The sequence below is a fragment of the Pseudomonas sp. LB3P14 genome (assembly GCF_054898045.1).
Genome location: NZ_CM142714.1, coordinates 602,117 through 717,459, shown reverse-complemented (window position 1 = coordinate 717,459; position 115,343 = coordinate 602,117). Strand labels below are relative to the sequence as shown.

The 115,343-nt window shown below is 58.7% G+C and carries 98 protein-coding genes, 1 tRNA gene, 4 pseudogenes and 2 riboswitches (1 of these 105 cut by a window edge); of the genes and pseudogenes, 56 read left to right on the top strand and 47 right to left on the bottom strand.

What is annotated here, in order from left to right:
* Positions 1-175: 175 nt before the first annotated feature.
* Complete coding sequence (locus ACYZT5_RS03365) at positions 176-1,372, bottom strand: acyl-CoA dehydrogenase family protein (RefSeq protein WP_462049775.1); 1,197 nt, start codon at positions 1,370-1,372, stop codon at positions 176-178.
* Positions 1,373-1,495: 123 nt separating this feature from the next.
* Positions 1,496-1,573, bottom strand: a complete 78-nt coding sequence (locus ACYZT5_RS03360) for an SDR family oxidoreductase (protein WP_462052180.1) — start codon at positions 1,571-1,573, stop codon at positions 1,496-1,498.
* Positions 1,574-1,961: 388 nt separating this feature from the next.
* Here ACYZT5_RS03360 and ACYZT5_RS03355 point away from each other — a divergent pair, with 388 nt between their 5' ends.
* The 5 genes from ACYZT5_RS03355 (at position 1,962) to ACYZT5_RS03335 (ending at position 5,958) form a co-directional block, all read left to right on the top strand.
* Complete coding sequence (locus ACYZT5_RS03355) at positions 1,962-2,750, top strand: SDR family NAD(P)-dependent oxidoreductase (protein ID WP_462049774.1); 789 nt, start codon at positions 1,962-1,964, stop codon at positions 2,748-2,750.
* A gap of 104 nt (positions 2,751-2,854) precedes the next feature.
* Entirely contained in the window at positions 2,855-3,682 is an 828-nt protein-coding gene (locus ACYZT5_RS03350) for an SDR family NAD(P)-dependent oxidoreductase (RefSeq protein ID WP_462049773.1), read from the top strand.
* 17 nt (positions 3,683-3,699) lie between these two features.
* On the top strand, positions 3,700-4,851 hold the full coding sequence (locus ACYZT5_RS03345) for an NADH:flavin oxidoreductase (RefSeq protein ID WP_462049772.1): 1,152 nt from the start codon (positions 3,700-3,702) through the stop codon (positions 4,849-4,851).
* The gene (locus ACYZT5_RS03340; RefSeq protein WP_462049771.1) at positions 4,835-5,539 is read left to right on the top strand and encodes a GntR family transcriptional regulator; all 705 of its coding nucleotides are present in this window, start codon (positions 4,835-4,837) and stop codon (positions 5,537-5,539) included. Before ACYZT5_RS03345 ends, ACYZT5_RS03340 begins: the two co-directional genes overlap by 17 nt.
* Positions 5,539-5,958 (top strand): nuclear transport factor 2 family protein, encoded by a 420-nt coding sequence (locus ACYZT5_RS03335; protein ID WP_462049770.1) that lies wholly within the window; start codon positions 5,539-5,541, stop codon positions 5,956-5,958. The genes ACYZT5_RS03340 and ACYZT5_RS03335 overlap by 1 nt, the downstream gene beginning before the upstream one ends.
* A 270-nt stretch (positions 5,959-6,228) precedes the next feature.
* Here ACYZT5_RS03335 and ACYZT5_RS03330 read toward each other — a convergent pair whose 3' ends face one another.
* From ACYZT5_RS03330 to ACYZT5_RS03305, 6 genes are all read right to left on the bottom strand, one after another.
* Positions 6,229-7,035 (bottom strand): sugar phosphate isomerase/epimerase family protein, encoded by an 807-nt coding sequence (locus ACYZT5_RS03330; RefSeq protein ID WP_462049769.1) that lies wholly within the window; start codon positions 7,033-7,035, stop codon positions 6,229-6,231.
* Positions 7,032-7,832 (bottom strand): SDR family oxidoreductase, encoded by an 801-nt coding sequence (locus tag ACYZT5_RS03325; RefSeq protein ID WP_462049768.1) that lies wholly within the window; start codon positions 7,830-7,832, stop codon positions 7,032-7,034. Before ACYZT5_RS03325 ends, ACYZT5_RS03330 begins: the two co-directional genes overlap by 4 nt.
* Before the next feature lie 62 nt (positions 7,833-7,894).
* Positions 7,895-9,127 carry an acyl-CoA dehydrogenase family protein gene (locus ACYZT5_RS03320; protein ID WP_462049767.1) on the bottom strand — a complete coding sequence of 411 codons (1,233 nt, stop codon included), beginning with the start codon at positions 9,125-9,127 and terminating at the stop codon, positions 7,895-7,897.
* 70 nt (positions 9,128-9,197) lie between these two features.
* On the bottom strand, positions 9,198-10,394 hold the full coding sequence (locus ACYZT5_RS03315; RefSeq protein ID WP_462049766.1) for an acyl-CoA dehydrogenase family protein: 1,197 nt from the start codon (positions 10,392-10,394) through the stop codon (positions 9,198-9,200).
* A gap of 116 nt (positions 10,395-10,510) precedes the next feature.
* A complete protein-coding gene (locus ACYZT5_RS03310; protein ID WP_462049765.1) occupies positions 10,511-11,512 on the bottom strand; it encodes a flavin reductase in 1,002 nt (333 codons plus the stop codon).
* A gap of 97 nt (positions 11,513-11,609) precedes the next feature.
* Positions 11,610-12,818, bottom strand: coding sequence for a cytochrome P450 (locus ACYZT5_RS03305; RefSeq protein ID WP_462049764.1), 1,209 nt, complete (start codon positions 12,816-12,818; stop codon positions 11,610-11,612).
* A gap of 209 nt (positions 12,819-13,027) precedes the next feature.
* Between ACYZT5_RS03305 and ACYZT5_RS03300 the strand changes: the two genes are divergently transcribed.
* The 3 genes from ACYZT5_RS03300 to ACYZT5_RS03290 all read left to right on the top strand — a co-directional run bounded on the left by ACYZT5_RS03300 (position 13,028) and on the right by ACYZT5_RS03290 (position 15,419).
* A complete protein-coding gene (locus ACYZT5_RS03300; protein ID WP_462049763.1) occupies positions 13,028-13,615 on the top strand; it encodes a cupin domain-containing protein in 588 nt (195 codons plus the stop codon).
* Positions 13,612-14,661, top strand: coding sequence for an aldo/keto reductase (locus ACYZT5_RS03295; protein WP_462049762.1), 1,050 nt, complete (start codon positions 13,612-13,614; stop codon positions 14,659-14,661). Before ACYZT5_RS03300 ends, ACYZT5_RS03295 begins: the two co-directional genes overlap by 4 nt.
* A gap of 89 nt (positions 14,662-14,750) precedes the next feature.
* Positions 14,751-15,419 (top strand): TetR/AcrR family transcriptional regulator, encoded by a 669-nt coding sequence (locus tag ACYZT5_RS03290; protein ID WP_462049761.1) that lies wholly within the window; start codon positions 14,751-14,753, stop codon positions 15,417-15,419.
* A 62-nt stretch (positions 15,420-15,481) separates the two neighbouring features.
* On the opposite strand, the gene ACYZT5_RS03285 is transcribed toward ACYZT5_RS03290, so the two are convergent.
* From ACYZT5_RS03285 to cysD, 3 genes are all read right to left on the bottom strand, one after another.
* On the bottom strand, positions 15,482-16,360 hold the full coding sequence (locus tag ACYZT5_RS03285) for an SDR family NAD(P)-dependent oxidoreductase (RefSeq protein WP_462049760.1): 879 nt from the start codon (positions 16,358-16,360) through the stop codon (positions 15,482-15,484).
* Positions 16,361-16,573: 213 nt separating this feature from the next.
* Complete coding sequence (gene cysN, locus ACYZT5_RS03280) at positions 16,574-18,484, bottom strand: sulfate adenylyltransferase subunit CysN (RefSeq protein ID WP_462049759.1); 1,911 nt, start codon at positions 18,482-18,484, stop codon at positions 16,574-16,576.
* Positions 18,484-19,383: a sulfate adenylyltransferase subunit CysD gene (gene cysD / locus ACYZT5_RS03275; protein ID WP_462052179.1), complete on the bottom strand. Its 900-nt coding sequence runs from the start codon at positions 19,381-19,383 to the stop codon at positions 18,484-18,486. The genes cysN and cysD overlap by 1 nt, the downstream gene beginning before the upstream one ends.
* Before the next feature lie 1,138 nt (positions 19,384-20,521).
* Between cysD and cysQ the strand changes: the two genes are divergently transcribed.
* The 5 genes from cysQ to ACYZT5_RS03250 are packed head-to-tail and all read left to right on the top strand — an operon-like array spanning position 20,522 to position 25,121.
* Complete coding sequence (cysQ, locus tag ACYZT5_RS03270) at positions 20,522-21,295, top strand: 3'(2'),5'-bisphosphate nucleotidase CysQ (RefSeq protein WP_462049758.1); 774 nt, start codon at positions 20,522-20,524, stop codon at positions 21,293-21,295.
* Positions 21,296-21,297: 2 nt separating this feature from the next.
* On the top strand, positions 21,298-21,834 hold the full coding sequence (locus tag ACYZT5_RS03265) for a VOC family protein (protein WP_462049757.1): 537 nt from the start codon (positions 21,298-21,300) through the stop codon (positions 21,832-21,834).
* 23 nt (positions 21,835-21,857) lie between these two features.
* Positions 21,858-23,096, top strand: a complete 1,239-nt coding sequence (locus ACYZT5_RS03260; RefSeq protein WP_462049756.1) for a hypothetical protein — start codon at positions 21,858-21,860, stop codon at positions 23,094-23,096.
* 32 nt (positions 23,097-23,128) lie between these two features.
* Complete coding sequence (locus ACYZT5_RS03255) at positions 23,129-24,316, top strand: sulfotransferase family protein (protein ID WP_462049755.1); 1,188 nt, start codon at positions 23,129-23,131, stop codon at positions 24,314-24,316.
* 31 nt (positions 24,317-24,347) lie between these two features.
* A complete protein-coding gene (locus ACYZT5_RS03250) occupies positions 24,348-25,121 on the top strand; it encodes an SDR family NAD(P)-dependent oxidoreductase (protein WP_462049754.1) in 774 nt (257 codons plus the stop codon).
* 492 nt (positions 25,122-25,613) lie between these two features.
* On the opposite strand, the pseudogene ACYZT5_RS03245 reads toward ACYZT5_RS03250, so the two are convergent.
* A pseudogene (locus tag ACYZT5_RS03245) lies at positions 25,614-26,309 on the bottom strand (IS110 family RNA-guided transposase); the annotation flags it as partial.
* 412 nt (positions 26,310-26,721) lie between these two features.
* Here ACYZT5_RS03245 and ACYZT5_RS03240 point away from each other — a divergent pair.
* The 4 genes from ACYZT5_RS03240 to ACYZT5_RS03225 all read left to right on the top strand — a co-directional run bounded on the left by ACYZT5_RS03240 (position 26,722) and on the right by ACYZT5_RS03225 (position 30,526).
* Entirely contained in the window at positions 26,722-27,177 is a 456-nt protein-coding gene (locus tag ACYZT5_RS03240; RefSeq protein WP_462049753.1) for a MarR family winged helix-turn-helix transcriptional regulator, read from the top strand.
* 188 nt (positions 27,178-27,365) lie between these two features.
* Positions 27,366-27,830, top strand: a complete 465-nt coding sequence (locus ACYZT5_RS03235) for a MarR family winged helix-turn-helix transcriptional regulator (protein WP_462049752.1) — start codon at positions 27,366-27,368, stop codon at positions 27,828-27,830.
* A complete protein-coding gene (locus tag ACYZT5_RS03230; RefSeq protein WP_462049751.1) occupies positions 27,823-29,028 on the top strand; it encodes an HlyD family secretion protein in 1,206 nt (401 codons plus the stop codon). The genes ACYZT5_RS03235 and ACYZT5_RS03230 overlap by 8 nt, the downstream gene beginning before the upstream one ends.
* A 34-nt stretch (positions 29,029-29,062) precedes the next feature.
* The gene (locus ACYZT5_RS03225; RefSeq protein WP_462049750.1) at positions 29,063-30,526 is read left to right on the top strand and encodes a DHA2 family efflux MFS transporter permease subunit; all 1,464 of its coding nucleotides are present in this window, start codon (positions 29,063-29,065) and stop codon (positions 30,524-30,526) included.
* Positions 30,527-30,929: 403 nt separating this feature from the next.
* On the opposite strand, the gene ACYZT5_RS03220 is transcribed toward ACYZT5_RS03225, so the two are convergent.
* Positions 30,930-31,256, bottom strand: a complete 327-nt coding sequence (locus ACYZT5_RS03220; RefSeq protein WP_462049749.1) for a hypothetical protein — start codon at positions 31,254-31,256, stop codon at positions 30,930-30,932.
* Positions 31,257-31,754: 498 nt separating this feature from the next.
* Here ACYZT5_RS03220 and ACYZT5_RS03215 point away from each other — a divergent pair.
* A pseudogene (locus tag ACYZT5_RS03215) lies at positions 31,755-31,835 on the top strand (HU family DNA-binding protein); the annotation flags it as partial.
* 116 nt (positions 31,836-31,951) lie between these two features.
* On the opposite strand, the gene ACYZT5_RS03210 reads toward ACYZT5_RS03215, so the two are convergent.
* On the bottom strand, positions 31,952-32,242 hold the full coding sequence (locus tag ACYZT5_RS03210; RefSeq protein WP_462049748.1) for a LasR-specific antiactivator QslA: 291 nt from the start codon (positions 32,240-32,242) through the stop codon (positions 31,952-31,954).
* Between the two features lie 169 nt (positions 32,243-32,411).
* On the opposite strand from ACYZT5_RS03210, the gene ACYZT5_RS03205 reads away from it, so the two are divergent.
* The 5 genes and pseudogenes from ACYZT5_RS03205 to ACYZT5_RS03185 all read left to right on the top strand — a co-directional run bounded on the left by ACYZT5_RS03205 (position 32,412) and on the right by ACYZT5_RS03185 (position 36,982).
* Positions 32,412-32,666, top strand: a complete 255-nt coding sequence (locus tag ACYZT5_RS03205) for a helix-turn-helix domain-containing protein (protein WP_003174132.1) — start codon at positions 32,412-32,414, stop codon at positions 32,664-32,666.
* 105 nt (positions 32,667-32,771) lie between these two features.
* Complete coding sequence (locus ACYZT5_RS03200) at positions 32,772-33,725, top strand: TIGR03756 family integrating conjugative element protein (RefSeq protein ID WP_462049747.1); 954 nt, start codon at positions 32,772-32,774, stop codon at positions 33,723-33,725.
* Positions 33,722-35,103 (top strand): annotated as a pseudogene (locus ACYZT5_RS03195) (integrating conjugative element protein). The gene ACYZT5_RS03200 and the pseudogene ACYZT5_RS03195 overlap by 4 nt, the downstream one beginning before the upstream one ends.
* Before the next feature lie 3 nt (positions 35,104-35,106).
* A complete protein-coding gene (locus ACYZT5_RS03190) occupies positions 35,107-35,415 on the top strand; it encodes a hypothetical protein (protein ID WP_462049746.1) in 309 nt (102 codons plus the stop codon).
* 10 nt (positions 35,416-35,425) lie between these two features.
* Positions 35,426-36,982: a conjugal transfer protein TraG N-terminal domain-containing protein gene (locus ACYZT5_RS03185; protein ID WP_462049745.1), complete on the top strand. Its 1,557-nt coding sequence runs from the start codon at positions 35,426-35,428 to the stop codon at positions 36,980-36,982.
* An 8-nt stretch (positions 36,983-36,990) separates the two neighbouring features.
* Here ACYZT5_RS03185 and ACYZT5_RS03180 read toward each other — a convergent pair whose 3' ends face one another.
* Positions 36,991-37,305 carry a DUF3742 family protein gene (locus tag ACYZT5_RS03180; protein ID WP_462049744.1) on the bottom strand — a complete coding sequence of 105 codons (315 nt, stop codon included), beginning with the start codon at positions 37,303-37,305 and terminating at the stop codon, positions 36,991-36,993.
* A gap of 515 nt (positions 37,306-37,820) precedes the next feature.
* Between ACYZT5_RS03180 and ACYZT5_RS03175 the strand changes: the two genes are divergently transcribed.
* Complete coding sequence (locus ACYZT5_RS03175; protein ID WP_462049743.1) at positions 37,821-38,150, top strand: hypothetical protein; 330 nt, start codon at positions 37,821-37,823, stop codon at positions 38,148-38,150.
* Positions 38,151-38,286: 136 nt separating this feature from the next.
* Positions 38,287-39,249: an ArdC family protein gene (locus ACYZT5_RS03170; RefSeq protein ID WP_462049742.1), complete on the top strand. Its 963-nt coding sequence runs from the start codon at positions 38,287-38,289 to the stop codon at positions 39,247-39,249.
* A 140-nt stretch (positions 39,250-39,389) separates the two neighbouring features.
* On the opposite strand, the gene ACYZT5_RS03165 is transcribed toward ACYZT5_RS03170, so the two are convergent.
* A complete protein-coding gene (locus ACYZT5_RS03165; RefSeq protein WP_020300924.1) occupies positions 39,390-39,584 on the bottom strand; it encodes a DUF7740 domain-containing protein in 195 nt (64 codons plus the stop codon).
* A gap of 228 nt (positions 39,585-39,812) precedes the next feature.
* On the opposite strand from ACYZT5_RS03165, the gene mobH reads away from it, so the two are divergent.
* From mobH to ACYZT5_RS03145, 4 genes are all read left to right on the top strand, one after another.
* Positions 39,813-41,537: a MobH family relaxase gene (gene mobH / locus ACYZT5_RS03160; RefSeq protein ID WP_462049741.1), complete on the top strand. Its 1,725-nt coding sequence runs from the start codon at positions 39,813-39,815 to the stop codon at positions 41,535-41,537.
* 292 nt (positions 41,538-41,829) lie between these two features.
* Positions 41,830-42,480 (top strand): hypothetical protein, encoded by a 651-nt coding sequence (locus ACYZT5_RS03155; protein ID WP_462049740.1) that lies wholly within the window; start codon positions 41,830-41,832, stop codon positions 42,478-42,480.
* Positions 42,477-44,417, top strand: a complete 1,941-nt coding sequence (locus ACYZT5_RS03150) for a hypothetical protein (RefSeq protein ID WP_462049739.1) — start codon at positions 42,477-42,479, stop codon at positions 44,415-44,417. The genes ACYZT5_RS03155 and ACYZT5_RS03150 overlap by 4 nt, the downstream gene beginning before the upstream one ends.
* 4 nt (positions 44,418-44,421) lie before the next feature.
* Positions 44,422-45,486 (top strand): hypothetical protein, encoded by a 1,065-nt coding sequence (locus ACYZT5_RS03145; protein WP_462049738.1) that lies wholly within the window; start codon positions 44,422-44,424, stop codon positions 45,484-45,486.
* Here the strand turns inward: ACYZT5_RS03145 and tnpC are convergent.
* The 3 genes from tnpC to tnpA all read right to left on the bottom strand — a co-directional run bounded on the left by tnpC (position 45,416) and on the right by tnpA (position 47,680).
* On the bottom strand, positions 45,416-46,963 hold the full coding sequence (gene tnpC, locus ACYZT5_RS03140) for an IS66 family transposase (RefSeq protein ID WP_462049377.1): 1,548 nt from the start codon (positions 46,961-46,963) through the stop codon (positions 45,416-45,418). The two genes, ACYZT5_RS03145 and tnpC, sit on opposite strands and share 71 nt — an antisense overlap.
* 61 nt (positions 46,964-47,024) lie before the next feature.
* Complete coding sequence (gene tnpB / locus ACYZT5_RS03135; RefSeq protein WP_237142353.1) at positions 47,025-47,360, bottom strand: IS66 family insertion sequence element accessory protein TnpB; 336 nt, start codon at positions 47,358-47,360, stop codon at positions 47,025-47,027.
* Positions 47,357-47,680 (bottom strand): IS66-like element accessory protein TnpA, encoded by a 324-nt coding sequence (gene tnpA, locus ACYZT5_RS03130; RefSeq protein WP_462047422.1) that lies wholly within the window; start codon positions 47,678-47,680, stop codon positions 47,357-47,359. The genes tnpB and tnpA overlap by 4 nt, the downstream gene beginning before the upstream one ends.
* A gap of 119 nt (positions 47,681-47,799) precedes the next feature.
* Here tnpA and ACYZT5_RS03125 point away from each other — a divergent pair, with 119 nt between their 5' ends.
* A complete protein-coding gene (locus ACYZT5_RS03125; protein WP_462049737.1) occupies positions 47,800-48,789 on the top strand; it encodes a hypothetical protein in 990 nt (329 codons plus the stop codon).
* Positions 48,790-49,119: 330 nt separating this feature from the next.
* Here ACYZT5_RS03125 and ACYZT5_RS03120 read toward each other — a convergent pair.
* The 8 genes and pseudogenes from ACYZT5_RS03120 to ACYZT5_RS03085 all read right to left on the bottom strand — a co-directional run.
* Positions 49,120-49,310 (bottom strand): annotated as a pseudogene (locus tag ACYZT5_RS03120) (cation:dicarboxylate symporter family transporter); the annotation flags it as partial.
* 997 nt (positions 49,311-50,307) lie between these two features.
* Positions 50,308-52,146, bottom strand: a complete 1,839-nt coding sequence (locus tag ACYZT5_RS03115) for a tyrosine-type recombinase/integrase (protein WP_462049736.1) — start codon at positions 52,144-52,146, stop codon at positions 50,308-50,310.
* Between the two features lie 222 nt (positions 52,147-52,368).
* Positions 52,369-52,444, bottom strand: a tRNA-Gly gene (locus tag ACYZT5_RS03110).
* 62 nt (positions 52,445-52,506) lie between these two features.
* The gene (pgsA, locus tag ACYZT5_RS03105) at positions 52,507-53,067 is read right to left on the bottom strand and encodes a CDP-diacylglycerol--glycerol-3-phosphate 3-phosphatidyltransferase (protein WP_008150904.1); all 561 of its coding nucleotides are present in this window, start codon (positions 53,065-53,067) and stop codon (positions 52,507-52,509) included.
* 32 nt (positions 53,068-53,099) lie between these two features.
* On the bottom strand, positions 53,100-54,923 hold the full coding sequence (gene uvrC, locus ACYZT5_RS03100) for an excinuclease ABC subunit UvrC (protein ID WP_462001332.1): 1,824 nt from the start codon (positions 54,921-54,923) through the stop codon (positions 53,100-53,102).
* Positions 54,924-54,925: 2 nt separating this feature from the next.
* Positions 54,926-55,567, bottom strand: a complete 642-nt coding sequence (gacA, locus tag ACYZT5_RS03095; RefSeq protein ID WP_008015884.1) for a response regulator transcription factor GacA — start codon at positions 55,565-55,567, stop codon at positions 54,926-54,928.
* A 126-nt stretch (positions 55,568-55,693) separates the two neighbouring features.
* A complete protein-coding gene (locus ACYZT5_RS03090) occupies positions 55,694-56,137 on the bottom strand; it encodes a GNAT family N-acetyltransferase (RefSeq protein WP_462049735.1) in 444 nt (147 codons plus the stop codon).
* Entirely contained in the window at positions 56,137-56,895 is a 759-nt protein-coding gene (locus ACYZT5_RS03085; RefSeq protein ID WP_462049734.1) for a carbon-nitrogen hydrolase family protein, read from the bottom strand. Before ACYZT5_RS03085 ends, ACYZT5_RS03090 begins: the two co-directional genes overlap by 1 nt.
* 159 nt (positions 56,896-57,054) lie before the next feature.
* On the opposite strand from ACYZT5_RS03085, the gene ACYZT5_RS03080 reads away from it, so the two are divergent.
* From ACYZT5_RS03080 to ACYZT5_RS03025, 12 genes are all read left to right on the top strand, one after another.
* Complete coding sequence (locus ACYZT5_RS03080) at positions 57,055-57,183, top strand: hypothetical protein (protein WP_462049733.1); 129 nt, start codon at positions 57,055-57,057, stop codon at positions 57,181-57,183.
* A 336-nt stretch (positions 57,184-57,519) separates the two neighbouring features.
* A complete protein-coding gene (locus tag ACYZT5_RS03075; RefSeq protein ID WP_462049732.1) occupies positions 57,520-58,608 on the top strand; it encodes a 3-deoxy-7-phosphoheptulonate synthase in 1,089 nt (362 codons plus the stop codon).
* 287 nt (positions 58,609-58,895) lie between these two features.
* On the top strand, positions 58,896-59,777 hold the full coding sequence (locus ACYZT5_RS03070) for a lipase family alpha/beta hydrolase (protein WP_462049731.1): 882 nt from the start codon (positions 58,896-58,898) through the stop codon (positions 59,775-59,777).
* A gap of 109 nt (positions 59,778-59,886) precedes the next feature.
* Positions 59,887-60,168, top strand: a complete 282-nt coding sequence (locus tag ACYZT5_RS03065; protein ID WP_033061676.1) for a peptidylprolyl isomerase — start codon at positions 59,887-59,889, stop codon at positions 60,166-60,168.
* Positions 60,169-60,303: 135 nt separating this feature from the next.
* Positions 60,304-62,172, top strand: coding sequence for an extracellular solute-binding protein (locus ACYZT5_RS03060; RefSeq protein ID WP_462049730.1), 1,869 nt, complete (start codon positions 60,304-60,306; stop codon positions 62,170-62,172).
* Positions 62,172-63,233, top strand: a complete 1,062-nt coding sequence (locus ACYZT5_RS03055; protein WP_462049729.1) for a microcin C ABC transporter permease YejB — start codon at positions 62,172-62,174, stop codon at positions 63,231-63,233. The genes ACYZT5_RS03060 and ACYZT5_RS03055 overlap by 1 nt, the downstream gene beginning before the upstream one ends.
* Entirely contained in the window at positions 63,233-64,255 is a 1,023-nt protein-coding gene (locus ACYZT5_RS03050; protein WP_462049728.1) for an ABC transporter permease, read from the top strand. The genes ACYZT5_RS03055 and ACYZT5_RS03050 overlap by 1 nt, the downstream gene beginning before the upstream one ends.
* A gap of 26 nt (positions 64,256-64,281) precedes the next feature.
* Entirely contained in the window at positions 64,282-65,865 is a 1,584-nt protein-coding gene (locus tag ACYZT5_RS03045) for an ABC transporter ATP-binding protein (RefSeq protein WP_462049727.1), read from the top strand.
* Entirely contained in the window at positions 65,862-67,277 is a 1,416-nt protein-coding gene (locus tag ACYZT5_RS03040) for a sigma-54 interaction domain-containing protein (protein WP_462049726.1), read from the top strand. Before ACYZT5_RS03045 ends, ACYZT5_RS03040 begins: the two co-directional genes overlap by 4 nt.
* Positions 67,278-67,564: 287 nt before the next feature.
* Positions 67,565-68,956, top strand: coding sequence for a GntP family permease (locus tag ACYZT5_RS03035; RefSeq protein WP_462049725.1), 1,392 nt, complete (start codon positions 67,565-67,567; stop codon positions 68,954-68,956).
* A gap of 7 nt (positions 68,957-68,963) precedes the next feature.
* On the top strand, positions 68,964-69,737 hold the full coding sequence (gene hbdH / locus ACYZT5_RS03030; protein ID WP_462049724.1) for a 3-hydroxybutyrate dehydrogenase: 774 nt from the start codon (positions 68,964-68,966) through the stop codon (positions 69,735-69,737).
* A 125-nt stretch (positions 69,738-69,862) separates the two neighbouring features.
* Complete coding sequence (locus tag ACYZT5_RS03025) at positions 69,863-71,818, top strand: acetoacetate--CoA ligase (protein ID WP_462049723.1); 1,956 nt, start codon at positions 69,863-69,865, stop codon at positions 71,816-71,818.
* 21 nt (positions 71,819-71,839) lie between these two features.
* Here the strand turns inward: ACYZT5_RS03025 and ACYZT5_RS03020 are convergent, their stop codons facing one another.
* Complete coding sequence (locus tag ACYZT5_RS03020) at positions 71,840-72,949, bottom strand: PilT/PilU family type 4a pilus ATPase (RefSeq protein WP_462049722.1); 1,110 nt, start codon at positions 72,947-72,949, stop codon at positions 71,840-71,842.
* 117 nt (positions 72,950-73,066) lie between these two features.
* On the opposite strand from ACYZT5_RS03020, the gene ACYZT5_RS03015 reads away from it, so the two are divergent.
* Entirely contained in the window at positions 73,067-75,604 is a 2,538-nt protein-coding gene (locus ACYZT5_RS03015; protein WP_462049721.1) for a hybrid sensor histidine kinase/response regulator, read from the top strand.
* Between the two features lie 69 nt (positions 75,605-75,673).
* Complete coding sequence (locus ACYZT5_RS03010) at positions 75,674-75,949, top strand: peptidylprolyl isomerase (RefSeq protein WP_007898282.1); 276 nt, start codon at positions 75,674-75,676, stop codon at positions 75,947-75,949.
* A gap of 141 nt (positions 75,950-76,090) precedes the next feature.
* On the opposite strand, the gene ACYZT5_RS03005 is transcribed toward ACYZT5_RS03010, so the two are convergent.
* From ACYZT5_RS03005 to ACYZT5_RS02970, 8 genes are all read right to left on the bottom strand, one after another.
* Entirely contained in the window at positions 76,091-77,023 is a 933-nt protein-coding gene (locus ACYZT5_RS03005; RefSeq protein WP_462049720.1) for a sugar kinase, read from the bottom strand.
* Positions 77,024-77,154: 131 nt separating this feature from the next.
* Complete coding sequence (locus ACYZT5_RS03000) at positions 77,155-78,372, bottom strand: amino acid deaminase (RefSeq protein WP_462049719.1); 1,218 nt, start codon at positions 78,370-78,372, stop codon at positions 77,155-77,157.
* Between the two features lie 39 nt (positions 78,373-78,411).
* Complete coding sequence (locus tag ACYZT5_RS02995) at positions 78,412-79,176, bottom strand: IclR family transcriptional regulator (RefSeq protein ID WP_462049718.1); 765 nt, start codon at positions 79,174-79,176, stop codon at positions 78,412-78,414.
* Positions 79,177-79,343: 167 nt separating this feature from the next.
* A complete protein-coding gene (locus ACYZT5_RS02990; RefSeq protein ID WP_462049717.1) occupies positions 79,344-79,733 on the bottom strand; it encodes a RidA family protein in 390 nt (129 codons plus the stop codon).
* Positions 79,734-79,775: 42 nt separating this feature from the next.
* A complete protein-coding gene (locus tag ACYZT5_RS02985; protein WP_462049716.1) occupies positions 79,776-80,588 on the bottom strand; it encodes an amino acid ABC transporter ATP-binding protein in 813 nt (270 codons plus the stop codon).
* On the bottom strand, positions 80,585-81,247 hold the full coding sequence (locus ACYZT5_RS02980) for an amino acid ABC transporter permease (RefSeq protein ID WP_462049715.1): 663 nt from the start codon (positions 81,245-81,247) through the stop codon (positions 80,585-80,587). Before ACYZT5_RS02980 ends, ACYZT5_RS02985 begins: the two co-directional genes overlap by 4 nt.
* 8 nt (positions 81,248-81,255) lie before the next feature.
* Positions 81,256-81,918, bottom strand: coding sequence for an amino acid ABC transporter permease (locus ACYZT5_RS02975; protein ID WP_007941741.1), 663 nt, complete (start codon positions 81,916-81,918; stop codon positions 81,256-81,258).
* Between the two features lie 52 nt (positions 81,919-81,970).
* Positions 81,971-82,819, bottom strand: a complete 849-nt coding sequence (locus ACYZT5_RS02970) for a transporter substrate-binding domain-containing protein (RefSeq protein ID WP_462049714.1) — start codon at positions 82,817-82,819, stop codon at positions 81,971-81,973.
* 342 nt (positions 82,820-83,161) lie between these two features.
* On the opposite strand from ACYZT5_RS02970, the gene ACYZT5_RS02965 reads away from it, so the two are divergent.
* Complete coding sequence (locus ACYZT5_RS02965; protein WP_462049713.1) at positions 83,162-83,605, top strand: thioredoxin family protein; 444 nt, start codon at positions 83,162-83,164, stop codon at positions 83,603-83,605.
* Positions 83,606-83,728: 123 nt separating this feature from the next.
* Here the strand turns inward: ACYZT5_RS02965 and ACYZT5_RS02960 are convergent, their stop codons facing one another.
* Complete coding sequence (locus tag ACYZT5_RS02960) at positions 83,729-84,595, bottom strand: LysR family transcriptional regulator (protein WP_462049712.1); 867 nt, start codon at positions 84,593-84,595, stop codon at positions 83,729-83,731.
* A gap of 103 nt (positions 84,596-84,698) precedes the next feature.
* Between ACYZT5_RS02960 and ACYZT5_RS02955 the strand changes: the two genes are divergently transcribed.
* Positions 84,699-86,249, top strand: a complete 1,551-nt coding sequence (locus ACYZT5_RS02955) for an MFS transporter (protein ID WP_462049711.1) — start codon at positions 84,699-84,701, stop codon at positions 86,247-86,249.
* On the opposite strand, the gene ACYZT5_RS02950 is transcribed toward ACYZT5_RS02955, so the two are convergent.
* Positions 86,239-86,643: a MerR family transcriptional regulator gene (locus ACYZT5_RS02950; RefSeq protein WP_462049710.1), complete on the bottom strand. Its 405-nt coding sequence runs from the start codon at positions 86,641-86,643 to the stop codon at positions 86,239-86,241. The two genes, ACYZT5_RS02955 and ACYZT5_RS02950, sit on opposite strands and share 11 nt — an antisense overlap.
* A gap of 77 nt (positions 86,644-86,720) precedes the next feature.
* On the opposite strand from ACYZT5_RS02950, the gene ACYZT5_RS02945 reads away from it, so the two are divergent.
* Positions 86,721-87,947 (top strand): NADH:flavin oxidoreductase/NADH oxidase family protein, encoded by a 1,227-nt coding sequence (locus tag ACYZT5_RS02945; RefSeq protein ID WP_462049709.1) that lies wholly within the window; start codon positions 86,721-86,723, stop codon positions 87,945-87,947.
* A 3-nt stretch (positions 87,948-87,950) separates the two neighbouring features.
* Here the strand turns inward: ACYZT5_RS02945 and ACYZT5_RS02940 are convergent, their stop codons facing one another.
* The 5 genes from ACYZT5_RS02940 to cobW form a co-directional block, all read right to left on the bottom strand.
* Entirely contained in the window at positions 87,951-89,597 is a 1,647-nt protein-coding gene (locus tag ACYZT5_RS02940) for a phospholipase D-like domain-containing protein (protein ID WP_462049708.1), read from the bottom strand.
* A gap of 25 nt (positions 89,598-89,622) precedes the next feature.
* Complete coding sequence (locus ACYZT5_RS02935; RefSeq protein WP_462049707.1) at positions 89,623-90,162, bottom strand: vWA domain-containing protein; 540 nt, start codon at positions 90,160-90,162, stop codon at positions 89,623-89,625.
* Positions 90,163-90,281: 119 nt separating this feature from the next.
* Positions 90,282-91,280 (bottom strand): ATP-binding protein, encoded by a 999-nt coding sequence (locus ACYZT5_RS02930; RefSeq protein ID WP_462049706.1) that lies wholly within the window; start codon positions 91,278-91,280, stop codon positions 90,282-90,284.
* Between the two features lie 156 nt (positions 91,281-91,436).
* A complete protein-coding gene (gene cobN, locus ACYZT5_RS02925; protein WP_462049705.1) occupies positions 91,437-95,210 on the bottom strand; it encodes a cobaltochelatase subunit CobN in 3,774 nt (1,257 codons plus the stop codon).
* A 3-nt stretch (positions 95,211-95,213) separates the two neighbouring features.
* Positions 95,214-96,275, bottom strand: a complete 1,062-nt coding sequence (gene cobW / locus ACYZT5_RS02920; RefSeq protein ID WP_462049704.1) for a cobalamin biosynthesis protein CobW — start codon at positions 96,273-96,275, stop codon at positions 95,214-95,216.
* A gap of 102 nt (positions 96,276-96,377) precedes the next feature.
* Positions 96,378-96,590: riboswitch (cobalamin riboswitch) on the bottom strand.
* A 193-nt stretch (positions 96,591-96,783) separates the two neighbouring features.
* A riboswitch (cobalamin riboswitch) is annotated at positions 96,784-97,012 on the top strand.
* Positions 97,013-97,132: 120 nt separating this feature from the next.
* Here cobW and ACYZT5_RS02915 point away from each other — a divergent pair.
* The 4 genes from ACYZT5_RS02915 (at position 97,133) to cobM (ending at position 99,292) form a co-directional block, all read left to right on the top strand.
* A complete protein-coding gene (locus ACYZT5_RS02915; protein ID WP_223513157.1) occupies positions 97,133-97,336 on the top strand; it encodes a CbtB domain-containing protein in 204 nt (67 codons plus the stop codon).
* 11 nt (positions 97,337-97,347) lie between these two features.
* Positions 97,348-98,052 (top strand): CbtA family protein, encoded by a 705-nt coding sequence (locus ACYZT5_RS02910; protein WP_462049703.1) that lies wholly within the window; start codon positions 97,348-97,350, stop codon positions 98,050-98,052.
* Positions 98,049-98,462: a cobalamin biosynthesis protein gene (locus ACYZT5_RS02905; protein WP_462049702.1), complete on the top strand. Its 414-nt coding sequence runs from the start codon at positions 98,049-98,051 to the stop codon at positions 98,460-98,462. The genes ACYZT5_RS02910 and ACYZT5_RS02905 overlap by 4 nt, the downstream gene beginning before the upstream one ends.
* 83 nt (positions 98,463-98,545) lie before the next feature.
* Positions 98,546-99,292, top strand: coding sequence for a precorrin-4 C(11)-methyltransferase (cobM, locus tag ACYZT5_RS02900; RefSeq protein ID WP_462049701.1), 747 nt, complete (start codon positions 98,546-98,548; stop codon positions 99,290-99,292).
* 94 nt (positions 99,293-99,386) lie between these two features.
* Here cobM and nfuA read toward each other — a convergent pair whose 3' ends face one another.
* Both nfuA and ACYZT5_RS02890 read right to left on the bottom strand, forming a co-directional pair.
* Positions 99,387-99,971, bottom strand: a complete 585-nt coding sequence (gene nfuA, locus ACYZT5_RS02895; RefSeq protein WP_007898222.1) for a Fe-S biogenesis protein NfuA — start codon at positions 99,969-99,971, stop codon at positions 99,387-99,389.
* Positions 99,972-100,209: 238 nt separating this feature from the next.
* Entirely contained in the window at positions 100,210-102,507 is a 2,298-nt protein-coding gene (locus ACYZT5_RS02890; RefSeq protein WP_462049700.1) for a fatty acid cis/trans isomerase, read from the bottom strand.
* Between the two features lie 155 nt (positions 102,508-102,662).
* Here ACYZT5_RS02890 and metH point away from each other — a divergent pair, with 155 nt between their 5' ends.
* From metH to ACYZT5_RS02875, 3 genes are all read left to right on the top strand, one after another.
* Positions 102,663-106,373, top strand: coding sequence for a methionine synthase (metH, locus tag ACYZT5_RS02885; RefSeq protein WP_462049699.1), 3,711 nt, complete (start codon positions 102,663-102,665; stop codon positions 106,371-106,373).
* 194 nt (positions 106,374-106,567) lie between these two features.
* A complete protein-coding gene (locus ACYZT5_RS02880; RefSeq protein WP_462047587.1) occupies positions 106,568-107,929 on the top strand; it encodes an IS4 family transposase in 1,362 nt (453 codons plus the stop codon).
* A gap of 73 nt (positions 107,930-108,002) precedes the next feature.
* Entirely contained in the window at positions 108,003-108,221 is a 219-nt protein-coding gene (locus ACYZT5_RS02875) for a DUF2970 domain-containing protein (protein WP_462049698.1), read from the top strand.
* Here ACYZT5_RS02875 and ACYZT5_RS02870 read toward each other — a convergent pair.
* A complete protein-coding gene (locus ACYZT5_RS02870) occupies positions 108,218-109,291 on the bottom strand; it encodes an ABC transporter substrate-binding protein (protein WP_462049697.1) in 1,074 nt (357 codons plus the stop codon). The genes ACYZT5_RS02875 and ACYZT5_RS02870 overlap by 4 nt on opposite strands.
* 523 nt (positions 109,292-109,814) lie before the next feature.
* Between ACYZT5_RS02870 and ACYZT5_RS02865 the strand changes: the two genes are divergently transcribed.
* Positions 109,815-111,473 carry a nitrite/sulfite reductase gene (locus ACYZT5_RS02865; protein WP_462049696.1) on the top strand — a complete coding sequence of 553 codons (1,659 nt, stop codon included), beginning with the start codon at positions 109,815-109,817 and terminating at the stop codon, positions 111,471-111,473.
* Positions 111,457-111,951, top strand: coding sequence for a DUF934 domain-containing protein (locus tag ACYZT5_RS02860; RefSeq protein ID WP_462049695.1), 495 nt, complete (start codon positions 111,457-111,459; stop codon positions 111,949-111,951). The genes ACYZT5_RS02865 and ACYZT5_RS02860 overlap by 17 nt, the downstream gene beginning before the upstream one ends.
* A 42-nt stretch (positions 111,952-111,993) precedes the next feature.
* Here ACYZT5_RS02860 and ACYZT5_RS02855 read toward each other — a convergent pair whose 3' ends face one another.
* Positions 111,994-115,343, bottom strand: the 3' portion of a protein-coding gene (locus ACYZT5_RS02855) for a dermonecrotic toxin domain-containing protein (protein WP_462049694.1). 1,447 nt of this gene lie beyond the right edge of the window; only the last 3,350 of its 4,797 coding nucleotides appear in the window; its start codon lies beyond the right edge, outside the window; it ends in the stop codon at positions 111,994-111,996.

The following is a 115,343-nucleotide window of genomic DNA, read 5'->3' as shown; positions in this document are numbered from 1 at the left end:
CTGGAGCATCGTCAACACGTCGCTAATGCTATAAATGTATCCGGGGATAGGGCTATTAAGGGTTAGCGCCGATTTATCACCGCAAAAACAGGCCTCGGGCAAGCCAGAGTCGCCATCCCTGAGCCCGCTCGCTGGACACTATTCATCCCGGTACGGCCTGACCCAGAACAGGTTTTTAAATGAAGGCGGGATGCGGGGCGATGTTGGGCTCGACGCCCATCAAGGCACGGCCATACATCTCGAATCCAACGTTTGGCACGTTAGCGGCATGACGCGCCGCAACGTTGATGTCACGCCAGTAGCGCTCCAGGGCCGACGACTCCGAGAAGGCCGACGAGCCGGAAACGTACATCAACTTTTCCACGGCCTTGACCAGCAGGTCAGTAGCGAAAACCGTCTGGCCCTTATGCTTGGTCTGCTCCAGGTAATGCAGGGGACGACGATCCAGCGCCGCCTTGTCGATCACCTGATTGGCATCGTCCATCAACAGGCGCGCAGTGCCGATCATGGTGGCCGCTTCGCCGATTTCCTTTTGCACCACGTGCGAATCGGTCTGGCGCTGGTAAGTGGTGTAGACAATGCCCCGCTTGTTGGTCGCGCCTACCACCAGTTCCAGCGCCGCTTCGGCCATGCCGATCAACACACCGATCATCACTGAGCGCAAATGAGGCAATAGCGTGAAGTAATCGCTCGGCTCACCCACGTGCGTTTTATCCGGGTCATGGCCGCCTGGGCCTGGAGGCACAATACGGTGGTGGGGAATGAACACGTCCTTCAGCACCACGGTGTTGGAGCCAGTGGCCTTGAGGCCCGAGACATGCCAGGTATCGACGATGGTGCATTGATCCATCGGAACATAGAACTGACCGCCGGGGATCATTTGCCCTTCTGGCGTGCGGGTGCCCATGGCGAACATCCCCCAGCTGGAGTGAAAGCAACCGGAACTGTATGGCAGCGCGCCGTTGACGATCACCCCACCTTCTACTGGCTGGAAGCTGGCCGGCGGGTTAACGGCGCTGCACATGCGCGGCACGCCCTGGGCGAACACCTCTTCCTGAATCCCGTCCGAAGCCAGGCTCGCCACCCAATTCGCCGAGTTGCTGATGCAGTAAATCCAGGCGGTCGAGGGACAGCCCTTGGCCAACTCCACGGCGATTTGCGCCATGCCATCGGCAGACAGGCACAAGCCGCCCCAGCGCTTGGGCACCGCCACTTTGAACAGCTCGGCTTGATCCAATGCCTCGATCACTTCCTCGCTGACACGGCGTTTTTTGTCGTGTAATGGTGCCATTTCCAGCAGTAAGGGCTTGAGCGCCCGCGCCCGTTCCAGCAGTTCCGGCAGGCGATCATCACCGAAGGTGGTGGTCTGCATGTGTAAATCCCCTCATCTATAAATTCGGTATCACCGAGCACCACCGTTTGTAGTCACGCCCAACGGCTGCGCACTGGATAAATTCGTCGCCTCAACTTGTGAGCACAACACAGCCGACCAGAGCTAAAGATTCAAGCCGCCATCGACAATCAAGATTTGCCCTGTGATGTAAGCGGCCCGTTCGGAGGCGAGAAACGCCACCGCCTACCTGCGGTTGTCTGCGCGAGCGGAGCGCCTGTGCTGAACCATGGCCGACAAAAATTCGACCCCAGGACTCCATCTTCAAAAACTTGGGTAGCGGAGTCTCCTACCAAAAAAGATAGGTAGCTGTTGCGCGCCGCCCTATACGCAATGCCGCTTTCCTGGTTAACCGACTTTTCCACTTCGATACGTTTGATCGCGCAGACAGCTAGCGTCCACGCGTTGGACTTGCCGGGATTTTTAGGACAGACGAACCTGGGGATGCCCGATTTCTTAGAAATCCCAGCCATAAAAAATATTCTATTTTGTGTTTTATATATTTTATATCCATGCAATAGTTTCGCAGTGACCACCGAGCAGCGCTCATAAACAAAAAAACGGAGCAACCATGACTGCACTTCCAGAGATCAGAAATCTTTATGGACTTGGCGATAAGGTCGCCCTGGTGACAGGCGGGGCGGAAGGAATGGGCAGGGAAACCTGCCTGTTTCTTGCAGCCGCTGGCGCACTGGTCGCAGTAGCAGACATCAATCTGCCGTGGGCCGAAGAGACCGCAGCTGCTATCGCAGAGGGCGGTGGAAAGGCTTACGCCTACCGTGTCGATCTTGCTCAAGAGCAGTCTGTGATCGACCTGATTCAGTCCGTACGTCGAGATCACGGCCAACTGGACATACTGGTTAACGTCGCCGGGTTGCAGGATCGGGAGTTCCTGGAAGAAACCTCGGTGGCACTATGGGATAAGTTGCACCATGTCAATCTGCGTGGTCCCTTCCTGACCATTCGCGAGGCCGCCAAGGTGATGCGCACTGACGGCAATGGTGGCCGCATCGTCAACGTGTCGTCGATGGGATCGATTCATCCGATTTTCGAGGGGTTGGTCGCTTACAACGCCTCCAAGTCCGGCATGAATGGCCTTACCCGCAATGCAGCTTATGAACTGGCGCAACACGGCATCACCGTCAATGCGGTTCTCCCGGGCAATACCACCACAGCCGGCCAGGCACGCGCGCCCGGCCCCGCAATCGATATCAGCAAAATCAAGAATCTGACGCCGCCACTGGGGCGAACCGGCAAGCCTTCCGACATTGCCAGCGCAATTCTATTTCTGGTTTCTCCGGCTTCCGAGTGGATCACTGGCCAGACGCTGGTTGTCGATGGCGGGCATCTCAACAGCTGAAGACGAGCAATGGCAAAAGCGGATGAGGGTCGGCGCCATTAAAAGGCAATTCGTGAATTGCGCCGCGCCCCATCCATTACACCTCGCAAATCAACGAGTATGGAATGACCATGGTAACGACTTTCAAACCTGCGGTGTTTCGCACGAAATACGGCCCGTGGGCCGTTATCACCGGAGCTTCCGACGGAACCGGTGCCGCCTTTGCTCGTCAGCTCGCCAGTTTGGGACTGAATCTGGTGTTGATCGCTCGCCGACCCGATCCACTGGCTGATCTGGCCGCAGAGCTAGAGCAGGCTCACGACATCGAGACGCGTACTGCCACCATTGATCTTTACCAGCCCGACGCCGGCCAGCGGGTACTCGAGGCCGCAGCGGGGCTGGAAGTGGGGTTATTCATTTCCAACGCTGGTGCCGATACCAACGGTTTGCCGTTTCTCGATGCGCCCCTCGATGCCTGGCGTAAGTTGATTACCCGCAACGTGTTAGTGGTAACCGAGACCGTCTATGGCTTCGCTGGCCCGATGCGCGAGCGCCGGCGCGGCGGCATCCTGCTGATGTCGTCCGGTACCGCGCTCGGCGGCGCGCCTGGTGTAGCGGTGTACAGCGGAACCAAGGCGTTCGATCTGAATCTGGCTGAATCGCTGTGGGTCGAACTGGGTGATTTCGGCATCGACGTGCTGAGCAGCGTGAGCCCGGCGATGAACACGCCATCGTTGCAACACGTTCTAGCCAAACACAACCTCTCGGTTCCCGGTTTGTTCGAGGCAGAGGATGTGGTGCAAACGCTGCTGGCAAGACTGCCGGACGGACCGACGCATGTGTTCGCGTTCGGCCCTGATGCGCCGCAGGCCGGCCAAATCGAAAAGGCCCGCCGTGTGCGCGTCGAGATGATGCGCGAAGCGTCGAAGATGTTTTTTGGTGACCACAAGTAAACCCAAAGAGTGATGCAATGACCTACTCCATCGAACCACTGTTCACGCCCTTTTCGCTCGGTTCCAAAACGCTGCGCAGCCGCATCGTTATGTCGCCGATGACACGTTGCCACTCTCCACACGGCGTACCCGGCCAGGATGTGGCGGATTACTATCGCCGCCGCGCCGAGGCAGGGGTCGGCCTGATCGTGACCGAGGGTACGGGTATCGACCACCCCTCTGCACTCGGCCACGGGCCGATGGGTGAGGAAAACGTACCAGTGATGTATGGCGAGGCTGCGCTCGCCGGCTGGAAGACGGTGGTGGATGAGGTGCATGGGGCCGGCGGTCTGATTATTCCTCAACTCTGGCACATGGGCGTGATGCGCCTGAACGACACCGGCCCGCACCCCAAGGCACCCTCCTCCCGCCCATCTGGCTTGTGGGGATCGCCAGACAAGGCAATGCTACCTCCGACATACCTGGAAAAGCAGTTGCCACGGACTGCGCCGATGAGCGAGTCCGAGATCGCCGACGTTATCGCAGCCTACGCGCGTAGCGCCGCCAACGCCAAGGCCGCGGGCTTCGACGGCATCGCCATTCATGGCGCCCACGGCTATCTGATAGACACCTTCTTTTGGTCCCAAACCAACCAACGAGACGATCGCTGGGGAGGCGATCTGGTCAGTCGAACCCGCTTCGCCACCGAAGTGATCAATGCGATCCGCCAAGCCATCGGCCCTGAACTGCCCATCGTGCTGCGCTGGTCGCAATGGAAACAGCACGACTACGACGCGCAACTGGCGCGCACACCACAAGAACTGGAAATGTTCCTGCGCCCATTGGTGGACGCCGGGGTCGATCTGTTTGACACCTCGACGCGCATCTATTCCAGGGCGGCGTTCGCCGGCTCGCAGATGACATTGGCGGGCTGGACCCGCAAGCTCAGCGGCAAGCCGTCGATGGCGGTGGGTGGGGTTGGACTGTCTAAAGACCTGCAAAGCTCCTTCGCCGAGGATACTGTGGCGATGAACAATCTCGATGAGGTTCTGGAGCATTTCCATCGTGGCGAATTCGACCTGATGGGGGTCGGACGATCGCTGCTGATCGATCCGCAATGGGCACTGAAGGCTCGCGCGAACGAGGCCTTCAAGCCCTTTGGAATGGAGCATTATGGCAACCTCTACTGATTCGGCTGGACTGGCGATTGCCACCCTGCAACAGCCCGCAACCTTGCGCGAGGGGGTGGTCAATCGGCTACGTGCCGCGATCGTTTCCGGCGAGCTCAAGCCCGGAACTCTGTTGAAGGATGTAGAGCTGGCGGCGCAGCTCGGCCTCAGCGCGACACCGGTACGTGAAGCGCTGGTGCAGTTGGCGGGGGAAGGCCTGATAGAGATCGAGCCGAACCGTCTCAAGCGGGTGACGCCGATCGATCTCAATGCAATGGTCGAGCTGTTTGAAGTGCAGAGCCGATTATGGGCACTGGGCTATGCCTGGGGCGCACCGCGCATCGGATCGGCAGAGCTGGGACAGCTGCGTTGCGCCTGCGCTGATCACGCCATCGCCCTCGAGCGCGGCGACAGTTCCGCCATCCTGCCAGCCGCACACGCCTTTCATCGCGTGCTGATGGAGGCGTCCGGCAACCGCGAGCTGGTAAGGGTCGCGGTCGATCGGCTGCCGCTGATCCAGCGCTTCGTGCAGCTATGCGCACCCGAGCTTATGTCGGCCGAAGGCCTGGCGCAGCATCGCGAAATACTGACGGTACTGGAACGAGGCGACGCGCTGGCGGCCATTGCTCTGTACGAGGAGACCAGCGGGGTGCTGGTGGCAGTCGCCAAGGCACTACGCGAAAAAACCCACAACGAGGAGACGAAATAGTGACGCAAACCATTGACGCGCTGAGCCTGGAAGACGAACGCAACATCGCAGCTATAATCGTGCGCTACGGCACCGCCATCGACACCCGCGATTGGACGTTATTCCGCAGCTGTTTTACTGCCGATTTTCGTGGCGACTACAAAGCATTCGGCAGCTGGAACAGCTGCGAGGAAATCACTGAGGCCATGCAGCAAATGCACGAGTCGGTAGGGCCGACGCTGCACCGCATGAGCAATATTGTGGTTACCGCCATTGCTGGTGCCGCTACCGCGCGCACCTACGTGGACGCCATCCTTAGTCCGAAGCAAGCGGAGGGTTCGTTTCACCAGGGCATCGGTTACTACGACGACGAGTTGGTGAAGATCCAAGGGGACTGGAAGATCCGGTGTCGACGCTTTACCTCGGTGCGGGTTTCCTGAACAGACCACAACCGTACGTCTGCGTAGGTGTGATCGTCTGATGACGACTAAGGCCAAGGGTTGCGTGTTGACTGCCATTACACAACCCAACCGTACCCGTCAACGGGTTGAGCGATGCGCGGAGTTACGGAGTTATTTTGGCACGATCAACTATTTTTGAAGGGGGACACCCTCTCGACATTATGAGTATCACGTCTCACGGGTTTTCCAACCGTGGGCCAGAGTTTCCGGCCTCTGCACCCACGCTTGGATCACTCGTCTGCAGCTTGACTACATGGCCAGTACACTGCGCGCACCGTTCACTGCGAGTCGCGCGCGCTCAAGTGCACTGACTCCCCGCTCACGGTGCGATTGCAGCGGAACTTCGACATCGACAACCATTCCGGACGGAATATAAGCTCTGAGATCGCGCAGTGGAAACTCACCTCCCCCCGGAATCTGACGTTCAAAAAGCGTTTCACCTAGATAATCGCCAGGGCTCTTCAGGTGCATTGGACCATCACTAAGTTGCACCGACTTGATGAGCCGCGGATCGAGCCCCGCTACGTCGCCAACCGTTCCGCCACTGCGGAATAGATGCAGCGTATCCAATGCAATCCCGCCATTTGACCTGCCGGCACCGGCAATAATCGCCCGTGCTGCGCCAATCGTGTCGGGACCGGCGAGCGTGGTGAATTCAATGGCCGCCGAAATATCAAACTCAGCTGCGATATCGCAAAACCGCGCAAAGTTGTCGATGGCGCGCTGCGGGTCAGTATCCTTGACATGAGTGGTCGCACACCGAGCACCCAATCGAGCGCCGATCTCAAGCCCCTTCCGATAGATGTCCAGATTGACCTCTGGATAGACATCGAAGTATTCCAGGCTATTGGCCGAGACGCCGGTATCGGCGCAACGCAGTGCTACTTCCGCCAGCGTTTTCTCATCCCATACGCAAGGGAACAGCTGCTGCGCCTCCGGAGCAACATGGGTAAAGAAACACACATGCTGGCAACCGACCTGAGCGGCGATGGACACCAGTTCAGCCGGTCCGACATCCATCACCGTTACGTGATGCAGGGACAGCAAATGACTCATGGCATCCACTCCCCACCGTTGGTATCAAGCATGGCCCCTGTCATCGACGCCGAATAGTCCGACGCAAGCATCAATGCGGCCAACGATACTTCATCGTCGGTCATCACACGCTTCAGTGCGGTCCCTTGGGCGACGTGCTTGTATACGTCTTCCAGCGACCCCATTTCCGGGTGAGATTTGATGGAATCAATCACCGGCTGATTCCACATCCAGCTCGGGAAGATCGAATTGACTCGGATATTGTCCGGCCCGACCACTCTTGCCAACGCCTGCGAAGCGTTCATCAGTGCAGCCTTGGATGCCGCATAACCGTGAACGGTGCCCGGGCCGCCCGCTCTTGCCGCATTGGTATTGACCATGACGATCGAGCCACCACCCTGCTTGCGCATTTGCGGTACTACCGAGCGTGACATTTTGAGGAAACCGATGCAGTTGACCTCAAACTGCGGAACCCAGTCGCTGAAGTCGGTAGTCAGCACGTTGTCATCCCAGGATTTCTGTTTGTCACCGGAGTAGCGGCCGCTGTTGATCAGAGCATCAATGCGCCCACCTACCGCCAGAACCGCTGCGACAAACGCCTGGCCATCGGCTTCCGAGGTCAAATCTGCCTTGACCTTGACGACCTTGCAGTTGGGCGCCACATCCAGGATTTGCCCTTCCACATCATCGAGCACAGCCGGTGTGCGGCAGGAGATACCCACTACCTTGGCACCATGGCGCGCGGCATTGATCGCAATCTTCGAGCCCAGGCCAGCGCCGATACCCGAAACCATCACCACTTTGTCATTCAAAATCATTTCAGTCTCCAAACTGTTGGTCAAATGTCAGCTCTGTCTGCGTCAATGGCTTGGTGCGACACTCACGATACGGTGGCAGCCGCAGCCAATTCGATCTTGCCAAGTGCTTGGAAGCCGATGTTGGTCGATACGTTGGCGTGCCGTGTGATCACGCCGATGTCACGCCAGGCAGTCTCCACGTCGGTGCCGGCGCTCAATGCGCTGTTGCCCATCACGGTGACGAGCTTGTCGATCGCCTCGCGCACCATCTCGTTGATCAGGCTTTGCTCGGCGCGCAGCAGCGCTTGCCGGTCGAGCGGCATAGCCTCGCGGCGCAGTGCAAACTCATCCAGCTCGCCCACCCCGCGCATCAGGATCAGGCGGGCGCTGTGCACCAGCGCAACAGAGCGGCCGTACTGGTGCTGCACGATGTCTGAGTCGCCCATGCGGATTTGTGCGTTCTCGGGCTCGAACACAGTGAAGGGCAGGCAACGCTTGCCGGTCAGGCTCTTATGGATCGATTCCAGTGCACCCTCGGCGGCACCGATGGAGGCTTGGGCGTTCTGAGTGACAAGTGCATTGCGGAAATCCCAGAAGTCAGACGGGTCAGAGCCCTGCTGATCGGCCTTGCCCATGTTCTTGCCGTTCGGTAGCAGATGATGCTCGGGGATGAGCACGTCTTTTGCCTCCAGCGAGATGGAGCCCGTGCCGCGCATTCCCGTGGGGTACCAGTCGTCGACACGCGTGAGGTTCTCCATGCGGGTGATGACCATACCGCCGGGTTCGCGGCTGCCGTCTTCATTTAGTAGCCAGACGCCGCCGCCGCCAAAATTGGAGTGCCAGGCGCCGGTGCAGTAAGGCCAGCGTCCGTTCAGCAGATAGCCGCCATCGACCTTCTTGATGGTGCCGTTGAGCGCCACGGAGCCGGCTTGGCGAGACATGTTGGGGCCCGCGAAGAACTCGTCATGGAGCTTCTTCGGGAACATGGTGGCGCTCCAACTGCCCGTGCCTTGCAGCGCGTAGAGCCAACCGGCCGAGCCGGATGCCTTGGCGATTTCAAGAACGCAGCGGGCGAATGTCGTGAACGAGGTGCCGTAGCCGCCATCACGTGTGGGGCAGATCAGATCGAGCAGGCCGGCATCGCTCAGCAGCTTGAAGTTTTCATCAGACATGCGGCGATCGGTTTCCGATTGCTTGATGTCGGCCCGGATCTTCTTGGCGATCTCGCGCGCCCGCCCGACCATCTCATCGGCGATGTTGTCGTTGAATCCGCTCAAGATGCCTTCCTTGAGTTTCAGATTGCTTGTCGTACTCATATAAGTCTCCCTCCCACGGCGCAAGGCGGCCGCAGGTCGCTGGATGAAATTAGGAAACGTGGGGCAAGGCTCAGAACATCGTCTGCTGCGGCAAACCCCAGTGCACCCGCGCGTATTGCAATGCTGGCTCGTCCCACACTTGCGAGATGCTGATACCCGCCGTGCGAATGTCTCGATAGAAGCGCTGTATCGGGCTTTTCTCGTAAACGGCGCTGGCGTCACCGCCGTCAAACAGTCGCTCAACCGCTTGTACGCAAAGCTTGGTGGTGTAGACGATGTTGCGTCTTACCCGTGCGCGCTCTTCTACAGAAACCGGCGCGCCAGCGGTATGCCACTTAGCCATGTCGCGGAAAACCCCTTCGAACACCAACTCTGCGGCGTCAACTTCTGCGGCGGCCTCTGCGAAACGGAACTGCCAACCTGGGCGTTCGATCGCCGGCTGCCCCGTATGTGAATCTTTGCGATTACGGATTTGATTGTCGAAGAGGTCCAGAACGCCGCGCGTCATGCCGAGAATGACCGACGTGTGGCTGGTTGACGTCCAGACAGCAAATGGCATGCCGTAGTGAATGGCTTCGTAGTGAGCAGTGCCGTAGTTTTCGCAGGCCCCCAGAGCTTCAGGAGAAACCATTCGATGGCTGGGAACAAAGGCGTTATCCAGGATCACCGACTTACTGCCGGTTCCCTTCATGCCCATCACGAACCAATCGTCCTTGATGTTGAAATCTTGCTTGGGAAACAGGAGCAGTCCTTTGGGGTGGATCATGATCAACCAATTGGCATGATCCACACCGCTTGAAAATTTGATCTCCCCGCTGACGCGCAAGCCTCCATCCACATCTTCAAACGTGGCGACACCGCCCGTGGACACAGTGGATATTAATGAGTCCCTGCCCTCGCCCCAGACTTCCTGTTGCGTCTTTTCAGGGAACATCCCGATGAGCATGTTGTGATTTGCCAGGAAGCAACCCACCCAGCCCGAAGCGCCGCAGCCTCTGCTCAGGGCCATGCTGACTTTGGCGATAACATCCTGGCCATATCCATAGCCGCCAAATCGAATCGGTTTACCAATAAGATGGAATCCCGCTCTGACAAAATCGGCGACGGTTTCTTCGGAGACTTTTCGCGCTGCGTCGATTTCGGCACCTCGTTCCCGCAGTACGGGAACCATCGCAACAGCACGCTCGAGCAATTCGTCGACACTGGGTCGAACGCTCAGAATGTTATTTTCAAGCGCGTTCTCAACGCGCGGATTTGTCATGGACATGAAATGGGTATCCTTTGCTCGTTGGTCAATGAACGGTAGAAGATCAGTTCAAACTGTCTCCGAACCTTTGTTTTTTCAGTGTCGTACTCTTCGTATTCCTGATGGTCGTAATGACTTCAATGGCCGGCTGCTGCGCCATCAACCCTTACCTCTTCCCATGGGTGCGGCAACCCGCCGTCGGTATCCACGATGAAGCGACGGAGCATGTGTTTGAACGCAAGCGCTTCACCCTCGCTCATGCGCTCAAGCAGGTCAGTCTCGATCGCCCTGGATGCAGCGTCGACCCGCAGGAAACACGCACGACCGGCATCCGTCACCGACAACCTCCCGTCGATATCTTTAAGCAGCCCGCGGCGGAACAATGCGGCTAATCTGGTCTGAACCTCGGTCGGTCCCGACCACCGCATCTCGGCACATAGCTGCGCTTGGCTGCAGTCGCGACTCTGCAGCCGCGCCAGCGCCATGAAGCCATCGTCATCCAGGGACTCCTCGCGCATCTGTACGGCAATCTCTTCACGGAAATGCGTATTGGCGCGCCACAACAGGTACCCGAGAAGGTCGTTGCCATCGGCGGTACTCGAATCGTGCGATACCTGCCCAGCCTTGCTGGACAATGCTGCTGGAGCAGTCATGCGAGCCGCCAGGGCATACTTACCGCCATGGAACACAAGCGGCGGTTTCTCGTTGCTCGCATAGGCCACCACTTCACCCACGAAGATGAGGTGGTCGCCGCCCTCATACTTGAATGTGGTCTTGCACTGGAAGCTGCTCGTGCAACCTCTTAGCAGCGGGACATCACCCGCACCGGTATCAGTTTCAAGACTGAGGAATTTGTCCTCACCCGTCTTGGCGAAGCGATTCGAAAGGGCATCCTGATCGGCCGCGAGCACGTGAACGGCCCAATGACTCGCGGTATCGAAAGCTTCGAAGCTGCGGGCACTCTTGGATAGACTCCACAACACCAACGGCGGGGACAGGGACACAGAATTGAAACTGCTGGCAGTCACGCCCACAGGCTCGCCATCCGCTCCGCGCGCAGTGATGATCGTTACGCCAGTGGCAAAACTACCCAACGCATTACGAAACTCTCGTGTCTCAAATGGACTTTGTTCGGTCATGCTGCTTTTCTCCTGGTGTCGCGCACGCAGTGGCCCTACTCGCGTTCGAGCCGATATCGCATTGCACGAGGTGGTACAGGTATTGGAGACACACGGCTTACCAGACCAGCGGCACGCTCTCTGGCTGGATCATCAGGCCGATATTGGTTCGTATTTTGAAGTTATCCTTGATCCGAAAGGTCGGAACCGCCGCCAGGAACTCTTCCAGGGCTATCACCAACTCGCGGCGTGCCAGCGGTGCACCGACACAGCGATGCGGGCCTGTCGCGAAGGCGAGTTGCCGAGGATTACGATCGAGCCGCACTTCATTCGGACTTTCGAAGGCCTCGGGATCTCGATTGGCAAGCGTCGTCGACATGGCCACCTTGTCACCTGGCATTAACTGCACCCCAGCGATCTCGATGGGCTTTACACAGGTGCGAAACGTCGTGACAGCCGAATACGCGCGGAGCAACTCCTCGATGGCTGCGGGAATCAGCGACGGATCCTTTCGGAGCATTTCTTGATGGTCCGGGTGTTCGGCGAGGTGCCGAAAGAACAGCGCCATGTGCGTCGACACCGTGTCGAGCCCGCCGATATAGAGGTTGAAGCAAAAGCCGAATAATTCGTCTTCTGTCAGCTTGCGGCCCTGGATTTCGGCCGTTGTGCAGTACGAGATGAAGTCCGTGCCAGGATTGAGGCGACGCTCCTCGATGACCCCCTGCAAAAACGCTTTGACCGAAAGCACGCCCTCGGCGATTTCTTCCATTCCACGCGTTGAATGCAGCAGTTTCATCTCCCACGCGAGGAGATCGTCAATGCGGTCGAGAGGAAGATCCATCAACTCAAGAAACACCGCAATGGGGAAGCGAAAGGCGAAATCAGCATTGATCTCGCATTCGCCTCGGTCTTTGAATGCGGCAATGTAGCCACGCGCAGTCTCTCGCACGTGGTCGTCGATTTCCTGCAGTTTCTTTGGAAGGAATAGCGGGTTGAGTAGCATGCGATAGGCCGTATGTTCCGGCGGATCGCTCTCCGTCGGCAACATGCTCCACGAATCCCCGACGACCATCGCGAAGGGTGAGTAGCCTTTGCTGGTGAAGTGTTCCGAGTCCTGGTAGATCGCCACCAGATCCTTGGCTCGCCGAAACACCCAGGCAGGGCTGAAACCGGGATACAGCATCGGCGCATAAAACGCAGCAGGGCCTTCATGAACGTTCGGCACCAGCGTCTCGAATGGGTTTTCGTCGCAGGTGGCGCCAAGGCGGAATGGGTAATCACACACCAGCTCGACTGGGACGTGAGAGGGGATCTGAACTTGCTGCATGTGTTGAGCCTCTTGATCGCGGTGACAGGAGTAAAACTGCCGATTGACGAACAGTCAACAGCATAGTTGACGAACAGTCAATACCAAAACCACAACCTATTGACTGTCCGTCACATTGAGGGCGATCGAACTATTGACTATTCGTCACTAGGCCACTTAGCATCGCCCAAATGCGCACCGCGCCCCTGCGGAAGCAAAGAGGAGAGATCATGCTAGAACCCATCATTCGCAGAGTTGTCACTGGACAAAATCAAGTGGGCCGGTCGGTCATCGTCTCCGACGGCCCTGCAATGGCGCTGCCATGGGACGGCTGGCCAGGACAAGGTGTTACCTATATCTGGGGTAACACCGAGACCCCCGCGGACAATACGGATATGCGCCCGCCAGAGGAGCGCGGCGAGATAGCCATCCTGCCGCCCGGCAGCGGGGCCGCCTTTATCATCATGCACATTCCCCCCATCTCCGAACTGGAAGCGATGACGCCGGAGCAACGCGAGCGTGTCACGATTCCGGTCGCCAGGACCTTCCCCAACGCGATGGAACTCGACACGAGCAAAGGTTACGGGATGCACGGAACCGACACCCAGGATTGGTTGATCCTGCTGTCCGGTGAACTGACACTGATGGTCGATGAGGGCGAGGTCACGCTCAAACCTTTTGATACGGTCATTCAAGGTGGAACGAACCACGGGTGGGTCAACCGCGGCAAGGTGCCCGCTGTACTTCTCTCGGCAGTCATCGGCGCCGAGGCGCTGAGCCGTCACGCCTACGCCACCACCCGGAGGGATCTGGCATGAGTTCCGAACTGCGTATGGGTTACTCGCGCCTTGGGGACTCAGGCCTGGTGGTGTCACGCTACTGCTGGGGTGCCGCCAACCTTGGCACACCGCTTCCCTGGGCCGCCGTGTCGCCACACTTCGACGAAAGCACTGCACGTGAAGCCGCTGCCATTGCCATCGACCATGGCGTTAATTTTTTCGATACGGCCGATATCTACAGTGAAGGTGAAGCGGAGCAGATTCTCGGTCGTGTTCTGAAGCCACATAGACAGGATATCGTGCTGTCAACCAAAGTCGGTATGCGGACCGGTCAGGCACTGACCCGCTCAGGGTTGTCGCGGCGCCATATTCTTTCCAGCATCGATGGCAGCCTCAAACGACTGGGCACCGACTGGGTCGATGTTTATATAGCGCATCGCGTCGACCCGCATACACCACTCGAAGAAACGCTGGAGGCACTGGACCAGACAGTGCGTAGCGGTAAGGTGCGCTACCTTGGTTACTCCAACTGGCCGGACTGGATGGTGGCCAAAGCGGTAGAGATACAACGCCAGAATGGCTGGGCGCGCTTCGTCACGGGCCAGACCTATTACTCTTTGGTTGGTCGCGACGTTGAATATGGCACTATTCCGTTGTACCAGGATGCAGGCATCGGCATGATGGTGTGGAGCCCGCTGGCCGGTGGCTTCCTGTCCGGCAAGTACACCCGGGAGAATCCAGGTGGGAATGAAGGCCGTCTGTCGAAGATGTCGTTCACGCCTATCGATCTCGACAAGGGTTATGCCATTGTCGAGGTCCTCAGGGACATAGCCGAACGACATCGCGTCTCGCCAGCCAACATTGCCATGGCCTGGCTTGCTGGTCGCCCCGGCGTGTCGACGGTACTGCTTGGCATCAGTCGTCTGGACATGATGGCAGAGAACCTCAAGGCCGCCACGGTCGTGCTCAGTGCACAGGAGCTCCAGACACTCGACGAGGTGTCGAAGATCCCAGCGCCCTATCCCGACTGGTTCAATGCGGCCCTTGCCGATGTGCCTATGCGCGATGCCCTCATAGCATATTGACCGTATCGATTGGGCCCGGCTCTGCCTTGACAGCGTCGCGCGGGCCCGACGAAAATTCCGCGTTTGATACATTGATTTAGGAGTCACGATTGCGCACTGCCAACAGCAAGAACAAGTTAGGCCAGGAGATCGGTGCGCGAGGCGCTCTGACGCGTCAAGGACTTCTTCAAGCGACAAGCCAATTGCTGGATCAGCAATCTCCCCTGGAGTTGTCGGTCCATGCTATCGCACGCGAAGCGGGCTCTTCACCAGCAACGTTTTATGTCTACTTCACCGATGTGAAGGACGCGATCTTCGCATTGGTTGAAACGCTCAACGAAGACTTCACCGCCAGCGTACTTCCGTTGCTCCAAGGGCCCTGGCCGCGCAAGCAAGTGAAGACGCGGGTCCAGGCATTCGTAGAGGCGAATTACGCATTCTGGGACCGGCACCGAAGGCTGCTGGTCGTCCGTAATTTGGAGGCTGACCTCGGTGACCGCCGTTTTTTCAGCCTGCGCATCGACATGAACATGCCAGCCCTTAATGCACTGGCGGAACGTATCCTGGAGCAGCGTGGTACCGCCGAAAACCTGTCCATGAAAGAAGCGTTCGCCCAGGCAGTCGTCAGTTGCGCGGCAATGGAGGAATTGTTCTCGCACGCGCCGGAAAACTACCGAGAGGACCACCCTATTGCCGTCACCGACATTATCCAAGCCGAAATCGACACCATCTGCCGTGCCCTTGGGTTGTCCACTCGTCGCAACAAGGCTTGTGCGTGAACCAACGTCAGTGTGAGCTGCAGAGGCCAGCTCCAACCGGCAGGAGCGTGCAGGCTGGTTAGCTACGGCAAACGCACTCCTTTCAATTCAACCAGCTCGCCGGTGATGCGCCACAGGCGTTCGGCATCCTGTTGATTACGGATGATAGGCACCGGCTGATAGACCTTGGGATTACGTAGCGAGGCGCCATTGGCGCTGGTGGCATTTTGTTTGGTGAGAAAGCACACCGCATTGCTCGCGGACACTTCGGGCTTTGCACCGAAGCGCCCCATCATGCGCATGAACCACGGCATCTTCGGATCGGCCATGGATTTGGTGTTGGTGCTGCCGACACAGGAAACAGCGATGCTCACCGGTATATGGGCCCACAACCGCGCCGCCTGCTGAATGTGCAATGCGCCCAGTACGTGAGTGCCAAGCAGGGACTTCATGAACCCCCATTTTCGTTGGTGAAATTGCAGGTCATCGAGGTCGACCTTGATGAAGGGCGGCACGTCACCGCCAATGTGCACGATGCGGCCGTCGCCAGAGGCCGCTAGCCGGTCGACCAGCAGCCGGTTCAAAGTCGCGCGAGCCAGGTACTGCAAGGCAAACGAAAACTCGAAGCCATCGACCGTATCGCGTCGCTCGTTCGACGCAGTCATTGCCGTGTGCATGACCCCATGCAAACTTGGCCGCCAGTCCCGCACGGCATCGGCCACAGCAGCGATGCCGGCCACGGTGGAAAGGTCACCGCTGAGAAACTGCGCTGAAGCCGCGCCGGCTTCGAGCACCTCTTTTACGGCTGCTTCGCCGGCATCATGACCGCGGCCGACGATCAACACATTAGCCCCGCGCTCGCCCAGTGCCAGCGCTGCAGCCTTGCCCATCCCTGCCGAACCGCCGAAGAAGACAAAGTTTGCCCCCTTGAGCTGACGTTCGAGCGGCTTATTTGCGTTCATTGCAGGATCCACTTTTGGATGACGTGAGTGTTGTCAAAATGCGCAAAGGAACGGCTTGGGGGCACCTATCGAATTAGATAGGGGCCCACCACGGCCTTAGCAGCTGCCGTCAGGCTGTGTCCGTGCGCAAAGCGGGCGCAGGACTATGAAATTGATGGAGGTCCTATGGACCTCGACGCAGCCTGGCGGCAGCTGCTACAGAGTTTGTGTTGGTCAGAGCGAAGGAATCATCCCCAGCCTCTCCAGGCTGATCAACATCAACTCCACCGCCTCCTCCTGACTCAATTGCGTGGTATCGATCCGCAATTCCGGTTTGACGGGCGCTTCATAGGGTGAATCGATCCCGGTGAAGTTCTTCAGCTCGCCACGCCTGGCCTTCTTGTACAGACCCTTCGGATCGCGCTCTTCAGCAACGGCCAGCGGTGTATCGACGAACACCTCGATGAATTCGCCGTCCTGCAACAAGCTGCGCGCCAGCTGGCGTTCGGCACGGAACGGCGAAATGAACGCAGTCAACACGATCAACCCGGCATCGACAAACAACCTGGACACCTCGGCGATCCGACGGATGTTCTCCACTCGATCGGCATCGGTAAATCCGAGGTCGCGGTTCAACCCGTGCCGCACATTGTCGCCGTCAAGCAGGTAGGTATGCCTGCCACGCGCGTAGAGGCGTTTTTCCAGAAGATTGGCGATTGCCGACTTGCCCGCCCCGGACAATCCGGTAAACCAAAGCACCGCTGGCTTCTGCCCGAGTTGCTCCGCACGTGCGCCCTTGCTCACATCCACATGCTGCACATGGATGTTCTGCGCCCGGCGCAGTGAGAACTCCAGCAAACCGGCGCCCACCGTGGCGTTGCTAAGGCGGTCGATCAGAATGAAGCTGCCGGTTTCGCGGTTATCCTTGTATGGGTCAAAGCAGATCGGTTCGTCAGTGGACAGGTTGCACACGCCAATTTCGTTGAGCTCAAGCTGACGACAGGCCAGGTGTTCCAGAGTGTTGACGTTGACCTTGTACTTGGGGATTGCCAGGCTGGCGTTCACCGTCTTGCAACCGATCTTCAAGAGATAGGAGCGCCCGGCTAGCATCGGCTGCTGGTCCATCCACACGATGGTGGCCTGAAACTGGTCGGCAACGCTGATCGGGTCTTCAGCCACCGAGATCACATCGCCGCGACTGACATCGATTTCATCGGTCAAGGTCAACGTGATCGACTGCCCCGCTACGGCCTGTTCCAGATCACCGTCGAGGGTAACGATTCGCGCCACTCGGCTTTCCCGGCCGGAGGGCTGCACACGTATGCGGTCTCCCGGGCTGATCACGCCACTGGCAATGGTGCCGGTAAAGCCACGGAAATCCAGGTTCGGCCGATTGACCCATTGCACCGGCATGCGAAATGACAATTTGCGCTGGCGCTCTTCGTCGATCTCAACGGTTTCCAGGTAACCCATCAGCGTACTGCCGCGGTACCAGGGCATCAGTTCACTTTGCTCCAGGATGTTTTCGCCGCGCAGAGCTGACATGGGGATCGCCTTTACATCCTCGATTCCGATTTGCGCCGCGAACCCTCGATACTCTTCGACGATGTCATTGAAGATTTTTTCCGAGTACTCCATCAGGTCCATCTTGTTCACTGCCAACACGATTTTGCGGATCCCGACCTGGGCCACCAGGTAGCTGTGCCGACGGCTCTGAGTCAGTACGCCGCGACGCGCATCGATCATCACCACGGCGACGTCAGCGGTAGAAGCACCGGTGATCATATTGCGAGTGTACTGCTCATGGCCGGGGGTATCAGCCACGATGAACTTGCGCCGCTCGGTGGAAAAAAAGCGGTAGGCGACATCGATGGTAATGCCCTGCTCGCGCTCTGCCGCCAAGCCATCGACCAACAGGGCGAAGTCCAGTTCGCCGCCCTGGGTGCCGACCTTTTTCGAATCGATCTCAAGCGCCTTCAGTTGGTCGTCGAACACCATCTTCGACTCGTACAACAGCCGTCCGATCAACGTGCTCTTGCCATCGTCGACACTGCCACAGGTGATAAACCGCAACAGGCTCTTGCGTTCATGGACGTGCAGGTACTCTTCGATATTTTCTGCGATCAAGCTGGAGATGTGCGCCATCAGAAATACCCCTCTTGTTTCTTCTTCTCCATGGAAGCGGAGGCATCATGATCGATGACCCGCCCCTGGCGTTCGGAGGTGCGGGTCAGGAGCATTTCCTGAATGATCGCCGGCAGCGTGTCAGCCTCTGACTCCACGGCACCGGTCAGCGGGTAGCAACCCAGGGTGCGGAAGCGAACCTTGCGCAGCATTGGCACTTCACCCGGGCGCAGTGGCATACGGTCGTCGTCGACCATGATCAGCGTGCCGTCACGTTCCACCACGGGCCTGGGGGCAGAAAAATACAGCGGCACAATGGGGATATTCTCCAGGTGGATGTATTGCCAGATATCCAGTTCAGTCCAGTTCGACAGTGGGAAAACCCGGATCGATTCGCCCTTGTGCTTGCGCACGTTGTACAGGTGCCAGAGCTCGGGCCGCTGGCTTTTGGGGTCCCAGCGATGCTGCACCGAACGGAATGAGAAAATCCTCTCCTTGGCCCTGGATTTCTCCTCGTCGCGCCGCGCACCACCAAACACCACGTCGAAGCCATGATGGTCCAGGGCCTGTTTCAGGCCCTGGGTCTTCATCACATCGGTATGGATTTGCGAACCGTGGGTAAAAGGGTTGATGCCCATGTCCAGACCGTCCTGGTTGACATGCACCAGCAAATCCACGCCCAGCTGGCGAATGATCTGGTCGCGAAACTGATACATCTCCCGAAACTTCCAGGTGGTATCTACGTGCAGCAGTGGAAATGGCGGCTTGGCCGGGTAAAAAGCTTTCATGGCCAGGTGCAGCATCACTGCACTGTCCTTGCCGATGGAGTAAAGCATCGCCGGGTTATCCGCTTCAGCGATCACTTCGCGCATCGCATGAATGCTCTCGGCCTCCAGTCGCTGGAGGTGAGTAAGTGCCATGGGCTTGTCCTCTCGTTGTTGTGGTTTTTTTCCACCATAGAGAGGCGCCTTCTGCGTCGTATCGGCTGCTTGAAGTTTTAACATCTGGTGCAGCATCTTCAGTATCGGATCGGCGCTTGCCGGCAGCGGCGGCGCAAGGAAATGGCCCGCCGGGCGCATGGGCAGCGGGGTAACCACCGGGCGCATTTGCATGGCCAGGGACCGCGCCGCCGAGGCCATTCCCTGTTGATCGGGTAAGTGATAAGCCTGGATCTGACTGGGCCTTTCATTCAACCAGGCACCGAAAGTGGCTGCTCGCTGCCAGTGCATGCCTTCGAACAGCACGATGACCTTCGTGCCGGCTTCAAGAAGCAGACGGCTGAAAAAATCGATCAGGTGCGGTGCGCGCAACGCGCCTTCATACGCCGACCAGCGCAGGTGGCCGCGATTGCTTACGCAACGAACCAAACCAATACGCGACTCACTGCCCGGCAAGCGCAGACTGACGTCATCGACCCAGTGAATCTCGCCGCCCTGCTCCCTGGCTCGCCCACGTACTTCAGGATAAACCGTCGCATACCATCGCTGAACCGAATGCCCTGCCTGAGCGATACGCAAGGCAGGCTTGGGTGCGTTCAAACCCCAACGCAGCAAGTAGTTATTGGCCGTTCTCGCTGGCAAACGCAGCTTGAAACGCTGCAACATCAACGCTTGCAAGGCTTCCATTTGCCACAACAGAAACGGCAGGTCGAGATCATCCGGCTTGGTTGTCGTCAGTAGTTGCAGCACGTCCTGCTCTTGCGCCGCCTCCAGCACTCGACCCTCACCTTCTTGCCGCCCTCGTGGCTTGGCGGGCACGGCTTCCCAGCCGCCAGTCAGATAAGCCTTGTAGGCAGAGATGATGGTCGGCGCGCTCAAGCCGGTACTGGAGGAGATGCTTTTCAAGGTATGCCCGGCCAGGCGCAGCTCTACTGCATGCACTCGACACTGGTTCAACTGCGGCAAGGGATGATTGCGCGCTCTTGGCATGTCTGCCTCCCCGCTTCTTGTTTTTAAAGATTTATCGGCTGAGTCAGATTGGACATCTATTATGCATATTGTCCAAACACAACAATAACAATACCTCAGGGCTGCGCCCTTGCAACAGGAGAAAAAAGCCATGCATGCGAGTGAACAGGCACGCCTGCTGGAGGCGATCGTTGAAATCGCCCTCCAGGCCGGACTGCTGATCATGGAGGTTTACCAGAGTGACTTCGATGTACGTGGTAAGGACGACGCCTCGCCGGTAACTGTCGCCGACGAACGTGCCGAAGCCCTGATCGTTGCGCAGTTGCAACAGCTCAAGCCGCAATGGCCAATCGTTGCCGAAGAGGCCGTCGCCGCTGGACAGATACCGACGGTCGCAGATGATTTCTGGTTAGTCGATCCGCTGGATGGCACCAAGGAGTTCATTCGTCGCAACGGTGAATTCACCGTCAATATTGCGCTGGTCCAGGGCCGTCAGCCGCTGCTCGGCGTAGTGCTGGCGCCGGCGTTGGGTCGCCTGTATGCCGGCGCCCGCGACCTGGGTGCCTATGTCGAAGATGCCGACGGCAAGCGTGCCATCAGCGTGCGCCAGCCACCGACGGCAGGTCTGGATGTGGTTGCCAGCCGTTCTCACGGCGATGCCGCAGCCCTTGATTCTTTTCTTGCCGGACGCCTTATCAACTCGCAAATCAGCGCGGGGTCTTCTCTCAAACTGTGTCTGGTGGCCAATGGCAGCGCCGACCTCTATCCCCGCCTTGGCCGCACCATGGAGTGGGACATTGCCGCCGGCCACGCGGTGTTGACTGCCGCTGGCGGTCGTGTGCATACCTTGGAGGGCGATGACCTGGCGTACGGCAAAGCCGATTTTGCCAACCCATTTTTCGTCGCCTGCGGCGCGGAGGCTTGAGCATGTTGCAACCGCACTCCTCGATACTCGAACTCTGCCATGTCGTCACTGACATGGATGCCGCGCTTCAGCACTGGACCCAGGTCCTGGGTGCCGGTCCCTTCTTCGTCGGAGAAATGGAATTCACCGAAGGCCAGTTCCATCGCGGCGTCGCCACCCCTGTTGCCCTGCAAGTCGCATTCGGCTGCAGCGGAGGGCTGATCATAGAGCTGGTCAAGCCTCTGGGCGATCACCCTTCGGTGTTCCGCGAAGTACTCGAAAGTCGTGGTCCTGGCTATCACCACGTGATGCCACGCATCGACTACGACACAGGTTTCGAACGCTTCAACCAGGCGGGTTATGACCTCGCCTTCCAAGGTTCCATGCCCGGCGGTGAGCGTTGCGCATTGTTCGATACCCGCGCCGACAACGGCGGCTTTATCGAGTTAATGGATATGTCGCCAGCAATCGTGGAGCAGCTGCAACGGATTTCCCAGGCTCACTTCGACTGGGACGGTCACAGCGACCCGGTACGACCACTGGCTAGCCTCTTCGTCTGATCCGCTCATTGAAGGAACCCGTCATGAATCCACTGGCTACCCTGCAACAATTGGAGACCGAGCGGCTGGCGTTGCGATTGGTCGAATACCCTGAAGTGCGTGGCGCCCGCGAAGGAGCGCGCGAACGCCTGTTGTCCAGCGACCCAGCGGCAAGCAGCATTGAAGGCCGCCTGGGATTGGAGCGGGCGCTGGACCAATGGACGCTGGCCCTGGCGATGCGCGAATCCAATAGCGATCCACAACGACCGAAAATCACCTGGAACGTCGACAACACTCCCCGCTACTGGGACGGCCATCTCTATCCCGGTGCTGTGCTAGCCGTGGACAACCCTGACAACGTCAATCGTGAAATGCCCCTGGACGGCAATAGCCGTTACCTGCTCCAAGGAAGCTTTTCCAGTAACCGCACGGCCAACTTCAGCCTCAAGCTGGAAGTTGAACCTGGCGATCATGGAGGCATCGACGAACATCTCTGGATGCTCACCAGCCAGGAAATCGAATGCGATGAGGATGGCCGCTTTCGTATCAGCATCGGCCCGCAACCAGGCGGCAGCCAGCACATCCAGACCCGCCCCGGGCGTCTGACTCTGTATGCCCGTGACAGCTTTTCCGATTGGAGACAGCAGGCCACCGAACTACAGATCCATTACCTCGACGACACGCCCCTGGCGCCGCCGTTTAGCGAAGCACAACTGGCAACACGGGTCGCCGATTTTCTACCGAGCTTCGTCGCCTTCTGGGCCGGCTTCAAGAATGGCTTTCTCGATAATCCGACCCCTAACTCATTAATCGGTCCAATCGGACGACAAGCGAGTTGGGGTTACCTCGCTGGTGGCCGCTTTGCTCTGAGCGATGACCAAGCCCTGGTCGTCACCATCAACCATGGCGGTGCGCGCTATTCGGGTTTTCAGATTACCGACCCCTGGACCGTGGCGCCCGACCCGCTCTACCACCAGAGCAGCCTCAACAGCAGCCAGCAGGCAGCCAACCCCGACGGCAGCGTCACCTTCGTGATCGCCCTAAATGACCCCGGCGTGCACAACTGGATCGATACCTGCGGCCTGCAAGCGGGCTGGTTTCTGTTGCGCTGGCAGGGTTTTGCCGGCGCCATCGAGCCTTCAAACCTTGTGCGCGATTACCGCTGCGTGCCACTGACCGAACTGGAACACGTCCTGCCGCAGGGCTGCCCGCAGGTCGACCTGCAGGGTCGCCGCCGGCAACTCGCGCCCCGCGCCGAACAGTATCGCCTGCGTACTCACTGATGCCTGTGCAAACAACAAGAACGGAGATCACGATGACCCAGTCAAATACCCTTTCAACCCCTCTGGGTGAATGGCTTGAAGTACAACAACTGCTGGACGCTGCCCAGCACAAGACCGGGTTGATCGACTGGGGCGACGACCCCAGCTTTCTCATCGGCCTGGAACGCCTGGTCGAGTCGGTCAATCGAATGCAGGCACCCGCAGCCTTCAATCATCAAGCGCGGGCACGTTTGGGGCATAGCCTGACAACGCGCCTGAGGTTGGTAGAGGATGCGCGACTCCATCCGGAAATCACAGCTGCCACCATCGAACGCCCCATCGTAGTTGTCGGCCTGCCACGCACTGGCACAACCGTCTTGTATGACCTGCTCGCATTCGACCCTGCGACTCGCACGCCACGCGACTGGGAGTTCGCCATGCCGTGGCCGGCCACCGAGGCGGCAACATTTACCACCGACCCACGTATCGATATCCTTAACCAGCAGTTCGCCCAGATCCTCGCCGGCGCGCCTGCCCTTGCCGATATCCAGCATTTCGAAGCGACCAATCCCAGCGAATGCAACCTGGCTCTAACCCATCATTTCGCGACCACCCAGTTCTTCGCCGAATGGTCGGTACCGGACTACTCGCAATGGCTGCGTGATGTGCGCCCACCAGGCCAGTACAACACCCACAAACGTCTGCTCCAGCAACTGCAATGGAAAGGCCCGCGCGGGCGCTGGACGCTGAAGTCGCCAGGTCATTTGTTTGATCTCGAAGGGCTGCTCGGCGCCTACCCCGATGCCGGCCTGATCTGGACCCATCGCGACCCACTGTTCGCCCTGTCCTCGCTGGCCAGCATGATCTGCCAGTTCCGCCAGGTGATCGGTATCGACTTCGACCCGAAAAACGTCGGCCGCCAAGTGCTGGACATGTGGAGCACCGCGCTAGAACGCGCCTGCGCCAGCCGTCGCAATGATCCGGCCATCAACAGCGCAATCCTGGACATCGCCCACCGCGACGTGATCGCTGACCGTAATGCCGTGGTCAAGCGCATTCATGAACACTTCAACCTGCCGTTCAGCGATGAGCATCAACGCAGGCTCGAAGGCGAGTCCGCCGCCAATGCCACTGAGCGCCTGGGCAAGCACAAGCACCGCCCCGAAGACTTCGGCCTGAGTGCCGAGATAGTGCGTGAGCGCCTGCCGCTTTACTACGCCGACTGTGGCCAGTTCTTCTGATCGACCCTCACAGTTTTCAAGGAGACCAAACATGACCCATGTACTCGATCGCTTCCGCCTCGACGGTCGCACAGCCATCATCACCGGCGTAGGTCCTGGTGTCGGCGAACACGTCGCCAAGGCTTACGCTGAAGTAGGCGCCAATGTCGTACTCGCTGCGCGCAACTCCGAACGCCTGGCGCGTATCGTCGATGAAATTCATGCTGCGGGCGGCAATGCCATCGCCGTACCCACTGATGTTGGCCAGGCGGACCAACTGAAACACTTGGTCGAACAAGCCCACAAGGCCTTCGGGCCGGTACACATTGTCTTCAACAATGCCGCTGCTGGTGTCGTCGAGATCGATGCCGGTATCTGGGGCAATACTGAAGAGGTCTGGCAGACCGCATTGGCCGTCAACCTGTTGGCCCCTTATCGATTGGCCGAACTGGTGCACGAAGACTTCAAAGCACACGGCAAAGGCAGCCTGATTACCGTGCAGAGTTGTGGCGGATTTACGCCGATCGCACCCTCGTTGGCCTATGGTTCGACGAAAGCCGGCCTGAGCATGCTGACCCGACAATTGGCCAAGGTTCTGGCCCCCTATGGGCGAGTCAACTCTATCTGTATCGGTTCGATGAGCCCGGACGGTGTCGAGTTGGAACACCACAAGGGGTATAACCTGGCGGCGCGCAATGCCATTCAACGCATCGGTGCCGCAGACGAGGCAGTGGGTGCCGCTCTGCTGCTGGCGGGTGATGCTTCCAGCTATACCACCGGCAGCATCATCTATACGGAGGGGGGACGAGTCGGAACACTGTCGTAACGTACAAAATGTCTGTCCCGCTAAACCTGAAATGCCGCGTCTCCTTGCTTTTTGCTAGAACGCCTGCGGTGTGTCGGTTGCAGCTGATATGGCTCCTTTCGACTTCGGCATGATCACAGCATTACTCGAGTAATGACCCGAACTACTGGGCTCGTTGGATTAACTCCGGGTTGAGATCGAGTAGGAGGCGGCTTCACAGCCGCCGTCCTCTCACATACATGGACGCCCCCCAGTTTGCCGAGCTTTCAATTCGTGACGACACAGACGGGGTTGAGATTGCAGCCATACATCCGAACTTTTTGTGAGGCTCTACCTCTGTCTCTGATGGATTTCGCTGATCGGGCTCTTATCACCACCACGCGCTCGAAGCGCCTGTGAGAGGGCAGAGTTACCCGATCCCGGTCTGACCTGTCTTGCCATCACGTCATGATTGCCTGGGCAACCTTGGAAGTACTCCTCCTAACGCATCATCGCTTAACTCCACTGGTCTGGTTACGCTCCTGCGACAGCAGGGGTGTAGCCAGACCGGAATCTGCGGTCGTGGGGCAACAGCGCCCAGGCAATCCGGGCATTCTTGTTGGCCTGTGCGATGACTGCCACATTCGTGTTGCGACGAGCCAACAAACCCTTCAGCCAATCCGCTGAGGGATCAGTTTTACCTTCGGCGTAACGAACCACCGCTCGCGCACCGTGAACCAACAATGTGCGCAAATAGCTATCGCCTTGCTTGTTGATACCCAATAGCGTGGACTTGCCTCCGCTCGAATGCTGTCGCGGTACCAACCCCAACCATGCTGCCATCTGCCGACCGTTGGCGAAGCTCTTCGCATCACCTACCGACGCGACCAGTGCGCTCGCAGTGATTGGCCCAAACCCCGGTATTTCTGCGAGCCTGCAACTGTCCTCGTTCCCGCGATGCCATTGTTGAATTTCCCGTTCAAGTTGACTCACCTGCCAATCCAGCTCCTTCAAATGATCGCCCAGGCACTGCATCAGTTGCCGAAATGATCCAGGTATGCCGTTCTCGCCGTCTTCCAGAATGCCCGGCAAGCGCTCGGCGATATGCCTGATCCCTTGCGCGATGACAATGCCAAACTCACCGAGCAGACCTCGAATTGAGCTCGCTTGTGCAGTACGCGCCTTAACAAAACCCTGACGCGCACGATGCATGGCCAAAACCCCTTGTTGAAAAAACCTTTTCTGGAAACATTGAGCCTGGCACTGGCGGTCTACCCAAAGACCCGGGTGGAGACCACCGAAAGTGGAATAAATATTCTGCCGAGTGCGGGCGCCGAGGCTCGTGGGTAAGCTCCATTGCCGCACTCACCAGCGATGTCGTGGTACTCCGCTTTGCGCTGCAAGCATCATCTTTACGGAGGGTGGGCGGATCGGAACATTATCCTGATTCATATCGAAAAGTACCTTGATTAAGGGGCTGCTGATCCCCGGACATATGTCCGAAGGTCAATGTCCAGTGATTGCGATCTGATGACGGGGCGCCAGGACTCGTTGGTGAGCCTATCTTTTCAGATAGGACAATTACCCGATGGAGTAACGCACAGTGCACTGATTGCGTTGACTCGCTGCGAGCAATTGACAGATGACTCCATTCACGCAGAACAACCTTCACAACTGTCCTTTGGACTTGCCGCTGGCACAGGCAGCCTTGCTCAAAGATCGTATTCTCAACAAGCACATTGAACCCTTGGGGATCACAGCGGCCCAGTTCAAAATATTGATAAGTACCATTCAGTTCGGGATCGACACCCCGGCAGGTCTTTGTCGACACCTATCGCTCAGCAGCGGCGCAATGACGCGAATGCTTGACCGTCTGGATCAGAAAAATCTGCTGACCCGCCAGCGTCATGAGACAGACCGACGCCAATTCCGTCTGATTTTGACGGAAAAAGGCGAAAGTCTTGCAGTTCGATTAAAACAGATCAGCGCCGACACCATGAATGAGCTCCTCGGTGTACTCGACCCCATCGAGTTGACAAACCTGGAGCGCATTTTGCGCAAAGTGATTGAGGCCAATAACTCGGCCACGGCACTTTAGATAGATGAGGCATTTCCGTTTCAAAACGTTGGCCGCTTCACATACGTGACCTGAGGCTAAATATGACAGATAGCTGCTTTGGGGCAGGCAGCTAACGGCCAATTTTGTAGAGCTACTCGCACAATTAAATAGCATGCTAATTACAAGCCAAACTATGATGAGCAAACTCCTCAGCTGTAGACTTCATCATGACTGACATATTGACACTTGGTTTTGCCCTGCACGATAGCGCCCGGTTGATGCGCAAGCGATTTGAGCAACGCGCTCGGCACGTCGGCCTCACTCGCTCGCAGTGGCAAGTGCTTGCCATGCTGTCGAAGCACGAGGGCATCCATCAAAAAGGGCTCGCGGACTTATTGGAGCTGGAATCAATCACTCTTGTGCGTCTGCTGGACAAAATGGCTGAGCGCGGACTGCTTGAACGACGCCGTCATCCTACGGATCGACGCCTATCCCTGCTCTTCTTGACGGAGCAGGCTCATCCGCTTCTGGAACTCATGCGTGACATGGGCCAATCGACACGCCAGGAGGCCACGGATGGATTCTCTGAAGAGGAGGAACAGCTGCTGCTGCAGATGATGAAGCGGATGAGATCCAATCTGATCGAAGCCTGCAGTCTTCCCATCGACCAGGAGAAACATGGTCATGACTGATCAATACCTGAAGTCACCTACTCAGGTTCCTGTGATGCCCTCGGCCTCAAAGCTGGAAGGCCCCTCTTCAACCGAGGCACGCAAACCAAACCTCGGACAAACTGAGGGAGGACAAAGCAACGCGCCCCCTGCCCGCCCAAAACGTCAGCTCATACGGACAGCACTCTTTACCTTATTACCCATCGTGCTTCTGGTCGGTGGTTACCTGTATGTCACGGGCGGACAGATCATTTCCACCGACAATGCCTACATACAAGCCGATCATGTTGGCGTCTCCACCGATGTCTCGGGCTTGGTCGCCTCGGTTGATGTCAAAGACAATCAGCGGGTCGTCAAAGGTCAAATACTGTTCACCCTGAAGCCGGAGCCCTTTCAGATTGCGTTAGCGAGTGCCAAGGCGCAACGGGACAACGTGCGCAATCAGATCCTCAATCTTAAAGCCAACTACAATCAAGCGCTGGCTGAAATCGATCAAGCACAAATCGACCTCGCGTACTACCAGGCCAGCTTCCAGCGACAGCAAACCTTGGTCAGCGTTTCTGCGGTGTCTAAAACCAACTACGACGATGCCAAGCACGCGCTGGACAGTACCCGGCAAAAAATCGCCGTTGCCAAGGCCACAGCACAAATGGTGCTGGCGCAATTGGGTGGGCATATCGAGACACTCGTCGAACAGCAGTCCACGTTTCTACAGGCCCAGGCCGCAGTCGACGAAGCGCAGCGCAACTTGAACAACTCAGTCGTCAGGGCTTCGTTTGACGGTGTCGTGACCAACGTTGATTCGCTGCAAGTCGGCTCCTATCTACAACCACCACAATCGGGCATCAGTCTTGTTTCGGCCGATCACCTGTGGGTAGCGGCCTCACCCAAGGAAACCGAATTAACCCACATGAAACCCGGTCAGCCCGTCGATATCAGCGTCGATAGTTATCCCGGCGCCCGGTGGCACGGAATAGTCGAAAGCATCAGCCCGGCGTCGAGTTCAAGTTTCTCGTTGCTACCCGCGCAGAACACCACTGGCAATTGGGTGAAGGTCGTGCAACGGATTCCCGTACGCATCAGCATCGATGATGCAGCGGAAAAACCGCCGCTGCGCACCGGCATGAGTGTGGAAGCACAGATCGATACAGGTTTGGCGCGTGGCCTTCCGCAAATGTTCTCGGGGATGTTTGCGAGCAAGGCTCCCGCCCATGAGTAATCCTGCAACGACTGAACCGGTGGCCCATCGAGGGATGATCACCGCTTGCGTCGTGCTGGCCGTGATTATGCAAGCGCTCGACACCACCATTGCGAATGTCGCCCTGCCCTACATGCAAGGCAGCATCTCGGCCAGTTCCGACCAAATCAATTGGGTGCTGACCTCCTACATCGTCGCAGCTGCAATAATGACGCCGCCCTCCGCCTTTCTGGCCAGACGCTTCGGTCGCAAACGCGTGCTGCTGTGGGCAATTGTCGGTTTCGTCGTCTCGTCGATCTTTTGCGGCTTGGCGCAGTCGCTGGAGGAAATCATTCTGGCCCGTCTGCTGCAAGGGCTTGCAGGGGCGGCGTTAGTGCCTTTATCCCAAGGCATTTTGCTGGATATTTACAGCCTCAAAGAGCGCGGTTCAGCCATGGCACTGTTCGGTGTGTCAGTCATGGTCGGCCCGGTGTTGGGCCCGATGCTCGGCGGCTGGCTGACTGAGAACTTCAGCTGGCGGTGGGTATTTTTCATCAATTTGCCCATTGGTTTACTGGCGCTGACTGGGATCGTCTACTACGTCAGAGAAACGCCGACCGACACTTCCTCACGCTTGGACTGGCTCGGCTTTGGTTCGCTGAGCGTGGCAATCATGGCCCTGCAACTGTTTCTCGACCGAGGGGAACAACTTGATTGGTTCTCTTCCGGTGAAATCCTGATCGAAGCAGTGGTGGCCGCCGTCGCCATATACGTATTCCTGGTCCACACCTTTACCGCCAACACGCCCTTCATCAGCCCTGACTTGTTCAAGGATCGTAATTTTTCGGTTAGCGTCATCTTTATCTTTATCATCGGGATTACCTACCTGGCCTCCTTGGCGCTGATGACCCCCTATCTGCAAACCCTGATGGGTTATCCGGTGCTAACCGCCGGCATGGTATTGGGGCCTCGTGGGTTGGGCACGATGCTGACCATGTTCCTTGCAGGCCGGTTGCTGGGCAAAATCGATACGCGCTTATTGCTGCTTACAGGACTGGGATTGTCAGCACTGTCCATGTGGCTGATGACCGGCTGGACGCCTGATGTGTCGATACAAACCGTCATCTATGTCGGCTTCATTCAAGGCACCAGTCTGGGAATGCTTTTTGTGCCGCTGACCACGGTCGCCTTCGCGACATTGCCAGCCACCTTACGGGCAGAAGGTACTGGGCTTTATGCCCTGTCGCGAAATGTCGGTTCCTGCGTCGGGATCTCTATAGTCACCGTGCTGCTTGCTCAGAACGTTCAGATCAACCATGCGGAAATAGGTGCCTACATCACGCCATTCAATCGGGCCTTTGACGCCTGGCCGATCAAGAGCTATCTGGACCCGATGGTCGCGTCCGGACGCGCAACATTGGACACAATGGTCACGGTGCAGGCCAGCTGGATCGCTTACGTGGATGACTTCAAGCTGCTGATGGTGTTGTCACTGGCAGCCATGCCGCTACTGCTGATTATTAAGCTCCAAAGACTCTAGCAAATGAAGAGCCAGCACCGATCATAGAGTAGTTCAAGGACTGCGGCAGATCTCGGATCACTAGAATGCATACGATCCGCGGTATCGACCGATGGTTGCAGACTTCGATAGCTCGGCGTCGTTCCAGGCGGCCTGTGCTCTCGTGTTTGAAAGCATGCACCAACCGAGTGGTTACACCGAGCCGCTTCTGCATCGGTTCCGCGCCATGTTCAAACATCAATGCCAGTAGCCCTGAGCGCATTCCCACGCCAAATGTGGGGATGCGACGTTATGATTCCTCAAACAAACCTGTAAGTTCCCGTGCACTTTGATCGGGAGCGGGCCCTATATGTGAGTCAACCACAACACCAACACCAACACATCGAGCTCCGGTATACGGCCAGTACTGGATTGCCGATCAATATCACTCGCTCATACGGGAGTCGTTAAAGAAATCATCCTTAGCGATCAGACCGAAATCATCGCCGACAATAGCCCTATCAGCACGGCCGTCATCGCTGAAGAGAGTCTGGGTACGCCGTTCCTGCTTAAGACTAGCAACTGCCTGGAAGAAGCAGCTTTCACATAGGTGCAGCTCATAGCGCTCGCCATCATGTTTCATGCCGTACCTCCAGTGCGCTTGTAGCGTGGCGAATTGAAGCCCGCCACTTTTCACCCGAGTGGAGAGCTGGCAGACGTCGCACACGACATCCGTGACGGATTCTATTTCGACCTTACCGGTAATTTTCATCACTACTCCCAACCAACCGTTACAATTGAAGATATCAGCATATAGGTGCTGTCGGCTGGGGGTACAACAACACAGCGTGTGATTGAGCCGTTGCAAACGGCTGCTTGGCTAAGTCATCTTTCGACCCACAACAGTCGGTCGTGACTCCTACGAAATCAGGTACGAATCAGTGAACATGAGCGCCGTGATCTCGCTCTCATCAATGCCAAGGATGGATCCATTGAATATTTTCCAAACCTAGTAACAACTCGGTACATTACAAACCTTAACTTCGGTTACGACATCAAACCAAATTGGCGCGTTCCAATAGCACGAGGCTCACCAACACAAGAATCAGCCAAGATATTCAGGTCAACCTGCGCAGCTTGGATTTCGCCGCAGAGGATGAACCTGAAAGCTTGGATCTGGAGCAATTTATCTCTTCCTTGATCTCGTCTATGCCCACGACCACGTCATCGTATTTTGGATACACTCTCGAAATCTGAATGCAAAATCATAACAGGGGCCACTATCAAGATCGCAGCCGCGAAGACGCCCAATTTCAAAGCCGGTAAGTCCTTGAAAGACGCGGTTAATTAAACGCGCGGAGCGACTACCCAATACCAACTGTCCAAAGAGCTGGTATGGGGGCTTCAGCAACCGTAAACGCTTACCGGTCAGCTTAGAACCGTCCAAGGCATCTGTACGAAGTCCGCTTAGGCGTCATTTTTCTCAGAACTTTCATTAGTGCTGCGTGACGCACTGCTTAACCGCTGCTGAATCCTCAACAGGAATCCGGCTTCAAAGGCATCCTGGCAATCACCGACAGGAAAGGTTTTGCGCGCTTGCGCCAACTCCCACCACAGGGGAATCTCGCCGGGCGTATCAAGCCAAGCCTGAGCGCATTGCACGCCACGTTCGATCATCGGGGCAAATCCGTTGCCCCAAGGCGTCAGAAGACTTGGGCTACCATCCGCCGCCGGAATTGAAATGTAGTTTTCGTCCATACCCACCCTAGACTTCTGATTTATTGTTAGACGCTGGGCCCAGCTTCGAAAAGCTTAACAACACCAAATGAATGCTCGATAACAGGCATGTGCATCAAATGGCCTAGATCAATACCAATGTAGACTATATCCCGTGGATTGAGAGTCCCTCAAGGCGCAATTTGCGCGCATGACTCAAGACTACGAACAGCTTCGTCTGCAACTGGCGGAAAACATCCGCCTGATGCGACGCGTGAAAAACCTTACCCAAGAGCAATTGGCGCTCATGGCTGAGGTGGATCGCACCTACGTCAGTCAAATCGAACGATGCACGGGCAATCCGTCGCTGTTGGTCCTGTGCAAGCTCGCCAATATTTTCGAAATCACCGCAGATCAGCTACTTGTAGAACCCGATATCCTGCGCAGCGCCCTTCACGTCAAATAATAGTCTCACGTCTCACAAACCCGATAGATCCGCGTTCATAATTTCCACTGACAGTCTTCAATCCCTAACCGACCCTGCCCAGGCCATACACCGAGAGCCTGGATCATGTCTGTTTCATGCCTGTCAATTGCACCCACAAAGCTACGGCCTTTGGCGCTGAGCGTCCTGCTGGCGTGCGGCCCAAGCGTGGCGCTGGACACCGGCAGCATCACCTCCTCCGTGCTGTCGCCAAATTGCCTCGAATACAAGGTCGTCGGCATTTGTTTCTGGCTCCTCTGCACGCCCTTCGGCTGCACAGTCAAAACTTCGACCAAGGTTCGTCATTTCATTCCTGAGCTGGTGGTCTCGAGCTACGCTACCACCGGCAATAACCCCTGGACCGAGATGGCCACCCTCTCCTCTCCCATCAGCGGTGCGGAAGGTGGCGGCAACCTGATCACCCCTAACACCCACCGCGACAACCTGCCCCGCTTCAAGAACGTCGATGGCATCGGTCACCCTGGCTGGGCCGCAACACAACTGGCCTCGCAATCCGGCTATGCCTGCGCCAGCGGTGCAACTGCATTCATGCCTTACTACCTGAGTACCCTGGACTCACTGGCCTGGCGCCATGGCATCCCGGAAAGTCTTTACCCCGAGTCGCTCATGCCGGGGATCCGTGAAATCGGTCGTCAGGCCTCGGGAAACATGTGGGGCAACGTCTATCCCCGTCAGGGTTTTCTGGTACAGCCCGACGATTTCAAGGCGGCCGCAGTCACGGCGCAACGGGCCGGCGATGTGATTACCCGCAACTGGCAGCCGCATGTGTACGTACCACTCACGCCCACCAAACGCGACGGCTACTGGCCGCCTGGCCCTATCGCTGAGAACGACGCTTCGACCCACAAATGGCAATTGCTCTACCCTCAGGTTCAACCCACGTGCGCCATCTTCCCCAGCGATCCGGTACAGAGCGCGGATGGCGGCTACGCCTGGTCGCTGTGGCGTCCCTATAGCTGCTGCAAACGTGAGGGGCAGACCTTTCTGTTCAGTATCGACTTCGAAGGCGGTGCTTCATGAGCCGGCTTCGCGCGCGACCCTGGTTGAGCACGATGAGTCTGGTCCTCTACGGACTGCTCGCCATGGCCACGCATGCCCACGCCGCCGAAGGCGATTACCGCCTGGGCACTCAAGGCGAAGTGCTCGACGACCGGGTGATGTACACCATTGGTGGCGGCTCGGCAGTCGGCTCACCGAGTTCGCTCTACCGACCCAGTGGTCTCGGCGCCGGCGGCTCCTGGCGAGCAAACATGATGTGCGGAAACATGAGCCTCACCAATACCCTGCAAAACCAGTTGAACGGCGTCACCGAAGGTTTCCAGCAGATCATGGGCAGCATCGTGCAGAACGCGACCCAAGCGGTGATGTCGCTGCCGGCGTTGATCATCCAGCGCGCCAACCCGGCCTCTATGAGTTGCTGAGCAACGGGGTGATGCAGGGGCGTATCGACTTCGACCGCTCCAAGCTGACCTGCCAGGCCATGGCCGAAAAGATGGCGGACAAGGTCGGTCAAGCCGGTTGGGGCGCGCTGGCCAAAAACCAGGAGATGCAGGGCAATCTGGATCAAACCGGCGGTGATGCAGTGGCCGCGGTGAAAAACACCGAGACCCATAACGGCAACAATGGAGTGTCCTGGGTCGGCGGTTCGAAGGCTGGAGGCAGCGGGCAGACGCCCATCCGGGTGACTTCCGACGTAGTGCGCGCAGGCTATAACCTGCTGCATAACCGTTCGGTGGACGACAGCGCCTCGATCAGTAGCAGCGATTGCCTGGGTGGCGCTATTTGCCAGACATGGACCTCGCCCCAGGAGGAATCCGAATGGGCCGTTCGCGTGTTGGGCGAGAGCGAAGTTGCGACCTGCGACACCTGCGAAACCCTGCGTGCTACCGCTGGCAGCGGATTGACGCCGCTGATCCAAGAGGCCTACAGCGAACGTCTCAAGGCCCTGCAAGGGCTGCTGTCCGGCTCTCTGCCGCTTACTTCTGACAACCTGGCTAAAGCCTCCAGCCCGATGTTGCCGGTGACCCGTGGTGTGATCGAAGCCCTGCGCGACGATCCCGATCAGGATTTGTTGGCACGGCGTCTGGCCAGCGAGACGGCCTTGTCCAGCGTACTCGACAAGGCGCTCCTGCTACTGCGCACGCTGCTGGCAGGCAGTCACGAACCGAACATCGCCTCAGCCGAGCCGGCCCAGACAGCCTTGACGAAAAATATTGACGCCCTAGAGCGCGAAATACGGCTGCTACAAACCGAGCTGCAGGTTCGGCAGATGCTAGCCACCAATACCGCCAGCCTGGTGCTCGACCGGCATGCCGGTGGTGCTGACGCATCGCGTACCGTCGAGCAAGGCGACCCCGAGCCCGGTCGACTCAAAGATGCTGACGCCAGGCGCAAGTGAGCCATGAAACGCTCACCGCTATTCACTTTGCTTTCGAGTCTGGGGATTGCCGCGATGATGATCCTGACCGCTGCACTGGTCGCATGGATCGGCCGCACTGCGCTGGGTAGTTTCGAGGTCTGGCAGCAGGCATTGGAATCGGTACGGCCCTATCTGCGGTGGTGGCGTGCCCTGCTCTACGGCGCCCTCTTTGCGCTTTGGTGGGATCTGCTGCGGCGCTACCGACATCGGCCACAGGATCGACTGCGCGTTCAGCGCATCGGGACATTAGGACTCGTGCTCTTGACCGTCGTCGAGTTCACCCGACTGTGAGGTCACCACCATGCTCATGAGCACCAACAGCTACCTGGAGTTTTACCTCTCCCTGCTGGCCTGGATCATCAACAACGGCCTCTGGAGCGTCCTGTCCGACACCGGACTGTTCGCCGCGCCCTTTGGCGCGATCATCTTGCAAGAGTGGCTGTCGGCCCGTCAGCAAGGTGCAGATGAAGGCAACAAGGGACTGCTCTCGGTACCGCGGATCGAGAACCGTTTATGGCTGGCCTACATCGTTTTGTTGTTCGGCTGCGCGCCGGTCTTTCCATTGAGCCTCGCCTCAATGGCGTTCGATGATGCGGCGAGCCAGCGCTGCGGTGTCAGTGTGGCTAAGCCAGCGGAAACGGCTTGGGGTGCCACTTTCAATACCATCGGCGAACGCTCCGCCAACGTGCCGATCTGGTGGTTTCTGGTGCATGCCTTGAGCAAAGGCGTGACCGCCGCGGCCACCGCTTCCATCCCCTGTGCACCGGATATCCGGCAGATGCGCATGGAGATCGACAGCTCGCGCATCGACAGCCAGGTACTGCTGCAGGAGGTCGCCGATTTCACCCGCGACTGCTACGGCTATTCCCGTTCTCGGCTGTTCACCAACCGCCCGCAGTTAGACAAAGCACAAAGTCACGACGCAGCCTGGATTGGCTCAAGCTATTTTCTCGACACGCCCGGCTACTACGATACGGATCGTTCACGCACACCGCGAGTTAGCTGGCCGTATGACGAAAGCCGCGATGTTTCCTTGCCGCGGCTGGAGAATGGTGCGGGCTACCCCACCTGCAAGCAGTGGTGGAGCGATAGCGATGTGGGGCTGCGCGAGCGCTTGATCCAGCAGGTCGATCCCTCGCTGTTGACTCAGTTGAAAGGTTGGTTGACTGGCCGTTCGAGCAACGAGATCGAGGATGCCACCCTGCGCGAACTGGTCAGTCCGCGCCAGCAATCGATGTCCATGTCGCCCGGACAGGTGTACCAGGACTATGGCTCCAGCGCCCGCGGCGGTTCGATCAATCAGGGGCTCAATAACCTCGCGACCAACACCGGGCTGGCCCTCGGTTCCTTCAGCAACTTCCCGGCAATGAACGCGCTACGCGCCGCCCTGCCGATGGTGCAGGCCTTCCTGATAATGGGCGTCATCATCAGCCTGCCGCTGATTCTGCTGGTCAGTACCTACCAGTTGAAGGCCGTCATGACGGTGACGTTCGCGCTGTTCACGCTGCACATGCTGAGCTTCTGGTGGGAGCTGGCCCGCTGGGTTGACTCCAGCATGCTCGATACCTTGTACAACCAAGTGTCGGCGTCCAATCAGGTGCTGTTGTCGCTGCCCACATCCGGGTTTATGGATGGGACGGTCACCGCGCAGGTAATTGAGTATGTGATGGGGGCGATGTTCATCGTGCTGCCGATGGTCTTTCTAGCCGCAATGAGCTGGGCTGGGTATAGCGTAGGTTCAGGTGTAGAAGGAATGCTCAACCGGGGAACCCAGGCTGCGCAGACAGCAAGCTCTAGCGGGACCTCTCAGTTGATGAGTGGAGCAAGAATTATTTCAGGTAAATCGGGCTCAAAATAACCACGAGGCTACTTCAGTGAACCCCATTTATCGTACCGCTCAGGCCAAGACGTCCTATGTATTGGATCATCGAGATCATCAATATCTGGAGTGTCTGAATCTTGAACTGGGATAGCTGCTAATGCGACGAATGCGACGAATGTGCACATCAGCACAAACAACCAGAAGCTAACAAAAAGAAATGCTCCGAGCAGGGCTAACTGGGCAACCAGAAAACTCCCGCGAACAAGTATTTTACCTGCGGGCATACCTGCCGTCACCGCACGCTCAGCTGCGCGGGACTCAAACGCTTTCAACTTGCGATACCCGCGTTTTATCGACATGCCACAGGTATATGCCCAGCGGTGGACGCGGGAAATCTCAACACGGTTCTAAGTCGGCATGGTCTCGCCCTCTTCTGAGCGTTTTCATGATTGATACAGGAGTAACAGCCTACTACTGAAAACTGTCCGTGCCTGACCGTTTATCAGTTGGCCCAGCCGAAAAATCTTCACTGGAAGACAGAAGACAAGCCCCGTGAAATAGCATCTCTGAAGTTATTGACCCATATAAATCGTCTTGCTAAATACAAGGTACGGATCGCTGTTATCGACAGCACTTTCCCAGGTAGCCAGAACCTTCAAGACTACGTCACTTCGGTGATGGTTCTCCCCAAGTGCGATTAGCGTTCGGTAGCTCGCACGGTGACCGTTTCTACGGTGATGAACGCCCACTGCTCTCCTGAGCGCCTTCCGAGTTCTGCTCGCCAGGCAAACTTTCTTGTTTTTCTTCAACCCACCGCGGGGAAATTCTTTCCCCCACGGGACAGGTTTCTTCGCGCTTTCAACGGAGGCACACCATGTCCGACTCACTTACACCGAAAGCATTGAACACCCTTCGGTTGCCCATTGTGTTCACCCCTGGCGCGTGGCAACGCGCAGTTCTGCTCGAACGCTCAGGTCCTCCTGAGAAGCTGCAGGTCGATCGGCTGAGCCACGTATTGCGCGCAGCCTTCGAGGCTCACCTGGCCTATCCACGCGAGCTCTATGTGGTGTTCGAGGTAGCCCAAATCGCCTCAACGGGTCATCCAGGCCATGACCCGTTGCTGCAACTGAGCCTTAGCTTGCTCCTCGAGTCAGACCAACCTAACGCCTTGCTGATAGCGCTTGCAGGAGAACATCAACGCTAAACGCATACGGCCGTACTCGGCACCCAGATCCACACTCAGACGGCATGCAAGTCCTGCATCAATCCAACCCATCACCCACCGGGGAACCCTCCCCGACGGGCAAGGCGTTCCTCCGTTTTCTCTCGAGGAAAATGCCATGCGCGATATCTACCAAGACGTGACTGACAAGATCGTTACTGCTTTAGACCAAGGCGTTGCCCCCTGGATCAAACCCTGGTCCTCAAGTGGCTCAGCTTACGTCGGTCATCATCAACCCTATCCCATCAACGCAATCACGCGCCGTCCCTATTCCGGTATCAATTTACCGTTGCTCTGGGCCGAGGCGAGGTTGCAGGGATTCACTCAAGATCGTTGGCTGACCTTCAACCAAGCCAAAAAGGCCGGCGGGCACATCCGTAAGGGTGAGCACAGCGCCCTGGCGGTACTCTACAAGCCGATGGAGCGCGAGGAACAGACCGAATCAGACCAACCCTTACTTGATGAAAACGGTCAGCCCAAGGTCGCGCATTTTGGCATCCTCAGGACGCATTTCCTGTTCAACATCGAGCAAACAGAAGGGCTCGACTCTTACGATGAAATACTGATCGACACAGAACCGACTGATCCCTTCCTGGCCAACAGCGCTGCGGAAAATCTGCTGTTAAGTTCGGGTGCAAACATCGTTCATCGGCCTGCCGACGAAGCCTTTTACCACCCGATCAGGGATCTCATCCAACTGCCGACAAAAGCGCAATTTCACGATGAAGGTGGGTACTACGCCACCGCACTGCACGAGCTGACGCACTGGACCGGGCATCACGCTCGGTTGCAACGGGAAGGCGTGACGTCATCCTGTCCGTTCGGCTCGCCAGGCTATGCCTTTGAGGAGTTAATCGCCGAGATGGGCGCTGCGTTTTTATGTGCCTATACGGGTATACAGGGAGAGCTGCGGCACGAGGGTTACATCGACTCTTGGCTCCGCCTGCTCAAGGCTGACAAACGTGCAATCTTCCGAGCCAGTGGCCAGGCCCGAAGCGCCTCAGAGTATGTACTCAACTTGGAGCAGCAACTGAAGCAAGCGGTATTGGATGACTCACTCTGCATGAGCGATGGAGTTTAATTGTTACCTCACCACTGCAAACGCTTCACAGGGCCCAACGCGAGTTGAGCCCTTTTTTCTGTTTCCAGAAAACAGACGGCATCACGCGACGGGGCCCTCACGCAAGGAACAAGAAAGGGGCGCACACCCGCAGCATGCCGTTATGTATCCAGGTTCTGCGCCAGAAAATCCACCAGTTCGAGCGGACTTCGGCTGTCGATCACCTTGTAGATCAGATCGCGTTTGCTGCGTGGCAACTTCTTGACCACGCTCTTCGCCGAGGCCCTGACGGCTTCGTCTGTCCCATGGATACGTGCCGCGAGCAGCAGCACGAGCGTGGCATCAGTGAGGTTCATGGCAAGACCCAAAAAATATGCACCGCAGTGTACCGACTCTTTTCTTTTCCGTACTAGCACGATCATCCAACAAAACGTCACTAGGAGAAATCGATATTCTGATTGCCGTGCAAAAGGACAAGAGCCAAAAGGACGGGTAAGGGTTGGAAGGGAATGGGGACTCAAGGGTAAGAGCTCTATTCGAAAAGGCTAAAAGGCCACTGACCCAGCCACTTCCCGGAGGTCACGATGCTCAGTCTGTTCCGCCGCAAAAGGCAGAAGCCCCCTCCGCCATCGGCCGTGAGCGTCGCCGAAGGTTACCTGCCCATCGAGTCGGCCCATAGCTTGTTAGCAGCGGAGCACCGCCGCCTGTTGCTCGATCGCATCTGGCAGTACACCGCCCTCTCCCACGCGCAGTTCATCCAACTCTATTTAAATCCGATCCATCGCTACGCCGAACAGGTCCAGCAACTCCCGGCCAGCGAGACGCACCACCATGCGTATCTCGGCGGCATGCTCGACCATGGACTGGAACTGGTCGCTTGCAGTTTGAAACTGCGTCAGTCGTATCTTCTGCCCACCGGCGCCGCGCCCGAAGACCAAGCGGCCCAGACTGATGCCTGGTCGGCCGGAATCGCTTATGGTGCCCTGCTCCATGACATCGGCAAGATCGCCGTAGACCTGCTCGTCGAACGCCAAGATAGTAGTCCTTGGCATCCTTGGCAGGGCCCGCTGGATCAGCCCTACCGTTTTCGTTACCTCAAGGGTCGTGACTATCACTTGCATGGCGCCGCCGCGGGTTTGCTCTACACCCAAATTCTCGACCGACCTATTTTGGACTGGCTCAGTGGATTTCCGTCGCTTTGGGCCAGCCTGCTGTATGTCCTGGCCGGTCAGTACGAACGCGCCGGCGTGCTGGGCGAGTTGGTCATTCAGGCCGACCGCGTCTCCACCGCGCAGAACATCGGTGGCAACCCGAGCAAGGCGCTGCAAGCGCCGATTCATTCGTTGCAACACCACTTGATTAGCGGACTGCGTCATCTGGTTCAGCACGAGCTGAAACTCAACCAGCCAGGTGCCGCGGGATGGCTGACCCAGGACGCACTCTGGCTCGTGAGCAAGACGGTCACGGACAAGCTGCGAGCCTATCTGCTGTCGCAAGCGATTGAGGGCATTCCCTCCTCCAACATCGCTGTGTTCGATGAACTCCAGTCGCATGGGCTGGTCGAGTCTACCCCGGAAGGAAAAGCCATCTGGACCGCTCTTGTCGTACAGGGAAACTGGGAGCAGGCCTTTACCTTTCTGCGCCTTCAACCGGCGTTGATCTGGGGGAACGAAGACAGGCCAGAGGCTTTCAGCGGAACAGTGAGCGTGGTAGCCGATGACCACCCGACTGACGCTTCGGCATCACCTCCAGCGCCTAAGACTGTCAGTACTGGATCGCGTCAAAGCTCTTCGCTGACAGATCCCATGGCGATCGAAGACCCTGACTATCTCGGCACGCTGATGGATATGTTCGAGCTGGAAGAGCCTGAGGTCAGCGACGAAACGTCAGCAAGCACTCTCGAAATCTCAAATCCCTCGTCGGATAACCCTGGCCAGGCATTCCTGAATTGGGTCAAGGAAGGCATCCGGAGCCACAAGCTGATCATCAATGACAGCAAGGCCAAAATCCACACGGTGAGCGGTACTGTGTTTCTGGTAACACCTGGCCTCTTCCAACGATATGTCCAGGAGTTACCTGGCATCGCCAGTGGTGCCACTCAAGAGATTGAAGAATGGCGTTGGGTGCAGAAGCAGTTTGAGAAACTGAAGGTCCACAGGAAGCGAGACAACGGTCTGAATATCTGGGCATGCCAAGTGCAAGGCCCTAGGAAGAAAACCACCCTGAAGGGGTATTTGATTGAGGAACCGAAATTACTTTTTGAATTGATACCACCAGACAATCCTTTTCTTAAAATCGCAGAGCCTTAAATTTCCGTAGTACGGCGGCGTTATCCTCTTTCGGCCAAACGCAGTCTTTCACTCTGCAGCAGAGTCAAAGTCCACCCAAAGCTACGCTGGCTTGGTCTCAGTTAGGCAACCGCTCAAATTTATCGCTTCCCCCTATTGTGTGACTGAGGCAACCAAGATCCCTTGTCGCAAGTGGCTGCCCAGTGATGTTAATGTGCCTTAATGTCACTTTCAGCATAGGCAAGGAATCTCATGCTCAGTCACACATCAAGGCACCTTTCAAAGGGTGCAGAAACTATGGGGAAGTGAAACTTTGAGCTTACTCCCAGTAGCAACAGATCGCCAAAGTGCGGTACGCCTTCTCGCCTGTATTGATGCCGCCTCCACCAATATTACCAATGACGCTTGGGGAGCTGACGTAGTAGCAATTCTACGCGCGCAGTCACGATTGCAAGCATTGGATTTCTGGATGCGCAATCCTGACTACCTTGCGAACGAATTACTCATCGAGTTCGAGAGCACAAACGAACAATCCCTGCTAGATCTTGCCCGAAACATACTCGACTCGCGGGAACCGGATCTTCGCCGCCTACCGATGATTCGCTACCACTTTGGCGCATTTGAACCCCTGGACAATGCGCTATCCATCCTCTGTTCCGCAGGACTCGTACGCATTCGCCGGCAGGGTGTCCCTGGGCAGGTTCGAGAACATGTCTATCTGTTGACCGCTCAGGGACGGCAAGCGATGACTGATTTGGCGGAAAAGGCTGTAGAAATCTCTTGGTACAAGGAGCGAGCCACGGTCGTTGCAAGGGTCGCTGGCGATACCGGGGGGAAAGCCCTGAAGGATCGTCAGTACCTTCAGGCCGAGTACGCCGACACTGAACTCAAGCACATTATCGCGCCCATAACGGATCGTGTTCGCAAACGCTTGAACGAAATTATGCAAGGACAAACCGCATGACCATGAGCTGGCTTGAAACTGTATCCAACCGTGCTGGCCTCTCCGTTGACCAGGCCGAAGCCTCGTTGCATCGACGAGGCATCTCCGCAGACAGGGCCACTCGCCCGACGCCAACCCTGACTATCACTAGTGTCAAATTCCGGGGAAAAAAGCAGGGGAAGCTCACCGATCCGATTGACTTCAGTTGGTCGGACCTTTCCTCCGGCGTCTGGGCGGTTACTAGTCACGGAAACACAGGGAAATCCAACCTAGTTGGTAAGTCCAGCGTTCTAGAAGTTATTCTTTGGTGTTTGCGCGGCGAGCCTAAGGGTCTGCAGGACGACGTGCGCAGTTGGTTAGACTGGGTTCGGGTCAGCTTCAACCTGGATGAACGGCAATACGCCGTTGAATTTGATGTCACGAATAAGAAGCCAAACGGCGCACTCATAAAGTGCCGACCGGATGGAGCATTCGACGAGGTCGACCGGTTCAGCAGCGACGAGGGATTCGCCGCAGCGATGTCCAGATTCATGATGAACACCTTCGATCTAGACCCCATTCCCTCCAGGCAGAAGAATGATGAAGGCGGCATCACCATATCCCATGGATGGACCGCTCTTTCCGGTGGTCTCTACTTCGGCGGTGACCACAAGGTTCTGCTGGGAGATGTCGTTATGGGTGGTCTTCCCGCGCGAATGCTCCAGGTTTTTGTGGGCCTACCATGGGCGAGTACCGTCATGCAGGCGGCAACTGTGAAGAAAGAACTGGAGCAACAGTTCGAACATGCCAGTCGCATCACGGCTGTCACCTCAGACCGAACAAGCCTGTCACGGGAAAGAATCGCCTCCGATCTAAAGAACGCGCGTGAGGTGCTTAAGACAAGCAGTTCAGAACTGGTCACGGCGCAATCACTGGACAGACTTTCCGTCAAAATATCTCATCTATCCACACAGACACTTGCCCTTGAGCAGAGCCTCGTAAACGCGACGATAGAAATTGCAGCCCTTCAGAACACCGCAGACGCCGATGAGCGTGCACTACGAAATCTACGAGAAAATCTGGTCACAACCGCATTCTTCAATGGCCTGTTACCTAGCTGCTGCCCCCGTTGTGAGACAGCCGTTCCCAAGGAGCGGATCCGCCGGGAAGGTGAAGATCAGAGCTGCTCTCTTTGCTCCGAGCCCATCATGCTGGATTCAGATGATACCAGCGATGCCATTGAGGAAGCTAACGACCGCTTTGCTCTATCAAACAACGCCCTGACCAATGCCAAGTCGTTGCGCAAACAGCTGGAGTTCAATCACAAGAAAGTCGAAACAGATTTGAAGAGCGCAAAAGGTGAGCTAGACACTGCGACGAAAAGCAACGCATTCCAACAACGTCGTGATGCGGAATTGGTAGTAGCACGTCTGGAAGGCGCACTTCAGGAGTACAACATTCCACCTGTCGGGCATCAACCTCCAGAAGACATAGTGCTGGTCAGCATCGCACACGATGAAGCCAAGTTAGCCTTCGATGCCAGCAAAGGAGATCTTCTTGAAAAACTCAACCAAGAAATCCTTCGACTGGGAAATGCTTTCGGAGCGCTAGGCTTGGAACACATTCAACTAAGCTCAGAATCGCGGATGAGCGTTATCAAGGGTGGCCAAAAAACGTCATTCAGCAAATTAACGCCTGGCGAACGACTCAGGCTACGTATCGCCACAGCCATCGCACTGCTGCGCATCGGTCAAGAGTGCGGAGTTGGTCGCCATCCGGGGCTACTCATCATCGATTCGCCCGGCGCAGAGGAAACCAGCGAAAGTGATCTCGCAAGCTTACTGCAAGAGCTGCGCAAGGTGGCAGATGAAACCCCTGGATTGCAGATACTGGTCGCCAGCGCCAATGCTCCTTCTGTTATCAGTGCACTGGGAAATGAGAGATGTCGTGTCGCCCCGGAAGGTGGTTATGTCTGGTAGTCACATGGGCCACGCCACCGTATCAGTCCTAAGCCTCATCGAGCATCACCTTGAATCGGGGACTTCAATATCCGTTTCCTCTCTAGGAGGTGTAAGAGCCATTGAATCCGAAGCTGACATTGTGGCAAGAGCACCTTACCTGGATGTATTTGCCTGCTTAGCAAGCGAAGCCGAACCCCAGGATATAGAGGTGCTTGATGCACTACTGCTTCGTGGATTCGCCGAAAGCGACAACGCCTGCTCATTTAGGGACGCCGCTAACACCGTTATCAGCAGCTCCTCTCTGCGAGAGAGGATATCTGCTCGACTGACGAAAGCATTGGAACTGCGGGTAGAGAACCGCCCCGAGCCAATGCAGAATCTTGTTGCTGCCTACGCGCTAGAGGCCCTATTTCGACTTGCATTGACAGGTGTCATAAGCAAATTTTCGCCCTTGAGAATTATGGCTAGTCTAGACTCTGATCCCGATGGAATTTTTGCGGTGCATGCAGCAAAGCTTACTGGGGCCGCCTTCCATGTATGGCGTGACGATGAGTTACTTGCCACGCTAGATCGGTTACGCAATACGCCAGAAGCCGAAGGGGAAGCATCTTTTGAGCTTGGACTTGCCCGCCTGTCACTAGCCTTAGATGCTGAATCTACCGACAAAGTGCTTTTGGAGCTGGAAACTGCATACACATTGTTCAAACGAGCTCAACATACTGACGATGATCGCTCTGACGCGACCGCGTACTGCTTCGTCATTGATTTGGTTCGAGGCTTTTGGCGTGAGGCTTCTGAACTAGAGCTACGCCCCTCCCTTCAGGGACTAACGAACGCGGTCTCCGACCGAGCACGGCAGTTCAATCGCTACCAGCTCCCAGATTGGTTAGAGACTCGAAGTGATCGTGATATCCAGTGGACTAGACTGGTTAGAGCCACGCAGCGCGCGGCTTCGGATTTGCAGAAACCAAGCTGGCTAAAAGCTTGTATGCGTCCGGGCATCACATCTTGCGTGATTAAACCGGCTGCCACTTATGCGGAAGCAACTGCTCGATTTCACTCGCCCGCTGCGTCGGCAGGCGCGTGAGAACATCCTTTAGATAGGCGTACGGGTCATGACCATTCAGCCGCGCAGACTGGATCAAGCTCATGATTGCCGCAGCCCGTTTTCCGCTGCGTAGCGACCCGGCGAAGAGCCAGTTCTTGCGCCCAAGAGCCCATGGTCGGATCTGGTTCTCCGCCCAATTATTATCAATGGGTACGGCCCCGTCATTGAGGTAGCGCGACAGCGCTGCCCAGCGTTTAAGGCTGTAATCGAGTGCTCTGCTGATGGCCGACCCTTCGGGCACAAGATCACGCTGGGCGATCATCCAGGCATGCAGGATATCCATCACCGGCACGGCTTTTTCTTGCCGTATTCGGCACCGTAAATCCGGCTCCAGGTCACGCACTTCGCTCTCGATCTCGTACAGCAACTGGATGTAACGCAGGGCCTGCTCGGCGAGCTGGCTCTTGTTTGTAGCGTGCAGTTCGAAGAACTTGCGCCGGGCATGGGCCATGCAGCCGATCTCGGTTACGCCGAGTTCGAAGCTGGCCTTGTAACCGCCAAAATCGTCGCAGACCAACTTACCTTTCCAGCCTTGCAGGAAGTTGCGAGCATGCTCACCGGCGCGGCTGGGGCTGAAGTCGTAGACGACAGCGGCTGTTTCGCAGAACTGGCTGGTGGCGTAAGCCCAAACATAAGAACGGTGGGTTTTTTTCGAGCCCGGAGCGAGCATCTGCACGGGCGTTTCATCCGCGTGCACAACCTGCTGCCCGATCACTACGTCACGCAGGGCATCGACCAGTGGCTGCAACTGCACGCCCGTAACGCCAACCCATTGAGCCAAGGTTGAACGTGGAATCGCCAAGCCGGCACGACCAAAAATCGATTCCTGACGGTAAAGCGGAAGATGGTCAGCGAACTTCGCGATCATGACATGGGCCAACAACCCGGCGGTTGGGATGCCTTTGTCGATAACCTGCGCCGGCACCGGTGCCTGGATCAGCGTTTCGCAGCTATCGCAAACCCACTTGCCACGAACATGGCGTTCAACGGTAAACACGCCCGGTGTGTAGTCCAGTTTTTCGCTGATATCTTCACCGATACGCTTGAGCGCGCAGCCGCATGGGCAGTGGGTGTTGTCCGGCTCGTGATGGATCAAGGTGCGTGGAAACTCTGCCGGCAAGGCCGTGCGCTTGGGCTTTTGCTTTTTCTCGGTCGCCACTGGGGCTATTTGCAAGGCCTGAAGCTCGGCCTCAATCGCCGCGATATCGGTATCGATCAGGTCATCAAGCAGGCTCGCCTGCTCAGGATTCATCTGCTCGCTGCGCTTGGCAAACTTCAAACGCTTGAGCTGCGCAATCTCGTGGGTCAGCTTCTCGATTACCGTTTGATCGCGGTTGATCTTCTTACCCATTGTTTCGACCGTCTTACCCATGGTCTCGACCTGCGACAGCAACTGCGCAGCGAATGCACGCAGTTGGTCGGGAGTCATTTGATCGAGATTGGGCGAGGAAGTCATGCCGTGGATTTTACCAAAGCAGGCCACTTGCGACAGCAAGCCGAGGCACTAATTACGGTTTTTAAAGCAGCGTGATTGCACCGCCAGCGCCAACACGTTGCCAAGGTAGGCCGAGCACCAAGGCCTGAAGTTGTTCGGTATCCAACTGCATTTCGCTGCCTTGTCGAATGCCTGGCCAGTGAAACTTGCCTTGGTTCAAGCGGCGTGCAGCCAGCCAAACGCCAATCCCATCGTGTACCAGCACTTTCATCCGAGTCGCGCGGCGATTGGCAAACAGATAAGCACAGTGCGGCTTCGCCGCACCGAAGACCGCAATCACCCTGGCCAGCGCAGTTTCAGTGCCGGCACGCATGTCCATGGGCTCGGTGGCGAGCCAGATGGCGTCGATGCGGATCATCGCAACAGGTCTCGAAGGAAAGCGGCGCAGGCAGCAGCACTATCGGTTGGCCAGTTCACTTTGACGGTGCCGCGTGGGTGCAGAATCTCAACGCTGATATTCGATGAAGATACGTGCGCCGTTGTTTGCATAGGCAATGGGATGAATGCAGGTTGAAGCGTCGTGCTTTTCTGCGCTTGCACTCGAATCCATTTGTGGACGAGGTTTGCGTTGAGGCGATGGCTGAGGGCGATGCTGGCAATCGAAGCGCCGGGCTGGGCACACTCTTGAATGACCTGGGCCTTGAAGGATTTGGAATAGGAACGGCGTGTTGGCTGCATGAAATACCCGCTTAAAAGGCTAGAACTGGTGCCCACTTAAATTTAAGTGCACACCATGTCCTGGCGTTGCGGGGTTGGGTAGATGACTTGGCCGGACGCATACAAAAGCTTGGTCAGTAATGGAACAGCTGTTGATCGTGTACGACGCAGATCGCTCATTCCAGACACAAGGCGGTCTAGGCAAACTACTCCAGCCCAGAATAGAAGCCTGTTTTGTTAGAGAACGTGGGCTCCTTGGACATCTCGACGAACTGCTCAGTGAAAACAGCTGGATGCGGGTACACGCCGACACATCAAACTTGCTGCGCGCACGCATCACCCAGCTGAAGGATGGCAGTGTGCCTCCGGGAAAGTCGTCAGGTGCCTCTCCCTATCCGCAGCTGCTAAGGGCACTCAACTATGACAGGCTCCCTCCAGAAATTTCCGTTGCAGCTGCGGAAGCTCTGGAGCAAGCGCTATGTACGCGGAATGGGCGAGAACGTCGTATCGCCAACCCCATCGTGCAGAAGCTACTTCGAGGTATGGGCACGGCATTGACTCAGTGCCTTGACTACGAAAATGAGGTTCGCGCGGATTTCGACGAGCTGATGTTGCAAATCATCTTGTTCTGCCAAAGCAGACAAGATGCAGGAGTCAAAGAACTTGGTGACCGCGGAAAGTACTTGCGTGATCCGGATGCTACCGAGTTCGACCTACAGAATGACCTGTGGCAATGGCTAGCCGGTAACTTTCCGTCCTGCGACCTGAAAACGGAGGTTGAAGGAGTCGCAACGGGCAGAGCCGATATCTATGCCGGCTTCGGTACTCATCGGCTCATCATTGAAATGAAGCGTCACCATGGCCATCTCGACAAGGATGCTGCTCGGAAATATTGCAACCAAGCTGGCGCTTATCAGAACACTAACGTGAAGCTGGGATTCCTGGGAATTTTGGAAATCGTGGAGCGTAGCGATCCTCCTGCCAGTCTCGAAGAATGCGTCTGGTATGAGTCGTTTGTTCCCCATGGCAGCCAAGTGACGCGCCACCTTGTCACTTTCCGAGTTCCAGGAAATCTGCGATCCCCGTCCTCGTTATCCCCAAAGACCAACAAACCAAAGAAGAAAGTCTAAGTGGTGCCCTGTGGACCTAAACAACTGAGCAGCATCTGAGTATTCAAATTCCGCGAGGCATCAAACTCATTGAGATTAGAACATGGCAACCAAAACGTCTAAGCACACCCTAAGTCAATGTTCAACACAGCATAGTTGAGCGATATTGATGCGCCAGCCTAACTCCAGATATTGCGACAGACTGGTTTCGCGGCCGCTCAAGATTTCGATCTTTCTGTCATTAGGATGCCGCTAGGTGACTGGCACAAATAATATTACGTACCCACCAGTTGTGCGGCAGCAACCAAACGCAATGCCATTGGCTGGTGGTCAAATGCGTGCAATTACACACGTCACCGCTATCATCCCCCTCCCACCGCTGGGTGAGTACGCCATGATCATCGACGAGACTATGACAACGCCTCGCTGATTGAACGTAACACCGCCAGGAGCGGGTCCTTACGTTCCTCAGCCCAGTTCGACAGGCTCAACCCAAACATCACTGCGAAAAACAGCAACGACACCAGCCGGCCCTGAGCCACAATCACGCCTCTCTGATGGCAACGCTACCTAGTGTGAGTTCGCAGCGGATGTGGCACCGGCCAGGACCTTGCAAGAAATCCCGAGCTGACCGCTAGAAGCCGCGGCCGGCGGATCTTTCGTGGGGTCAGCGGAACTCAATCGGTGCCAACTACCTGCAAAATGGTTTGTCACCAAAATTGCAAGAAGTCGTTTGAATTTGCGGTCTGATTGGTACTGCTGATTGGGCCCAAAAACGTCGAATTAGGAGGTATGAGTCAGGCTCTCAGACACGATGGTTTGATTCCAAATCGGCACCTGAGCCTTGGGCTCAAAGTGTCTTCAGGAGGCCCACAGGCCGTCAGCAATCAATTCGAATTGATGCGCCCTCCCCGCGCTCTGTTCCGTTTCCCTAGCGCACAATCGGAAGTGCGGCCTAAAGGTGCGTTCGCTGCTTCCGTTTGTCTTCAAAGGCATGGCCCGCGTGACGTACAGCCGGTTTCGCTGATTTGGGATGGTGACCTTTAAGAACGAAGAATCGGAACTGAGCTTCCAGGGTTTAGCGCCGCGGAGCGGGTGAGGAAAAACGCCCTAATCGCCCGGAAACAGGGCGTTTGGCAAGGCTATCTGACATGCGAAAAAGCTGAGAAAGGAAGAGAAATATCAGACAGGATTGGTGCCAAAGGCAGCGCGAAAAAGGGCCAAAAGCGGCGTGAACTCACAGGTAGCTGGATAAATTTGTCCGCCAGCCGCGCCTGCCGAGCGAATAAAAAACCCGGCACGAGGCCGGGTTACCCGCTATCTCCAAAACGCAGCCCCCAAATGAGAGGGATGGAGAGCTGACAAGAGAGTGCGGGGGCGAGATATTGCCAAATGGTGTCTTCCTGCGCAATAGAAGCCTCTTGCCGACCGTCTCCGACAGCTCAGGCGATTTGTGAAGCCCACGCATCCTGGAGCAGCCCGCGCTAGATGCTCTCGAGCAAACAGCGACATCCGTTATCACCGCACGAAGACAGCACATCAGCTTGAACGCAGGGCACGGCAAACGATTCGTGCAGTCACGTCGAAATTTTCCATAGTGAGTCCATCGATTGGTGAATGATCTTTCAGTCGCTCATGTGGCTCACAGAGCGTCCGATAAAGCCTCCACGCATCCACATCCGGAAACAGCGCTAACGCCGCAAGTACCAACTTGTGCCGCAATGGATCAAGCTGCCAATCTGGAATGCGCTGACCACGATTCCCCAAGCTCAGGGACAGAAGACGTCGAGCCTTGATATCACGATTGATCTGATCGCGGGATTTGCCTGCCAGTCTGGCGAAGACCAGCAGCGGCAAGTTACTCGAAGTCTCAAACGTTGCGAGCATCTCGGCGCGCTCGCGCTGGATGTCGGACACGTGCGTTTTGCGCGGCTTTTCAGCCCGGATTGGAACGGGCACGACAGGCAATTGGATGGACCCAATGGGGGCTTTCTTGCTACTGACCAGCATCGTCGATGGGGCGGTCGCCGATGGAAAGCTGCTGCTGTACAGAACGGCACTTGCGTTCGCGTGTTCCAGTAAGGGCAACGAAGCTGCGCCCTCCAAACGAATAGTCAGCGGAGAGCTTGCTGCTTTCGGCTGGCCCTGGCCCCAAAGATCCAGACGATTCGCCCAGTCCTGCATCATGGTTCGGCGCTGCTCGACATATTCCGCGTGGTTGTAGGCCGCGCTCACCTTGTCTGGATCGGCATGAGAAAGCTGCGCGTCGACCCATACCTTCGGGTATCCAATCTCGTTCAGCGCCGTCGAGATCGTAGCCCTCATCCCATGACCTGTGAGTTGGTCGGCATACCCCATCCGGCGTAGCGCTCCATTCAGAGTGTTCTCGCTTATGCGCTTGGTGAGGTCGCTTCGATGCGCGAAAAAATATCGTTGCGCAGGGAGAACCTGGCCCAGCAAGTGACACACTATTTCAAGCGCCTGAACCGAGAGCGGGACAATGTAGGGCGGTATGTTTGCGACCTGCTTGCCTGGCTTCCGCATAGCTAACTGGAGTTGCTTCACCACCTCCGCCGGTATGATCCATAACCGCTGCTCCAGATCGAACTGGTCGGGTGTCGCCAAACGTAGCTCACCCGTGCGGACACCGGTCAGCAACAACAATCGAAGGCCAAGGCGTGTTTGGTTCGCTCCACCATAGTTTCGGAGAGCAGTCATCAAAGCAGGCAGCTCGTCCATACGAAGAAACGGATTGTGTGACACCGGAGGTTTGGGGAGTGCGACAACATCGAGGTCTGAAGCCGGATTGTGTTCCAGCCCCTCGATCTTCACCAGCGCATAGCGGAACAATTGGTTGAACCAGGTCCGGCACTTTTCAGCTGTCGTTAATGCCTTGCGCTGTTCGATACTGCTCAGCAAATCCAGCAGATCGTGACGATTGATATCATAGATAGAGCGCTTACCTAGCGCAGGCAAGACGTCTTTATTGAAGATTCTCAAGATTTGCGAGAGCGTACTTTGGCGGCCCTCCTTCAGGCTCAGCCTGCGGAACTCCACCCACTGATTGAACATCGCCTCGAAGGTATACTCTGTCGCAAAACGAACAGCACGGCGCTGCTCTTTACGGTGCTCATAGGGATTGACGCCCTGGGCAACCAAGGCACGCGCTTCATCACGACGAGTACGGGCTTCTTTAAGCCCAATTTGCGGGTAGCTACCTAGGGACATGCGCTTCTGCTTGCCCGTCCAGTAGTAACGGAAAAGCCAGATTTTTCCGCCGCTGGCCGTCACATTGAGTGTGAGGCCGTCACTGTCACCAAGGGTGTAGTCACTGCCCGTAATCCGGGCGTGCCGAATAGACATTTCTGAGAGTGCCATAGCGAGCTCCTGAACAGAGTCAGGGCCAGATGCTCATCTCGCTACACAATCTGCTCCAGCAATAAACCGATTCAGTGCTCGTCAGAATCCTGGACTCAATCCTGGACTTAAACGCACCGGATAGTGCTGGATTTCATTGGTTCCCGCTGGAACGAAAAAAGAACCCGAAGGTCCTGATTTCAATCACTTACAGAATTCAGTGGAACTCTGCAGCGCAATATTTGGAGCGGGAAACGAGACTCGAACTCGCGACCCCGACCTTGGCAAGGTCGTGCTCTACCAACTGAGCTATTCCCGCGTCTTGGTGTGGCGCATTCTATAGAATCCAGAAGCCTCGTCAACACCTTGATTCAAAAAAGTTTATTTCTTTTCCACATCGGTCTTCAGATGCGGCCAGGCAGCCCGCAAATATTGGACCATGGACCACAACGTCAGTCCCGCGGATATCAGCAGCAAGGCATAACCCAGCAGCACCCAGAACGTGAAATCCGACGGATTCGCCAGCAGAATCACCAAGGCCAGCATTTGCGCGGCGGTTTTCCATTTACCCAGGTTCGACACGGCGACGTGAGCGCGGGCGCCGAGTTCGGCCATCCATTCGCGAAGTGCCGAGACGACTATCTCGCGACCGATGATCACGGCGGCCGGCAGCGTGAGCCACAGGTTGCCATGTTCTTGCACCAGCAACACCAGCGCAACAGCGACCATCAGTTTGTCAGCAACGGGATCGAGAAAAGCCCCGAACGGCGTGCTTTGTTCCAGTCGGCGGGCCAGATACCCATCGAGCCAGTCTGTGGCAGCAGCAAATGCGAAGACCGAGGCGGACGCCAGGTAGCTCCATTGATAAGGCAGGTAGAACAGTAAAATGAAGATCGGAATGAGCAGGACGCGTAGTACGGTAATCAGATTAGGGATATTCATCGGCACAACTGGCTACGAGGTGAGGGGGCATTCTACTCGCTGTGCAGATTTGCATAAATCAACTCTGCGAGCTTTTTACTGATCCCGGGGGCTTTGGCGATCTCTTCGATGCTGGCACGAGACAGCTCCTGCAATCCACCAAAATGTTTCAACAAATCGCGGCGACGGGTCGGTCCGACACCGGCGACGCCCTCAAGTGTAGACGTTCGGCGGGTTTTCCCACGACGTGCGCGGTGTCCGGTAATCGCGAAACGGTGAGCTTCGTCGCGTATCTGCTGGATCAAATGCAGCGCGGGAGAATCGCCGCGCAAGGTAAATTCGTGGGCAGCATCGTTCAGGTACAGGGTTTCGAAACCAGCCTTGCGCGTGGCGCCCTTGGCCACGCCCAGCAGAATCAGGTCAGGCACCGCCAGCTCATTGAGCACGTCGCGGGCCATGGACAACTGCCCCTTGCCACCGTCCACCAGCAGAATGTCCGGTAGCTTGCCCTCCCCGTCCTTCAGTTTGCTGAAGCGTCGAGTCAAGGCTTGGTGCATCGCGGCGTAGTCATCGCCGGGGGTGACGCCTTCAATGTTGTAGCGACGGTAGTCGGACTTGATCGGACCTTCGGGGCCGAACACCACGCAGGATGCCACGGTCGCTTCGCCGCTGGAGTGACTGATGTCGTAACACTCCAGACGCTGTGGTGGCTCGTCCAGGTTCAGCACTTCTGCCAGCGCATCGAAACGTGCGGCAACGTGTTGACGATTGGCCAGGCGTGCACCCAGCGCCTGTTCGGCATTGGTGACAGCCAACTGCTGCCAGCGTGCTCGCGTACCACGAACCCGATGACTGATGGTCAATTCGCGACCGCGCAACTCTTCGATGGCCGCGATCAGGGTCGGGAAGTCTTCGTGAACCACGTTGACGATCAGTTCGCTCGGCAAGTCGCGTTCGGGACTGCTGATGAAGTACTGGCCGAGAAACGCCGCCATGACTTCGGAAACGTCTTCTTCAATACCCACCTGCGGGAAGAAGTTCTTGCTCCCCAACACCCGCCCGCCGCGCACACTGATCAAATGAACGCAGGCACCACCCGGATTGACAAACGCGGCGATCACATCGACATCGCCGGTCCCGCCTTCCATGCTCTGCTGGTCCTGAACCCGGCGCAGTAATGAAATCTGATCGCGCAACTCGGCCGCACGCTCGAACTCGAGGTTGATCGCCGCCTCTTCCATTCCTGCGGACAACTCATCCGTCAGCGCATTGCTGCGCCCCTCAAGGAACATCACCGAGTGCCGCACATCTTCGGCATACACCTCGGGCTCCACCAGCCCGACACAGGGCGCCTTGCAGCGTTTGATCTGGTATTGCAGGCAAGGACGCGTGCGGTTCTTGTAATAGCTGTCTTCGCACTGGCGAACGAAAAACGTCTTCTGCAGCAGGCTCAAGCTTTCACGAATCGCACCGGCGCTGGGGTAAGGACCGAAATATTTGCCCTTGGCCTTTTTCGCGCCGCGATGGATGCTCAAGCGTGGAAACTGGCCATCCGAGAGAAAGACGTAGGGGTAGGATTTGTCGTCGCGCAGCAGGATGTTGTAGGGCGGACGCCACTCCTTGATCAGCGTCTGCTCAAGCAACAAGGCTTCGGTTTCATTGGCCGTAATCGTCGTTTCGACCTGAGCGATACGCGCCACCAGCGCAGCGGTCTTGGGCGCAAGACCGGATTTGCGGAAGTAGCTCGACAGACGATTCTTGAGGTTCTTGGCCTTACCGACGTAGAGCAGGCGTGCCTCGCTGTCGAACATGCGATACACACCGGGACGCCCACTGACTGTCGACAGAAAGGCGCTGGGATCGAAGGCTTCAGTCATTTTCAGAGGCTGGCATCAACCATGCCGTGACGAACCGCCAACAGCGTCAACTCGACATCGCTGCTGATCGAAAGCTTTTCGAAAATGCGGTAACGGTAGGTATTCACTGTTTTTGGCGACAGGCAGAGCTTGTCGGAAATGATCTGTACTTTCTGGCAGCCGACAATCATCAACGCGATCTGGATTTCCCGCTCCGACAAGGCGTCGAAAGGCGAATCATTGGTCGGCTGGAAGGATTTGATCGCCAACTGCTGTGCAATCTGCGGACTAATGTAGCGTTGCCCGGCGAATACCAGGCGGATGGCCTGGACCATTTCCGGCAGCCCGGCACCCTTGGTCAGATAACCCGCGGCACCCGCCTGCAACAATCTTGTAGGAAACGGATCTTCTTCGCACACGGTGACCGCGACGACTTTGATATCCGGATGGCTGCGCAATAGTTTGCGCGTGGCTTCAAGACCACCGATACCGGGCATCTTGACGTCCATCAGCACCACATCGGGTTTCAACTCACGCGCCTTGAGCAAGGATTCTTCCCCTGACTCAGCCTGGCCGACTACTTGCAGGCCATCGATGTCAGCCAGCATTCGTGTAATGCCTGTACGAACGAGATCATGGTCATCGACTACTAGCACCCTAATCAAGCAGACACCTCGCGATATGGTCTTATTGGGTTGCCGACACCTTAGCAAAAAGCGACTGGCAGACCTAGCGGCAAGCGTCATATAAAAAGTTTCAATACATCTTGAAAGGCTTGTCGTAAGCGTGTTTCAGCCAGGCAAGGCATCGATATCGCGCTGCATTCTCAGGAAACACTCGTCCGTACCGACTACCTTCAGGCCCTTTCTCTCATACAACCCTTGCGCGGGGTTGTTTTCAAAAACCGTCAAACGCAATGCCGGACGCCGCTCCTTGCACGCCATGGCGAATACCTGATCAATTGCCCAGGAGCCGGCGCCCTGCCCTCGAAACGCTTCGATGACATGCAACTCGCGGATGTACAAGGCTTTGGCATCACGACTCAGACTGACGTAGCCGAGCAAGGTCTCGCCGCGCACTATCAACCAGTTCTCTCGCCCTGCCCAGCCGACATCGAAACCTTCGTCCTGCCACAACAGATCGTGCTGAATGTAATAGCGCAGCATGTTTTTGCGGGTCAGTTCACGAGCGAAGTCGAGGTCCCGAAGCGTCGCCGGGCGTAATTCAAATGCCATCAAGCCTCCGCAACAGCCACTATTTGCCCCTGCCAACCGTCAGTATCGCGGCGAGCCACGACCATCAGGTTGCCTGTGCCTGGTGCGGCCGCAATCAGCGAGCCGTCCGACGCCCAGATCGCGCTGCGTCCTGCCGATTCCCAGCCACCCGTTGCACCGCCATGGTTGGCCATCAGGACCGCCATCGAATGAGCGCTGGCGTAGCCTTGCAACAGCGCGGTATCCGGGGCGTAGCCGTTTTCCGTGATTAGCACGCCCGCGGCATAGAGATCGGCGCCTTGCTGGGCCGCCGCGGCGGCATGACTGGCGTGAGAGAAATCCGCACACACCGCCAACGCGACAGTATCGGCACCCATGGTCAGGGTCGAACCGCCGGTGCCCGGTGCGAATGCCACCTCCTCGCCCTGATGCAGATGCTGCTTGCTGTAGATCCCGAGCGAACCATCGACGCCCAACACCAGCGCCCCAATCAATACTGGCGAATCTTGCGACAGCCGAATCGGCATCCCGACGACAGTCGTCACACCGACTTCCCGCGCAAAATCGCGCAGCGGCTGCAGAACCTCGGCGTGCGGCAAAATGGCCAGTTCAGCCGCAAGTCCACGCTCGTACCCGGTCAGCGATAACTCAGGGAACACCAGCAATTGCACGCCCTGCTCTGCGGCAACGTGCATGAAGCGCTGATGCCACACAATGTTGGCGGCAAGGTCACCGGCGATGGAAATCGATTGAGCAGCGGCGATGATCAGTGGCGTCATGATGCGTCCTTGAGGCGTTGTACGTAAGCGGAGCACAAAGTGTGTCACAACCGGCGACGCACTCAAGCGATAGAAAACGCCGCGGTGATCGATAGCATTTTCTGATTGAATCCGCGTACCGGCCTCGAGTAAGCTCGGCGCATTCATCGGAGAAAGTCCATGTTCAACACCCTCTCACAGCTTCACACCGCCAGCGCCCTGCGCTCGGTTGCGGCTGCTCGGGTGAACGACATCAGTGCTTCGGTCAGCTTTTATTTTGGGTATTGGTTTAGCCACTGGCGCGCCTGATACCCACACGGCGCCCACTTTAAACGGGTCGCCACCAGAGAATTCTCAACCCCCGGTCGGCTTCCCGACCGGGGGTTTTGTTTTTTCAGCCCCGCACATTTTTAGCGACACACCAGACAACCAGAGGATTCAAAAATGAACTACGCCACTTATTACCGTTACGACAGTTTTACCGCCTGGCGATTTACCAGCTTCCGCTCGGGACAGCCTGCCGCCTCCGATCGGTCACCCACAGGTGGCAAGCACACACACGCAGCCAATCCGGCCAATTGTCGAACACCCCAGTAGGGCCGAGTGCGCGGGAACGAACCCGCCGCCAGCCCAGGAAGCCCGAATATGAACTCGTCCGTCTCTGCTCTGCCGCTGTCCACCTTGAGCCCTGCCAATGAAGCGCTGACCCTGCGTCTGCCAAGCTCATTGCAACTCAAACAGCAATTGCCACTCAGCAATGCCCTGAACCAGCAAGTCGCCGCCCACCGCCAAGCGGTTCGCGCGATCCTCAACGGTGAAGACTCCCGTCTGCTGGTCATTGTTGGCCCCTGCTCGATTCACGATCCAAAGTCCGCCCTCGAATACGCCGGCAACCTCGCCCGCCTCGCTGCCGAAGTCAGCGGTGAAATGCTGCTGGTAATGCGCGCTTACGTCGAAAAACCCCGCACCACAGTCGGCTGGAAAGGCCTGGCCTACGATCCCCACCTGGATGGCAGCGATGACATGGCGGGCGGTTTGACGCTGTCCCGCGAGTTGATGCGCGAAATGCTCCGCCTGGGACTGCCGATTGCCACCGAACTGCTGCAACCGATGGCCGCCGGTTACTTCGACGACCTGCTCAGCTGGGTCGCTATTGGCGCTCGCACCACCGAGTCGCAGATCCACCGTGAAATGGCCAGCGGCCTGAGCATGCCGGTCGGCTTCAAGAACGGCACCGATGGCGGTGTCGGTGTTGCCAGCGACGCCATGCGCTCCGCTGCCCATCCGCATCGCCATTTCGGTGTCGATAGCCAGGGCCACCCTGCAATCATTCAGACCCCGGGCAATCCCGACACCCACCTGGTATTGCGCGGAGGCCATCGCGGGCCGAACTACGACCGCGCGAGTGTCGCCCAGGTGCACAGCGATTTAACCAAACTCAAGATCCCGGCACGGATCATGGTCGACTGCAGCCATGCCAACAGTGGCAAAGACCCGCTGCGCCAGCCGGCGGTGTTCAACGACGTGCTTGAACAACGCCTGCAAGGTGACCGGTCGCTGATCGGCATGATGATCGAGAGCCATCTGTTCGAAGGTTGTCAACCGCTGGGGCCGTCAATGCGTTACGGCGTGTCAGTAACGGACGGCTGCCTTGGCTGGAGCGGGACGGAACAGCTGTTGCGCCAGGCAGCCGACCGGCTCAGAGCACAGAGCCGGGATCAACAACCGGCGTGAGCCACACCCTCGTCCAGTCCTCAATAAAGGACTGGACGTCGGAATCGAGACACGATTAACAGGCAAATGGCGTTCCCGAAGTAGGCCATCGCAGTAAAGCGCTCTGTTACAGATAAATAGATGTCCAAATATTCCGAACAGGACCTCATCTACTTTCGAGCTTTCGTACATTTTCTATTCCGTTTTCATCAGGTTACAGCGGCTTTTTCATACAACGCCGAGCTGCTGGTGTGCTTTAGAGTGAGCCCATCAACACACCTCTGAACGACTGCGCAAAAGGAAAGAACATGCTACGGAATGCAACTACTCAGTATCCGATCCTGTTGATCCACGGGCTCTTCGGCTTCGATCGTATCGGCAAGATCGAACTCTTTCATGACGTCAAGCAGGCCCTCAGGAGTGCAGGCGCAAGGGTGTTTATCCCGCACTTGTCGGCTACCCATAGCAATGAAGTCCGCGGCGACCAACTCCTGGCGCAGATCGAACGAGTGCTGGAAGGAACTGGTGCGGGCAAAGTCAATCTGATCGGTCACAGCCAAGGCGCACTCGCCGCACGTTATGCGGCGGCGGTCGCACCAGAGGCAATCGCCTCGGTGACTTCCGTCAGCGGACCGAATCACGGCTCGGAGCTGGCTGACTTCTTGCGCAAGGCTCTGATGCCCGGGCGCCTGCCGGAACACGTCGCCGCGACGGTTGCAACGTTGTTCGCAGACTTTCTGTCGTTGCTCAGCGGCAACCGCCACCTACCGCAGAACGCCATCGCCGCGTTGAACGCCCTGACCACCGAAGGCGTCGGCACGTTCAACGACAAGTACCCCCAGGGGTTGCCAAAAACCTGGGGTGGCAAGGGTCGCGAACGGGTCAATGGCGTACGTTATTATTCCTGGAGCGGCACTCTGCAGGGCGACATCCTCGACAAAGGGCTCGATGCCCTGAGTCCGCTGCACGGGTTTCTCCGCGCCTTTTCCCACTATTTCACCACCGAAGCCGAGCAGAACGACGGTCTGGTTGGCCGCTACAGCTCTCACTTGGGCAAAGTCATTCGTTCCGACTATCCGCTGGATCATCTGGACAGCCTCAGCCAGACCGCCGGCCCGTTGCGCAAGGGCATCGACCCGATTGCCCTGTATGTGCAGCATGCCGAGCGACTGAGAAATGCCGGCCTATAAAGGCATGCCCTACCGGCCTGCGCGGTCTGGACGGAACTTTTGAGAAGAAATAGACCACTGAATCCAGTAGGCTCAGCACTTTACTGAACATTGAATGGAGAGTTTTCCCATGCCTAAAGCCACTGCCCGTCACATCCTGGTTGCCTCGGAAGCCAAGTGCAACGAACTCAAAGCCCAGATCGAGGGCGGCGCCGATTTCGCCGAAGTCGCCAAAGCCAACTCCACGTGCCCTTCCAGCCGCCAGGGCGGTGATCTGGGTTCGTTCGGTCCAGGCCAGATGGTCAAGGAGTTCGACACCGTGGTCTTCAGCGCACCGATCAACGTGGTGCAAGGCCCGGTCAAGACCCAGTTCGGTTACCACCTGCTGGAAGTGACCAGCCGTCAGGACTGATCAACCCTTAAGCTTTCTGCACAACGGCCCGCCTTTTGGTGGGCCGTTGTGTTTGGGATACGTAATACGGCTGGCGAGGGACGCGCCGCTAGCGTACAAATTGCGGATATTGACCACCCGGCTCTAAGGCTGACAATGCGACTGGCTTTCCCTACTGTGTTGTTCACTGCCGTGACCCTGTTGTTGGGCGTCACCGGTGTGAATGCAGCACCGCAACATGCGTTGACCGTGTACGGTGAACCGGCGAAGTATCCTGCCGGCTTTAGTCATTTTGCCTACACCAACCCGCAAGCCCCCAAGGGTGGCACGATGCGCCGCTCGGCGATCGAAATCGGTCAATTCGACCATATCTTGCCGTACATCGATAAAGGCATCGGCGTCACACAGATCGACGGCCTGCTTTACTCGCCACTGGCCCAGCGTTCGCTGGACGAGCCTTACACCGTGTACGGTCTGGTGGCATCGATGATGGAGCGCTCGGACGACGGTTTATTCCTGCGCTTCTACCTGAACCCCAAGGCCCGTTTCGCGGACGGCAAACCGATCACGGCCGAAGACGTGCGCTACACCTTTGACCTGTTGATGACCCAGGGCAGCCTGCGTTATCGCACCCAATTCGCCGACGTCAAAGGCGTCGAAGTGGAATCACCTCTAACGGTTCGGTTCGACTTCAAAAGTAATGAGAACCGTACCCTGCCCCTCGATATCGCGACCTTGCCGGTGTTTCCCGAGCATTGGTGGAAAACTCGCGACTTCGCCAATGGCGGCGGTTACGAGCCGCCTTTGGGCAGCGGCCCCTACAAGGTGAGCAAGGTCGACTCCGGTCGCAGCATTACCTTCGAGCGCAATGCCGATTGGTGGGGCAAGGATTTACCGGTCAGCCGCGGCCTCTACAACTTCGATCATTTCAACATCGAGTACTTCGGCGATACCGACGTCGCCCGCCAAGTCCTGCGTGGCGGCGCCTACGACTACAACCGCGAATTTTCCGCCACCGGTTACTCCATCGGCTACGAAAGCCCGGCCCTGAGCGACGGGCGTTTGCAAAAGGCGCATCTGGCAACACAAGCCCCCCAACCGGCTCAGGGTTTTGTGTTCAACCTGCAAAACCCGATGTTCCAGGACCGTCGAGTGCGCCAGGCGCTGGTCATGCTCTGGGATTTCGAGTGGAGCAACCGGCAGATGATGCGCGACATGTACATCCGCCAGCAGAGCTTCTTTTCCAACACCGACCTTGCCGCCCGGCAACTGCCGGACGCTGGCGAGCTGGCGATTCTCGAACCGTTGCGCGGGCAGATCCCCGGCGAGGTGTTCACCCAGGTTTTCGAAGCACCGAAAACCGACGGCAGCGGCCTGATACGCGACAAACAGTTGCAGGCACTCGACTTGCTCGAACAGGCCGGCTGGAAACCCGATGGCGATCAACTGGTCAACGCCGAAGGCAAGCCGCTGAGTTTCACGTTCCTGGTCAGCCAGAACGGCATGGACCGATTGCTGCTGCCTTATAAGCGCACCCTGAAACAGATCGGCATCGACCTGAACATCCGTCGCATCGACTCGTCCCAATACGTAAATCGCCTGATGAGCCGCGACTACGACATGATCGTCACCGGCTACCCGGTCACGACGTCGCCAGGGAGTGAACTGTTCAATTACTTCGGCTCGGTCTCGGCCAACGACCCTGGCGCCAATAACTACATGGTCCTGAAGAATCCGGCGATCGACACACTGCTCACCGGGCTGGTTCGCGCCACCACCCAACCCGAGATGCTGCGCTACGCCCACGCGCTGGACCGGGTGCTGCAATGGAACTACTACTGGATTCCCAACTATTACCCGCCAGGCACCTCCACCGTGTGGTGGAATCGTTTCGGCAGGCCCAACGAGCAAGCGAGCAATGACGAAGCCATCGAGAGCTGGTGGGAAATAAGCACCACGCCGTTGACCAACCAACAGATGACGGCTGAGCAAATCAGCCGTGGCAAACCCGGAGGGCCGCACTGATGTGGGCTTATATACTGCGGCGTCTGCTGCTGATCATTCCGACGCTGGTGATCATTCTTCTGGTCAACTTCATCATTGTCCAGGCCGCGCCGGGCGGCCCGGTGGAACAGGCCATCGCGCACTTGCAAGGCATCGGTGGTGCGAGCGTCGGTGGCGGTTCCGGCGAAAACATGTCCGGCACCTCCCGATCCAGCCGCGGCCTCGACCCGCAACTGATCAAGGACATCGAAAAGCAATACGGCTTCGATAAGCCGGCGCACGAACGCCTGTGGCTGATGCTCACCAGTTACGCGCGCCTGGACTTCGGCAAGAGCTTTTTCCGCGGCGCGACCGTCACCGACCTGATCCTGGAAAAAATGCCGGTGACCATTTCCCTGGGGCTCTGGGCGACGCTGATCACCTACCTGGTGTCGATTCCTTTGGGCATCCGCAAAGCCGTGCACCACGGCAGCCATTTCGATATCTGGAGTAGCACCGCGATCATCATCGGCTATGCCATGCCGGCGTTCCTGTTCGCAATGTTCCTGATCGTGGTCTTCGCCGGTGGCACCTCGCTGAACTGGTTCCCGGTGCGCGGGCTCGTCTCGGACAACTTCGAGTCGCTGTCGACCGTGGGCAAAATCGCCGATTACTTCTGGCACCTGGTATTGCCAGTCACCTCGCTGGTGATCGGCGGGTTCGCCACGCTGACCATTCTGACCAAGAACTCCTTCCTCAATGAAATCACGCGCCAGTACGTGGTCACTGCCCGCGCAAAGGGCCTGAGCGAACGCCGAGTGCTTTACGGCCACGTGTTTCGCAACGCCATGCTGCTGGTGGTCTCGGGGATTCCCCAGGCGTTTATCAGCGTATTTTTCGCCGGTTCCCTGCTGATCGAAGTGATTTTCTCCCTCGACGGCTTGGGTCGCATGAGTTACGAAGCCGCGGTTTCACGGGACTATCCGGTGGTATTCGGTTCGCTGTTCATCTTCACGCTGTTCGGTCTCTTGATAAAACTCGTCGGCGACCTCTGCTACACCCTAGTTGATCCGCGTATCGACTTCGCCGCGAGGAACGCCTGATGTTCAAGCTCTCGCCGTTAGGTCGTCGTCGTTTCGAGCGATTCAAGAAAAACCGTCGCGGCTGGTGGTCACTGTGGTTGTTTGTCGGCCTGTTTCTGTTGACCCTGGGTGGCGAACTGATCGCCAACGACAAGCCGCTGATCGTCAGCTATCAGGGCTCACTCTACTTCCCGGCCCTGAAGCGTCATACCGAGCAGGAATTTGGTGGGCAGCTGCCGTTCCAGGCGGACTACCGCAGCGAATATGTGCAGAAGCTGATTCACAAGGACGGTGGCTGGATGCTGTTCCCGCCGATCCCCTTCAGCGACGACACACCGAACTATGACCTCAATCAACCGACGCCAAGTCCTCCGACGAAGGTTAACTGGCTGGGCACCGACGACCAGGCGCGGGACGTGTTGGCCCGAGTGATTTTCGGTGCGCGGGTGTCAATCCTGTTTGCCTTGATGCTGACGTTTGTCAGCGCACTGATCGGCATCGCCGCCGGCGCCCTTCAAGGCTACTACGGCGGCTGGGTCGACCTGATCGGTCAACGGTTGCTGGAGGTTTGGTCGGGGCTGCCGGTGCTGTATCTACTGATCATCTTGTCAGGTTTCGTCGAGCCTAATTTCTGGTGGCTGCTGGGGATCATGGCGCTGTTTTCCTGGCTGGCCCTGGTGGACGTGGTGCGCGCCGAGTTTCTGCGCGGACGCAATCTGGAATATGTCAAAGCCGCCCGGGCGTTGGGCCTGACCGACCGCAAAGTCATCGTCCGGCACATTCTGCCCAATGCAATGAACGCGACCCTGAGCTACCTGCCGTTCATTCTGACCGGGGCGATCTCGACCCTCACGGCCTTGGACTTCCTCGGCTTCGGCATGCCCGCCGGCAGTGCATCGCTGGGCGAGTTGATCGGTCAAGGCAAGCAGAACCTGCAAGCGCCGTGGCTGGGATTGACGGCGTTTTTCACCCTGGCGCTGATTCTTTCTTTACTGGTGTTTATCGGGGAGGCGTTACGTGATGCGTTTGATCCCCGATCTTGATCCTCGATTTGAAGCGGACGGCTGATATGAGCAACAACCTGATCGAAATCCGTGACCTCAGCGTGGCCTTCAGCGGCCAGACCGTGGTGCGCAATCTGTGCCTGGACATCCGCCCCGGTGAATGCCTGGCACTGGTGGGCGAGTCGGGCTGCGGTAAGTCGGTGACCGCTCACTCGATCCTGCAACTGCTGCCCGAGATCGGCACACACACCACGGGCAGTATTCGTTACCGTGGCCGGGAGCTGGTCGGCGCTTCGGCCAAGGTGCTGCGTGAATTGCGCGGTAACCGCATCGCGATGATCTTCCAGGAGCCAATGACCTCGCTCAACCCGCTGCACAGCATCGAAAAGCAGATCGGCGAAACCCTGCTGTTGCACAAGGGCCTGGCCGGCAAAGCGGCGCAAGCGAGGATTCTCGAGTTGCTGCATTTGGTAGGCATTCAAAAGCCCAAAGAGCGGCTCAAGGCTTATCCCCATCAACTGTCCGGCGGCCAGCGGCAACGGGTGATGATCGCCATGGCCCTGGCCTGCGAACCGGAGTTGCTGATCGCTGACGAGCCGACCACAGCGCTGGACGTGACGGTGCAGCGCAAGATCCTGCTGCTGCTCAAATCCCTGCAACAGCGTCTCGGCATGTCACTGCTGCTGATCAGCCACGACCTCAATCTGGTGCGCAGCATCGCCCAGCGAGTCTGCGTGATGAAGGCCGGGGAAATCGTCGAGCAAGCACCTTGCGAAACACTGTTTACCGAACCGAAACACCCTTACAGCTGCGTATTGCTGAACGCCGAACCGGAAGGTGAAGCCCTGCCCCGGGACGAGCGCGAGAACGTGCTGGAAGTGGACAATCTGCGGGTGCAGTTCGCCCTCGGTGGCGGGCTGTTTCAGCGCAAGACTTATCTAAAGGCTGTGGACGGTATCAGCCTGAATATTCAGCGCGGCAAGACGCTGGGTATTGTGGGCGAATCCGGTTCCGGCAAGTCGACGCTGGGCCAGGCAATCCTGCGCTTGCTCGATTCCGAAGGCAGCATTCGCTTTCAGGGTGAGGCGCTGGACGGTCTGACGCAAAAGCAGCTTCGACCATGGCGCAAGAAAATGCAGGTGGTGTTCCAGGACCCCTTCGGCAGCCTCAGCCCACGGATGTCCGTGGCGCAGATCATCAGTGAAGGTCTTGAGGTGCATAGCCAGTTAACCGCTGACGAATGCAAAGCCGAAGTGATTCGGGCACTGGAAGAAGTCGGCCTCGACCCGCAAAGCCGTCATCGCTATCCGCACGAGTTCTCCGGCGGCCAACGCCAACGCATTGCCATCGCCCGGGCGCTGGTGCTGAAACCGGCGCTGATTCTGTTGGACGAACCGACCTCGGCACTGGATCGCACGGTGCAAAAACAGGTGGTCGCCCTGCTCCGCCAACTTCAGGAAAAACATGGCCTGACCTACCTGTTCATCAGCCACGACCTGGCGGTGGTGCGTGCACTGGCTCACGACATGATCGTGATCAAGGACGGCAAAGTCGTGGAAAGTGGTGCCAGCCACGACGTGTTCGATTCACCGCAGCATCCGTACACCAAAGAGCTGTTGGCGGCGGCGCATGTTGGGGCCGTTCGATGAACACCACCGAAAGCCTCAAGGACTACCAACGCGTTCGCCTGCTGGCGATCCGTTCGTTGTTCGAAATCATCGAGCAGTCGAGTGAAGGCACGGTGATTGTCGACCGCGATGCGAACATCGTCTGGATGAACGAGCGTTATGCCCGACGCTTCGGCCTGGAATCGGCGGAAGTGGCAATCGGCAAGGCCTGCGAAAGCGTGATCCCCGGCAGTCTGTTGCGCGAGGTGGTGCGCACGGGGCGGCCGATTTTGCTCGACATGCAGGACACCCCCAAAGAGCCGCTGGTGGTGATGCGCCTGCCGATTCATGACGACGCCGGTGTGGTGATCGGCGCCATCGGTTTTGCGCTGTTCGACGAATTGCGCAGCCTCTCGCCGATGCTCAAGCGCTACATGAGCATGCAGGAAGAACTGGCCTCCACCCGATCGTTGTTGAGGGCGCGGCAGACCAAGTACAACTTCGCCCATTTTATCGGCACCAGCGCCGCCAGCCTGGAAGTCAAACGCCGCGCCCGACGCAGTGCGAGCGCTGAGTCACCGGTGTTGCTGCTCGGTGAAACCGGCACCGGCAAAGAGCTGCTGGCCCAGGCGATCCACGGCGCTTCGCCGCGCGCGCACAAAGCCTTCGTCAGCATCAACAGCGCGGCGATTCCCGAATCGTTGCTGGAAGCGGAATTCTTCGGCACCGCGCCCGGCGCGTTTACCGGTGCTGATCGCAAGGGCCGCGCCGGCAAGTTGCAGATTGCCCAGGGCGGCACACTGTTCCTCGATGAAATCGGCGACATGCCGTTGCCACTGCAAAGCAAATTACTGCGGGTACTGCAGGAAAAAGAATTCGAACCGGTGGGCTCCAACGAAGTGATCCAGAGCGATGTGCGGGTGATCGCCGCGACCTCCACGGATTTGCAAGCCGCGATTAAACGCGGCGAATTTCGCGCCGACCTGTATTACCGCCTCAACGTGCTGCCGATCCAGGTCCCGCCGCTGCGTGATCGCCTCGATGACCTGCCGGCCCTCAGTGAAGCGATCCTTGAGGAACTGCGCAGTCAGCACGAATTGAACCGTGAAGCGCTGGAGCTGCTGGGTCAGCACGCCTGGCCGGGGAACATTCGCGAACTGCGCAACGTGCTGGAGCGGGCGGCATTGCTCAGTGATGACTTGATGCTGAATGCCACGGATATCCGCGCGGCGATTGGTACGTTCACACCGGTAGAGCGTGTCGCGCCGATGGTGATTGAGGCGATTGCGCACGAGACTTTCAGTGAGGCTCGGGAGCGGTTTGACCGGCAGTTGATTGAATCTGCTCTTACCCAATGCGGGGGCAAAGTGATTGAAGCGGCGGCGCGGTTGGGCTTGGGGCGGTCAACTTTGTATAAGAAGATGGTGGCGTTGGGGATTGCAGAGTCTCTATAAAGAGACACAAATCTCCATTGATAGACAGACCTTCGCGAGCAGGCTCGCTCCCACCCCTGATCGCATTTCTACAGGTTGAACATTCAACCTGTGGGAGCGAGCCTGCTCGCGATGAGGACGGCACTATCGATACCAGTCTCACAATAGAGACACCTATCCGAATCTCACTTTAATGAATTTAGAAATATCTTTATATTTCAATAACTTAAGTTAATGGCACGAAACTCGCTATAGCCCTCCTCCACCAAAGATCCACCCTACAAAAATAACAATCCAGGAGACACACCATGAGTGTGATCATTGCCTTGGCAGCCCTCGCGCTGCTAATGCTCGCGGCTTACCGTGGCTACAGCGTTATCCTTTTTGCCCCGATTGCCGCCCTCGGCGCCGTTCTGCTCACCGACCCTTCCGCCGTCGCCCCTGTCTTCACCGGGGTGTTCATGGAGAAAATGGTCGGCTTCATCAAACTGTATTTCCCGGTGTTCCTGCTCGGTGCGGTGTTCGGCAAGCTGATCGAACTGTCGGGTTTTTCGCGCTCCATCGTCGCCGCGGCGATTCGCCTGCTCGGCACCCGCCAGGCGATGCTGGTGATCGTGTTGGTCTGCGCCCTGCTGACTTACGGCGGCGTGTCGCTGTTTGTGGTGGTGTTCGCGGTCTATCCGTTTGCTGCTGAAATGTTCCGCCAGAGCAATATCCCCAAGCGACTGATTCCGGCGACCATTGCCCTCGGTGCATTCTCGTTCACCATGGACGCCCTGCCCGGCACCCCGCAAATCCAGAACATCATCCCCAGCACCTTCTTCAACACCACCGCCTGGGCCGCGCCCTGGCTGGGCCTGATCGGCGCGATCTTCGTGGTCTGCGCCGGCATGCTGTTTCTCCAGCGCCAGCGCAACAAGGCTCAGCTCGCCGGTGAAGGTTATGGCACCGAACTGCGCAACGAGCCGGAAACCGCGGCCAACATCAAACTGCCCAACCCGTGGATCGCCGTGTCGCCGCTGCTGGCCGTCGGCATCATGAACCTGCTGTTTACCCAGTGGATTCCGCAGTGGTACGGCAAGACCCACAGCCTCGCACTGCCAGGCATGGCCGCGCCGGTGACCACCGACATCGCCAAGCTCACCGCGATCTGGGCCGTTCAAGCCGCTCTGCTGATCGGCATCATCATGGTGCTGGTGTTCGGCTTCCAGGCGATTCGCGGCAAGTTGGCCGAAGGCAGTCGAAGTGCGGTCAGCGGTGCGTTGCTGGCGGCGATGAACACGGCGTCGGAATACGGTTTCGGTGCGGTCATCGCCTCGCTTCCGGGCTTCCTGGTGCTGGCCGACTGGCTCAAGAGCATTCCCAATCCGCTGGTCAACGAAGCGATTACCGTGACCTTGCTGGCCGGTATCACCGGTTCTGCGTCCGGCGGCATGAGCATTGCGCTGGCGGCGATGTCCGAGAGTTTCATCAGTGCCGCCCACGCCGCCAACATTCCGCTGGAAGTGCTGCACCGGGTGGCCGCGATGGCCAGTGGCGGCATGGACACCCTGCCGCACAACGGCGCGGTGATTACCTTGCTGGCGGTCACCGGCCTGACCCACCGCGAAGCCTACAAAGACATTTTCTGTATTACGCTGATCAAGACCCTGGCGGTTTTTGTGGTGATCGGTACTTTCTACGCCACTGGCATTGTGTGAGGTATTCATGACGACTCTTTCGGGCAAGACTGCACTGGTCACCGGTTCCACCAGCGGCATCGGCCTGGGCATTGCCCTCAGCCTGGCCAAGGCTGGCGCCAATCTGATCCTCAACGGTTTCGGTGATGCTTCCAAAGTGATTGCCGAAGTTGAACAGTTCGGGGGCAAGGTCGGCCATCACCCGGCCGACGTGAGCAACCCTGAGCAGATCGCCGACATGATCGCCTACGCCGAGCGTGAATTCGGCGGTGTGGACATCCTGGTCAACAATGCCGGCATCCAGCATGTGGCGTCGGTGGAGGATTTCCCGGTGGAGCGTTGGGATTCGATTATTGCGATCAACCTGTCTTCGGTCTTCCACAGCACCCGTTTGAGCCTGCCAGGCATGCGCGCCAAGGGCTGGGGGCGGATCATCAATATCGCTTCGGTGCACGGCCAGGTCGGGTCGGTGGGCAAGGCGGCTTACGTGGCAGCCAAGCACGGAGTAATCGGTTTGACCAAGGTGGTGGGTCTGGAAACGGCCACCACCAACGTCACCTGCAACGCCATCTGCCCGGGTTGGGTGCTGACGCCGCTGGTGCAGAAGCAGATTGATGACCGCATCGCCAAAGGGATCGACCTGCAGCAGGCGCAGCATGATTTACTGGCCGAGAAGCAGCCGTCCCTGGAGTTCGTCACGCCGCCGCAACTGGGCGAGCTGGTGCTGTTTTTGTGCAGCGAAGCCGGTAGCCAGGTGCGTGGCGCGGCGTGGAATATTGATGGCGGGTGGTTGGCGCAGTGACCCACAGATGATCGTTCCCACGCTCTGCGTGGGAATGCAGCCAGGGACGCTCCGCGTCCCAAAGCGGACGCAGAGCGTCCATTGAGGCATTCCCACGCAGAGCGTGGGAACGAGAGAGGCAAGCCATGTCCGACATCCTCTGGCAACCCAGCGCCAAGCGCATCGGCAAGACCCGCATGGAGGCCTTCCGGCGCTTCATCAATCAACGACACAACCTCCACGTCGACGACTACCCTGCCCTGCACCAATGGTCCATCGATCAGCGCGAAGCGTTCTGGCAGGCCATCGTCGATTTCTTCGACATCCGTTTCCACGATCAACCGGACGCGGTGCTGGTGGAAGGCCCACAAATGCCCAGCGCCCAATGGTTTCCCGGCGCCACCCTGAACTTCGCCGAGCACCTGCTGCGCCGTCGCGACGATGCCGTGGCAGTGGTGGCCATCGGTGAAAACGGCCAACGCGAACAGTTGACCTGGGCCGAACTGGCGGAGCATGTCGCCGGTTTTCAAAATAGCTTGATCGCCGCCGGCGTCGTCGTTGGCGACCGAGTGGCCGCGTGCATGCCAAACACCTGGCAAACCCTGGTGGCCATGCTCGCCACCACCAGCCTGGGGGCGATTTGGTCCTGCTCTTCACCGGACTTCGGCACTCAAGGGGTGATCGATCGCTTCGGCCAGATCGAGCCGACCGTGTTGATCACCTGCGCCGGTTACCGCTATGCCGGCAAAGAGATCGAGCAGACCGCCAAGGTCAATGAAATCCTCGAACGCCTGCCGTCCTTGCAGCAGCTGATCGTCGTGCCTTACGCCCGGCCACAGGCGCGCATCAAGGACTTCCACACTCGGGCCAACGTGACGCTCTGGGATGATTTCTACGACGTTGGCGGCGAACCGGATTTCGTTCCCGTGCCCTTCGCGCACCCGCTGTACATCCTCTATTCCAGCGGCACCACAGGCGTGCCGAAATGCATCATTCACAGCACCGGCGGCGTGTTGCTGCAACACGTCAAGGAACATGGCCTGCATTGCGATCTCGGCCCCGGCGACCGTTTGTTCTACTACACCACGTGCGGCTGGATGATGTGGAACTGGCTGGTCTCGGCACTGGCCGTGGACAGCGCGGTGGTGCTGTATGACGGCTCGCCGTTTCATCCCGCTACCGAGCGCCTGATCGACTTGATCGACGACGAACGCATCAGCGTCTTTGGCACCAGCCCCAAGTACCTCGCGACCCTGGAAAGCAACGGCGTCAAACCTCGCGAAAGCCACGACCTGAGCAGCCTCAAAACCCTGCTCTGCACCGGTTCCGCGCTGTCGCCCCAGAGTTACGACTATGTCTACCGCGACCTCAAGGCTGACCTGTGCCTGGCCTCGATGTCCGGCGGCACCGACATCGTTTCGTGTTTTGTGAACAGCAATCCGCTGCAACCCGTGCGCCGTGGCGAGATACAAGGCAAAAGCCTGGGCATGGCGGTGGAAGTCTGGAACGACGACGGCCAGCCTGTGATCGGCGAAAAAGGCGAGCTGGTGTGCACCCGGCACTTTCCGGCAATACCCATCGGGTTCTGGAATGATCCTCAGCAGGAAAAGCTTCGTGCCTCGTATTTCAGTCAGTTCCCCGGTGTCTGGGCCCAAGGCGATTACGCTGAACAATTGCCCCATGGCGCGATGATGATCCACGGACGCTCCGACGCCGTACTCAACCCCGGCGGCGTGCGCATCGGCACGGCGGAAATCTACCGTCAGGTGGAGAAGGTCCCGCAGGTACTGGACAGCGTGGCCATCGGTCAGCAATGGCTGGACGACGTTCGGGTCGTGCTGTTCGTCCGTTTGCGTGACGGTGTCGAACTCGACGAGGGGCTGGAACAGCAGATCCGCCAGGTCATCCGCGCCAACACCACGCCACGGCATGTGCCGGCGAAGATTGTCGCGGTGACGGACATTCCACGGACGATCAGTGGCAAGGTTGTCGAGTTGGCCGTGCGAAATGTGGTGCACGGGCAGAAGGTGAAGAATACCGATGCTCTGGCCAATCCCGAGGCGTTGGAGCAATTTCGAAACCGACCCGAACTCAACGACTGAACGCCGGTGATTTACTGTGTGTCAGTCCATGAGTCCCCATTCGCCAGGCGGTGCATGGGGCCTCGGTGACGCTTCGGCATGCAGCTTTAGCCGCAACCTCAAATTGTTCACCGAATCCGCATGTTTGAGCGCTTCTTCCTCTTCAATCGCTCCCTCGACGACCAGCGCGTACAACGCACCATCGAACGTCTGCATCCCCAGTTCCACAGACTTCTCCATGATCCCCTTCAGTTCTGAAAACTCATTGTGCCGAATCAGGTCGCCGATGGTCGGCGTCCCGAGCATCACTTCTACCGCCGCCCGTCGCTGACCGTCGCGGGTGCGCACCAAGCGCTGGGAAACGAAGGCCTTGAGGTTGTTGCCCAAATCATTAAGCAGCTGTGGCCGGCGCTCTTCGGGGAAGAAGTTGATGATCCGGTCCAGCGCCTGATTGGCGTTGTGCGCATGCAGGGTGGAAATGACCAGATGGCCGGTATCGGCAAATGCCAGCGCGTGCTCCATAGTCTCGCGGTCACGGATTTCGCCGATCAGCACTACATCCGGTGCCTGGCGCAGGGTATTTTTCAATGCAGCATGAAAACTGCGAGTATCGACGCCGACTTCGCGCTGGTTGATGATCGACTTTTTGTGCCGATGGATGTACTCGACCGGGTCTTCGATGGTGATGATGTGGCCACTGCTGTGGCGATTGCGGTAGTCGATCAATGCCGCCAGCGAGGTGGATTTGCCCGAGTCGGTGGCGCCGACGAACAGCATCAGTCCTTGTTTGAGCATCACCGTCTCGAGCAGCACCGACGGCAGCTTGAGGTCTTCGAAACGCGGAATGTCGAGTTTGATGTTGCGCGCCACGATCGACACATCGTTGCGTTGCTTGAAGATATTGACCCGAAAGCGCCCGACACCTGTCAAAGAGATCGCCAGGTTCATCTCCAGTTCTCGATCGAACTCCAGACGCTGTTCGGCGTCCATGATGGACGCGGCAATGGCCGCGACTTCTCCCGGTTTGAACGGCCGATCGGCCAAGGGTTTAAGTACACCATCGAACCGTGCGCTGGGTGGCGCACCGGTGGACAGGTATAGATCGGAGCCATCCTGATGGGCCAGGAGCTTCAACAGCGAATCGATTTCCATGGCAAAAAGCACCCGCGAAGCATTCAATGAACAGAAATGACCCAAAATGGGTCATCCAGCGTCTACCGCCTTAGGATAGTTGACGCCGCCACACCGACTTAAGTGCAGGACATCTTGATGAACGCATCACCGACCGGCAGCGATGCCCAGGCCTTGATTGCCCGACTGGACTGGAGACGCAGCCCGCTGGGAGCTGCCAGTACCTGGCCGCAGAGCCTGCGAACCGCCGTGGACATCGTGATTCATTCGCCGATGCCAATGCTGTTGTTGTGGGGCCCGCAACTTACGCAGATCTACAACGACGGCTTTGCCCTACTGGCCGGCAGCAAGCATCCACACGCTTTCGGACAGCCGACGCACCTGATCTGGCCAGAGTTAAAGGAATTCACCGACCCCATTTACAGCGCCGTCCTACAAGGACAGGTGCGGACCTACAGCGAACAGCGCTTCACCTTGCAGCGCGATGGCCATGATTCCGACTTCTGGCTGGACCTGACCTACAGCCCCATCCGCGATGAAAGCGCCCAGGTCGCCGGGATTCTGGTCACCGCCATCGAAACCAACGAACGCCGACGCATCGCCCTCGAACTCGAACAGCGCTCGGCCGCCAGCCTCAAGGCCCAGCACGAAACCGAGGAGCGTCTGCAACTGGCCCTCGCCGCCACCGACGCCGTCGGCACCTGGGACTGGGACATCGGCGAAGATCGCTTCATTGCCGACACCCACTTCGCCCAATTGCACGGCATCGACCCGCTGCTCGCCAGCCAGTTGCCCATCAGCGCTTACCTCCAGGGGGTGCACCCGGAAGACCGCGCCATGGTCACCCGCAGCATCAAGCATTCCATCACCCACGGCACCGAGTACGCCGAGGAGTATCGCCTGCTGCAACCCGACGGTCAGCTGCGCTGGGTGTTTGCCCGGGGTCGTTGCTACAAGGACCACCATGGCCGGCCGATTCGCTTCCTCGGCGCTGCCCTGGACCTGACTGAACGTAAACACACCGAGCAAGCCTTGCGGCAAAGTCAGACCGAGCTGCAACTGATCATCAACGCCATGCCGATCCTGATCAGCTACGTGGACAGCGAGGAGCGCTTTCGCCTGAACAATGCGGCCTACCTCGATTGGTACGGGCTGACGCCTCAGGAGCTCTATGGCAGAACCATCCGTGAAGTACTGGGTGAAGAAGCCTATGCCTTGCGCGCCGAACACATCGCCCAGGCACTGTCCGGCAGGTCTTGTTGCTTCAGCATCAGCACCCCGCACCGTGACGGCAGCATCCGCCGTGCCCTGATGAACTACTTGCCACGCCACGGTGCGGATGGTGCGGTCAATGGTTTCTACATCTTTGTGATTGACGAAACCGAGCGCAAACAGACCGAAGAAGCCCTGCGCAATCTCAACGAGACCCTTGAGGAACGAGTCGCCGCCCGCACCCAACAACTGGCCGAAGCCAACCAGCGGTTGCAGAACGAGATGTTCGAACGCGAGCGCGCCGAAGAGGCGTTGCGGCATGCACAGAAGATGGAAGCGCTCGGCCAGCTCACCGGCGGCATCGCCCATGACTTCAACAATATGCTCACCGGGATCATCGGCAGCCTCGATTTGATGCAGCGCTACATCGCCGACGGGCGCGCCGCCGAGGTTGGCCGTTTCACCGAGGCGGCAGTGTCCTCGGCCAACCGTGCCGCCGCCCTGACCCATCGCCTGCTGGCGTTTTCCCGGCGTCAGTCACTGGATCGCAAGCCGCTCAACGCCAACGACCTGATCCATTCCCTGGAAGATCTGCTCAGCCGGACCAAGGGCGACCACATCGAGCTCAAACTGCAACTGGCCGATGACGTCTGGCCGGTCAGCACGGACGTCAGCCAGCTGGAAAACGCCCTGCTCAATCTGGTGATCAACGCCCGGGACGCCATGCCCGATGGCGGTGAGTTGCGGATCGAAACCGCCAACGTTTACCTCGACAGCAGTGACATCAACACCCTGGAACCGGTCAAGGCCGGGGATTATCTGATGATCGCGGTCAGCGACAACGGTACCGGCATGACACCGTCGGTGCTGGCCAAGGCCTTCGACCCGTTCTTCACCACCAAACCCATCGGCCAGGGCACCGGTCTTGGGCTGTCGATGATCTATGGTTTTGCCCAGCAGTCGGGCGGGCATGTCAGCCTTTTCAGCTTGCCGGGCCAGGGCACCAGCGTCCGTCTGTACCTGCCGCGGCTACACGTTGGCGAGCCGGAAAATATCCTGATGCCGGTCACCAGCGAGGCACCGGCCGCCATTGCCGGTGAAACCGTGGTGTTGGTGGAGGACGATCCGGCGGTGCGCATGCTGGTGCTCGACCTGCTCAACGAACTGGGTTATCACGCCCATGAAGCCAAAGACGCGAAGACCGCCCTGCCCCTGCTGGAATCCGACCTGCGGGTCGACTTGCTGGTCACCGACGTCGGGCTGCCGGGAATGAACGGTCGGCAATTGGCGGAGATCGCGCGCCAACACCGCCCCGAACTCAAAGTGCTGTTCATGACCGGTTATGCGGAAAAAGCCGCCGAGCGCCAGGGCTTCCTGGAGGAAGGCATGGACATGGTGGCCAAGCCCTTTTCCATTGACCTGTTGGCCAACAAGATTCGCGCGATGATCGGTCAACCGGACTGAGTTAAGGCATAATCGCGCGCCCCCCGCTGGCACCAACATAGCCACCACCGTTGCAAGGTACCTGCCCCAATGAAAGCTCAAGCCCGCCATATTCTGGTGAAAACCTCGGAAGAAGCCGAACAGCTCAAACAACGCATCGCCAAGGGCGAAGCCTTCGATGTGCTAGCCAAGAAGTATTCCACCTGCCCGTCCGGCAAGCGCGGCGGCGACCTCGGTGAAGTACGGCCCGGGCAGATGGTTGGGGTCATCGATGCCGTGATCTTCAAAAAACCGCTGCGCGTGGTGCACGGGCCGATCAAGAGCAAGTTTGGTTATCACCTGGTGCAGGTGTTTTACCGGGATTAATGGGTTGGCATGAGGGCCTCATCGCGGGCAAGCCCGCTCCCACAGGGTTTTGTGAGTTGCCACAGATTGCAACCACACCAAAAAACCTGTGGGAGCGGGCTTGCCCGCGATCCGATTGCGCAGCAAGCGGCCATTCAGCCCTTACTTCGGGATGAGTGCTCCGGGTACTTGAATCACCCGACTCGCCAAGCGATGCCCCGCTTCAGCAGCCTCAACCGGACTGGCGCCCTTGAGCCGACTGGCCAAATACGCCGCACTGAACGAATCCCCCGCCGCCGTGGTGTCCACCACTCGCTCAACGACCTGAGCCGGCACCTCGAACGACTCCCCGTCACAGCGAATCAGACACGCCTCGGCGCCACGCTTGAGTACCACTTCAGGTGTGCCGATCTGCTCATAAGCGGCAAACACCGCCTCGCAATCGGAAAAATGAAACAGCGCCTGCTCGTCATCGACGGTCAGCAACGCCAGGTCGACATAGGGCAGAACGCTGCGATAAGCCGTCCGAGCCTCTTCAACCGATGCCCACAAACGTGGCCGGTAGTTGTTATCGAAAACGATCCGCGCATCCCGCTGCCGGGCTTCGTTCAGGGTTTCCAGCAATTTCTCCCGCCCCTGCACACCGAGTACCGCCAGGGTGATGCCGCTGAAATACAGCACGTCGTAATCCGGCAGCGCCGCAAGGATTGGCGCGGCGGCCGGGGTAGTAAAGCAATCACGGACTGCCGCTTCATTGCGCCAATAGAGAAAACGTCGTTCGCCGGCGGCGTCAGTCTGGATGCAATACAAGCCGGGCAAGCGGCCGGGCAAGCGCTGGACCATGCCCAGCCCGATGTTTTCCTCGGCCCAGCTCTGGCACATGGCATCGCTGAAACTGTCGTCGCCCAGGGCGGTGACGTAATCCACCGTGCCGCCCTCGCCCAACGCCCGGGACAGGTAGACCGCCGTGTTCAAGGTATCGCCACCGAAACTCTGTTGCAGGCTGCCGTCGGCGCGTTGCTGCAACTCGATCATGCACTCGCCGATCAGGGCGATGCGCGGGGTGTTGGGGCCGAGGGTGTTGATGGTGTTCATGGGTGTTGGGGTCTCAGGTGGTGCAATGTTGTCTGGGAGGCCGCCTTCGCGAGCAGGCTCGCTCCCACAGGGGAACGCATTCCATTGTGGGAGCGAGCCTGCTCGCGATGGCCGCGCCTCGGTCTCAAGCCTTAGAAACAGGTTTCCATGGTTTCGATGACGTTCAGTTGCTCATCCACCAGACACCCGGTACGCCACTTGTCGAACGTCAGGCACGGATGGGACGTGCCGAACGAAATGATGTCCCCCACCCGCAACTCAACGCCCGGCGCTACGGTCATGAACGCATGCTGGTCCATCACCGCCGTCACCTTGCAGGCGCTGACGTCATCGCCTGTCGCCGGAACCACACCGGCCTTGTAGCGCAACAACGGCACCGGCAAACCGGCGTCGTAGGCCACGTCGCGTTTACCCAGGGCGATCACCGCAAAACCCGGTTCCGGCAACGACTGCACATGAGCCCAGACTTCCAGCGCCGGGCGCAGGCCCTCGTGCAGATCACTGCGGCGGTCGAGCACGCAGCATTGCGCTTCTTTGTAGATGCCGTGATCGTGCGCCACATAACTGCCGGGACGCAGCACGCTGAGGAACCGCCCACCGGCGTTCTGCGCTTCGAATGATTCAGCGATCAGGTCGTACCAGGCCGAACCCGACGCGGTGATGATCGGCTTGGGAATGGCGAACGCCCCGCTGTCCTGCAGCTGCACGGCCAGGCGCACCAAAGAAGCAGCGAACGCACGGATGCCGCTCTCCGCGTGGTCACCGTGAATCACCCCTTCGTAACCTTCGATCCCGGTCAGCGCCAGGGCCGGTTGCGCCGCGATGGCCTCGGCCAGCGCAACCACTTCCTCTTCCGTGCGGCAACCGCAACGACCGCCGACCACGCCGTACTCGATCATCACGTTCAAACGCACACCGCGCGAGGCGAAATACGCTCCCAGATCAGCGACGTTGTCCGGGTGATCGACCATGCAATGGAAGTCGAAAACCGGATCGGCCAGCAGATCGGCGATCAGCGCCATGTTCGGCGTACCGACCAATTGGTTGGCCATCAGCACCCGATGCACGCCATGGGCGTAAGCTGCGCGGGTTTGCGTGGCGCTGGCCAGGGTGATGCCCCAGGCACCAGCGTCCAGTTGGCGCTGAAACAGTGCCGGGGTCATGCTGGTTTTGCCGTGGGGCGCGAGCTCGGCACCGCTGTTGCTGACAAACGCCTGCATCCAGCGAATGTTGTGTTCCAGCGCCTCGCGGTGCAGCACCAGCGCCGGCAGGCTGACGTCGCGCACCAGGTTGGCGCCAGTGTGGGCAAAGCCCTTTTCCACGGCGGCAGTATTTTTGGCAGAAGACATGGTCGAACTCCTCACATTCGCGGCCGCAGGCAGCCGCTGTTATTCGTTGATGCGACGGGCCAGGTTGTTGGCGCTGTCGATCAGCACCCGGCGATAGTCGTTGTAGTTGTTCTTGGCATCGGCCCGGGGGGCGACGATGCACAGGGTCGCAATGGCCACGCCGTTGGGGTCTTTGACCGGGGCGGCGAAGCAATGGGTAAAGGTGTCGGCGACACTATCGAAGGAGAAGAAGCCATCGATAGCGGACTGACGAATCTCCTGGAGAAACTGCGCAAGCGGCAGACGCTCGCCGTTGGGCAAGATGAAGTCGTCGTGATCGATCAGGTCGACGATTTCCTGGTCGCTCAGGTGCGTCAGCAGCAGGCGCCCGGAAGCGGTCCAGGGAATCGGCGCGTTCTCGCCGATGTCCGAGGAAATGCGGAAATGCCGCTCGCCCTCTTTCATCAATGCCACGGTGTATTTGCGTCCGTTGAGCAGGCACATCTGCGCGGTTTCATGGGTCTGGCTGACGATCTCCTGCAAGGCGTGATCGGCCTCGCGTGTCAGGTCGAAATGGCGCAAGTGCGCCTGCCCGAGGAAGTACAGCTGACGGCCGAGGTAGACGTGACCGTCCTTGCCCACGACCTCCAGAATCCGTCGGTCCAGCAGGGAGGCAACCAACTCGTAGACCGTGGATTTCGGGCTGCCGATGCCGCTGGCGATTTCGTTCGGGCGCAGGGGCTTGCCGACTTCCTTGAGGAAATCGAGGATATCGAACGCCCGGTCCAGACCGCGAGCCCGGCGTTTGATGGTGTCTTCGGTCATGTCTTCACGTTCCCATTCAAAGTGGCCGGGAGTTTAACGCTAATGATCGTTCCCACGCTCTGCGTGGGAATGCATCCCGTGACGCTCTGCGTCACATCCAACAGCGGAACGCGGAGCGTCCCCGGCGGCATTCCCACGCAGAGCGTGGGAACGATCAGTGCCCAGGTTCAGGCCTTTTTCTTGTATGCGATGCAGTCAATCTCAACCTTGCAATCGACCATCATATTCGCCTGCACACAGGCCCGCGCCGGTGCGTGTTCGCTTTTGAAGTACTCGGAAAACACCTTGTTAAAACTCCAGAAATCCCGCGGATCTTCCAGCCACACGCCGGCGCGCACCACGTCTTCGAGGCCATAACCGGCCTCTTCGAGAATGGCGATCAGGTTCTTCATGGCCTGGTGAGTCTGCTCGACGATGCCGCCCACAACGATTTCGCCATCCAGCGCCGGCACCTGGCCGGACACATGCAGCCAGCCATCGGCTTCAACGGCGCGGGCGAAAGGACGGGGTTGGCCGCCACCGGCGGTGCTGCCAGTGCCGTAACGAGTAATGCTCATGAGTGTTTCTCCTGATTGAAGGTGAAGTTTTTTTGAAAAAAATCAGAACCGCGTGTTCTTGAGAAATTCCGCCAGTCGTGGCGATTGCGGGCGTTCGAAGAGCTCCTTGGGTGGCCCCTGCTCTTCGATCCGCCCCTGATTCATGAAAACAATTTTGTCCGAGACCTCGAACGCAAAACGCATTTCGTGGGTCACCAGCAGCATGGTCATGCCGTCCTCGGCCAGGCCCTTGATCACGCTCAACACTTCGCCGACCAGTTCCGGATCGAGGGCCGAGGTCACTTCGTCGAACAGCATCAGGCTCGGGTTCATCGCGATCGCCCGGGCAATTGCCACACGCTGCTGCTGACCGCCGGACAACTGACCAGGGTAGTGGTCGCGTCGTTCCAGCAAGCCGACCCGTTCCAGCCATTTTTCCGCCAGGGCAACCGCTTCATCCTTGCGCAGCTTTTTGACCTTGAGCAGACCGAGGGTGACGTTCTGCAACGCCGTGAGGTGCGGAAACAGGTTGAACTGCTGGAACGCCATGCCGGTCATGGCCCGATGCCTGGCGATGACTTTTTCCGCGTGACGCACGCGCTTGCCGTTGATCTCGTCATAACCGATGGACTCGCCATCGAGCATGATCTGCCCGCCCTGAAACTCTTCGAGCATGTTCACGCAACGCAGCAGCGTGGTCTTGCCCGAACCGCTGGAACCGATCAGCGTCACGACGTTGCCGCGCTGCATCGTCAGGTCGACGCCCTTGAGCACTTCGAGCGGGCCGTATTGCTTGTGCAGGCCGCGGATGTCCAGCAGGGCCTGAGCGTTTTGAGCGTTGGCGTCTTTTGCATTAGAGAGTTGAGGTTGAGTCATGGCAAGGCCACCCGCTTTTCAATGTGCCGGCCGAGTAATTCGATGGCGTAGTTGATGACGAAAAACAGCAATCCGGCGAACAGGTAAAACTCGAGGGTCATGAAGGTTCGGGCGATGATCTGCTGCGTGCTGAGCAACAACTCAGCCACACCGATCACCGACAACAGCGTCGAAGCCTTGACGATCTCGGTGGACGAGTTGACCCAGGTCGGCAAGATCTGCCGCAGCGCCTGAGGCAACAGCACGTAGCCGAGCGATTGATAAAACGTCAGGCCGATGGCCTTGCTCGCTTCCATCTGACCACTGGGCAGCGCTTGCAACGCACCGCGAACAATCTCGGCGACATGGGAGCCGCAAAACAGCGTCAGCCCCAACGCGCCGGCCTGAAACGCACTGATCTGCCAGCCCAGCGCAGGCGCCATATAAAAGCAGGCGAGCACCAATACAAACACGGGCGTGCCGCGAATCAGGTCGACGTAAAACCGAAAAGGCGCGCGCATCCAGAACTTGCCGTACGTCAGCACCAGACCGGCGACAATACCGACCATCGTGCCCAACAGAATCGCCAGGGCCGAGACCTGCACACTGGTCAGAAAGCCTTGCCACAGGACTTCCCGCGCCACCCATAACTCATGCAACCAACTAGGGGATTCGTACATGTGGCCTCCTATCGGCGAATCGCCAGACGCTGCTCGAGGTAACGCAGCATCATGGCAATGAGGTAACAGGCCGCCACATAGAGCGCAGTGGTCACCAGCCAGGTTTCAATCACCCGGTAGCTCTCGACATTGATCTTGCGCGCGTAATAAGTCAGCTCCGGCACGGCAATCGCCGCGGCCAGCGAGGTGTCCTTGAACAGCGAAATGAAGTTGTTCGACAAGGCCGGCAGTACATTGCGCAGCATCACCGGCACGGTGACGTAGGCCTTGACCTGCCACTCGCCCAGACCGATGGCCAACCCGGCTTCACGTTGCCCCTTGGGAATGCTCAACAACCCGCCGCGAAACACTTCGGTCAGATAAGCCCCGGCATACAGCGACAGCGTGATGATGAACGACGGGATCTTGTCCAGACGGATCCCCAGGCTCGGCAAGGCGAAGTAGATCAACAGAATCAACACCAGAATCGGCGTGTTACGGATCACCGTCACATACACCGACGCCAGCACCCGCAACGCGCGGTGCTTCGACAGCAAAGCAAACGCCATCAGCAGGCCGATCACGCAGCCGATGGCGATCGACACCAGCGCCAGTTCAAGGCCCAGACCGAGCCCCGCCAGCAAGGTGTCGAAATCGCGCCACACGGCAGCAAAGTTCAACTGATAGTTCATGGTCAGCAGTACCTTGAGCGGAGCGATTTATGACCGCCCCGCTCTCACGGGATCATTTGAATTCGACGGGGAAACCGATTGCAGGTGTCGGCAGATCGACGCCGAACCACTGCTTGAACGACGCCGCGTAAGTCGGGAACTCAACGCCGGTCATGCCTTCATGCAAAACGGTGTTGACGAAGTTCAGCCAATCCTGATCGCCGCGTTTGACCGCGCAGGCGTAGGTTTGCGGGCTCCAGGCGTAGGCCGGGCTGCGATAGCGGCCCTGGTTTTGCACCATCAGGTATTTCACCGACGATTGATCGGTGGCAGCGGCGTCTGCGCGGCCGGAGTTCACCGCCTGATACATCAGGTCCACGCTGTCGTATTGATCGACCTTGGCTTTAGGCAAGGCCTGATGCACCAACTCTTCGGCGTACACGTTCTGCAGCACCGCCACGGTCACGCCGTCACCGGCGGCTTTGAGGTCTTCGATTTCCTTGTACTTGCTGTTGGCCGGCAACAGCAGGCCGACACCTTCGCGGTAGTACGGCAGCGTGAACGCCACCTGCTGCGCACGGCTGGCGGTGACGGTAATGAACTGACAGCTCATGTCGACTTTGTCAGTCAGCAAGTTGGGAATCCGCGCATCGGACGACTGCACCACGAACTCGACCTTGCTCGGGTCGTTGAACAACCCTTTGGCCACCATCCGCGCGATATCAATATCAAACCCCTGCAACTTGCCGTCCGCTCCCTGGAAGTGCCACGGCGCATTGGTACTGCCCGTGCCCACGATCAGTTTCCCGCGGGCCAGCACGCTATCGAGCTTGCTGTCCGCCGCCTGGGCCACGCCCATGGCAGCAGCCGAAGCCGCGAGAACAAAAACACACGCTTTAAACAAGGAAGGTCGGCGATGCATGGCAAGCACTCCAGGGTGATGTTTATTCCGTTATACCGGACGTTGGTATGTAACAACGGAATAGACAGCAGAAAGTGTGCCACAGGATGTGGGCGGAATGTTGGGAAGATTGAAAAACCAGGTGAATCAATAAGATGGGCAAAACACCGGAAACTCTGTTACCCAACGCACACGTCGAGCACCGCTACCGTTGGCCACAACGCACGGGTACTTGCACCACATTTGAGGGGGTAGCGATTCAAAATGAAGCAGCACTACCTGTAATTTCTGACAGTAGACTGATCGCGGCTGACTCCTTTACCGTCAACAGGCACTCGATGCACTGTGAAAAAGGAGATTTCAATGAGCTCGAAAATCGCTCGCAAAGCACTGGCCCCTGTCTACCGCAAAGCCCTGAAAACCTGGCGCCCGGTGATCTTGTATTTCGGCAATCAACACTGCCCCGCCTGCGAAATGGCCGGACCGATTTTTCGTCAGATTGGCGAACGATATCGCCATCACGCGAACATCTACATGCTGAATACCAGCGAATCACCCCGCCACCCGGACGTCACCGGCACTCCGACCGTGCTGTTTTACAAGGAGGGGAAGCTGCTGAAGAAGCTCAAGGGAATTGGCACTGAGAAATCCCTGCAGGAACACTTCGCCAGGCACATCGGCAAGGTGAAACCGGCAACGGTGAAGCGTAAACCGGTTCACGATCTGGCGTGGTTGCGCCAGACCCTGCGAAGGTTGCGCACTGTGCCTCGCGCAACCGGGCAGTTGAATCGTCGGGTTTGCTGTTAATCCGTGCCATTTTCAGTGTTTGAAAGATCGCTTTCGCGAGCAGGCTCGCTCCCACAGATGACCGTGTCTGTTTGGGTAACTCGGTCAATTGTGGGAGCGAGCCTGCTCGCGAAGCTTTTGCACTTAGCGATTTTTGACCTGCTCGATATACCTGGACACCGCTGCGGACTTCTCGAACCGACGATAAATCAACGACAACCACGAACTCGCCTCGCAACCTTTGATTGTCCGGTACAACACGCCGGGCAAACCAACACGCCCGACCACCGACTCTGGCACCACCGCCACGCCCTGCCCCAACGATACCAATGCTATGACCGCCACCAGCCCGCCCGGTTGCGCCCCCAGTTTCGGCGCAAATCCACCCTCGGCGGCGACTTGCAAGGTGCCGCTGATTTGTTCCGGCAGGATGAACGTCTCGTTCTGCAAATGTTCCGGGGCAATCTCTGGCAGACGGCACAGCCAGGACTCGGCAGGCACCGCCAGCACAAAACCTTCTGCGTCCAGGCGAATGGCTTCCAGGCCGTCAGGCAGGGTCATGGGTGAACGGACATAGCCAATATCGAAACGCCCCTCGACCACCATCACCGGCAATGACGCCATGGGACTTTCCCGTACGTTCAGGCTGACGTCAGGACACTCGCGACTGAAGGCTTGCACCTGCTTCTGCAGCAAGCCCGAATACACCGCCGACGCCACGTAACCCAGTTCGATATGGCCAATATCCCCGCGCCCGGCACGCTGGGCGTTGTACTGAGCGTATTCGAATTGCCGCACCGTCGCCTCGGCCTCGATCACCAGCGCGGCGCCGGCCTCGGTCAGGCTGACTTCACGTGTCTGGCGCACGAACAATCGCGTGCCGAGTTCGTTCTCCATGTCCTGGATCTGTCGAGTCAAGGTCGGCGGTGCGATACCGAGTTGTTCGGCGGCGCGGGTGAAGTTGCCTTGCCGGGCAACGGCCAGAAAATAGCGGAAATGGCGAATATCCATCGGTGCGTTAGCTCAAAGGTAATGAAGTGACAAGGCGTACCTAACAAGAAAAGTAGCAGCCGGCGATAAGCTGCACTGACTTTTACAGTAGAGAAACGCTGCCATGCCCGTCAAACCCAAGGTAAGCCCGCGACTGACGTTACTCACAGCCTCAGGCGTTTGCTCGCTGATCGTCCTCGACACCAACATCGTCGCCGTGACGCTGCCCACGATCGCTCGGGACCTGGGTGCAAACTTTGCCGACATCGAATGGGTGGTCAGCGCTTACATGCTGGCCTTCGCCGTCCTTTTGTTGCCGGCTGGAAGCATCGCTGACCGTTTCGGTCGGCAGAAAACCTTGTTGTGCGGGTTGGCCATTTTCATCCTCGCGTCCATCGGTTGCGGTGCCGCGCCCAATGCGCTGTTCCTCGACATTGCCCGGGCGATCAAGGGAGTCGGCGCGGCGTTGCTGCTGACCTCGGCCCTCGCCTCCATCGGCCACACGTTTCACGATGAAGTGGAACGGGCCAAGGCTTGGGCCTTCTGGGGCGCGTGCATGGGGGTGGCGATGACCGCCGCGCCGACGGTCGGCGGGCTCATCACCGAATACATGGGCTGGCGCTGGATTTTCTACCTTAACCTGCCCGTCGGATTGTTCCTGATGATGATGGTCTGGCGCGCCGTGCCTGAGTCCCGCGACACCCAATCCGCGCGCTTGGACCCCTGGGGCAGCCTGGCATTCAGTGCGAGTTTGCTGTGCCTGATCTGGGGCCTGATCGAGGCGAACCGGATCGGCTGGAGCAACCCGCTGACCTACGCCCGGCTTATCGGCGGCGCCCTGTTGCTGGGGCTGTTCGTGGTGATTGAACGGATGCAGCAGCGACCGATGGTCGACCTGCAACTGTTCAAGCATCCGCGCTTTATCGGCGCACTACTGGGCATGTTTGCCTATGCCGGGTGCGCCCAGGTGATGATGACCCTGCTGCCGTTCTACCTGCAAAACGGCCTGGGCTTTTCGGCCATCGCTTCAGGTCTGGGGATGTTGCCGTTTGCCCTGACGATGCTGATTTGCCCGCGCATCGGCGTTCGTCTGGCGAGTCGATTTGCCCCAGCCACGTTGATGGCCGCCGGTCTGACCCTGGTCGGCAGCGGCAATCTGCTCAGTGCCTGGGCGGTCAGCAGCGGCGGTTACCTGCCCTTCGCCCTGGCGATTGCCGTGACGGGTGCCGGTGCAGGGCTGCTCAATGGCGATACGCAAAAGAACATCATGGCCTGCGTGCCACGGGAGCGCACGGGCATGGCCTCAGGCATGAGCACCACCATGCGCTTCAGCGCAATCGTGTTGGCCATCGGCGTGTTCGGCGCGTTGCTGTCCAGTCACACCGAGCTGTTGTTGCGCACCAGTTTGCCTGCGCATGGCGCGCAATGGCTCGGCCAAACCCAGGGCATCGCCTCACGGGTGGTGGCGGGCGACATGACGGCGGCGATGAGCCTGTTGCCGGAAACCGCACGAACCGTGGTCGAACCGTTGGCCCGCCAAGCCTTCGTCGGTGGTTTCAGCCTGCTGCTTTGGGTGGCGGGGCTGCTGGCATTGTTGGGGGCGTTGGTGGTGGGCACGCTGATGCGTCATCCGATCCCCGCCCCCTCGGCTGCAGCCATCGGCGCTAAGGCTTGAACGACGCCAATACCCGCTCGGCATTCGCAACGCAACCCATGCCCTCGGGTCGCGCCTGAATATTGTCGATCACCTCCAACAGCTGCGCTTTGCTCTGCGCCAAGTGCAGCTGCATCTCTTCAATCTGTTCGACTTTGCGCTTAAGACCCGCCAGCAATTCGTCTTGCTTGAACTCACCGGTCGCGCTGTCCGGCAACAACTGCTTCAACTCTTCCAGGCTGAACCCGGCTTGTTGGGCGCACCGGATGATCTGCAGGGTTTGCAACACTTGGTCGGGATAATGCCTGTAACCGTTGGCCCGGCGCTCCACCTGACGGATCAAACCCTGAGCCTCGTAAAACCGAATGCGCGACGCGTTCAACCCGCTTATCTGCGCCAATTCACCAATCTTCATCTCAGCCTCATTTGCCTGCTTGACATTAAAGTTAACTTTAAGCTTAGCCTCTACTCATCACTGATGAGGAGTCAAGCATGTCGCCCTTCCAAGCGTTGAATTTGCCCAACGGCCAGACCATCGGCAACCGCATCGCCAAAGCCGCGATGGAAGAGAACCTCGCCGATACCGGGCAGGCGCCCGCGGATGCTCTGTTCCGGTTGTATCAGGCGTGGGCCGAAGGCGAAGCCGGCCTGTTGCTGACCGGTAATGTGATGATCGATCGCCGCGCCATGACCGGCCCCGGTGGCGTGGTACTGGAAGATGAGCGGCACCTTGAACGCTTTCGCCAGTGGGCAACTATTGGCCGGGCCGGTGGCGCGCAGTTCTGGATACAGCTCAATCATCCCGGCCGTCAGACTATGGCCAATCTGGGTCAGCAAGCCTGGGCGCCTTCCACTGTGGCGCTGGACCTGGGTGCGTTCTCGAAGATGTTTGCCGAGCCAAAACCCATGAGCGAGAGCGACATCGAAGAAGTCGTCAAACGCTTCGCGAGCAGCGCTGCACTGGCGGAAAAGGCCGGTTTCACCGGGGTGCAGATTCATGCGGCGCACGGTTATCTGATCAGCCAGTTCCTCTCGCCCTTGACCAACCGACGAACCGACCGCTGGGGTGGCTCGCTGGAAAATCGCGCTCGTTTGTTGTTGGCGGTGATCAGCGCCGTACGCAAGACCGTGTCGCCGACATTTTGCGTGTCGGTGAAGCTCAACTCGGCGGACTTCCAGCGCGGCGGTTTCGATGCCGACGACGCCCGGCAGGTCATCGAGTGGCTCAACGATCTACCCATCGATCTGTTGGAACTCTCCGGTGGCAGCTACGAAGCCCCGGCCATGCAAGGCGAGGCCCGGGATGGTCGGACCCTGGCGCGTGAGGCGTACTTTCTGGAGATGGCTGGGGAATTGGCCGGTGTGGCGAACATGCCGGTGATGGTGACGGGTGGGATTCGACGTCTGGCGATCGTCGAACAAGTACTCGACAGCGGCATCGCCATGACCGGGATCGGAACGGCACTGGCGCTGGAACCTCAACTGGTCAAACGCTGGCGCGAAGGCCAGAACAGTCATCCGCAACTGCCGCCGATTCGCTGGAAGCGCAAACCCCTGGCAGCACTGGCGAGTATGGCCGTCGTGAAGTTCCAGCTCAATCGCCTGAGCCGCGGGCGCAAGCCCCGTCCCGAGGTTTCGGCGATATGGGCGCTAATTCTTGACCGGTTGTACATCGCCCGGCGTACTCGGCAGTACCGGCAGGCGATGAACAGGTCATAGCACTTATCGCCCCGAGAAGCGCACTCTCGAGAGCATGCGCAAATCCCCCGCGCGATAGTAATCATCGGTCCAGCTGTCATCCGCCGCCAACGGATGGACCTGTTTGAGCGCGAGTTTCTTGGCGAAATAGCGAAAGCGGTAATGCTCGTAAAACCGCAGCAGCTCCAGACCATAACGGTCCGCCAGATCGGTATTGCCGCGAATGATCAAGTAGTTCTCGTCATTGCCATTGCTGGCCGCGGCACTGAGGTTATGGCTGCCGCTGATGATCGTCGGTGCATCGCTGGTGAAGTCCGTCACCACAGCTTTGGTGTGCACCAGCAGGTTGCCCTTCTGGCCTTTCATGTTCTCTCTGAGCCAGCCTTCCAGCCCGGTATTGAGCAGCGCGGTGGCGGCGAATTCGGCGGTGCGGTCGGCGTGGAAACCGGTGATGCGGCTGGCGGTGTTTTGCAGGCCGTAACGCAAAATGTCGTCGTGGGGCTGGCCGAGCAAACCGTTCAGGATATCGTCGGGCAAGGCGAACGCGGTGACGAACAATACGTCCTTTTTCGCGGCGTTGATGATCTCGACAAACTCACCCAGATCCCCTTTGCCCGAGCGCGGTGAGAACCCGGCGAACGTCGGTTGCAGCGGATCCATCGGGTTGTTTTGAGTGAGCCAGTTTCGGGTCGCGCCGACATCCGCCGGGTGGGTCCAGACCTGCTCGAAGGTGTGCAGATAGCTGGCGCTGACTTGCGTGTCGTCCAGCACATGCACCACGTTGGCCTGGCGGTAAACACCGTTGGGGGTGAAATTGGTGCTGCCGCAAAGCACCGCTTCGGGCTGCCGTTGCCCCGCTGCGTCGAGCCGGCTCAGCACCATGAACTTGTTGTGGAAGATATTGTGGGTGACTCGCCCGCGCTTGTTCTCTGCCGGGATTTTTTCCAGGCTGGCCTCGTTCATGGCGGTGTCCTCATCACCCGGCTGGGCGTGATACAGCACGCGAACGTTTACCCCACGTTCGAACGCTGCATTGACCGCATCGACGATGGCCTGCAATTCATACTCGTAGATGGCAATGTCCAGCGCCCACTGGCCATCTACCGCACGCGCGATAAACCCCAGCAAACGCCTGAGCAAACCATTTTCCAGCCATTGTCGCGGGACATCCGGCCAGGCTTCGATGGGCAAGTTCTTGTTGGCGCTGATCAACGCGTCGAGTTCGGGAAACTTGCGCTGGAACGCCTGGCTGGCGGCGACCGCACGGTTGAAGATCACGCTTTGGTTATGCGGCAGGCCATTGTCGGAGGTGACCGTCACTTCCAGAAATTCACCCAGTTGCGGCGCATCAACGGTGCCGTAGGCCAGGTGGATTCGGTAATGGATCGTCATCCCCGGATTGACCGCGTAATCGGCCCAGCGAAATTTCTGCAACGGCGCGATATCGCTGGGGGTGGCGTGAAATCGGGGAAACGTATGCACCTTGCCGGGGAAGGTCAGGCTGTTGAACAGGAACAGCCAGGGCTTGGGGCCTTGCTGTTTTTCGATGGCAAAACCCAAGAGGCCTTTGCGGCGGGGTTCGGCCAGGTCCATGGCCAACAACACGCCATTGGTGCCGGCGTAGGCCTTGACGCGGAAATCATCCTGAAGGTTGGCGGCTAGAACGCGCATGACTCACTCCTGTGATCTTTTCGGCTCACTTCATATCATCGATATGTCGATATTCGGCCTGCAACTCGGTAGCCATCACCTTAGCCCGTCCAAGCCGAATCGGCCCGCGTTCGATGTCGATCAACAGCCCCGGACAATCAAGCGTCGGCAACGTCGACCAGTCCTTCAATCGGCCATCGGTGACCAACAACACTCGCTGCTGCTCCGCCGGAAAACGCCTCTGCCGCGCAGCCAGCCATCGCCCCGCCTCAGCCATCGCCGCCAGTAACGGTGTGCCACCGCCCGCTCCCAGGCCATCAAGCCAGTTGCGCAAACCGGCGGAGGCTTTCAACCCTTGCACTTGCCATTTCGGTAGATTGCCACTGGCCGTCAGCAACGCCAGGCGCGCACGCTGGCGATAGGCGTCGTCGAACAGCTGCGCCAGCAGGCCCTTGGCATCGCTCAATGCCTGATGGCGGCGAGTCGAGGCCGAGGCGTCGACGATCACCAGCCACAGTTCGTGGGGCGAACGGGTGCGCAGGTGAAACAAGACATCGTCGCGCTGACGCGGGCGGCCGTTCAGCAACGTACCGGGCCAATTGATCGAGCCGCTACGCGCCGCGTGACGTTTACCCTGTTTGCCGTTATCCAGCCGTCCGGCGCGGGGTCTGGCATTCGCCCCCGCGTCAGATCGAGGGCGAATGCCTAGGGCTTTTTTGGCCAGCTCGGTACGTCACGTCGTGCGCCGACCGGTAACGCCTGGGCGGGCATTTCCCCCCATTGACCCTGGCCTTCGCTCGGGTTGGCATTTTGGGTCGAGGGCGGCTGACTGTGTTGCGGCGCCGGCGGCGACTGCTCGCGGCGGCGATGGCGCAAGGCAAATTCGGCGACGGCGTCGATATCTTCCTCGGCGATTGCGCTCGCCCCGCGCCACGCTGCATGGGCACGCGCCGCGCGCAACCAGACCAGGTCGGCCCGCAAGCCATCGACGCCGGCGGCAAAGCAGCGCTCGGTGATCTGCGCCAGCGCGTGATCGTCGAGAGGGACACTTGCCAGCGCGCTGCGCGCTTTCTGGCAACGTTCACGCAGAGACTGCTGTTGGCTTTCCCATTCAGCGCAGAAGCTGTAGGGATCGCTGTCGAAATTCAGCCGACGGCGGATGATCTGACCACGTTCGGCCGGTGCGGTGTGGCCGCTGAGGGCGACGTTCAGGCCAAAGCGGTCGAGCAATTGCGGACGCAGCTCACCCTCTTCCGGGTTCATGGTGCCGATCAGCACGAACTTCGCTGAATGGCGATGGGAAATGCCGTCACGTTCGATCAGATTGGTGCCGCTGGCGGCCACATCCAGCAGCAGGTCCACCAGGTGATCGGGCAATAAATTGACCTCATCAACGTAGAGCACGCCGCCGTCAGCCTTGGCCAGCACACCGGGGGAAAACTGTGCGCGCCCCTCGCTCAGGGCGGCGTCCAGGTCGAGCGTGCCCACCAACCGTTCTTCGGTGGCGCCCAACGGCAATGTCACGAATTGGCCGCTGGCCAGCAGATCCGCCAGACCTCGGGCCAGCGTTGACTTGGCCATGCCGCGGGGGCCTTCGATGAGTACGCCGCCGATTTTTGGGTCGATGGCGGTCAGGTAGAGGGCGAGTTTCAGATCGTCAGCGCCGACCACGGCGGAGAGAGGGAAATGGGGGGTGTCGGTCATCTTTAATACTCGGTCATGGTCGGTAGCAGGCACACCTTGTACCTGTGGGAGCGTGGCTTGCCCGCGAAGGCGTCCGGTCAGTCGATATCAATGTTGAATGTGAGTGACTCTTCGCGGGCAAGCCACGCTCCCACAGGGTTTAGCGGTGCCGCAGAGTCAGCTGTCTTCTTCTATGTCCAACAACAAATTCTCCAGCGCCTCCCGATACTCGCCCGGCTCCTTCCACATCCCCCGCTGCTGCGCCTCCAGCATCCGCTCAGTCATGTCACGCAACGCATGCGGATTGTGCTCACGAACAAAATCCCGGGTCGCCGGGTCCAGCAAATAGGCATCGGCCAGCAACGCATACTGGTGATCGTCGATCAGCTGCGTAGTGGCGTCGAACGCAAACAGATTATCAACCGTCGCCGCCAGTTCAAACGCGCCTTTATAGCCGTGGCGCTTCACGCCGTCGATCCACTTCGGATTGGCTGCCCGGGAGCGGATCACCCGGTTCAGCTCTTCCTTCAACGTGCGGATCTTCGGCAAGTCCGGCTGACTGTGATCGCCATGGTAACTGGCCGCTGCTTCACCACTGAGGCTTTCCACGGCCGCGAGCATGCCGCCCTGGAACTGGTAATAGTCGTTGGAGTCGAGCAAGTCGTGCTCACGGTTGTCCTGGTTTTGCAGCACGGCTTGCACTTGGCTCAGGCGCTGAGCGAACTGCTCTCGCGCCGCGGTGCCTTCGTCAGAACCGCCGTAAGCGTAGCCGCCCCAGTTCAGATAAACCTCGGCCAAGTCATCGCGGCTTTGCCACAGACGACCCTCGATGGCGCCCTGCACGCCCGCGCCGTAAGCACCCGGTTTGGCGCCAAAGATGCGCCAACCGGCCTGACGCCTGGCCGCGTCTTCATCCAACCCCGATTGCATCAACGCTTCGTGCTCGGCACGCACCTTGGCGGCCAGGGGGTTGAGGTCGTCCGACTCGTCGAGGGCGGCGACCGCTTGCACGGCGGCGTCGAACAGGCGGATCAAGTTGGCAAAGGCATCGCGAAAGAATCCGGACACGCGCAAGGTCACGTCCACACGCGGCCGGTCCAGCAGACTCAGCGGCAGAATTTCGAAGTCGTCGACCCGCTGACTGCCCGTGGCCCAGACCGGGCGCACGCCCATTAGCGCCATGGCCTGAGCGATGTCATCGCCGCCGGTGCGCATGGTCGCGGTGCCCCACACCGACAGGCCGAGTTGGCGCAGATGATCGCCGTGGTCTTGCAGGTGTCGTTCAAGAATCAGGTTGGCCGACTGGAAACCGATGCGCCACGCGGTGGTGGTCGGCAGGTTACGCACGTCCACCGAATAGAAGTTGCGCCCGGTCGGCAGCACGTCGAGTCGACCGCGACTCGGCGCACCGCTGGGGCCGGCCGGCACGAAGCGACCACTTAGCGCGTCGAGCAGACCGCGCATTTCCGCCGGACCGCAGGCGTCCAGCCGTGGAGCGACGACTTCACGCAGGCTGTCGATGATGGCTTTCACCTCTGACCAGCCTGATTCGTTCAGCAGCTCAACTTCAGTGCTCAATGCCTGCTCGATCAGCTGTGTGGCGAACAGCTCCAGACGTTCGCGGGTATCACCTGCTGTGCGCCAGACTTCGTCGGTGAGGGTTTGCAGTTCAATCGGACGCGGCCCGGTCCAAGGTTCGGCGAGCGCACAATCCAGCGGATCGAAGCCCAACGCGAACGCCTTGGCCAGCGCCCGCAGCAGACTCGACTGGGCGCCACGCCCATCTCCCCGCGGGATACGCAACAACGCCAGCAAGGTGTCGATGCGCAAACGCCCGGTCGGCGACTCGCCGAACACATGCAAACCATCGCGGATCTGCGACTCTTTCAAGTCGCACAAATACGTGTCCAGACGCGGCAACCAGATCGCCGCATCGGCATCACTGTCGAGTTTTTCGTCCAGTTGCAGTTCGCGATCGATGTGCGTCTCGCGCACCAGTTGCAGGATGTCGCGCTGCAATTCCCGGGCACGGCGCGGATCGAGCAATTGCGCTTCGTAATACTCGTCGGCGAGTAATTCGAGGTTGCGTAACGGGCCGTAAGTTTCGGCGCGGGTCAGCGGCGGCATCAGGTGATCGATGATCACCGCCTGCGTACGACGCTTGGCCTGGGCGCCCTCGCCCGGATCGTTGACGATGAACGGATAGATGTTCGGCAACGGCCCGAGCAGCGCATCCGGCCAGCAATTTTCCGACAGCCCGACGCCCTTGCCCGGCAGCCATTCGAGGTTGCCGTGCTTGCCGACGTGGATCACGCCGTGGGCGCCGTAGGTGTTACGCAACCAGAAGTAGAAGGCCAGATAACCGTGAGGCGGCACCAGGTCCGGGTCGTGATACACCGCGCTCGGATCAACCTGATAACCCCGCGCCGGTTGAATGCCGACGAAGGTCAGGCCAAAACGCAGCCCGGCGATCATCATTCGCCCGCCACGGAACATCGGATCGCTTTGCGGCGTGCCCCAGCGTTCCAGTACGGCCTGGCGGTTGGATTCGGGCAAGGCGTTGAACATCAGCAGGTAGTCGTCCATCGACAGGCTTTGCTGACATGGACGCTGGTCAAGGGTGTCGAGGTCGTTGCTGACACCACCGAGCAATTGCTGGATCAACGCGGTGCCAGTGTCCGGCAACTCCGCCGGTAGTGGATAACCTTCGGTATGCAGCGCACGGAGGATATTCAGCGCGGCGGCCGGGGTGTCGAGGCCCACGCCGTTGCCGATGCGCCCATCACGAGTCGGGTAGTTGGCGAGGATCAGGGCGATGCGTTTCTCGCCATTGGGCACGCGCGCCAGATCGATCCAGCGCCGCGCCAGTTCGGCGACAAAATCCATGCGTTCAGGTTGCGGTCGGTAGCAGACCACGTCCGACTGGCTGCGCTCACTGCGCCAAGCCAGGTCCTTGAAGCTGATCGGCCGGCTGATGATTCGGCCATCCAGTTCCGGCAGCGCGATGTGCATCGCCAAATCGCGTGGACCGAGCCCCTGTTCACTGGCGCGCCAACCGGGCTCGTTGTCCTGGGCGCAAATCGCCTGAATGACCGGGATGTTGCGACGAAACGGTCGCAGGTGCGGCGCTTCGGGGCTGGATTGAGCGAAGCCGGTGGTGTTGAGAATCACGCCGGCTTCGACTTCATCCAACCAGTCCTCGACCGCCGTCAGGCAGCCGGGCTCTTTCAAACTGGCCAGCGCAATCGGCAACGGGTTCAACCCCGCGGCCTGTAAACGCTGGCAGAAAACATCTATGAAACCGGTGTTCGCCGCCTGCAAATGCGAACGGTAAAACAGCACCGCCGCGACCGGTTGATCAGCCTGCCAGTCGGCTTGCCAATCGTGAAGGTCTGCGGGGCTTTTTTGCGGATGGTAGATCGCCGTGCGTGGCAGGGTTTGCGGCTCGGCCCAGGCGTAGTCGCGATCCAGCCAACGATTGGCGAGGCAGCGGAAAAAATCCAGGGCATTGCTCATGCCGCCCTGACGCAAAAACTGCCAAAGCCGATCGCGGTCGCAGGCAGCCACCGTGCTCAGGTCGCTGAGTTCCGGGTCCGGGCGGTCATCGCCGGGCACCAGAATCAGCTGCACGCCGCGCTGGGACAACTCCACCAAACGCTCCACGCCATAACGCCAATAGGCGATGCCGCCGTGCAGCGAGATCAGAATCACCTTGGCGTGGCGCAGCACTTGGTCGACATACAGGTCAACCGACGCGTGATTCTGCACCTGCATCGGGTTGGCCAGGCGCACGCTCGGGTAATCGTCGGGCAACTGCTGTGCGGCTTCGGCGAGCAGCGCGAGGCTGGAGTCGCCGCTGCACAGGATCACCAGCTCGGCAGGGGTTTGTCCAAGGTCGGCAATGTTGTCATCCGACACGAAACCGCCGGGCTGGGTCCTGAGCAGGTGCATGGCTTAAACGCTGAGCGCAGCGCGCAATTGCGTTTCGATTAGAATTGCGTCCAGTTCCTGGCCGATCAATACCAGGCGCGTGGTGCGCGCTTCGTCGGCGCCCCACTGACGGTCGAAATGCTTGTCGAAACGAGTGCCCACGCCCTGGATCAACAGGCGCATCGGTTTGTTCGGAATCGCCGCAAAGCCTTTGACGCGCAAGATGCCGTGTTGAACCACCAGTTGCGTCAGCGCGTCCAACAGCAGGCTTTCGTCGGCTTGCGGCAGTTCGATGGAGATCGAATCGAAAGCATCGTGATCGTGATCGTCTTCACCTTCATGGTGGTGATCGTGATGGCTGTGACGGCCGTCGATGTGTTCTTCGGAACCGGCACCGAGGCCGATCAGCACGTCCAGTGGCAGGCGACCGCTGCTGGCTTCGATGACTTTCACCGCGGGCGGCAATTCTTCGGCGACTTCCAGGCGCACACGGGCCAGGTCTTCGGGGCTGATCAGGTCGGCCTTGTTGAGGATCACCAGGTCGGCGCTGGCCAGTTGGTCGGCGAACAGCTCGTGCAGCGGCGATTCGTGGTCCAGGTTCGGGTCGAGTTTGCGCTGGGCATCGACCTGGTCCGGGAAAGCAGCGAAGGTGCCGGCGGCGACCGCTGGGCTGTCGACCACGGTGATGACCGCGTCAACAGTGCAGGCGCTGCGGATTTCCGGCCACTGGAAAGCTTGCACCAGCGGTTTTGGCAGGGCCAGACCAGAGGTTTCGATGAGGATGTGGTCGAGGTCGCCGCGACGGGCGACCAATTCGCGCATCACCGGGAAGAACTCTTCTTGAACGGTGCAGCACAGGCAGCCGTTGGCCAATTCATAAACGCGACCGTTGGCTTCTTCTTCCGTGCAGCCGATGGAGCACTGCTTGAGGATTTCGCCGTCGATGCCCAGCTCGCCGAACTCGTTGACGATCACCGCGATGCGGCGGCCCTGAGCGTTGTCGAGCATGTGCCGCAGCAACGTGGTTTTGCCCGAGCCGAGGAAGCCGGTAACGATGGTGACGGGGAGTTTGGCCAGTGTTTTCATCGGATGCCCTTTGGCAAGGTGGCGGGCATACGGGACGACGACCGGCAACGCGGACGCGCGTGCCTGAAGAGTTCGCCACCGGATCACCCCGCCCGGTTGAAAGTGAGAATCTGTGTCGAGGCAGGTCTCCTGGCTGACGGCTTGCCAGTCGTTCGACTGACGTTGGCTGCGCCTTCCCGCGGGCCCGATGGACAGGGCTTGCAGTGGCGTGGCAGCTAACAGAACCGTTCACAGTTGCGGGGGCAGCCGCGGCATCGACCGCGTTCCCTTCTTAGCTTCGGCAGACGCCGAAGAACCTCGAAAGCGCAAGGCTACGCATGGTGTGGGGGCGGGTCAATGTCTTGTGGCGCCCTCACCGGCCCCTTCGCGGGCAAGTCGGGTCGCCGCATCGCTCGCTCCTACAAAGAACGCCGCCGTCCTGTAGGAGCGAGGCTTGCCCGCGAAGAATTCACCTCGGTGTCGAGTTGAGAACCCTTGCCAATTGACGCCCAACCCCCGCCCATGCTCTCCTACACGCCTTGTTACGGGTGCCCTTCACAGGGTGAAACGGGAAACCGGTGAATCATGTGCTTTACTCTAAGGCCATGTCAGTCCGGTGCTGCCCCCGCAACGGTAAGCGAGCGAAGCGTCAGATCCACTGTGCCAGCAGTTCGGCATGGGAAGGTGATGCTTGCAGGTCAAGGCGAAAGCCAGCGCCCCTCGTGAGCCCGGAGACCGGCCCGCAACACAAAGTGACCATTACGATCACTGAATAACAAACCCGCGGTGGGCGGGCGCTGTTTGAACCTCTGCGCGCCCGACTCGCAGGGGTCTTCCATGCGCTCCATTCACCCGCTGACAGACCAGAGGGAAGCGCCATGTCGATCATCAGCAGTACCGGCAGCAACACCGATAAGAGCACCGCCAGCACCACCACGACCCTGACTCAACGCCTGACCGCCGCCGTGTGTGCGTCGATCCTTGGCGCTAGCCTTGTTTATTTCGCTGGTTTCTCGCACATCGAAGCGGTGCACAATGCCGCGCACGATACCCGCCACAGCTCTGCATTCCCGTGCCATTGAGACCTGCTGACATGATCAAGCGTATTGCGCAAACCGCAGGGTTCACCGGGCTGCTGGCCGCCCTGCTGCTGACCCTGCTGCAAAGCTTCTGGGTCGCTCCGCTGATTTTGCAGGCCGAAACCTACGAAAAATCCGAGCCGGCCGCTGTTGAAGTCCACGAACACGCCGGTGCTGTCGCCGCTCACACCCACGACGCCGAAGCCTGGGAACCGGAAGACGGCTGGCAGCGCGTGCTGTCGACCACGGGCGGCAACCTGGTGGTAGCGGTCGGTTTCGCCCTGATGCTCGCCGGTCTTTACACCTTGCGCGCACCGACTCGTACTTCCCAAGGCCTGCTCTGGGGCCTGGCCGGTTATGCGACGTTCGTGCTGGCACCCACCCTCGGTCTGCCGCCTGAGCTGCCGGGCACTGCCGCTGCTGATTTGGCGCAACGGCAGATCTGGTGGATCGGCACTGCCGCCTCCACTGCGGTCGGCATCGCATTGATCGTGTTCAGCCGCCACTGGCTGATGAAAGTGCTCGGCGTGGCCATTCTGGCCGTTCCTCACGTGATCGGCGCACCACAACCGGAAGTCCACTCGATGCTGGCTCCAGAAGCCCTGGAAGCTCAGTTCAAAATCGCTTCGCAGCTGACCAACGTCGCGTTCTGGCTGGCCCTGGGCCTGATCAGTGCCTGGTTGTTCCGCCGCAAAAGCGATGGTCAATACCACGCATGACTGACACCCGCGCAGCGCCGACCCTGGTGGTCGGCCTGGGCTGCCAGCGCGGCTGCCCCGTCAGCACGCTGCGGGCGCTGCTCGATCAGGCGTTACAGGCTCATAAAATCGAACTTCACCAGATCAAGGCGCTGGCCAGCATCGACCTGAAGCGCGAAGAACCTGGTTTGATCGAATTGGCCGAACAACTAGCGCTGCCCCTGAAGTATTTCAGCAGTGAACAATTGAAAGGTTACAAACCGCAACTCAGCCACCACTCGGACATCGCGTTCGAACGCACCGGCTGCTACGGCGTCGCGGAAAGTGCCGCCCTGGCCATGGCCGAACAGTTGGCCCAGGCACCAGCAAAATTGCTGATTTCACGACAAAAATATGCCCAGGCCACCTTGGCATTAGCCTGCGCCGCCTGAAATCCCCGATAATCTCACTCTTCGATCATGAGCAATCTTCATCTGAAGCCTTGCCCTGCCCCTTTTTCTCACAGGAACCGACGATGACCGTCTACTTCATTGGCGCAGGTCCCGGCGACCCGGAACTGATCACCGTCAAAGGCCAACGGCTGATTCGCAGCTGCCCGGTGATCATCTACGCCGGCTCCCTGGTGCCCGCCGCCGTGCTGGAAGGCCATCGCGCCGAACACGTGGTCAACAGCGCCGAACTGCACCTGGAACAGATCATCGAGCTGATCAAGACTGCCCATGCCAATGGCCAGGACGTGGCCCGGGTGCACTCCGGCGATCCGAGTCTTTACGGTGCCATTGGCGAGCAGATTCGCTACCTGCGCGAACTCGACATCCCTTTTGAAATTATTCCCGGCGTCACAGCCACGGCGGCCTGCGCGGCACTGCTGGGCGCCGAACTGACATTACCCGATGTGTCGCAAAGCGTGATCCTGACCCGCTACGCCGACAAGACCGCTATGCCCGCCGGCGAAGAGCTGGGCAGCCTGGCGCAGCATGGGGCGACCATGGCGATTCATCTAGGGGTCAATCATCTGGAGAAAATCCTGGTTGAATTGCTGCCGCACTACGGCGCGGACTGCCCGATCGCGGTGATTCACCGAGCGACCTGGCCGGATCAGGATTGGGTGGTGGGGACGCTTGAAGACATTGCCGCGAAGGTTGAAGCCAAGGGGTTTCGGCGCACGGCGTTGATTCTGGTGGGCAGAGTGTTGGGCAGTGATCACTTCAGTGAGTCGTCGCTGTATCGCGCTGGGCATGCGCATCTCTTCCGACCCTGATCGTTCCCACGCGGACGGTTCGACGCCTCGACGTGGGAACGATCAAAAAAAACGGCACTCACGGGTGCCGTTTTTTCTTTTCGCAGCGAACGCCTTAGTAGTAGGCGTTTTCTTTCTGCGTGTGGTCGGTGACGTCACGAACACCCTTGAGCTCGGGAATGCGCTCGAGCAACGTGCGCTCGATGCCTTCGCGCAGGGTGACGTCCGCCTGGCCGCAGCCCTGGCAACCGCCGCCGAACTTCAGTACGGCGATGCCGTCTTCGACCACATCGATCAGGCTGACCTGACCGCCGTGGCTGGCCAGCCCCGGGTTGATCTCGGTTTGCAGGTAGTAGTTGATGCGCTCGTTGACCGGGCTGTCGGCGTTGACCATCGGGACTTTGGCGTTTGGTGCCTTGATGGTCAGCTGGCCGCCCATGCGGTCGGTGGCGTAGTCGACTACCGCATCGTCCAGGAAGGCTTCGCTGAACGAGTCGATGTAAGCGGTGAAGCTTTTCAGCCCCAGCGCCGTGTCTTCAGGTTTTTCTTCGCCCGGCTTGCAGTAAGCAATGCAGGTTTCGGCGTACTGAGTGCCAGGCTGGGTGATAAAGACGCGGATGCCGATGCCTGGGGTGTTCTGCTTGGAGAGCAGATCAGCCAGATAATCGTGGGCGGCGTCGGTGATGGTAATAGCGGTCATGGAAACTCCTCGCAGGCTTGGGCGCAGTTTACGCCAATCATCGCGCCGTACAAAGTCCTAGTATTTTTGTCGGGAAAGATGCGCCTGTCGATGAACATCTGATCACCGCAACCCCTGTAGGAGCGAAGCTTGCTCGCGAAAGCGGTCTGATAGTCGGCATCCATGCTGAATGTCAGCCCCCTTTCGCGAGCAAGCTTCGCTCCTACAGGGGTTCGGCGGTGCGTGTTCAGGCTTTCGATCAAAGATTCTCGTACCGGTTCATGTCCAGCACGCCCTCTTCCACCGGATCGGTCTCATGCACGTACCGGCTCAGGTCATGGAAGTAGAACCAGAACTGCGGATGGCTGCGGCGAATGCCCCAGCGCTCGACGATTTTTTCGAAGCGATTGGCGTCCTTGGCGTTTTCCATGGCATCCACGAATGCCGGCACTTGCTCGGCCGGGATGTTGAACATGAAGTTCGGATAGCTGCTGAGCACGCCCGGGTAAATAGTCACGGTGTCGAGCCCTGGCTGATACCGCAGCGATTCACCCAGCAGGAACGCCACGTTACTGTGCGCGCGGTTGCGCAGCAGGCTGTAGACCTCGCGTTTGCCGCTCTGGGTTTCGATGCGCAGCAGGGTCGCTTCCGGCAACTGACCAATGACCTTCAATCCAGCCGCCGGACGCGAAGTCAGGCGACTCAAGGCCTGCTCGGCGCTCTGCAATGCCGGATCGATGTTCGGCCGCGAGCAATAAGCGCCGTCACAACGGTTGATCGGATCAGGCTTGGCGTTGAGGTCCCCGTAACGGGCCAGCAACTGCATGGCGAAATCGCGTTTCGGGTCCTTTTCGTCCAGCACCAGCGCCGTCTCTTTGTCGTTATCGATGGACTCGTAGTCCAGCCACATCTTGAATTTGCCGCCGCTCTGGTACCAATCGTCGAGGTAATCATCCCGCGAATCGGCGGGCATCAGGCGCAGGAAGTTTTGCTCGGCGCCGTTGCGGATCAGGTCGAAGTACAGGCGCGTTTGCGCCTGATGGGAGACGTTGCCGAACACGTCGAAGTTGACCGCCAACTGATAATAAGTGCGCTCCAGCAGCGGGAAGTCGAACAGCCACATCGTTTGCGGCACGTCACCGATCAGGCCTTTGTTCACCGAGGCACTGTCGAAATGCCGGAAGATCGTCAGCAGCGCGTTATCGTTGCCGGCCCACAAGGTCGACCAGCTCGGCGGCGGCGCATCGGCGTAACTGTCACGGCGCAGCGCCTCGTACTCGTTACGCTTGTTGCGGTAGTCATGCCACAGGCTCAGGACACTGCCAACATCGTCGTTCTGCCCCGGCATCGCCAGCAACGGCGTGGCCTGGCCGCGATACTTCGGATCGATGATGTAGAGGTCGTGCTCAGGCGCCTGGAACAGTGCCCAGAAGTTATCGCGGATCACATCAGTGGCGATCTGGCCGCGGCACACCGGGCCGCGAATGAAGGTGCGCACGAAGTATTCGGCGTTATCGAGCATGAACTGATAACGCGCCTGGGCCGGGATCGCCTCGAACGTGGTGAACGGATTGGCCCGACGCTCCGGCCCGTAGCCCGGCAAGGCGTTAACCTGCCATTTGCCGTTATAGAAGAGGCTTTTGATCCGCGCCATCTTCGCCGCGCTCAACGGGTAGGTGATGTGGGTCTTTTGCACAACCACGCCTTGCACCGGCCACAAGCGGTAATACACCTGAGTGCCCGGATCGTCATTCGGGCGGCGTGTGTTGATCAGATCGATAGGCTGGCCGGTCGGCGTGCGTGAACGAACCCACTGAAAGAAATGTCCCGGCGCGCCGTCCTTGAAATAGAGATGAGCGAGAAACCAGTGCTCGAACAACCAGCGCCCCACCAGGCTTTGCCGTGCGCCCGGTGCGTTGAGCAGGTTTTCCCACTGCACCACCTGCAACGCTTCTTTGGCGCTCGGCACAAGGCCTTGCTCGTCAATCGGCGCGCCGGACGCCAGCCAGCGTTGCAGCGTCTGGTATTGCTGATCGGTCAGGCCGGTGACCGCCAGCGGCATGCCCTCTTTGGGATGTGATTTGGCGTAGCCGTCGAACTCGGCCGGCATGGCGCACATGTTTTCCCGGTTCAGTCCAAGGACGATGTCTTCCGGCAACTTGGCGTTGGGTTGCAAGGGGGTTTTGTGGCCCAACTCAAGCATCCGCGCCATCAACGCGGCCTGACTGCCCTGAGCGTCGAGCACCGAATAGAAGTCCTTTTGCTGCCAGGCACGTTTACCGAAAGCGTCATAAAACAGCCGGGTCGGCGCGGCAGCCTGGCGGCGTTCGCCGTCGTAGACCGGGATCTTGGTCGCGCCACGAGCAGCCCCTTCGCCACTGCCCAGATTGAGCTGACAGGCGGCGTCATAGCAGGCATGGCAGGCCACACACTTTTCGGTGAAGATCGGTTGAATGTCGCGGCTGTAGGAAATGGCAGAGGAAATCGCCGGAACTTGCGCGGTGGCATCCCAGCTTAAAAGCAGCATAAACAGGCTGGTGATGACGCGATTCGACATGTCCCTTGTCCCCATCATGAAAAAACGACGCAATTCTACCGGTCTGCCCCCCACACCAACATGAGCGATATTCATGCAAAACCGGGACATGCTCTAAAACCACACAGGTTTGCTATTATCCCGCCCCTTCGTCATGGTCTTTCCGAGTAGTCCCAATGTCCGATCGCAGTGTTCGCCTTCAAGCTCTCAAGCACGCCCTCAAAGAGCGCATCCTGATTCTCGATGGCGGCATGGGCACGATGATCCAGAGCTACAAGCTCGAGGAGCAGGATTACCGAGGCAAACGCTTCGCCGACTGGCCAAGTGACGTCAAGGGCAACAACGACCTGTTGATCCTGACGCGCCCGGACGTGATTGGCGCCATCGAGAAAGCCTACCTGGATGCCGGCGCCGACATTCTGGAAACCAACACCTTCAACGCCACCCAGGTGTCCCAGGCCGACTATGGCATGCAAAGCCTGGCGTACGAGCTAAACGTAGAAGGCGCACGTCTGGCGCGCAAGGTGGCAGACGCCAAGACCCTGGAAACACCGGACCGGCCGCGTTTCGTCGCGGGCGTACTCGGTCCTACCAGTCGCACCTGCTCGCTGTCGCCTGACGTGAACAACCCCGGCTACCGCAACGTGACCTTCGATGAACTGGTGGAAAACTACACCGAGGCCACCAAAGGCCTGATCGAAGGCGGCGCCGACCTGATCCTGATCGAAACCATTTTCGACACCCTGAACGCCAAAGCGGCGATCTTCGCCGTGCAAGGTGTTTACGAAGAACTCGGCGTCGAATTGCCGATCATGATTTCCGGCACCATCACCGATGCCTCCGGCCGTACGCTCTCCGGCCAGACCACCGAAGCCTTCTGGAACTCTGTGGCCCACGCCAAACCGATCTCGGTCGGCCTGAACTGCGCCCTCGGCGCCAGTGAGTTGCGCCCGTACCTGGAAGAGTTGTCGAACAAGGCCAGCACCCACGTGTCGGCGCACCCGAACGCCGGCCTGCCGAACGAATTCGGCGAGTACGATGAGCTGCCATCAGAAACGGCCAAGGTCATTGAAGAATTTGCCCAAAGCGGTTTCCTGAACATCGTCGGTGGCTGCTGCGGCACCACGCCGGGCCACATCGAAGCCATCGCCAAAGCCGTGGCCGGTTACGCACCGCGCGAGATTCCGGACATTCCAAAGGCCTGCCGCCTGTCGGGCCTGGAACCGTTCACCATCGATCGCAACTCGTTGTTCATCAATGTCGGCGAGCGGACCAACATCACCGGTTCAGCCAAGTTCGCCCGCCTGATCCGTGAAGACAACTACACCGAAGCCCTGGAAGTCGCCCTGCAACAGGTCGAAGCCGGCGCCCAGGTGATCGACATCAACATGGACGAAGGGATGCTCGATTCGAAGAAGGCCATGGTGACCTTCCTCAATCTGATTGCCGGTGAACCGGACATCTCCCGCGTCCCGATCATGATCGACTCCTCCAAGTGGGAAGTGATCGAAGCCGGCCTCAAATGCATCCAGGGCAAGGGCATCGTCAACTCGATCAGCATGAAGGAAGGCGTCGAGCAGTTCATTCATCACGCCAAACTGTGCAAACGCTACGGCGCCGCAGTCGTCGTGATGGCCTTTGACGAGGCCGGTCAGGCCGACACTGAAGCTCGCAAAAAAGAAATCTGCAAACGCTCCTACGACATTCTGGTCAACGAAGTCGGCTTCCCGCCGGAAGACATCATCTTCGACCCGAACATCTTCGCCATCGCCACCGGCATCGAAGAACACAACAACTACGCTGTGGACTTCATCAATGCCTGCGCCTATATCCGCGACGAACTGCCGTATGCGCTGACCTCGGGCGGCGTGTCCAACGTGTCGTTCTCGTTCCGTGGCAACAACCCGGTGCGTGAGGCGATTCACTCGGTGTTCCTGCTGTATGCGATCCGCAACGGCCTGACCATGGGTATCGTCAACGCCGGCCAACTGGAGATCTACGACCAGATTCCCGCCGAACTGCGTGACGCCGTGGAAGACGTGGTGCTCAACCGCACGCCGGAAGGCACCGACGCCCTGCTCGCCATCGCCGATAAGTACAAGGGCGATGGCAGCGTCAAGGAAGCCGAGACCGAAGAGTGGCGCGGCTGGCCCGTCAACAAGCGTCTGGAGCATGCACTGGTCAAGGGCATCACCACGCATATTGTTGAAGACACCGAAGAATCCCGTCAGTCGTTCACCCGGCCGATCGAAGTGATCGAAGGCCCGCTGATGTCCGGTATGAACATCGTTGGCGACCTGTTCGGCGCCGGCAAAATGTTCCTGCCGCAGGTGGTGAAATCCGCCCGCGTAATGAAGCAGGCCGTGGCCCACTTGATCCCGTTCATCGAACTGGAAAAAGGCGACAAGCCGGAAGCCAAGGGCAAGATCCTCATGGCCACGGTCAAGGGTGACGTGCACGACATCGGCAAGAACATCGTCGGTGTGGTGCTGGGCTGTAACGGCTACGACATCGTCGACCTCGGCGTAATGGTGCCGGCCGAGAAAATCCTGCAAGTGGCCAAGGAACAGAAGTGCGACATCATCGGCCTGTCCGGCCTGATCACGCCTTCGCTGGATGAAATGGTCCACGTGGCCCGTGAGATGCAGCGTCAGGACTTCCATCTGCCGCTGATGATCGGTGGCGCGACCACCTCCAAGGCGCACACGGCGGTGAAGATCGAGCCCAAGTACAGCAACGACGCGGTGATCTACGTCACCGACGCCTCTCGCGCCGTGGGCGTGGCGACCCAGTTGCTGTCCAAGGAATTGAAGCCGGCGTTCATCGAGAAGACTCGCCTGGAATACATCGAAGTTCGCGAGCGCACCGCCAACCGCAGCGCCCGCACCGAACGCCTGAGCTACCCGGCGTCCATCGCCAAGAAGCCGCAATTCGACTGGAGCACGTATGAGCCGGTCAAACCGACGTTCACCGGTGCCAAGGTACTGGAGAACATCGACCTGAAGGTTTTGGCCGAATACATCGACTGGACGCCGTTCTTTATCTCCTGGGACCTGGCCGGCAAATTCCCGCGCATCCTCACGGATGAAGTGGTCGGTGAAGCCGCCACGGCGCTGTACGCCGACGCCCAGGAAATGCTCGCCAAGCTGATCGACGAAAAACTGATCAGCGCCCGTGCGGTGTTCGGCTTCTGGCCGGCCAACCAGGTGCGCGACGATGACATCGAAGTCTACGGCGATGACGGCAAGCCGATTGCCAAGCTACATCACCTGCGTCAGCAAATCATCAAGACCGACGGCAAGCCGAACTTCTCCCTGGCCGACTTCGTGGCACCGAAGGACAGCGAACTCACCGACTACGTGGGTGGTTTCATCACCACCGCCGGGATCGGCGCCGAAGAAGTGGCCAAGGCCTATCAAGATGCCGGCGACGACTACAACTCGATCATGGTCAAGGCACTGGCCGACCGCCTGGCCGAGGCTTGCGCCGAGTGGCTGCACCAGCAAGTCCGTAAAGACTACTGGGGTTACGCCAAGGACGAGACACTCGACAACGAGGCGTTGATCAAAGAGCAATACACCGGCATCCGCCCTGCCCCGGGCTACCCGGCCTGCCCTGATCACACCGAGAAATCCACGCTGTTCAAGTTGCTGGACCCTGAAGCCGCGGAAATGAAAGCCGGCCGCAGCGGCGTGTTCCTCACCGAGCACTACGCCATGTTCCCGGCGGCGGCGGTCAGCGGTTGGTACTTCGCTCACCCGCAGGCGCAGTATTTCGCCGTGGGCAAGATCGACAAGGACCAAGTGCAGAGCTACACGTCGCGCAAGGGCCAGGAGTTGAGCGTGACCGAGCGGTGGTTGGCGCCGAACCTGGGTTACGACAACTAACCCCCCCTCCTCCGATCGTTCCCACGCTCTGCGTGGGAATGCAGCCCGGGACGCTCCGCGTCCCAAAAGCGGACGCAGAGCGTCCATTGAGGCATTCCCACGCAGAGCGCTCATCGTTCTACATAACTCTGTTTTCAAGTATTTTTGAAACTCGAAGAAATGGAGAGCAATGATTGAATTGGGCACAGGACGAAATGAAAACCGCCGACTTGGGTGATGGCCGTTTAAATGCCAGGCTCGCCAGCTTTTTAGGACGCCTAGCCGATCATCCCGGCAACAGCATCCCGACCGCTTGTCGAGGGCTGGCAGAAACCACGGCGGCCTATCGATTTCTTGATAATGAGAAAGTCACGTTCCAGAAGGTGTTGCGGCCCCATCAGGACGCGACCCTGCAACGGATGCAAAGCAGTCCCGTGGTGCTGTTGGCGCAAGACACGACCGAGATGGACAAATGGGTCAATCTCGGTCCCAAAGGGATGGGCACGATCAAGGCGCAGAAGAAGTTTTCTCGACGTCTGCACCCAACCATTGCCTTTACCCCCGAACGTATTTGTCTGGGCGTCGTCGATGCTCAGTGGTGGAGCCGCGATAAACCGAGCCCCCGCCATGAGCGCCGAGATAAAGGGATTGATGAGAAAGAGAGTCAGCGCTGGATTGACAGTTATCAAACCAGTTGCGCGATTCAGGGGCAGCTACCGCAGACCCTGGTGGTCAACCTCGCCGATGCTGAGGGCGATCTGTACGAATGGTTTGTTGATCATCAAGAGTTCAGTCCAGACACCCGGGCCCAATGGATCGTGCGGGCGGCTCAAGACAGGCGCTTGCTGGGGGCTGACAACGGGAAGTTGTGGTCGGCACTGGATCAGGCACCGTCCTTGGGAACACTCAAGGTTGAAGTCAAAGCTCGTCCCCAGCGCCCCGCCCGACTGGCTGATGTCACCTTGCGCGCGGCAACCGTGACCCTGCGTGCCCCCGACAGGTCGGGTTACAAATTGCCCAGTGTCTCGATCAATGCTGTGTTGGCCCGTGAAGAAAACGCCATAGACGGTGTTGAACCTCTGGAGTGGCTGCTGCTGACCAGTCTGCCGGTCACTAGCCTGGAGCAGGCGAGCACCGTGGTTGAGTGGTACGGGGTACGCTGGTCTATCGAAGTGTTTTTCAATGTGCTGAAGAATGGTTGTCAGGTCAGTCGATTGCAGCTGGAGACCGAGGAACGGTTGTTGCCCTGCATTGGTTTGTACCTGATCACGACCTGGCGTGTGCTGTACAGCCTGATGTTGGGACGTGCTTGTCCCGATCTAAGCTGCGAGATGGTGTTTGAGGCTTCGGAGTGGAAAGCAGCCTATATCGTGGTCAAACGGTGCCAACCGCCCACTGCGCCCCCTTCTTTAGGAGAAATGGTTTTACTGGTCACGAGCCTGGGAGGCTACTTGGGGCGTAAAAATGACGGACCTCCCGGCCCCAAGGCCATGTGGATAGGGATGCAACGAATACGTGAGTTTGTTATCGCATTAGACGCCCAGCGTGCGCTCATCGAGAGTTGTGTAGAACGATGAGCGCAGAGCGTGGGAACGATCTATCGCTGCAATATTGTCTATGCTTAGCGCACACACACGTGACGAGGGGTTTATGGACGATCCAGGCGACAACAAACCGCCGACGCTCTGGCAGATGCTGCACAGCGTCATGGCGGCGGCGTTCGGGGTGCAAAGCGGGAAGAACCGGGCCCGGGACTTCACGCACGGCAAGCCGAGTCATTTCGTGATTCTGGGGATTCTGTTCACGGCGGTATTCGCGTTGGCGCTGTACGGCATCGTGCAACTGGTGGTGCACCTGGCCGGGGTTTAGCGCATCAAGGTTTGCAGGCTGAACGGATAACGATACGACGTCGGCCGCCCCTTGGCTGAAAGACGACGGAAGTTCACACCGTAATCCGGTGATGGACCCATGGCCAGCAGTCGCCTGGCCTGTGCCTTGTCGATCAGTTGCAACAACGGGATCTGCCGGTCACGGCCGCCGTACTGGCGCAGATCCACGCCCTGATCAAGGTCATGCAGCTCCACCAGTGCCCAGCCGCCCAACGTGAAGTGCCCGCCCAACAGCACGCTTAAGCGTCCGTCGACCGTCGCCTGCAACGCTGCTGGCGAGGTGTTGACCGCACTGAACAACGCATCCTTGCCGGGCACCCCACCCGCCTCCGAATACGCCTGCATGGCACCAAACGCCATTTCGTCATTGGCTGACCACACCAGCGAGACCTTCGGGTAACGCCGGAACAGCAGCGTGGCCTGTTCATACGCCCGATCCCGGGTCCAGCCGCTGTAAACCAGTTGGCGCAAGCGCACTTCAGGGTGCTCGGCCAAGGCCCGCATCATGCCTTGCTCGCGCAGTTGCGCCGAAGGTGTGATCTTCAGACCGGAAAACGCCAGTAACTCGATGACCTGACCGGGTGCCACGGGCGGGTGCTGGCGAATCAGTTCCTTGAGCATCAGGTAGCCGCCCTCCTCATCGTTGGGCACCAGGCTGCCCAACTGATCAGAGCGATCCCCCAGCAGACTCAGCTGATTGGCCGTCAGCGAAGCATTGACCATAAACAACTTCACCCCGCTGCCCTGGGCCAGACGCAGGATTTGCGGCGCGACGTACTGTTCGTTGGCGAAAACCAGATAGTCCGGACGATTGTCACCTTGCAGCGCCAGGCGGGCTTGCGCCAGCGTGAGCTCGGGCATGCGCCGGGAATAGAGAATTCGCAAATCAATGCCCAGATCCGTGGCTGCCGCCTGCATGAATTGCGAATAGCTGATCCAGAAGGCTTCGTCAGTCTTCCCCGGACTCAGGAACAGCACCGACTCCGCTCGCACACCGGGTCCGTAAACCGCGCCGCACATCAGCAGGAATGAGTAGAAAAACTTCAACATGGATCGTCCGAGCCCCCGGCAATTCGCCGGGCATTATAGCCAGCGAAGTCCCGGAAAACGGCGTTTATTCGGGTTATTGTCCGACAATCGTCGGAATCGGGCCCGGACGGGGTCGGTTATTGATGGCTGACCCAAAATACCGCTGTGCCCACGACCAGCATGATCAGGAACAGAATGGCCCAAGCATCGACCGTGCTATCGGGTTTTGACGTTTTGGTAGGGTTGCTCATTGCATCGCCTCTTGTCGGTTTTATCGGTGATTGCATAAAGACTCGAGCACAGTTAAGACGATGATTGCCCGCACCACAAATGTGGGTTTTACCTCATTGGCCTTCATTAGTCGTTTTGGTTCTTTACATATACTCAAACATCACTTTTGCGCATAACTGCAAACTGGTATCTTGCCCCGGCTCCGTTGGGAGTGCGCGGCCGTGCGCGCAGAATTGCCGAGGCAGCATCGGAGACTTTCCAGGCGAAAAACGCAACTGGATCCGACCGGCCCAAGCCTGAGAACAGGACTTATATGTACGTATACGACGAGTACGATCAGCGGATCATCGAGGACCGCGTCAAGCAGTTCCGTGATCAGACCCGACGCTATCTGGCAGGCGAGCTGAGCGAAGAAGAATTCCGCCCCCTGCGCCTGCAAAATGGCCTTTATATCCAGCGCTTCGCGCCGATGTTGCGGGTGGCGGTGCCTTACGGCCAACTCACTTCGCGCCAGACGCGAATGATGGCCAGGATTGCCCGCGACTATGACAAAGGCTATGCCCACATCAGCACCCGGCAGAACGTACAGTTCAACTGGCCGGCGCTGGAAGACATCCCGGACATCCTTGCCGAACTGGCTACCGTGCAGATGCACGCGATCCAGACCAGCGGCAACTGCTTGCGCAACGTCACCACCGACCAGTTCGCCGGTGTCGCTGCCGACGAGTTGATCGATCCGCGCCCATGGTGCGAGATCGTCCGCCAGTGGACCACGTTCCACCCGGAATTCGCTTACTTGCCGCGCAAGTTCAAGATCGCCATCAACGGTTCGACTTCCGACCGTGCGGCCATCGAAGTCCATGACATCGGCCTTGAGCCGGTGCACAACGCCGCTGGCGAGCTGGGCTTCCGTGTGCTGGTGGGTGGCGGTCTCGGCCGTACCCCGGTGGTGGGCGCGTTCATTAATGAATTCCTGCCGTGGCAAGACCTGTTGAGCTACCTCGACGCCATCCTGCGGGTCTACAACCGCTACGGCCGTCGTGACAACAAGTACAAGGCGCGGATCAAGATCCTGGTCAAGGCCCTGACACCTGAAGTCTTCGCGCAAAAAGTCGATGCGGAAATGGAACACCTTCGCGGTGGCCAGACCACGCTGACCGACGCCGAAGTGCATCGCGTCGCCAAACACTTTGTCGACCCGGACTACAAAGCCCTGGACAATCAGGCCGCTGAATTGGCCGAGCTCGACAAGCAGCACCCGGGCTTCGCGCGCTGGCGCACCCGCAATACCCTGGCCCACAAGAAGCCAGGTTATGTGGCCGTAACGCTGTCCCTGAAGCCGACCGGTGTTGCACCGGGCGACATCACCGACAAGCAGCTCGATGCCGTTGCCGACCTGGCCGATCGTTTTAGCTTCGGTCAGCTGCGCACCTCTCACGAGCAGAACATCATTCTGGCCGACGTTGAACAAAGTCAGTTGTTCGCGATGTGGGGCGAATTGCGCGAGCAAGGTTTCGCCACGCCGAACATCGGCTTGCTGACCGACATCATCTGCTGCCCGGGCGGCGACTTCTGCTCCCTGGCCAACGCCAAGTCGATCCCGATCGCCGAATCGATCCAGCGTCGCTTCGAAGATTTGGATTACCTGTTCGATATCGGCGAACTGGACCTGAACATCTCCGGCTGCATGAACGCCTGTGGTCACCACCACGTCGGCCACATCGGCATCCTCGGGGTGGACAAGAAAGGCGAAGAGTTCTACCAGGTGTCCCTGGGTGGCAGCGCCAGTCGCGACGCCAGCCTGGGCAAGATCCTCGGCCCGTCCTTCGCCCAGGAAGCCATGCCTGATGTGATCGAAAAGCTGATCGACGTGTACATCGAACAACGTACCGAAGACGAGCGCTTCATCGACACTTATCAACGTATTGGCATTGACCTCTTCAAGGAGCGCGTCTATGCAGCGAATAATTAAGAACAACGAGGTCGTCGACGAAACCTGGCACCTGTTGCCCAAGGACTTCAACATCGACGAGATCAGCAACTGCGACGACCTGATCGTCCCGCTGCAGCTGTGGCGCGAACACAGCCGTATGCTCAAGGCCCGCGATGGCGGCCTGGGTGTGTGGCTGGACGCTGACGAAGAAGCCGAAGAAATCGGTGAAGACGTGGCAGATTTCAAGGTGATCGCCTTGAATTTCCCCGCCTTCACCGACGGCCGCAACTACTCCAACGCTCGTCTGCTGCGTGACCGTTATGGTTTCAAAGGCGAACTGCGGGCGATTGGTGACGTGCTGCGCGACCAGCTGTTTTACATGCATCGCTGCGGTTTCGATGCATTTGCGATTCGCGCCGATAAGGACCCGTACGAAGCCCTTGAAGGGCTCAAGGACTTCTCGGTGACCTATCAGGCCGCCACCGACGAACCGCTGCCGCTGTTCCGTCGGCGTTGATCGCACGCCCCGGACCCGCATCGGCGGGTTCGGGGCGCCCGTTCATCCCTGTCTCGTTCCCAACCTGTTGGGCCCCGGCGTGACTGGCAATGTCAGCCCCGGATGCCTCGTTAGCGCCGCGCTGGTCAGCTGCTTGCGCAGTTCAAGGCTTTCATTCCTGAAGTTGTCGAAAATCGCCGTCATTTGCTGCGTGGCTGTTTCACGAGATAGCTCGACCTGTGCCTCCAGTCGAGCAAAAGATTGGGCACTGCGATCCAGAATGTCGGCAAACGCGTCCCGGCGAGTCGTCCACAGAAATTCGGCCCAGAATTCCTGCCTGCTGATCGACTCCGACAATTGCGAGGTCTGCTCGGCCTTGACCACCTCCAGATAGGCTTTGTTGATCTGCTCGTCGGAGACCTCCGCACCCAGCCCAACATTCAGCTCACTGGGTTGTGCCGGCAGTTCCAGTCGTCGTGCCAGCCGTACTCGGTAAATCAGACTGATATCCAGTGCCTGGCGGAAGCTGAGCGAGTCTGTCCGGGCGCGACGGGCAGTTTCCAGCAAGGCCTGTTTTTCCACCTCTTGCAATCGAAACAGCCCGCGCAACAGGCGGATCAGATCCCCCTCGAGCGTTTGCGTACCGGTGCGAGCCGCCGCTGCAGCCCGAAAGCATAGAACCCTGACCTCCAGATCGCTAAACAGCGCGGCAGCATTGACGGTACTGACCCGGCCGATCCTGGCCATGCGAAATAGCGCGCGTCGCAGGCTATCGTCTTCACAGGCCGCCTCCAGCACGTTCCATAACCGCTGTGCCAGTTGAGTGCGCGTTCGGGAATAATCAGCAGTGCTACGCAACTGCATGAGCACTTCAAAAAAGGCCCCGGAATCCGGATCGGCCGACAGCGACGACAGTACCTCTTGCGCCCGGCCAATCTGCACCGCAGGCAGACCGCTTACCCAGCTGGCACCTTTCCTGTCGGCAGCCAGCCGCGCCGTGGCGAGGTACTCGGTTGTGATTACGCCCAGGCTGATACCTTGCGATTGCTGATAGGCAGCAATCGCTTGCAGGCTCGCCTCAGACAGCGGGTTGCCATCGATACTGGTGCCACGATTGAGCACTGCGCGAGACGTGAACACGGATTCGGGTACTTCAACGATTTTGTTGTTGCGCAGATCCAGGGTCTCCAGATGGGTGAGTCCGCCAAGGTCCGCAGGCCACTCGGTGATTCCCGTTTCGCGCAAATCCAGATGGCGCAAGCTGCTCATCGCGCCGACAGCCGGGGCCCGCCCCAACGTCGTATTCAAACTCAGGTCCAGCGAATGCAGATGCGCCTTGGCGCCTAGCTCCTGCGTGGATCGCTCGGTCAGGCGAATCCGGTTGTTACTCAGATCCAGGCCCGTCAGCCCTGGCATGTCCTCGATGGCCTGGGGAATACGCGTCAGCCCGTTGCCTGACAGGTTCAACACCCGCAGGCGGGTAAAATTGCGCAGAAATGTGTTCAATCCGGCACTGGCGCCCACCCCACTCAACTGCAACGCGTCAACGTGAGCGAAACTTCCAATGAGGACCGGAATATCACCCAAGGGCAGCGTATCGAAGGCCAGGCTGTACGAAAGGTGATCTGAATGTGCCGAACTCCGGGTTTCCTTGCGCCACGCGCGCAAAATCGCTCGCGCCGCCCTGGCCTTGCTGTGGGACGGCACCTTGCGTCTTGGACCATCGCCCTCGTGGTACCAAGTATCGCGATGGACCCAGCGTTCCAGCGTTTCAACCATCGTCCGGTATTGTTGCCTCATGTGCTCAAGCGTTCTGATGGCCAACACTTCGTCAGTGCCCAGTGTCGAGACAAAGCGTTCAATTTGCGCGGTTGAATGGGCGGGATACAGTTCACGGGCACGTCGCATCAGCGCTGGCGATCTGCGCGGCGCAGGACTTGGCGCCGGTGCTGTCTGCACAGTGGACTGCGCGATCTGCCGATCGGCCAGGCCCATTGGCGATTGGTAGTCAGCGCGCGCTGCTTCGACCCCCAACACCTTGGCGAATGCCTCGCGCCGCTGCAGCGCCAATGCGGTGATTTTCTGCCGTAAGCCTGCACCGTCAGCATCCATGTCAACGCCTATGGCTTTGCGGCTATTCGCCGGTAGGCTTTGCCACAATGCCTGAAAAAAATCCACCCGGGTGCGTGTCGGCTGACTGGACACAACAGTGTTCTGTGTATCCAGGCCTTGATAACGGTCGGCATAGGCTTCGATGAGCACCTTGTGCGCGGCATCGCTCGGGCCGACGGTGGCCCGCTGATCGGCATACACTCCCCAATCCAGGATCTCGATAAACACATCCCCGGGCCAGCCCGGCAAATGCGTCAGGGTATCGAGTACCAGCATATCCGGATCGCGTCCGCTGGCCGCGTCCAGATACAGCCCCTCATAGGCCCGGTTCAGACGCTGGATCTGCTGATAGCGCCGCGACTCTTCGGCCAGGCGCAAGGGCACTTTGTCAGACTCAAGCTGCTTCCACTCGCGCGCATCGGCATGCTGCACCAGTTCGTCGGCGACACTGGCCGACAGCCCGGAAAACGCCTTGGTGATCGGCTCGCTCCTGGAGACTCCGGATACGTCGGCTCGCCGATACAGTCGGTCCATCAGGGCCATGCGCATACGCGGTGCCAACCCGGCAATGTGTTTGCCCATCAGCGTGGACTGGTTCTTTTGCTCCACCGTGGCCGAGCCCAGCAGGCGCGAGCGCTCCCCGTCGTTGAGCGCAGCCAGCAACGGCGCATAAAACCGGCCTTTGCGCAGCGCATCCTCACTGACTTCCACTCGACGGTGAGCTTTGTCCCCGCCATAACGCGCCACTTCGTTAGCGCCGATGTCAGTCACGATGACTGCCATGTCCGTAGGCCAGCGCCCAGCTCCCGTCAGCAGGTACAACTGCAAGTCGGCATCGGCCATTGGTGCAGACGATGTCGACGCCATCTGTTTCATGAACTCCGTGACGTCGGTATCGGCGCGAAAGCGCCGCACCGAATCGGTCAATACCGCCATCGGTTTGCCCCGATCGACGAACAACTGACGCATGGCCGCCTCGTCGATGCCGCTGGAGGCGATGACTTGCAAGGCGCGGACATCTGAAACCTTTTCTTCCCGGTAGCCCAGGCGGCGAAACAGGGTAAGCGTGCTCCAGTCGTGCGGCAGTTCGGAGTCATGTCGCCAGGCACCCGCACCGTTGGTCTCGAGCAACGGTGAATAGCGCTCCGGCACCTGCGGATTGCGCACCTCCCACAACCCCGTACCGGCCACCTCACCCACCGCGTACGCATCGGGGCCCAACGGCAGATAGCGCTTATCGCCACGCCAGACCAGCCCTTGTTCATTGGCGGTCAGACTGCTGGGCAATGCTTCTTGCAGGC

Excerpts from the sequence above, each read along its gene's own strand:
- ACYZT5_RS03365 (WP_462049775.1), bottom strand. The coding sequence starts at position 1,372 with ATGCAGACCACCACCTTCGGTGATGATCGCCTGCCGGAACTGCTGGAA.
- ACYZT5_RS03355 (WP_462049774.1), top strand. The coding sequence starts at position 1,962 with ATGACTGCACTTCCAGAGATCAGAAATCTTTATGGACTTGGCGATAAG.
- ACYZT5_RS03350 (WP_462049773.1), top strand. The coding sequence starts at position 2,855 with ATGACCATGGTAACGACTTTCAAACCTGCGGTGTTTCGCACGAAATAC.
- ACYZT5_RS03345 (WP_462049772.1), top strand. The coding sequence starts at position 3,700 with ATGACCTACTCCATCGAACCACTGTTCACGCCCTTTTCGCTCGGTTCC.
- ACYZT5_RS03340 (WP_462049771.1), top strand. The coding sequence starts at position 4,835 with ATGGCAACCTCTACTGATTCGGCTGGACTGGCGATTGCCACCCTGCAA.
- ACYZT5_RS03330 (WP_462049769.1), bottom strand. The coding sequence starts at position 7,035 with ATGAGTCATTTGCTGTCCCTGCATCACGTAACGGTGATGGATGTCGGA.
- ACYZT5_RS03325 (WP_462049768.1), bottom strand. The coding sequence starts at position 7,832 with ATGATTTTGAATGACAAAGTGGTGATGGTTTCGGGTATCGGCGCTGGC.
- ACYZT5_RS03320 (WP_462049767.1), bottom strand. The coding sequence starts at position 9,127 with ATGAGTACGACAAGCAATCTGAAACTCAAGGAAGGCATCTTGAGCGGA.
- ACYZT5_RS03315 (WP_462049766.1), bottom strand. The coding sequence starts at position 10,394 with ATGTCCATGACAAATCCGCGCGTTGAGAACGCGCTTGAAAATAACATT.
- ACYZT5_RS03310 (WP_462049765.1), bottom strand. The coding sequence starts at position 11,512 with ATGACCGAACAAAGTCCATTTGAGACACGAGAGTTTCGTAATGCGTTG.
- ACYZT5_RS03305 (WP_462049764.1), bottom strand. The coding sequence starts at position 12,818 with ATGCAGCAAGTTCAGATCCCCTCTCACGTCCCAGTCGAGCTGGTGTGT.
- ACYZT5_RS03300 (WP_462049763.1), top strand. The coding sequence starts at position 13,028 with ATGCTAGAACCCATCATTCGCAGAGTTGTCACTGGACAAAATCAAGTG.
- ACYZT5_RS03295 (WP_462049762.1), top strand. The coding sequence starts at position 13,612 with ATGAGTTCCGAACTGCGTATGGGTTACTCGCGCCTTGGGGACTCAGGC.
- ACYZT5_RS03285 (WP_462049760.1), bottom strand. The coding sequence starts at position 16,360 with ATGAACGCAAATAAGCCGCTCGAACGTCAGCTCAAGGGGGCAAACTTT.
- cysN (WP_462049759.1), bottom strand. The coding sequence starts at position 18,484 with ATGGCGCACATCTCCAGCTTGATCGCAGAAAATATCGAAGAGTACCTG.
- cysD (WP_462052179.1), bottom strand. The coding sequence starts at position 19,383 with ATGGCACTTACTCACCTCCAGCGACTGGAGGCCGAGAGCATTCATGCG.
- cysQ (WP_462049758.1), top strand. The coding sequence starts at position 20,522 with ATGCATGCGAGTGAACAGGCACGCCTGCTGGAGGCGATCGTTGAAATC.
- ACYZT5_RS03265 (WP_462049757.1), top strand. The coding sequence starts at position 21,298 with ATGTTGCAACCGCACTCCTCGATACTCGAACTCTGCCATGTCGTCACT.
- ACYZT5_RS03260 (WP_462049756.1), top strand. The coding sequence starts at position 21,858 with ATGAATCCACTGGCTACCCTGCAACAATTGGAGACCGAGCGGCTGGCG.
- ACYZT5_RS03255 (WP_462049755.1), top strand. The coding sequence starts at position 23,129 with ATGACCCAGTCAAATACCCTTTCAACCCCTCTGGGTGAATGGCTTGAA.
- ACYZT5_RS03250 (WP_462049754.1), top strand. The coding sequence starts at position 24,348 with ATGACCCATGTACTCGATCGCTTCCGCCTCGACGGTCGCACAGCCATC.
- ACYZT5_RS03240 (WP_462049753.1), top strand. The coding sequence starts at position 26,722 with ATGACTCCATTCACGCAGAACAACCTTCACAACTGTCCTTTGGACTTG.
- ACYZT5_RS03235 (WP_462049752.1), top strand. The coding sequence starts at position 27,366 with ATGACTGACATATTGACACTTGGTTTTGCCCTGCACGATAGCGCCCGG.
- ACYZT5_RS03230 (WP_462049751.1), top strand. The coding sequence starts at position 27,823 with ATGACTGATCAATACCTGAAGTCACCTACTCAGGTTCCTGTGATGCCC.
- ACYZT5_RS03225 (WP_462049750.1), top strand. The coding sequence starts at position 29,063 with ATGATCACCGCTTGCGTCGTGCTGGCCGTGATTATGCAAGCGCTCGAC.
- ACYZT5_RS03220 (WP_462049749.1), bottom strand. The coding sequence starts at position 31,256 with ATGAAAATTACCGGTAAGGTCGAAATAGAATCCGTCACGGATGTCGTG.
- ACYZT5_RS03210 (WP_462049748.1), bottom strand. The coding sequence starts at position 32,242 with ATGGACGAAAACTACATTTCAATTCCGGCGGCGGATGGTAGCCCAAGT.
- ACYZT5_RS03205 (WP_003174132.1), top strand. The coding sequence starts at position 32,412 with ATGACTCAAGACTACGAACAGCTTCGTCTGCAACTGGCGGAAAACATC.
- ACYZT5_RS03200 (WP_462049747.1), top strand. The coding sequence starts at position 32,772 with ATGTCTGTTTCATGCCTGTCAATTGCACCCACAAAGCTACGGCCTTTG.
- ACYZT5_RS03190 (WP_462049746.1), top strand. The coding sequence starts at position 35,107 with ATGAAACGCTCACCGCTATTCACTTTGCTTTCGAGTCTGGGGATTGCC.
- ACYZT5_RS03185 (WP_462049745.1), top strand. The coding sequence starts at position 35,426 with ATGCTCATGAGCACCAACAGCTACCTGGAGTTTTACCTCTCCCTGCTG.
- ACYZT5_RS03180 (WP_462049744.1), bottom strand. The coding sequence starts at position 37,305 with ATGTCGATAAAACGCGGGTATCGCAAGTTGAAAGCGTTTGAGTCCCGC.
- ACYZT5_RS03175 (WP_462049743.1), top strand. The coding sequence starts at position 37,821 with ATGTCCGACTCACTTACACCGAAAGCATTGAACACCCTTCGGTTGCCC.
- ACYZT5_RS03170 (WP_462049742.1), top strand. The coding sequence starts at position 38,287 with ATGCGCGATATCTACCAAGACGTGACTGACAAGATCGTTACTGCTTTA.
- ACYZT5_RS03165 (WP_020300924.1), bottom strand. The coding sequence starts at position 39,584 with ATGAACCTCACTGATGCCACGCTCGTGCTGCTGCTCGCGGCACGTATC.
- mobH (WP_462049741.1), top strand. The coding sequence starts at position 39,813 with ATGCTCAGTCTGTTCCGCCGCAAAAGGCAGAAGCCCCCTCCGCCATCG.
- ACYZT5_RS03150 (WP_462049739.1), top strand. The coding sequence starts at position 42,477 with ATGACCATGAGCTGGCTTGAAACTGTATCCAACCGTGCTGGCCTCTCC.
- ACYZT5_RS03145 (WP_462049738.1), top strand. The coding sequence starts at position 44,422 with ATGGGCCACGCCACCGTATCAGTCCTAAGCCTCATCGAGCATCACCTT.
- tnpC (WP_462049377.1), bottom strand. The coding sequence starts at position 46,963 with ATGACTTCCTCGCCCAATCTCGATCAAATGACTCCCGACCAACTGCGT.
- tnpB (WP_237142353.1), bottom strand. The coding sequence starts at position 47,360 with ATGATCCGCATCGACGCCATCTGGCTCGCCACCGAGCCCATGGACATG.
- tnpA (WP_462047422.1), bottom strand. The coding sequence starts at position 47,680 with ATGCAGCCAACACGCCGTTCCTATTCCAAATCCTTCAAGGCCCAGGTC.
- ACYZT5_RS03125 (WP_462049737.1), top strand. The coding sequence starts at position 47,800 with ATGGAACAGCTGTTGATCGTGTACGACGCAGATCGCTCATTCCAGACA.
- ACYZT5_RS03115 (WP_462049736.1), bottom strand. The coding sequence starts at position 52,146 with ATGGCACTCTCAGAAATGTCTATTCGGCACGCCCGGATTACGGGCAGT.
- pgsA (WP_008150904.1), bottom strand. The coding sequence starts at position 53,067 with ATGAATATCCCTAATCTGATTACCGTACTACGCGTCCTGCTCATTCCG.
- uvrC (WP_462001332.1), bottom strand. The coding sequence starts at position 54,923 with ATGACTGAAGCCTTCGATCCCAGCGCCTTTCTGTCGACAGTCAGTGGG.
- ACYZT5_RS03090 (WP_462049735.1), bottom strand. The coding sequence starts at position 56,137 with ATGGCATTTGAATTACGCCCGGCGACGCTTCGGGACCTCGACTTCGCT.
- ACYZT5_RS03085 (WP_462049734.1), bottom strand. The coding sequence starts at position 56,895 with ATGACGCCACTGATCATCGCCGCTGCTCAATCGATTTCCATCGCCGGT.
- ACYZT5_RS03080 (WP_462049733.1), top strand. The coding sequence starts at position 57,055 with ATGTTCAACACCCTCTCACAGCTTCACACCGCCAGCGCCCTGCGCTCG.
- ACYZT5_RS03075 (WP_462049732.1), top strand. The coding sequence starts at position 57,520 with ATGAACTCGTCCGTCTCTGCTCTGCCGCTGTCCACCTTGAGCCCTGCC.
- ACYZT5_RS03070 (WP_462049731.1), top strand. The coding sequence starts at position 58,896 with ATGCTACGGAATGCAACTACTCAGTATCCGATCCTGTTGATCCACGGG.
- ACYZT5_RS03065 (WP_033061676.1), top strand. The coding sequence starts at position 59,887 with ATGCCTAAAGCCACTGCCCGTCACATCCTGGTTGCCTCGGAAGCCAAG.
- ACYZT5_RS03060 (WP_462049730.1), top strand. The coding sequence starts at position 60,304 with ATGCGACTGGCTTTCCCTACTGTGTTGTTCACTGCCGTGACCCTGTTG.
- ACYZT5_RS03055 (WP_462049729.1), top strand. The coding sequence starts at position 62,172 with ATGTGGGCTTATATACTGCGGCGTCTGCTGCTGATCATTCCGACGCTG.
- ACYZT5_RS03050 (WP_462049728.1), top strand. The coding sequence starts at position 63,233 with ATGTTCAAGCTCTCGCCGTTAGGTCGTCGTCGTTTCGAGCGATTCAAG.
- ACYZT5_RS03045 (WP_462049727.1), top strand. The coding sequence starts at position 64,282 with ATGAGCAACAACCTGATCGAAATCCGTGACCTCAGCGTGGCCTTCAGC.
- ACYZT5_RS03040 (WP_462049726.1), top strand. The coding sequence starts at position 65,862 with ATGAACACCACCGAAAGCCTCAAGGACTACCAACGCGTTCGCCTGCTG.
- ACYZT5_RS03035 (WP_462049725.1), top strand. The coding sequence starts at position 67,565 with ATGAGTGTGATCATTGCCTTGGCAGCCCTCGCGCTGCTAATGCTCGCG.
- hbdH (WP_462049724.1), top strand. The coding sequence starts at position 68,964 with ATGACGACTCTTTCGGGCAAGACTGCACTGGTCACCGGTTCCACCAGC.
- ACYZT5_RS03025 (WP_462049723.1), top strand. The coding sequence starts at position 69,863 with ATGTCCGACATCCTCTGGCAACCCAGCGCCAAGCGCATCGGCAAGACC.
- ACYZT5_RS03020 (WP_462049722.1), bottom strand. The coding sequence starts at position 72,949 with ATGGAAATCGATTCGCTGTTGAAGCTCCTGGCCCATCAGGATGGCTCC.
- ACYZT5_RS03015 (WP_462049721.1), top strand. The coding sequence starts at position 73,067 with ATGAACGCATCACCGACCGGCAGCGATGCCCAGGCCTTGATTGCCCGA.
- ACYZT5_RS03010 (WP_007898282.1), top strand. The coding sequence starts at position 75,674 with ATGAAAGCTCAAGCCCGCCATATTCTGGTGAAAACCTCGGAAGAAGCC.
- ACYZT5_RS03005 (WP_462049720.1), bottom strand. The coding sequence starts at position 77,023 with ATGAACACCATCAACACCCTCGGCCCCAACACCCCGCGCATCGCCCTG.
- ACYZT5_RS03000 (WP_462049719.1), bottom strand. The coding sequence starts at position 78,372 with ATGTCTTCTGCCAAAAATACTGCCGCCGTGGAAAAGGGCTTTGCCCAC.
- ACYZT5_RS02995 (WP_462049718.1), bottom strand. The coding sequence starts at position 79,176 with ATGACCGAAGACACCATCAAACGCCGGGCTCGCGGTCTGGACCGGGCG.
- ACYZT5_RS02990 (WP_462049717.1), bottom strand. The coding sequence starts at position 79,733 with ATGAGCATTACTCGTTACGGCACTGGCAGCACCGCCGGTGGCGGCCAA.
- ACYZT5_RS02985 (WP_462049716.1), bottom strand. The coding sequence starts at position 80,588 with ATGACTCAACCTCAACTCTCTAATGCAAAAGACGCCAACGCTCAAAAC.
- ACYZT5_RS02980 (WP_462049715.1), bottom strand. The coding sequence starts at position 81,247 with ATGTACGAATCCCCTAGTTGGTTGCATGAGTTATGGGTGGCGCGGGAA.
- ACYZT5_RS02975 (WP_007941741.1), bottom strand. The coding sequence starts at position 81,918 with ATGAACTATCAGTTGAACTTTGCTGCCGTGTGGCGCGATTTCGACACC.
- ACYZT5_RS02970 (WP_462049714.1), bottom strand. The coding sequence starts at position 82,819 with ATGCATCGCCGACCTTCCTTGTTTAAAGCGTGTGTTTTTGTTCTCGCG.
- ACYZT5_RS02965 (WP_462049713.1), top strand. The coding sequence starts at position 83,162 with ATGAGCTCGAAAATCGCTCGCAAAGCACTGGCCCCTGTCTACCGCAAA.
- ACYZT5_RS02960 (WP_462049712.1), bottom strand. The coding sequence starts at position 84,595 with ATGGATATTCGCCATTTCCGCTATTTTCTGGCCGTTGCCCGGCAAGGC.
- ACYZT5_RS02955 (WP_462049711.1), top strand. The coding sequence starts at position 84,699 with ATGCCCGTCAAACCCAAGGTAAGCCCGCGACTGACGTTACTCACAGCC.
- ACYZT5_RS02950 (WP_462049710.1), bottom strand. The coding sequence starts at position 86,643 with ATGAAGATTGGTGAATTGGCGCAGATAAGCGGGTTGAACGCGTCGCGC.
- ACYZT5_RS02945 (WP_462049709.1), top strand. The coding sequence starts at position 86,721 with ATGTCGCCCTTCCAAGCGTTGAATTTGCCCAACGGCCAGACCATCGGC.
- ACYZT5_RS02940 (WP_462049708.1), bottom strand. The coding sequence starts at position 89,597 with ATGCGCGTTCTAGCCGCCAACCTTCAGGATGATTTCCGCGTCAAGGCC.
- ACYZT5_RS02930 (WP_462049706.1), bottom strand. The coding sequence starts at position 91,280 with ATGACCGACACCCCCCATTTCCCTCTCTCCGCCGTGGTCGGCGCTGAC.
- cobN (WP_462049705.1), bottom strand. The coding sequence starts at position 95,210 with ATGCACCTGCTCAGGACCCAGCCCGGCGGTTTCGTGTCGGATGACAAC.
- cobW (WP_462049704.1), bottom strand. The coding sequence starts at position 96,275 with ATGAAAACACTGGCCAAACTCCCCGTCACCATCGTTACCGGCTTCCTC.
- ACYZT5_RS02915 (WP_223513157.1), top strand. The coding sequence starts at position 97,133 with ATGTCGATCATCAGCAGTACCGGCAGCAACACCGATAAGAGCACCGCC.
- ACYZT5_RS02910 (WP_462049703.1), top strand. The coding sequence starts at position 97,348 with ATGATCAAGCGTATTGCGCAAACCGCAGGGTTCACCGGGCTGCTGGCC.
- ACYZT5_RS02905 (WP_462049702.1), top strand. The coding sequence starts at position 98,049 with ATGACTGACACCCGCGCAGCGCCGACCCTGGTGGTCGGCCTGGGCTGC.
- cobM (WP_462049701.1), top strand. The coding sequence starts at position 98,546 with ATGACCGTCTACTTCATTGGCGCAGGTCCCGGCGACCCGGAACTGATC.
- nfuA (WP_007898222.1), bottom strand. The coding sequence starts at position 99,971 with ATGACCGCTATTACCATCACCGACGCCGCCCACGATTATCTGGCTGAT.
- ACYZT5_RS02890 (WP_462049700.1), bottom strand. The coding sequence starts at position 102,507 with ATGTCGAATCGCGTCATCACCAGCCTGTTTATGCTGCTTTTAAGCTGG.
- metH (WP_462049699.1), top strand. The coding sequence starts at position 102,663 with ATGTCCGATCGCAGTGTTCGCCTTCAAGCTCTCAAGCACGCCCTCAAA.
- ACYZT5_RS02880 (WP_462047587.1), top strand. The coding sequence starts at position 106,568 with ATGAAAACCGCCGACTTGGGTGATGGCCGTTTAAATGCCAGGCTCGCC.
- ACYZT5_RS02875 (WP_462049698.1), top strand. The coding sequence starts at position 108,003 with ATGGACGATCCAGGCGACAACAAACCGCCGACGCTCTGGCAGATGCTG.
- ACYZT5_RS02870 (WP_462049697.1), bottom strand. The coding sequence starts at position 109,291 with ATGTTGAAGTTTTTCTACTCATTCCTGCTGATGTGCGGCGCGGTTTAC.
- ACYZT5_RS02865 (WP_462049696.1), top strand. The coding sequence starts at position 109,815 with ATGTACGTATACGACGAGTACGATCAGCGGATCATCGAGGACCGCGTC.
- ACYZT5_RS02860 (WP_462049695.1), top strand. The coding sequence starts at position 111,457 with ATGCAGCGAATAATTAAGAACAACGAGGTCGTCGACGAAACCTGGCAC.